This is a genomic window from Streptomyces sp. NPDC006463 (assembly GCF_042870715.1).
Classification (GTDB): Bacteria; Actinomycetota; Actinomycetes; order Streptomycetales; family Streptomycetaceae; genus Streptomyces.
Genome location: NZ_JBIAHP010000015.1, coordinates 57672 through 171230, shown reverse-complemented (window position 1 = coordinate 171230; position 113559 = coordinate 57672). Strand labels below are relative to the sequence as shown.

At 70.9% G+C, this 113559-nt stretch carries 106 protein-coding genes, 5 tRNA genes, 3 pseudogenes and 1 riboswitch (2 of these 115 running past the window's edge); of the genes and pseudogenes, 78 read left to right on the top strand and 36 right to left on the bottom strand.

Features of this window, described 5'->3' with window-relative positions; translation table 11 throughout:
• From ACFYOB_RS26625 to ACFYOB_RS26605, 5 genes are all read right to left on the bottom strand, one after another.
• On the bottom strand, positions 1 to 2669 hold the 5' portion of the coding sequence (locus ACFYOB_RS26625; RefSeq protein WP_388563500.1) for a nitrate- and nitrite sensing domain-containing protein. It extends 520 nt beyond the left edge of the window; only the first 2669 of its 3189 coding nucleotides appear in the window; its start codon is at positions 2667 to 2669; its stop codon lies off the left edge, out of view.
• Positions 2670 to 2962: 293 nt separating this feature from the next.
• The gene (locus ACFYOB_RS26620) at positions 2963 to 3547 is read right to left on the bottom strand and encodes an ATP/GTP-binding protein (protein ID WP_328927838.1); all 585 of its coding nucleotides are present in this window, start codon (positions 3545 to 3547) and stop codon (positions 2963 to 2965) included.
• Positions 3528 to 3920: a DUF742 domain-containing protein gene (locus ACFYOB_RS26615; protein ID WP_388563498.1), complete on the bottom strand. Its 393-nt coding sequence runs from the start codon at positions 3918 to 3920 to the stop codon at positions 3528 to 3530. Before ACFYOB_RS26615 ends, ACFYOB_RS26620 begins: the two co-directional genes overlap by 20 nt.
• A 151-nt stretch (positions 3921 to 4071) precedes the next feature.
• Positions 4072 to 4485, bottom strand: a complete 414-nt coding sequence (locus tag ACFYOB_RS26610) for a roadblock/LC7 domain-containing protein (protein ID WP_328927840.1) — start codon at positions 4483 to 4485, stop codon at positions 4072 to 4074.
• A gap of 9 nt (positions 4486 to 4494) precedes the next feature.
• Positions 4495 to 8103: a nitrate- and nitrite sensing domain-containing protein gene (locus ACFYOB_RS26605; protein WP_388563496.1), complete on the bottom strand. Its 3609-nt coding sequence runs from the start codon at positions 8101 to 8103 to the stop codon at positions 4495 to 4497.
• Between the two features lie 589 nt (positions 8104 to 8692).
• Here ACFYOB_RS26605 and ACFYOB_RS26600 point away from each other — a divergent pair.
• The 9 genes from ACFYOB_RS26600 to ACFYOB_RS26560 all read left to right on the top strand — a co-directional run bounded on the left by ACFYOB_RS26600 (position 8693) and on the right by ACFYOB_RS26560 (position 12697).
• Positions 8693 to 8863, top strand: a complete 171-nt coding sequence (locus tag ACFYOB_RS26600; protein ID WP_388563494.1) for a hypothetical protein — start codon at positions 8693 to 8695, stop codon at positions 8861 to 8863.
• Positions 8864 to 8960: 97 nt separating this feature from the next.
• On the top strand, positions 8961 to 9749 hold the full coding sequence (locus ACFYOB_RS26595; protein WP_388563492.1) for a fumarylacetoacetate hydrolase family protein: 789 nt from the start codon (positions 8961 to 8963) through the stop codon (positions 9747 to 9749).
• A complete protein-coding gene (gene gltX / locus ACFYOB_RS26590) occupies positions 9742 to 11217 on the top strand; it encodes a glutamate--tRNA ligase (protein ID WP_388563490.1) in 1476 nt (491 codons plus the stop codon). The genes ACFYOB_RS26595 and gltX overlap by 8 nt, the downstream gene beginning before the upstream one ends.
• Before the next feature lie 168 nt (positions 11218 to 11385).
• Positions 11386 to 12114 carry an HAD family hydrolase gene (locus ACFYOB_RS26585; protein ID WP_388563488.1) on the top strand — a complete coding sequence of 243 codons (729 nt, stop codon included), beginning with the start codon at positions 11386 to 11388 and terminating at the stop codon, positions 12112 to 12114.
• Between the two features lie 87 nt (positions 12115 to 12201).
• Positions 12202 to 12273: transfer RNA gene (locus tag ACFYOB_RS26580), tRNA-Gln, on the top strand.
• A 27-nt stretch (positions 12274 to 12300) separates the two neighbouring features.
• A tRNA-Glu gene (locus tag ACFYOB_RS26575) sits at positions 12301 to 12373 on the top strand.
• 61 nt (positions 12374 to 12434) lie between these two features.
• Positions 12435 to 12507: transfer RNA gene (locus ACFYOB_RS26570), tRNA-Glu, on the top strand.
• Positions 12508 to 12529: 22 nt separating this feature from the next.
• Positions 12530 to 12601, top strand: a tRNA-Gln gene (locus tag ACFYOB_RS26565).
• 23 nt (positions 12602 to 12624) lie between these two features.
• Positions 12625 to 12697, top strand: a tRNA-Glu gene (locus ACFYOB_RS26560).
• A 175-nt stretch (positions 12698 to 12872) separates the two neighbouring features.
• On the opposite strand, the gene ndgR is transcribed toward ACFYOB_RS26560, so the two are convergent.
• The gene (gene ndgR, locus ACFYOB_RS26555; protein ID WP_007266782.1) at positions 12873 to 13589 is read right to left on the bottom strand and encodes an IclR family transcriptional regulator NdgR; all 717 of its coding nucleotides are present in this window, start codon (positions 13587 to 13589) and stop codon (positions 12873 to 12875) included.
• A gap of 119 nt (positions 13590 to 13708) precedes the next feature.
• Here ndgR and leuC point away from each other — a divergent pair, with 119 nt between their 5' ends.
• The 4 genes from leuC to ACFYOB_RS26535 all read left to right on the top strand — a co-directional run bounded on the left by leuC (position 13709) and on the right by ACFYOB_RS26535 (position 16911).
• Complete coding sequence (gene leuC / locus ACFYOB_RS26550) at positions 13709 to 15133, top strand: 3-isopropylmalate dehydratase large subunit (protein ID WP_388563485.1); 1425 nt, start codon at positions 13709 to 13711, stop codon at positions 15131 to 15133.
• Positions 15134 to 15138: 5 nt separating this feature from the next.
• The gene (leuD, locus tag ACFYOB_RS26545) at positions 15139 to 15732 is read left to right on the top strand and encodes a 3-isopropylmalate dehydratase small subunit (protein WP_388563483.1); all 594 of its coding nucleotides are present in this window, start codon (positions 15139 to 15141) and stop codon (positions 15730 to 15732) included.
• Positions 15733 to 15869: 137 nt separating this feature from the next.
• Complete coding sequence (locus ACFYOB_RS26540) at positions 15870 to 16097, top strand: hypothetical protein (protein WP_030009267.1); 228 nt, start codon at positions 15870 to 15872, stop codon at positions 16095 to 16097.
• Positions 16098 to 16242: 145 nt separating this feature from the next.
• Complete coding sequence (locus tag ACFYOB_RS26535) at positions 16243 to 16911, top strand: HU family DNA-binding protein (protein WP_388563481.1); 669 nt, start codon at positions 16243 to 16245, stop codon at positions 16909 to 16911.
• 277 nt (positions 16912 to 17188) lie between these two features.
• On the opposite strand, the pseudogene cofC reads toward ACFYOB_RS26535, so the two are convergent.
• A pseudogene (gene cofC / locus ACFYOB_RS26530) lies at positions 17189 to 17839 on the bottom strand (2-phospho-L-lactate guanylyltransferase); the annotation flags it as partial.
• A gap of 217 nt (positions 17840 to 18056) precedes the next feature.
• On the opposite strand from cofC, the gene ACFYOB_RS26525 reads away from it, so the two are divergent.
• Genes ACFYOB_RS26525 through ACFYOB_RS26515 form a run of 3 tightly spaced genes read left to right on the top strand, consistent with a single transcriptional unit; the run spans position 18057 to position 21013 of the window.
• Entirely contained in the window at positions 18057 to 18809 is a 753-nt protein-coding gene (locus tag ACFYOB_RS26525; protein WP_388563479.1) for a lysophospholipid acyltransferase family protein, read from the top strand.
• Positions 18806 to 19816, top strand: a complete 1011-nt coding sequence (locus ACFYOB_RS26520) for an NAD(P)H-dependent glycerol-3-phosphate dehydrogenase (RefSeq protein ID WP_388563477.1) — start codon at positions 18806 to 18808, stop codon at positions 19814 to 19816. Before ACFYOB_RS26525 ends, ACFYOB_RS26520 begins: the two co-directional genes overlap by 4 nt.
• A 39-nt stretch (positions 19817 to 19855) precedes the next feature.
• Entirely contained in the window at positions 19856 to 21013 is a 1158-nt protein-coding gene (locus tag ACFYOB_RS26515) for a D-alanine--D-alanine ligase family protein (RefSeq protein ID WP_388563475.1), read from the top strand.
• 73 nt (positions 21014 to 21086) lie between these two features.
• On the opposite strand, the gene ACFYOB_RS26510 is transcribed toward ACFYOB_RS26515, so the two are convergent.
• Together ACFYOB_RS26510 and ACFYOB_RS26505 are read right to left on the bottom strand one after the other, a co-directional pair.
• Positions 21087 to 21533 (bottom strand): DUF3515 domain-containing protein, encoded by a 447-nt coding sequence (locus tag ACFYOB_RS26510; RefSeq protein ID WP_388563473.1) that lies wholly within the window; start codon positions 21531 to 21533, stop codon positions 21087 to 21089.
• Positions 21534 to 21619: 86 nt separating this feature from the next.
• Positions 21620 to 21853 (bottom strand): Lrp/AsnC ligand binding domain-containing protein, encoded by a 234-nt coding sequence (locus tag ACFYOB_RS26505; RefSeq protein WP_073911116.1) that lies wholly within the window; start codon positions 21851 to 21853, stop codon positions 21620 to 21622.
• 245 nt (positions 21854 to 22098) lie between these two features.
• On the opposite strand from ACFYOB_RS26505, the gene ACFYOB_RS26500 reads away from it, so the two are divergent.
• Positions 22099 to 23082 (top strand): thiamine-phosphate kinase, encoded by a 984-nt coding sequence (locus ACFYOB_RS26500; RefSeq protein WP_362394032.1) that lies wholly within the window; start codon positions 22099 to 22101, stop codon positions 23080 to 23082.
• The gene (gene thiD, locus ACFYOB_RS26495) at positions 23079 to 23879 is read left to right on the top strand and encodes a bifunctional hydroxymethylpyrimidine kinase/phosphomethylpyrimidine kinase (RefSeq protein WP_388563470.1); all 801 of its coding nucleotides are present in this window, start codon (positions 23079 to 23081) and stop codon (positions 23877 to 23879) included. Before ACFYOB_RS26500 ends, thiD begins: the two co-directional genes overlap by 4 nt.
• A gap of 97 nt (positions 23880 to 23976) precedes the next feature.
• Here the strand turns inward: thiD and rpmB are convergent, their stop codons facing one another.
• Positions 23977 to 24162 (bottom strand): 50S ribosomal protein L28, encoded by a 186-nt coding sequence (rpmB, locus tag ACFYOB_RS26490; protein WP_007266795.1) that lies wholly within the window; start codon positions 24160 to 24162, stop codon positions 23977 to 23979.
• Positions 24163 to 24404: 242 nt separating this feature from the next.
• Here rpmB and ACFYOB_RS26485 point away from each other — a divergent pair, with 242 nt between their 5' ends.
• The 9 genes from ACFYOB_RS26485 (at position 24405) to mutM (ending at position 33382) form a co-directional block, all read left to right on the top strand.
• The gene (locus tag ACFYOB_RS26485; protein WP_388563467.1) at positions 24405 to 26057 is read left to right on the top strand and encodes a DAK2 domain-containing protein; all 1653 of its coding nucleotides are present in this window, start codon (positions 24405 to 24407) and stop codon (positions 26055 to 26057) included.
• 37 nt (positions 26058 to 26094) lie between these two features.
• Positions 26095 to 28296 carry an ATP-dependent DNA helicase RecG gene (gene recG / locus ACFYOB_RS26480; protein ID WP_388563465.1) on the top strand — a complete coding sequence of 734 codons (2202 nt, stop codon included), beginning with the start codon at positions 26095 to 26097 and terminating at the stop codon, positions 28294 to 28296.
• Between the two features lie 44 nt (positions 28297 to 28340).
• Complete coding sequence (gene rsmD / locus ACFYOB_RS26475; RefSeq protein WP_388563463.1) at positions 28341 to 28919, top strand: 16S rRNA (guanine(966)-N(2))-methyltransferase RsmD; 579 nt, start codon at positions 28341 to 28343, stop codon at positions 28917 to 28919.
• A 14-nt stretch (positions 28920 to 28933) separates the two neighbouring features.
• A complete protein-coding gene (gene coaD / locus ACFYOB_RS26470) occupies positions 28934 to 29413 on the top strand; it encodes a pantetheine-phosphate adenylyltransferase (protein WP_388563535.1) in 480 nt (159 codons plus the stop codon).
• Between the two features lie 103 nt (positions 29414 to 29516).
• Complete coding sequence (locus ACFYOB_RS26465; protein WP_388563461.1) at positions 29517 to 30530, top strand: cell division initiation protein; 1014 nt, start codon at positions 29517 to 29519, stop codon at positions 30528 to 30530.
• A gap of 111 nt (positions 30531 to 30641) precedes the next feature.
• Positions 30642 to 31310, top strand: coding sequence for a YceD family protein (locus ACFYOB_RS26460; protein WP_388563459.1), 669 nt, complete (start codon positions 30642 to 30644; stop codon positions 31308 to 31310).
• Between the two features lie 2 nt (positions 31311 to 31312).
• Positions 31313 to 31486 (top strand): 50S ribosomal protein L32, encoded by a 174-nt coding sequence (gene rpmF, locus ACFYOB_RS26455; protein WP_003965982.1) that lies wholly within the window; start codon positions 31313 to 31315, stop codon positions 31484 to 31486.
• Between the two features lie 19 nt (positions 31487 to 31505).
• A complete protein-coding gene (gene rnc / locus ACFYOB_RS26450; RefSeq protein ID WP_388563457.1) occupies positions 31506 to 32366 on the top strand; it encodes a ribonuclease III in 861 nt (286 codons plus the stop codon).
• 131 nt (positions 32367 to 32497) lie between these two features.
• Positions 32498 to 33382 (top strand): bifunctional DNA-formamidopyrimidine glycosylase/DNA-(apurinic or apyrimidinic site) lyase, encoded by an 885-nt coding sequence (gene mutM, locus ACFYOB_RS26445; RefSeq protein ID WP_388563455.1) that lies wholly within the window; start codon positions 32498 to 32500, stop codon positions 33380 to 33382.
• On the opposite strand, the gene ACFYOB_RS26440 is transcribed toward mutM, so the two are convergent.
• Positions 33355 to 33762, bottom strand: coding sequence for a winged helix-turn-helix transcriptional regulator (locus tag ACFYOB_RS26440; RefSeq protein WP_388563453.1), 408 nt, complete (start codon positions 33760 to 33762; stop codon positions 33355 to 33357). The two genes, mutM and ACFYOB_RS26440, sit on opposite strands and share 28 nt — an antisense overlap.
• A 124-nt stretch (positions 33763 to 33886) precedes the next feature.
• Between ACFYOB_RS26440 and ACFYOB_RS26435 the strand changes: the two genes are divergently transcribed.
• Positions 33887 to 34492: a flavodoxin family protein gene (locus tag ACFYOB_RS26435; RefSeq protein ID WP_328927862.1), complete on the top strand. Its 606-nt coding sequence runs from the start codon at positions 33887 to 33889 to the stop codon at positions 34490 to 34492.
• A gap of 13 nt (positions 34493 to 34505) precedes the next feature.
• On the opposite strand, the gene ACFYOB_RS26430 is transcribed toward ACFYOB_RS26435, so the two are convergent.
• Positions 34506 to 35480 carry a CAP domain-containing protein gene (locus tag ACFYOB_RS26430; protein ID WP_388563451.1) on the bottom strand — a complete coding sequence of 325 codons (975 nt, stop codon included), beginning with the start codon at positions 35478 to 35480 and terminating at the stop codon, positions 34506 to 34508.
• 138 nt (positions 35481 to 35618) lie between these two features.
• Between ACFYOB_RS26430 and ACFYOB_RS26425 the strand changes: the two genes are divergently transcribed.
• From ACFYOB_RS26425 to ACFYOB_RS26410, 4 genes are all read left to right on the top strand, one after another.
• Positions 35619 to 35900, top strand: coding sequence for an acylphosphatase (locus ACFYOB_RS26425; RefSeq protein WP_388563449.1), 282 nt, complete (start codon positions 35619 to 35621; stop codon positions 35898 to 35900).
• Between the two features lie 349 nt (positions 35901 to 36249).
• Positions 36250 to 36468 (top strand): hypothetical protein, encoded by a 219-nt coding sequence (locus ACFYOB_RS26420; protein WP_069922122.1) that lies wholly within the window; start codon positions 36250 to 36252, stop codon positions 36466 to 36468.
• Between the two features lie 184 nt (positions 36469 to 36652).
• The gene (gene smc / locus ACFYOB_RS26415) at positions 36653 to 40273 is read left to right on the top strand and encodes a chromosome segregation protein SMC (protein WP_388563447.1); all 3621 of its coding nucleotides are present in this window, start codon (positions 36653 to 36655) and stop codon (positions 40271 to 40273) included.
• Between the two features lie 218 nt (positions 40274 to 40491).
• Positions 40492 to 41922: a sugar porter family MFS transporter gene (locus ACFYOB_RS26410; protein WP_388563445.1), complete on the top strand. Its 1431-nt coding sequence runs from the start codon at positions 40492 to 40494 to the stop codon at positions 41920 to 41922.
• Positions 41923 to 41962: 40 nt separating this feature from the next.
• On the opposite strand, the gene ACFYOB_RS26405 is transcribed toward ACFYOB_RS26410, so the two are convergent.
• Positions 41963 to 42949 carry an LLM class flavin-dependent oxidoreductase gene (locus ACFYOB_RS26405; RefSeq protein WP_388563443.1) on the bottom strand — a complete coding sequence of 329 codons (987 nt, stop codon included), beginning with the start codon at positions 42947 to 42949 and terminating at the stop codon, positions 41963 to 41965.
• A gap of 63 nt (positions 42950 to 43012) precedes the next feature.
• Positions 43013 to 44455, bottom strand: a complete 1443-nt coding sequence (locus tag ACFYOB_RS26400) for a cytosine permease (RefSeq protein WP_388563441.1) — start codon at positions 44453 to 44455, stop codon at positions 43013 to 43015.
• Positions 44456 to 44597: 142 nt separating this feature from the next.
• On the opposite strand from ACFYOB_RS26400, the gene ftsY reads away from it, so the two are divergent.
• A complete protein-coding gene (gene ftsY, locus ACFYOB_RS26395) occupies positions 44598 to 45821 on the top strand; it encodes a signal recognition particle-docking protein FtsY (protein WP_388563439.1) in 1224 nt (407 codons plus the stop codon).
• 82 nt (positions 45822 to 45903) lie between these two features.
• On the opposite strand, the gene ACFYOB_RS26390 is transcribed toward ftsY, so the two are convergent.
• A complete protein-coding gene (locus tag ACFYOB_RS26390; protein ID WP_388563437.1) occupies positions 45904 to 46572 on the bottom strand; it encodes a bifunctional DNA primase/polymerase in 669 nt (222 codons plus the stop codon).
• 406 nt (positions 46573 to 46978) lie between these two features.
• On the opposite strand from ACFYOB_RS26390, the gene ACFYOB_RS26385 reads away from it, so the two are divergent.
• The 6 genes from ACFYOB_RS26385 to ftsH all read left to right on the top strand — a co-directional run bounded on the left by ACFYOB_RS26385 (position 46979) and on the right by ftsH (position 56809).
• Positions 46979 to 48496 carry a hypothetical protein gene (locus ACFYOB_RS26385; RefSeq protein WP_388563435.1) on the top strand — a complete coding sequence of 506 codons (1518 nt, stop codon included), beginning with the start codon at positions 46979 to 46981 and terminating at the stop codon, positions 48494 to 48496.
• A 383-nt stretch (positions 48497 to 48879) separates the two neighbouring features.
• On the top strand, positions 48880 to 50223 hold the full coding sequence (locus ACFYOB_RS26380; RefSeq protein ID WP_388563433.1) for an ammonium transporter: 1344 nt from the start codon (positions 48880 to 48882) through the stop codon (positions 50221 to 50223).
• Complete coding sequence (locus ACFYOB_RS26375; RefSeq protein ID WP_388563431.1) at positions 50220 to 50558, top strand: P-II family nitrogen regulator; 339 nt, start codon at positions 50220 to 50222, stop codon at positions 50556 to 50558. The genes ACFYOB_RS26380 and ACFYOB_RS26375 overlap by 4 nt, the downstream gene beginning before the upstream one ends.
• A 17-nt stretch (positions 50559 to 50575) precedes the next feature.
• Positions 50576 to 53002: a [protein-PII] uridylyltransferase gene (locus ACFYOB_RS26370; protein ID WP_388563429.1), complete on the top strand. Its 2427-nt coding sequence runs from the start codon at positions 50576 to 50578 to the stop codon at positions 53000 to 53002.
• A 167-nt stretch (positions 53003 to 53169) separates the two neighbouring features.
• Entirely contained in the window at positions 53170 to 54744 is a 1575-nt protein-coding gene (gene ffh / locus ACFYOB_RS26365) for a signal recognition particle protein (RefSeq protein WP_388563427.1), read from the top strand.
• Positions 54745 to 54871: 127 nt separating this feature from the next.
• A complete protein-coding gene (gene ftsH, locus ACFYOB_RS26360) occupies positions 54872 to 56809 on the top strand; it encodes an ATP-dependent zinc metalloprotease FtsH (RefSeq protein WP_388563425.1) in 1938 nt (645 codons plus the stop codon).
• Positions 56810 to 56821: 12 nt separating this feature from the next.
• Here the strand turns inward: ftsH and ACFYOB_RS26355 are convergent, their stop codons facing one another.
• Positions 56822 to 57499, bottom strand: a complete 678-nt coding sequence (locus tag ACFYOB_RS26355; protein ID WP_388563423.1) for an SAM-dependent methyltransferase — start codon at positions 57497 to 57499, stop codon at positions 56822 to 56824.
• A 140-nt stretch (positions 57500 to 57639) separates the two neighbouring features.
• On the opposite strand from ACFYOB_RS26355, the gene proS reads away from it, so the two are divergent.
• From proS to ACFYOB_RS26265, 18 genes are all read left to right on the top strand, one after another.
• Complete coding sequence (proS, locus tag ACFYOB_RS26350) at positions 57640 to 59052, top strand: proline--tRNA ligase (RefSeq protein WP_388563421.1); 1413 nt, start codon at positions 57640 to 57642, stop codon at positions 59050 to 59052.
• A 199-nt stretch (positions 59053 to 59251) separates the two neighbouring features.
• Entirely contained in the window at positions 59252 to 59848 is a 597-nt protein-coding gene (locus ACFYOB_RS26345) for a hypothetical protein (protein ID WP_328927878.1), read from the top strand.
• 271 nt (positions 59849 to 60119) lie between these two features.
• Positions 60120 to 60560 carry a 30S ribosomal protein S16 gene (gene rpsP / locus ACFYOB_RS26340; protein WP_030386406.1) on the top strand — a complete coding sequence of 147 codons (441 nt, stop codon included), beginning with the start codon at positions 60120 to 60122 and terminating at the stop codon, positions 60558 to 60560.
• 2 nt (positions 60561 to 60562) lie between these two features.
• A complete protein-coding gene (locus tag ACFYOB_RS26335; protein ID WP_030011889.1) occupies positions 60563 to 60802 on the top strand; it encodes an RNA-binding protein in 240 nt (79 codons plus the stop codon).
• Between the two features lie 95 nt (positions 60803 to 60897).
• The gene (gene rimM / locus ACFYOB_RS26330; protein ID WP_388563418.1) at positions 60898 to 61458 is read left to right on the top strand and encodes a ribosome maturation factor RimM; all 561 of its coding nucleotides are present in this window, start codon (positions 60898 to 60900) and stop codon (positions 61456 to 61458) included.
• The gene (gene trmD / locus ACFYOB_RS26325; RefSeq protein ID WP_388563416.1) at positions 61458 to 62279 is read left to right on the top strand and encodes a tRNA (guanosine(37)-N1)-methyltransferase TrmD; all 822 of its coding nucleotides are present in this window, start codon (positions 61458 to 61460) and stop codon (positions 62277 to 62279) included. Before rimM ends, trmD begins: the two co-directional genes overlap by 1 nt.
• A 133-nt stretch (positions 62280 to 62412) precedes the next feature.
• Entirely contained in the window at positions 62413 to 62763 is a 351-nt protein-coding gene (gene rplS, locus ACFYOB_RS26320) for a 50S ribosomal protein L19 (RefSeq protein ID WP_073911044.1), read from the top strand.
• A gap of 44 nt (positions 62764 to 62807) precedes the next feature.
• On the top strand, positions 62808 to 63551 hold the full coding sequence (gene lepB / locus ACFYOB_RS26315; protein WP_388563414.1) for a signal peptidase I: 744 nt from the start codon (positions 62808 to 62810) through the stop codon (positions 63549 to 63551).
• Positions 63544 to 64431 carry a signal peptidase I gene (lepB, locus tag ACFYOB_RS26310; protein WP_388563412.1) on the top strand — a complete coding sequence of 296 codons (888 nt, stop codon included), beginning with the start codon at positions 63544 to 63546 and terminating at the stop codon, positions 64429 to 64431. The genes lepB (ACFYOB_RS26315) and lepB (ACFYOB_RS26310) overlap by 8 nt, the downstream gene beginning before the upstream one ends.
• A 113-nt stretch (positions 64432 to 64544) precedes the next feature.
• Positions 64545 to 65447 carry a signal peptidase I gene (gene lepB / locus ACFYOB_RS26305; RefSeq protein WP_328927882.1) on the top strand — a complete coding sequence of 301 codons (903 nt, stop codon included), beginning with the start codon at positions 64545 to 64547 and terminating at the stop codon, positions 65445 to 65447.
• Between the two features lie 42 nt (positions 65448 to 65489).
• On the top strand, positions 65490 to 66272 hold the full coding sequence (lepB, locus tag ACFYOB_RS26300; protein WP_388563410.1) for a signal peptidase I: 783 nt from the start codon (positions 65490 to 65492) through the stop codon (positions 66270 to 66272).
• Positions 66262 to 66768 carry an NUDIX hydrolase gene (locus ACFYOB_RS26295; RefSeq protein WP_388563408.1) on the top strand — a complete coding sequence of 169 codons (507 nt, stop codon included), beginning with the start codon at positions 66262 to 66264 and terminating at the stop codon, positions 66766 to 66768. Before lepB (ACFYOB_RS26300) ends, ACFYOB_RS26295 begins: the two co-directional genes overlap by 11 nt.
• 55 nt (positions 66769 to 66823) lie before the next feature.
• Positions 66824 to 67132 (top strand): DUF2469 domain-containing protein, encoded by a 309-nt coding sequence (locus ACFYOB_RS26290; RefSeq protein ID WP_005311352.1) that lies wholly within the window; start codon positions 66824 to 66826, stop codon positions 67130 to 67132.
• Between the two features lie 109 nt (positions 67133 to 67241).
• The gene (locus tag ACFYOB_RS26285) at positions 67242 to 67613 is read left to right on the top strand and encodes a YraN family protein (protein ID WP_388563406.1); all 372 of its coding nucleotides are present in this window, start codon (positions 67242 to 67244) and stop codon (positions 67611 to 67613) included.
• A complete protein-coding gene (locus ACFYOB_RS26280) occupies positions 67613 to 69235 on the top strand; it encodes a YifB family Mg chelatase-like AAA ATPase (RefSeq protein WP_388563405.1) in 1623 nt (540 codons plus the stop codon). Before ACFYOB_RS26285 ends, ACFYOB_RS26280 begins: the two co-directional genes overlap by 1 nt.
• Complete coding sequence (gene dprA / locus ACFYOB_RS26275; protein WP_388563404.1) at positions 69232 to 70425, top strand: DNA-processing protein DprA; 1194 nt, start codon at positions 69232 to 69234, stop codon at positions 70423 to 70425. Before ACFYOB_RS26280 ends, dprA begins: the two co-directional genes overlap by 4 nt.
• 209 nt (positions 70426 to 70634) lie before the next feature.
• Positions 70635 to 71471 carry an RNA polymerase sigma factor WhiG gene (gene whiG, locus ACFYOB_RS26270; protein WP_388563403.1) on the top strand — a complete coding sequence of 279 codons (837 nt, stop codon included), beginning with the start codon at positions 70635 to 70637 and terminating at the stop codon, positions 71469 to 71471.
• Between the two features lie 52 nt (positions 71472 to 71523).
• Positions 71524 to 72081, top strand: a complete 558-nt coding sequence (locus tag ACFYOB_RS26265) for a TetR/AcrR family transcriptional regulator (protein WP_388563533.1) — start codon at positions 71524 to 71526, stop codon at positions 72079 to 72081.
• A gap of 47 nt (positions 72082 to 72128) precedes the next feature.
• On the opposite strand, the gene ACFYOB_RS26260 is transcribed toward ACFYOB_RS26265, so the two are convergent.
• Positions 72129 to 72599 (bottom strand): M23 family metallopeptidase, encoded by a 471-nt coding sequence (locus tag ACFYOB_RS26260; RefSeq protein ID WP_388563402.1) that lies wholly within the window; start codon positions 72597 to 72599, stop codon positions 72129 to 72131.
• A gap of 249 nt (positions 72600 to 72848) precedes the next feature.
• Here ACFYOB_RS26260 and rpsB point away from each other — a divergent pair, with 249 nt between their 5' ends.
• From rpsB to ACFYOB_RS26215, 9 genes are all read left to right on the top strand, one after another.
• On the top strand, positions 72849 to 73736 hold the full coding sequence (gene rpsB, locus ACFYOB_RS26255) for a 30S ribosomal protein S2 (RefSeq protein ID WP_388563400.1): 888 nt from the start codon (positions 72849 to 72851) through the stop codon (positions 73734 to 73736).
• Between the two features lie 135 nt (positions 73737 to 73871).
• Complete coding sequence (gene tsf, locus ACFYOB_RS26250; RefSeq protein WP_362394135.1) at positions 73872 to 74708, top strand: translation elongation factor Ts; 837 nt, start codon at positions 73872 to 73874, stop codon at positions 74706 to 74708.
• A 163-nt stretch (positions 74709 to 74871) separates the two neighbouring features.
• Positions 74872 to 75651 carry a UMP kinase gene (gene pyrH, locus ACFYOB_RS26245; protein WP_073913371.1) on the top strand — a complete coding sequence of 260 codons (780 nt, stop codon included), beginning with the start codon at positions 74872 to 74874 and terminating at the stop codon, positions 75649 to 75651.
• 85 nt (positions 75652 to 75736) lie between these two features.
• Positions 75737 to 76294, top strand: coding sequence for a ribosome recycling factor (frr, locus tag ACFYOB_RS26240; RefSeq protein WP_030016386.1), 558 nt, complete (start codon positions 75737 to 75739; stop codon positions 76292 to 76294).
• Positions 76294 to 77370: a phosphatidate cytidylyltransferase gene (locus ACFYOB_RS26235; RefSeq protein ID WP_388563397.1), complete on the top strand. Its 1077-nt coding sequence runs from the start codon at positions 76294 to 76296 to the stop codon at positions 77368 to 77370. The genes frr and ACFYOB_RS26235 overlap by 1 nt, the downstream gene beginning before the upstream one ends.
• Positions 77371 to 77463: 93 nt before the next feature.
• Positions 77464 to 78576, top strand: a complete 1113-nt coding sequence (gene rlmN / locus ACFYOB_RS26230; RefSeq protein ID WP_388563395.1) for a 23S rRNA (adenine(2503)-C(2))-methyltransferase RlmN — start codon at positions 77464 to 77466, stop codon at positions 78574 to 78576.
• Positions 78577 to 78634: 58 nt separating this feature from the next.
• A riboswitch (TPP riboswitch) is annotated at positions 78635 to 78744 on the top strand.
• 85 nt (positions 78745 to 78829) lie between these two features.
• Entirely contained in the window at positions 78830 to 79927 is a 1098-nt protein-coding gene (locus ACFYOB_RS26225; protein WP_388563393.1) for a thiamine ABC transporter substrate binding subunit, read from the top strand.
• Positions 79928 to 80022: 95 nt separating this feature from the next.
• A complete protein-coding gene (locus ACFYOB_RS26220; protein ID WP_388563391.1) occupies positions 80023 to 81639 on the top strand; it encodes an ABC transporter permease in 1617 nt (538 codons plus the stop codon).
• Positions 81639 to 82703, top strand: a complete 1065-nt coding sequence (locus ACFYOB_RS26215) for an ABC transporter ATP-binding protein (RefSeq protein WP_388563389.1) — start codon at positions 81639 to 81641, stop codon at positions 82701 to 82703. The genes ACFYOB_RS26220 and ACFYOB_RS26215 overlap by 1 nt, the downstream gene beginning before the upstream one ends.
• A gap of 10 nt (positions 82704 to 82713) precedes the next feature.
• Here the strand turns inward: ACFYOB_RS26215 and ACFYOB_RS26210 are convergent, their stop codons facing one another.
• From ACFYOB_RS26210 to ACFYOB_RS26165, 10 genes and pseudogenes are all read right to left on the bottom strand, one after another.
• The gene (locus tag ACFYOB_RS26210; RefSeq protein ID WP_388563387.1) at positions 82714 to 83964 is read right to left on the bottom strand and encodes a cytochrome P450; all 1251 of its coding nucleotides are present in this window, start codon (positions 83962 to 83964) and stop codon (positions 82714 to 82716) included.
• Positions 83965 to 84003: 39 nt separating this feature from the next.
• Positions 84004 to 85398 carry an NAD(P)/FAD-dependent oxidoreductase gene (locus tag ACFYOB_RS26205; protein ID WP_388563385.1) on the bottom strand — a complete coding sequence of 465 codons (1395 nt, stop codon included), beginning with the start codon at positions 85396 to 85398 and terminating at the stop codon, positions 84004 to 84006.
• Positions 85388 to 85624, bottom strand: coding sequence for a ferredoxin (locus ACFYOB_RS26200; protein WP_388563383.1), 237 nt, complete (start codon positions 85622 to 85624; stop codon positions 85388 to 85390). Before ACFYOB_RS26200 ends, ACFYOB_RS26205 begins: the two co-directional genes overlap by 11 nt.
• Positions 85625 to 85757: 133 nt before the next feature.
• On the bottom strand, positions 85758 to 86357 hold the full coding sequence (locus ACFYOB_RS26195) for a hypothetical protein (protein ID WP_388563381.1): 600 nt from the start codon (positions 86355 to 86357) through the stop codon (positions 85758 to 85760).
• A 103-nt stretch (positions 86358 to 86460) separates the two neighbouring features.
• Complete coding sequence (locus ACFYOB_RS26190; RefSeq protein ID WP_388563379.1) at positions 86461 to 87366, bottom strand: hypothetical protein; 906 nt, start codon at positions 87364 to 87366, stop codon at positions 86461 to 86463.
• An 80-nt stretch (positions 87367 to 87446) separates the two neighbouring features.
• Positions 87447 to 88538 carry an LOG family protein gene (locus tag ACFYOB_RS26185; protein WP_388563377.1) on the bottom strand — a complete coding sequence of 364 codons (1092 nt, stop codon included), beginning with the start codon at positions 88536 to 88538 and terminating at the stop codon, positions 87447 to 87449.
• A 26-nt stretch (positions 88539 to 88564) separates the two neighbouring features.
• Complete coding sequence (locus tag ACFYOB_RS26180) at positions 88565 to 89641, bottom strand: hypothetical protein (protein WP_388563375.1); 1077 nt, start codon at positions 89639 to 89641, stop codon at positions 88565 to 88567.
• A pseudogene (locus tag ACFYOB_RS26175) lies at positions 89623 to 90267 on the bottom strand (ABC transporter ATP-binding protein); the annotation flags it as partial. The gene ACFYOB_RS26180 and the pseudogene ACFYOB_RS26175, both read right to left, overlap by 19 nt.
• A gap of 321 nt (positions 90268 to 90588) precedes the next feature.
• Complete coding sequence (locus tag ACFYOB_RS26170; RefSeq protein WP_388563373.1) at positions 90589 to 91950, bottom strand: aspartate aminotransferase family protein; 1362 nt, start codon at positions 91948 to 91950, stop codon at positions 90589 to 90591.
• A 3-nt stretch (positions 91951 to 91953) separates the two neighbouring features.
• On the bottom strand, positions 91954 to 92457 hold the full coding sequence (locus ACFYOB_RS26165; protein ID WP_007266859.1) for an Lrp/AsnC family transcriptional regulator: 504 nt from the start codon (positions 92455 to 92457) through the stop codon (positions 91954 to 91956).
• A gap of 169 nt (positions 92458 to 92626) precedes the next feature.
• Between ACFYOB_RS26165 and ACFYOB_RS26160 the strand changes: the two genes are divergently transcribed.
• The 3 genes from ACFYOB_RS26160 (at position 92627) to ACFYOB_RS26150 (ending at position 95880) form a co-directional block, all read left to right on the top strand.
• The gene (locus ACFYOB_RS26160) at positions 92627 to 94066 is read left to right on the top strand and encodes a gamma-aminobutyraldehyde dehydrogenase (protein WP_388563370.1); all 1440 of its coding nucleotides are present in this window, start codon (positions 92627 to 92629) and stop codon (positions 94064 to 94066) included.
• A gap of 92 nt (positions 94067 to 94158) precedes the next feature.
• A complete protein-coding gene (locus ACFYOB_RS26155) occupies positions 94159 to 95337 on the top strand; it encodes a PotD/PotF family extracellular solute-binding protein (RefSeq protein ID WP_388563368.1) in 1179 nt (392 codons plus the stop codon).
• A 78-nt stretch (positions 95338 to 95415) separates the two neighbouring features.
• Entirely contained in the window at positions 95416 to 95880 is a 465-nt protein-coding gene (locus tag ACFYOB_RS26150; RefSeq protein ID WP_388563366.1) for a hypothetical protein, read from the top strand.
• Positions 95881 to 95903: 23 nt separating this feature from the next.
• Here ACFYOB_RS26150 and ACFYOB_RS26145 read toward each other — a convergent pair whose 3' ends face one another.
• The 5 genes from ACFYOB_RS26145 to ACFYOB_RS26125 form a co-directional block, all read right to left on the bottom strand.
• Positions 95904 to 97091 (bottom strand): serine hydrolase domain-containing protein, encoded by a 1188-nt coding sequence (locus ACFYOB_RS26145; RefSeq protein WP_388563364.1) that lies wholly within the window; start codon positions 97089 to 97091, stop codon positions 95904 to 95906.
• Between the two features lie 147 nt (positions 97092 to 97238).
• Positions 97239 to 97916: a response regulator gene (locus ACFYOB_RS26140; RefSeq protein WP_388563362.1), complete on the bottom strand. Its 678-nt coding sequence runs from the start codon at positions 97914 to 97916 to the stop codon at positions 97239 to 97241.
• A complete protein-coding gene (locus ACFYOB_RS26135; protein WP_388563531.1) occupies positions 97913 to 99016 on the bottom strand; it encodes a sensor histidine kinase in 1104 nt (367 codons plus the stop codon). Before ACFYOB_RS26135 ends, ACFYOB_RS26140 begins: the two co-directional genes overlap by 4 nt.
• Before the next feature lie 59 nt (positions 99017 to 99075).
• Complete coding sequence (locus ACFYOB_RS26130; RefSeq protein WP_388563360.1) at positions 99076 to 99765, bottom strand: glycerophosphodiester phosphodiesterase; 690 nt, start codon at positions 99763 to 99765, stop codon at positions 99076 to 99078.
• Between the two features lie 36 nt (positions 99766 to 99801).
• On the bottom strand, positions 99802 to 100827 hold the full coding sequence (locus ACFYOB_RS26125) for an adenosine deaminase (protein WP_388563358.1): 1026 nt from the start codon (positions 100825 to 100827) through the stop codon (positions 99802 to 99804).
• A 111-nt stretch (positions 100828 to 100938) separates the two neighbouring features.
• Here ACFYOB_RS26125 and ACFYOB_RS26120 point away from each other — a divergent pair, with 111 nt between their 5' ends.
• A complete protein-coding gene (locus ACFYOB_RS26120) occupies positions 100939 to 101625 on the top strand; it encodes a DUF4190 domain-containing protein (protein WP_388563356.1) in 687 nt (228 codons plus the stop codon).
• Between the two features lie 14 nt (positions 101626 to 101639).
• Here ACFYOB_RS26120 and ACFYOB_RS26115 read toward each other — a convergent pair whose 3' ends face one another.
• From ACFYOB_RS26115 to ACFYOB_RS26105, 3 genes are all read right to left on the bottom strand, one after another.
• Entirely contained in the window at positions 101640 to 103256 is a 1617-nt protein-coding gene (locus tag ACFYOB_RS26115) for a TROVE domain-containing protein (RefSeq protein WP_388563354.1), read from the bottom strand.
• A gap of 423 nt (positions 103257 to 103679) precedes the next feature.
• Positions 103680 to 104117 (bottom strand): NUDIX hydrolase, encoded by a 438-nt coding sequence (locus ACFYOB_RS26110; RefSeq protein WP_388563352.1) that lies wholly within the window; start codon positions 104115 to 104117, stop codon positions 103680 to 103682.
• Between the two features lie 14 nt (positions 104118 to 104131).
• Positions 104132 to 104686, bottom strand: coding sequence for an NADAR family protein (locus ACFYOB_RS26105; RefSeq protein ID WP_388563350.1), 555 nt, complete (start codon positions 104684 to 104686; stop codon positions 104132 to 104134).
• A gap of 194 nt (positions 104687 to 104880) precedes the next feature.
• On the opposite strand from ACFYOB_RS26105, the gene ACFYOB_RS26100 reads away from it, so the two are divergent.
• From ACFYOB_RS26100 to ACFYOB_RS26065, 8 genes and pseudogenes are all read left to right on the top strand, one after another.
• Positions 104881 to 106395 (top strand): gamma-aminobutyraldehyde dehydrogenase, encoded by a 1515-nt coding sequence (locus ACFYOB_RS26100; RefSeq protein WP_388563529.1) that lies wholly within the window; start codon positions 104881 to 104883, stop codon positions 106393 to 106395.
• Between the two features lie 48 nt (positions 106396 to 106443).
• Entirely contained in the window at positions 106444 to 107694 is a 1251-nt protein-coding gene (locus ACFYOB_RS26095) for a spermidine/putrescine ABC transporter substrate-binding protein (protein ID WP_388563348.1), read from the top strand.
• Positions 107695 to 107760: 66 nt separating this feature from the next.
• Positions 107761 to 108912, top strand: coding sequence for an ABC transporter ATP-binding protein (locus ACFYOB_RS26090; protein WP_388563346.1), 1152 nt, complete (start codon positions 107761 to 107763; stop codon positions 108910 to 108912).
• Positions 108909 to 109838, top strand: a complete 930-nt coding sequence (locus ACFYOB_RS26085) for an ABC transporter permease (protein WP_388563344.1) — start codon at positions 108909 to 108911, stop codon at positions 109836 to 109838. The genes ACFYOB_RS26090 and ACFYOB_RS26085 overlap by 4 nt, the downstream gene beginning before the upstream one ends.
• Positions 109838 to 110644: an ABC transporter permease gene (locus ACFYOB_RS26080; protein WP_388563342.1), complete on the top strand. Its 807-nt coding sequence runs from the start codon at positions 109838 to 109840 to the stop codon at positions 110642 to 110644. The genes ACFYOB_RS26085 and ACFYOB_RS26080 overlap by 1 nt, the downstream gene beginning before the upstream one ends.
• Before the next feature lie 40 nt (positions 110645 to 110684).
• Positions 110685 to 112103 (top strand): NAD(P)/FAD-dependent oxidoreductase, encoded by a 1419-nt coding sequence (locus ACFYOB_RS26075; RefSeq protein ID WP_388563340.1) that lies wholly within the window; start codon positions 110685 to 110687, stop codon positions 112101 to 112103.
• A gap of 152 nt (positions 112104 to 112255) precedes the next feature.
• Complete coding sequence (locus ACFYOB_RS26070; RefSeq protein WP_388563338.1) at positions 112256 to 112720, top strand: hypothetical protein; 465 nt, start codon at positions 112256 to 112258, stop codon at positions 112718 to 112720.
• A pseudogene (locus ACFYOB_RS26065) lies at positions 112621 to 113478 on the top strand (chitinase); the annotation flags it as partial. The gene ACFYOB_RS26070 and the pseudogene ACFYOB_RS26065, both read left to right, overlap by 100 nt.
• Here the strand turns inward: ACFYOB_RS26065 and ACFYOB_RS26060 are convergent.
• Positions 113435 to 113559, bottom strand: partial view of a phosphatase PAP2 family protein gene (locus ACFYOB_RS26060; RefSeq protein WP_388563335.1) — the 3' portion only. The gene runs 673 nt beyond the window's last position; 125 of the gene's 798 nt are visible here — the last part of the coding sequence; the start codon falls outside the window, past its right edge; its stop codon occupies positions 113435 to 113437. The pseudogene ACFYOB_RS26065 and the gene ACFYOB_RS26060 sit on opposite strands and share 44 nt — an antisense overlap.

Sequence of the window (113559 nt, the reverse complement as noted above, 5' to 3'; positions counted from 1 at the left end):
GTCCCGTAATCCTGCTGGTAGCCAGCCGAATACGTGTTCTGCTCGGGCCACTCCGCCTGCGCCGACTGGGATTCGTAGCCGTTGTCGTAGCCCTGGCCGGTCTGCGAGCCGTCCTCGTAGCCCGCTTCCGGATAGGCGTAGCCCTGCTGCGGGTAGGCCTCGTAGCCCTGCTGGGGCTGCTGGGCCTCGTACGAGGCGTCGTAGCCCTGCTCGGACTGCTGCTCGTAGCCCTGGTACGGCTGGTACCCGTGCTCAGGCTGAGGTTCCGCATACTCCTGCCCGGCCTGCTCGGCGTACTCCTGCTCGTCCTGCGGGTAGGAGACCTGGGCCTTCAGCGCGGCCCGCCGCTCCTCGGCGAGGAGCGAACGTCCGACCGGGTCGAGCTGGCCGTCGCCGCCCTGCTGGTCGTAGCGGGAGTCGTCGAAACCGAGCTCGGCGGCCGTGCGCAGCGGAGCCTGCAGCTGGGCCTTCTGCTCAGGGATGATCGAGGAGACCGTGAAGTCGTCGTCCGGGATGCCCTCGCCACCGCCACCGTGGGTGATGGCGTCGGGGAGCATGACCAGCGAGGTGGTGCCCGCCGCCTCGCCCGAGGGACGCAGCTGCACGCGGATGCTGTGGCGGTCCGCCAGCCGGCCGACCACGAACAGACCCATGCGCTGCGAGATCGCGGCGTCCACGGTCGGCGGGTTGGCGAGCTTGTGGTTGATGTCCGCGAAGTCCTCGGCGGTCAGGCCGATGCCCTTGTCGTGGATCTCGACCATCACGCGGCCGTCCGGCAGACGGGTCGCGTTGACACGGACCTTGGTCTGGGGGGAGGAGAACGTGGTGGCGTTCTCCAGGAGCTCGGCGAGCAGGTGCACGAGGTCGGTCACGGCCTGGCCGTGGATCTCGGCTTCGGAGACACCGGAGAGCTCGATGCGCTCGTACTGCTCCACCTCGGAGGAGGCGGCGCGCAGGACGTCGACGAGGGGCACCGGCTGGTCCCAGCGGCGGCCCGGCTCCTCACCCGCGAGGATGAGGAGGTTCTCGCCGTTACGGCGCATGCGGGTGGCCAGGTGGTCCAGGCGGAAGAGGTTCTCCAGCTGGTCCGGGTCCGCCTCGTTGTTCTCCAGGTCCGTGATGAGGGTCAGCTGGCCCTCGATCAGGGACTGGTTGCGCATCGAGAGGTTGGTGAAGATCGCGTTGACGTTCCCTCGCAGGAGCGCCTGCTCGGCGGCGAGCCGGACCGCTTCCCGGTGGACCTGGTCGAAGGCGCGGGCGACCTCGCCGATCTCGTCCTGGGAGTCGATCGGGATCGGGTGGACGCGGGTGTCCACCTTGCCCGGGTCGGTGCGCGAGAGCTGGTCGACGAGCATCGGCAGGCGCTGCTCGGCGATGTCGAAGGCGGCGGAGCGCAGACGGCGCATCGCGCGGCCCATCTGGCGGGCCATGAGACCGGCCAGGATGAAGGCGGCGAGCAGGGACACGACCACGATGGCGCCGTTGGTGATGGCGTCCGTGCGGGCCTCGTCGGAGACCGCGACGGCGTCCTTGACGGCCTTGTCGAGGAGTTCCTTCTCGATCTCGTCGTAGCCGTCGAACTTCGCGGTGGCGGCGGCCTGCCAGAACTGGGGGTTGGTGCCGTTCTCCGCGAGCTTCTTCTTGTTCTCGCCGCTGGCTATCGCCTCGGTCATGCCGGTCAGTGCCGACTTGTTGACCACGGGCGGGGGCACGAAGCGGACACCGGCCTGTTCGGCCTGGCGCTTGGCCTCGGCGATCTTGGCGGCACCCTCGTCGGACTTCTTGCCCATGACCTCGCGGAGGCGGTTCACGTCCTCCTCGGTGCCCGCGGCGACGTACTCGCCCTGGGCGATCTCTTCGAGGTAGGCGTACGAGGAGAAGGCGACGAGCTGGGCTTTGCGGACGTCCTCGTTGGTGCTCGGGCGGACCAGCAGGTGGGTACCGACGGAGCGCTGCAGCGAGTTGGCCGCCTTGGCCAGCTGGATCGCGTAGACCATGCGGCCGTACGAGGTCACGTTGCCAGTGCCGAGGCCGAGCTCGTTGGCGAACTGCATCAGGTAGTGCTGGACCGCCACGTAGCCCTCTTCGGTCGGGATGGGCCCGAACGAGGAGGGGGGGTTCTTCTTGGGGCTCTCGGCCGCGGCCAGGTAGGCCTTCTCGCGTACTTCCTTCAGCCTGGGTTCTTCCGCGCGGAAGAGGTCCAGACGCCGTTCCATGCCCTGGTTCTTCGGCATGTCCTGGACGACCTGGTCGAACTTCACCTTGGCCGCGTCGGTCGCGCCGCGGGCCTTGGTGACGATCTCGCTGTTGGCGTTGCCGCTCAGCAGCGGCTCGGCCGTGAGGTCACGCTCGTTGAGCAGTGCCTGGCTGTATTCCGAGGCCGCCTGGACGACCCTGGCTATCTGCTCGGCGTCCTGGGCCTCGTTCCAGGTGTCGACGGAGCCCTTCACCTGGAAACCGCCCATGACCAGCCCGACGAGGGCGGGCACGAGCAGGATGGCGTTCAGACGGGTCGGCACACGCCAGTTGCGGGGCGAGAACCTGCTGGTGCTCCCGCTGCTCGGGGGCGGCTCCACGGGCACGTCGACGGACGACGCGGCCGCTCGCGGCGGCGGGGTGAAGTTGCCGCGCGCGGGTTCATCCGCGGGGCTTGCGATGCTTCGCCTCACTCGACCAACAACCTCTCGGCGGTGCTACTAGCTAGTTCGTTGAATTCCAGCACGGTTAACGGCCGTGTTCCAAACAGTTGAATTCGGCCACTGCTAGAACCTTATGCCCCGCATAAATCGGACATAAAGAGCTTCCTGCGGCAAAAATGGGGGGAGTTGTACGCGTAGCGGTACCAACTGAACGCGGCCTGTGGCCAACCTGCCCGAATTCACTGTCGAAACGTTATGAACGAGAGAGGCGGGCCGTGTCCCATGACACAGCCCGCCCCTCACACGCGGCAGTTGGAAGCGTGCTACTTGAGCCGCGCCATGAGCGCGTGCTCGACGAGCGTGATGAGCGCGCTCTTGGCGTCCGCGCGGTGGCGGGCGTCGGTGGTGATGATGGGGGCGCCGGGGCCGATCTGCAGGGCCTCGCGGACTTCCTCAGGGGTGTACGGCTGGTGTCCCTCGAAGCCGTTGAGCGCCACGACGAACGGCAGGCCGCTGTTCTCGAAGTAGTCGACGGCGGGGAAGCAGTCGGCGAGCCGGCGGGTGTCCACGAGCACGATCGCCCCGATGGCACCACGGACCAGGTCGTCCCACATGAACCAGAAGCGGTCCTGGCCCGGCGTACCGAAGAGGTACAGGATCAGGTCCTGGTCCAGCGTGATGCGGCCGAAGTCCATCGCGACGGTCGTGGTCGTCTTGTCACCGGTGTGCGTGAGGTCGTCGATCCCCGCGCTCGCGGAGGTCATGACCGCTTCGGTACGCAGCGGGTTGATCTCGGACACGGCTCCGACGAACGTGGTCTTGCCCACGCCGAAGCCGCCCGCCACCACGATCTTGGCGGAGGTGGTGGAGCGGGGAGCCGCTCCACCGCTAGATGTTCCGAAGGCCACTGAGCACCCTTTCGAGCAGCGTTACATCGGGCGTGCCGCCGGCCTCTCCATTGCCCGGCTGGTGGATGGCCACCATTCCGGCCTCCGCCAGGTCGGCCACGAGGATCCGGGCGACACCGAGCGGCATCGACAGCAGCGCGGAGACCTCCGCGACCGACTTGACCTCGCGGCACAGGGTGCAGATGCGCTGGTGCTCCGGAAGCAGGCCGGACATGTGCATCGGATCGGCCGTGGTGCTGACCAGGGCTTCTATGGCGAGCTGGTAGCGGGGCCGGGTCCGGCCACCGGTCATCGCGTAGGGACGCACCAGCGGCTGATCGCCTTCCGAGTACGAATCTCCGTACGAATCGGGGTAGGCGGGGGGCGGGGTCATTGATCCTCCGGGCTGGACAGCAGTGGTCAGCGTGCCGTCTGACGGGGCGGCCGGTGGGGGGACGGTATGACGGCCTGTCGGTGGTACTGGGTTCCGGGGCCTCGGCCCCGGTCCCCCGGCCGGCAGTACCGTCCGGCCGGGAGTGGGTAGGTCAGCTGAGCAGGCTGCCCTGCAGTTCCGCGCGCAGGTCCGGAGTGAGGACGCTGCCAGCACGGTCCACAAGGAGGGCCATCTCGTAGCCGACGAGGCCGATGTCGCACTCGGGGTGCGCCAGTACGGCCAGGGACGACCCGTCGGAGACCGACATGAGGAAGAGGAATCCCCGGTCCATCTCGACCACGGTCTGGTTGACGGCGCCGCCCTCGAAGATGCGGGAGGCACCGGCGGTCAGCGAGGTCAGACCGGAGGCCACGGCCGCCAGCTGATCGGCGCGGTCGCGGGGGAATCCGTCGGACATCGCCAGAAGGAGTCCGTCGGCGGAGACCACCACGGTGTGGGACACCCCAGGGGTGTTGTCCACGAAGTTGGTGATCAACCAGTTCAGGTTCTGTGCCGCCTGGCTCATCGAACTCAACTATCGCTCCTGCTGGTAAGTGGGGTCGATGTGGTAACTGCCGGTCGCCGGACCACTGTTGCCGGCCTGACGGCCCTGCTGGATACCGCGTCGGAGGTTGGTCAGACGGCCGCGGACGTCGTCCGGCGCCCGCGAGACCTGCGGACCGGCCTGCGCCTCGGCCTGCTGCTGCGCCGTGCCGGCCACGAGGTTCGCCCGCGGGACCCGGCGGGGCAGCCCCGACGTCGTGATGCCGCCGGCGGCGGGCTGGCGCACGCGCTCGGCCTGCCGCATCAGCTCGTCGTTCGGAGACGACTTCCAGCTGACGGTCGGCATGGCGCCGGTCGCCGCGGCGGCGGGGTCGGGAGCCGAGTGCTCCTGGCCGCGCTGCGGCAGCTGGGCCTGCGGAGCCGGGGCCGCCGGAGCGGACTGCTGCGGCTGCTGAGGTACGGCCGGTGCCTGCGCCGGGGGCTGCTGCCCCTCCTCGCGGAACCAGTTCGACTCCAGCGTGTCGAAGATCGGGCTGCGGGCGTCGCCGGAGCTCTGCGCCGGCGGCAGCGCCTCGGGCCGGGGGGCCTGCGGCAGGCCGGGAGCCTCCTGGCGCCGGGGCGGTACGGGTGCGTACTCGCCGCCCTGCTGCGGAGCCTGCGGCTGCTGGTACTGCGCCTGCGGCTGCTGCGGAGCCTGGGGCTGACGGGCGAAGCCGCCGACACCGGGGCCGCCGGGCCGCTGGGGCTGGTAGCCGGCCGGGCGCTCGAACTGCCCGGTGGAGGACGGGTCCAGGGGGCCCCGTACGTCCGGACGCTCGAACTGCCCGGTGGTGCTGCCCAGGCCGTCGGCCTGGGGCATCGGGGCGTTGAAGTCCGGGCGGGCGAACTCGGCGGTCGAGCCGGGGCCCGAGAGCTCGTCGTGGCCGCGGGCCTGGTCGGCGCCCCAGCTGGTGGTCTGCGGACCGGGGAGCTCGGCGCGGGCGCCACCGCGCGGCGGCAGCTGCGGCCGCGCGCCGCGGGAAGCCGGAGCCGCGGGGGCGGCCGGCTGCTGCTGGGGCCGCTGCTGCGGAGCCTGCTGGGACTGCTGGGGCTGCTGGGGACGCTCGAAGCCGTTGCCCTGCGGGAAGCCGCCCTGTCCGGAAGCGGTCGGAGCGGACGCCGGACGGGCCTGCGGACCGCGGCCCGCCAGCGGAGCGCCGGAGCCGAAGCCGCCCTGGCCCGGACCCGAGGTCGTCGGACCCGTCTGCGGCCGGGCACCGGGAGCACCCGGGCCGCCCTGCTGGCGCTGCTGGCCGAGGCCGCCGTCGCGGCCCGGCAGGGCGGCACGCTGGCCGCCACCGGAGACCTGCCCGCGCTGCGGAGCCGCGCCCACGGGCGGACGTGCGCCCGCACCGGGACCGGAAGCCTGCCCGCCGGGGCCGCCCTGAGCACCGCCCTGACCGCCCTGGCCCGCCATCGGAGCCGGCTTCTTGCCGCCCTGGGCGACATCGACCGGCAGCATGACGAGGGCCGTGGTGCCGCCCGAGTCGGAGGGACGCAGCTGGATGCGGATGCCGTGTCGCAGGGACAGACGGCCGACCACGAACAGGCCCATGCGGCGGGAGACGGAGACGTCCACGGTCGGCGGCGACGCGAGCCGCTCGTTGATCGCGGCGAGGTCCTCGGGGGAGAGGCCGATACCGGTGTCGTGGATCTCGACGAGCACACGGCCGTCGGGCAGCGCGTGACCGGTGACCTTGACCTTGGTCTGCGGAGAGGAGAACGAGGTGGCGTTCTCCAGCAGCTCGGCGAGGAGGTGCACGAGGTCGTTGACGACGCGGCCGGCGACATCGGTGCCGGGCACCGACGCCAGCTCGATGCGCTCGTACTGCTCCACCTCGGACGCGGCGGCACGGAGCACGTCGACGAGCGGGACGGGGCGGGTCCACCGGCGGCCCGGCTCCTCGCCCGCGAGGACGAGGAGGTTTTCGCCGTTACGGCGCATGCGGGTCGCGAGGTGGTCGAGACGGAAGAGGGAGGACAGCTGGTCCGGGTCGGCCTCGCGCGACTCCAGCTCGGAGATGAGCGAGAGCTGACGCTGGATGAGGCCCTGCGAGCGGCGCGAGAGGTTGGTGAACATCGCGTTGACGTTGCCCCGGAGGAGGGCCTGCTCGGCGGCGAGGCGGACGGCCTCGCGGTGCACGTCGTCGAAGGCCGCGGCCACCTGGCCGATCTCGTCGCGGGTGTGCAGGCCGACGGACTCCACGGACGTGTCCACGTCCTGCGGGTCGGACTCGGACAGCTGCTTGACCAGCTCGGGGAGGCGGTCCTGGGCGACCCGCGTGGCGGTGTCCTGCAGGCGGCGCAGCGAGCGGATCATCGAGCGGGCCATGACGAAGGCGCCGACGAGGGAGACACCGAGGACGAGGAGGATCAGCGCACCGTTGATGATGGCGTCCTGCTGCGACTCGTTCTTGAGCTCGCGGGCCTTCTGCTCCATGTCCTCGAGCAGGGTCAGCTCGATGACCTTCATCGCCTGGAGCTTGGTGTCGTCGGCGTCGTACCAGTCCATCCAGGACCGGTTCTTCTCCTTGAGGAACTGGTCCTTGGTGCTCAGGACGCGGCGCGCGTAGTGGTCGGCGGTGCCGATCTCCGTGTTGCCGTCGCCGAGAGACGCGAGGAGCTCCTCGGACTTGCCCTGGTAGACGAGTTCGAAGGTCTTCTTCGACTGCTGCTCGCCCTTGAGCGCGGAGAGCGCGTAAAGGCGGTCGTTCTCCTTCAGCTCGCCCTGCTTCTCGGCGCTGTCGGGGAGCGAGGCGGCGATGATCGCGCGCTGGACGGAGGCGTACTCCTTGGCGGCGGAGAAGGCCGCCAGGGCGCGCGTGCGCTTGATCATCTCCGGGCTGGAGGTGGCCTGCGCCATGTCCTGGGAGAGCGACAGCAGCGAGACGATCAGGCTGTTGTACTCGGTGACCGTCTGCTGGGCGCCGTTCGCGTACGCCTTGCTGCGGATGTCCTCGATGAGGGTGAGCTGGCGGCCGATCTGCAGGATGTTGTTGCGGATCGACTTGAGCGTCTCGTCCTTGTCCTCCGTGCTGTCGACCTTGTCGGTCGCGGCGGTGAAGGCCTTGGCGGCGGCGTCGGTGGTGTCACGGACGTTCGTGACGGTGCTGTTGGTCTTGCCCGCACCCGGCACCGACAGAGGACCCGCGGACTTGTCGCGCTCCTCCTGGAGCGCGGCGGCGAGGTTGGTCGCCTGCCGGGTCATCGTCGTGAGCAGCTGCATGTGCTCCAGCTGCGCGATGTCGTTGAGCGAGTCGTTGATACGGACGCCACCCAGCGTGGTGGCGGCGACGACCGGCAGGGTCAGCAGCGACACCAGTCGCGTGCTGATGCGCCAGTTCTGCATGTGGAGGCGGGAACCGGGCCCACTGGGGGCCTTCGGTATCGCCACGTCCTGCTCGACCGACCCGGCCTTGGCCTTGGTCTTGGCGGACTTCCCTCGGCCCTTCGCCTTCACCGCGGCGGAGGAGTCGGGGCCTGCGCCTTCGACAGCCGGCCCGCGGTTCTGGGCGTGCTGGGGCGAGGAGCCACGGTCGGTCCCGCCGCGCGGCTCCTGCTCCGCCGCAGCGCTGCCATCCCTCTTGAATCGTCCCTGCACTAGCGTCGCAACCTCTGGACCAGGCGTCCCGCCGGGCGACCGGTGGGACGGTGTCGAGTCGTGGGGCACTAACGGCCCCATGGTGGTCGTCGGTGACCGGCGCGTTTCCCTCTCTTTGCCACCGCGCTCGGCGCTGTCTCGCGCCACCTGCGCGCCGGCTGATTCCCGCGGCGGTCCCGCGAATTCCAGCACAGTGGAGGATCTCCAACAAGGTGCGAGCATCGGCCCGGAGAGTCGGTGACGGCCAGTGATCGACGGGCTACACCATGTGGGGCTGCTTTCGGGGTAAACCGGACTTACACCATGCAAACACCGTGCCTGGCAAGGTGTCCCAGTCGAGATGATCAGCAGCGGAATGACGCATTCAGTGGTGCAATGTCCGTTTCGTGGGGTCCGGTTGACTGTCCATAATGCCGGTAATGTCAGGTCACAGGTGAGCAAACTCACATGGCCGTGGCCATTACTTCCCGGTTCGGCAGGGGATTCAGATGTTTAGCCTTGCCCCTTAAAGGGTTGGCGGATGCGCCGACCGACACACCGAGCGAGCCGAGGGCCCGAAACTCCGATGAATTCGACGACGACGCGGCCGATGTTCCGCATAGCCAACCCCCGCCGCACCACCCTCGCGCACCTCAAGGACGCCGAGGACCTGCAGGCGGCCCCGGCCACCCCGGAGCACGCAGTCGAGCTGCCGACGCAGACCGCCAACCCGCGGCGCACGATCCTGATGGACGCGCCCGTGGCGGCCGCCGCGCAGTAGCCACGGCCCCGAAGAGATCGAAGCGCCCCTGCCCGCCGCGTTAGCCTGGAGCCGCAGACTCCAGCCAGCGGAAATACAAGAGGGGCAGACGCAACACGTGCGCATCGCCAGGTTCTCGATCGACGGCAACGTCGCCTTCGGCGCGGTCGAGGGCAACGCCGCCCCCGGCGCCGAAGGGGAGCTCGTCCTCGACATCATCAAGGGCATCCCGTTCGCGGACTTCGAGCTCTCCGGTACGAAGATCCCGCTCAGCAAGGTGCGCCTGCTGCCGCCCGTGCTCCCGAACAAGGTCGTGGCCATCGGCCGCAACTACGCGGAGCACGCGGCGGAGCTGGGCAACGAGGTCCCGGACGCGCCGATCACCTTCTTCAAGCCCTCCACCTCCGTGGTCGGCCCGGGCGACCCGATCACGTACCCCTCCTTCTCCCAGGACCTCCACCACGAGGCGGAGCTCGCCGTGGTCATCGGCCGCATGTGCCGAGAGGTCCCGAAGGAGCGCGTCAAGGACGTGATCCTCGGCTACACCTGCGCCAACGACGTCACCGCGCGCGATGTCCAGCAGCGCGAGAAGCAGTGGGCCCGCGCCAAGGGCTTCGACAGCTCCTGCCCCCTCGGCCCCTGGATCGAGACCGACCTGGACCCGAGCGACCTGACCATCCAGTGCACCGTCAACGGCGAACAGCGCCAGCTCGGCCGCACCAGCGACATGGTCCGCTCCATCGAGGACCTGGTCGTGCACATCACCGAGGCCATGACGCTGCTCCCCGGCGACGTCATCCTCACGGGGACCCCGGCCGGAGTCGGCCCCCTCAACGTCGGCGACGAGGTCGCCGTCACCATCGAAGGCATCGGCACTCTCACCAACAAGGTGATCAAGCGTGGTTAACGGACCCGTCCGCGTACGTTTCTGTCCCTCCCCGACCGGCAACCCCCACGTGGGCCTGGTCCGCACCGCCCTCTTCAACTGGGCGTTCGCGCGCCACCACGGCGGTACGTTCGTCTTCCGCATCGAGGACACCGACGCGGCCCGCGACTCCGAGGAGTCGTACGAGCAGCTGCTCGACTCGATGCGCTGGCTCGGCTTCACCTGGGACGAGGGTCCCGAGGTGGGCGGCCCGCACGCCCCGTACCGCCAGTCCGAGCGCATGGACATCTACAAGGACGTCGCGCGGCGGCTGCTCGACGGCGGCTGGGCGTACCACTGCTACTGCACCACCGAGGAGCTCGACGCGCGCCGCGCCGCCGCCCGCGCCGCCGGCAAGCCCTCCGGCTACGACGGCCACTGCCGCGAGCTGACCACCGTGCAGCTGGAGGCGTACCAGGGCGAGCACCGCTCCTCGATCGTCCGCTTCCGGATGCCCGACGAGCCGATCACCTTCACCGACCTGGTCCGCGGCGAGCTGACCTTCACCCCGGAGAACGTGCCGGACTTCGGCATCCTGCGGGCCAACGGCGCCCCGCTGTACACGCTCGTCAACCCGGTCGACGACGCGCTGATGGAGATCACGCACGTGCTCCGCGGCGAGGACCTGCTGTCCTCCACCCCGCGCCAGATCGCGCTGTACAAGGCGCTGATCGAGCTGGGCGTCGCCAAGACCACCCCCGCCTTCGGCCACCTGCCGTACGTGATGGGGGAGGGCAACAAGAAGCTCTCCAAGCGCGACCCCGAGGCCTCCCTCAACCTGTACCGCGACCGCGGCTTCCTCCCCGAGGGCCTGCTGAACTACCTCTCGCTCCTCGGCTGGTCCTTCTCCAAGGACCAGGACGTCTTCTCGATCGAGGAGATGGTGGCGAAGTTCGACATCGACGGCGTCAACGCCAACCCGGCGCGCTTCGACCTCAAGAAGGCCGAGGCGATCAACGCGGACCACATCCGCCTGCTCGACCCGAAGGCCTTCGCGGACGCCTGCGCCCCGTGGCTGCGGGCCCCGCACGCCAACTGGGCGCCCGAGGACTTCGACGCCGCGGCCTGGGAGCGCATCGCCCCGTACGCCCAGACCCGTGTGACCGTCCTGTCGGACATCACGGCCAACGTCGACTTCCTGTTCCTGAAGGAGCCGGTCTTCGACCAGCCCTCGTGGGACAAGGCGATGAAGGGCGAGCCCGCGGCCCTGCTGACCACGGCGCGCGAGAACCTCCAGGCCGCCGACTGGTCGGACCCCGAGTCCCTCAAGCAGGCCGTCCTGACCGCCGGCGAGGCCCACGGCCTCAAGCTGGGCAAGGCCCAGGCCCCTGTCCGCGTGGCCGTCACCGGCCGCACGGTGGGCCTGCCGCTCTTCGAGTCCCTGGAGATCCTGGGCAAGGAGCGGTCCCTGGCCCGCATCGACGCGGCCCTGGCCAAGCTCGCCGCGTAGTTCTTCCCGTACGTCCCGCAGGGGGCGGCAGCCGGACCACCGGCCGCCGCCCCCTGCGGCGTTCTCCGTGCCGCTCTCCGTGCCGGTCCGGGACCTTCCGGGGGCCGGATCCGATCTTTCTTTCCCGTCCCGCCCACGGCGGACGGGCGTCCGGCGTAGGCTCGCCCCATGCCGATCCGCGCCGTGCTGTGGGACATCGACGACACCCTCTTCGACTACACGGGGGCCGACGCCGCCGGGCTCGCGCGGCAGCTGGAGACCGACGGGATCGCGGAGCGGTACGGGACCGCCGCGCAGGCGCTGGCGCTGTGGCGGCAGATCACCGACCGGCACTGGGCGCGCTTCGCGGCCGGCGAGGGCACCTTCCAGGGGCAGCGCCGGGAGCGGGTGCGGGAGTTCCTCGGGGAGCCCGGGATGACGGCCGACGAGGCGGACGCCTGGTTCGACCGGTACATCGAGCACTACAAGACCTACTGGACCGTCTTCCCCGACGTGGTGCCCGCGCTGGACGCCCTCGCCGCCGGCTACCGGCACGGGGTGCTCTCCAACTCCTCCGAGGCCAACCAGGACCCCAAGCTGCGTGACCTCGGCCTGCGCGACCGCTTCGAAGTGCTGGTCTGTGCCGTCGAGCTCGGCGTCAGCAAGCCCGACGCGGGGGCCTTCCTGGCCGCCTGCGAGGCGATGGCGCTGGCCCCGGACGAGGTCGCGTACGTGGGGGACCAGCCGGAGATCGATGCGCGCGGGGCGCGGGACGCCGGGCTGCTGGCGATCTGGCTCGACCGCGACGGCGACCGCGGGGACGGTCCCGACGGCGTACACCGCATCGCCGGTCTTGAGGGGCTACCGGAGCTGCTGGCAGGGGATACCCGTTTTGGAGCACGGTCAGGCATCCGGTAATGTTCTTTCTGCGCCGCCGGAGCGGGCCGAAAGGCCGGACGGAGGCGCCACCAAAGAAGGAAAACCCCGCAGGGGGTTGACTTTTGGTGGGGTATAGTGTAATTGGCAACACGAGGGTTTCTGGTTCCCTTATTCTAGGTTCGAGTCCTGGTACCCCAGCGCAGTGCAGCAGTAACGCAGTGCTTTGCCCCCGTTGTGTAGCGGCCTAGCACGCCGCCCTCTCAAGGCGGTAGCGCCGGTTCGAATCCGGTCGGGGGTACAGATCCTTCCCGCGAGATCTCCAGGGTCGCACCCGGACGTCTTGATGCAGGATCGCTAGGGCCCCCGTTGTGTAGCGGCCTAGCACGCCGCCCTCTCAAGGCGGTAGCGCCGGTTCGAATCCGGTCGGGGGTACTGGGTCTGGTCTAGACCACTTTGGGCTATAGTGTAATTGGCAACACGAGGGTTTCTGGTTCCCTTATTCTAGGTTCGAGTCCTGGTAGCCCAGCGCAGTAACAGCAGCACCAGCTAGCCCCCGTTGTGTAGCGGCCTAGCACGCCGCCCTCTCAAGGCGGTAGCGCCGGTTCGAATCCGGTCGGGGGTACGCATCGAAGAGGCCCTCCGCGTTCATCGCGGAGGGCCTCTTCGCCGTTCGCCGGCACCGTTCGCCGACGTGGGCCCCGAGGTGACGTAAGTACGGGCCCGGAGGCGCGTGTTCGGACGTGTGCGGCGTCGTACGCGCCCCCGGGCCCGGGGGTGAACAAGAAGGTCGGGTCAGGTCAGCCGGAGCGGCGCAGCGCCTCGGTGAGGCGGGCGGCCGCGTCGATGACGGCCTGGGCGTGCATCCGGCCGGGGTGGCGGGTCAGGCGCTCGATCGGCCCGGAGACCGACACCGAGGCCACCACACGGTTCGACGGCCCGCGCACCGGCGCCGAGACGGAGGCCACACCGGGCTCCCGCTCGCCGATCGACTGCGCCCAGCCGCGGCGCCGTACGCCCGAGAGCGCCGTCGCCGTGAAGCGCGCGCCCTGCAAGCCGCGGTGGAGCCGCTCGGGCTCCTCCCAGGCCATCAGGATCTGCGCGGCCGAGCCCGCCTTCATGGGCAGGGTCGAGCCCACCGGGACGGTGTCCCGCAGGCCTGAGAGCCGCTCCGCGGCCGCCACGCAGATGCGCATGTCTCCCTGACGGCGGTAGAGCTGCGCGCTCTCGCCCGTCACGTCGCGGAGGTGGGTGAGCACCGGTCCGGCCGTGGCCAGCAGGCGGTCCTCGCCGGCCGCGGCGGCGAGCTCCGCCAGCCGCGGACCGAGGATGAACCGGCCCTGCATGTCCCTCGCCACCATCCGGTGGTGTTCCAGTGCCACGGCAAGGCGATGTGCCGTGGGTCGTGCGAGCCCTGTCGCCGCGACCAGCCCGGCGAGGGTGGCCGGACCGGACTCCAGTGCGCTCAGTACCAGAGCTGCCTTGTCGAGAACGCCGACGCCGCTAGAGTTGTCCATGAAACGATATTCACGTCTCACACTGTGAAACGCAAGTTCAATTTTTCCAAGAACCAGCGAGTCTGTATGTACGGGTCCACGAACCACTGGGTCCGAGACGGTGAGCCGGAGGGAAAGCGATGGGTAGGACACTCGCGGAGAAGGTCTGGGACGACCATGTCGTCCGGCGCGCCGAGGGCGAGCCCGACCTCCTCTTCATCGATCTGCACCTGCTGCACGAGGTGACCAGCCCCCAGGCCTTCGAAGGCCTGCGCCAGGCCGGCCGCAAGGTCCGACGCCTCGACCTCACCATCGCGACCGAGGACCACAACACCCCCACCCTGGACATCGACAAGCCGATCGCGGACCCGGTCTCCCGGGCCCAGCTGGAGACGCTGCGCAAGAACTGCTCCGAGTTCGGCGTCCGTCTGCACTCGCTCGGTGACGTAGAGCAGGGCGTCGTCCACGTCGTGGGACCGCAGCTGGGTCTGACCCAGCCCGGCACCACCGTGGTCTGCGGTGACTCCCACACGTCCACGCACGGCGCCTTCGGCGCGCTGGCCTTCGGAATCGGCACCAGCCAGGTCGAGCACGTGCTGGCCACCCAGACGCTGCCGCTGGCCCGCCCGAAGACGATGGCGATCACCGTCACCGGCGCGCTGGCCGAGGGCGTCACCGCGAAGGACCTGATCCTGGCGATCATCGCCAAGATCGGTACCGGCGGCGGTCAGGGCTACGTCCTGGAATACCGCGGCGAGGCCATCGAGCAGTTGTCGATGGAAGCCCGCATGACCATCTGCAACATGTCGATCGAGGCCGGCGCCCGCGCGGGCATGATCGCCCCCGACCAGACCACCTTCGACTACCTGGAGGGCCGCGACCACGCCCCGAAGGACAAGGAGTGGGACGCGGCGGTCGAGTACTGGAAGACGCTGCACACCGACGACGACGCGGTCTTCGACGCCGAGGTCGTCATCGACGGCACGACGCTGGCCCCGTTCGTCACCTGGGGCACCAACCCGGGCCAGGGCGCGCCGCTGTCGGCCAACGTCCCCGACCCCGCTTCGTACGAGGACGCTTCGGAGCGCCACGCCGCCGAAAAGGCCCTGGAGTACATGGGGTTGACCGCCGGGCAGCCGCTGCGCGACATCAAGGTCGACACCGTCTTCGTAGGTTCCTGCACCAACGGCCGCATCGAGGACCTGCGCGCCGTCGCCGGGATCGTCGAGGGCCGCAAAGTCGCCGACGGCGTACGGATGCTGGTCGTCCCCGGCTCGGTCCGGGTCGCCCTGCAGGCCGTGGAAGAGGGCCTGGACAAGGTCTTCAAGGAGGCCGGCGCCGAATGGCGGCACGCGGGCTGCTCGATGTGTCTGGGCATGAACCCCGACCAACTGGCCCCTGGTGAGCGCTCCGCGTCCACCTCCAACCGCAACTTCGAGGGCCGCCAGGGCAAGGGCGGGCGCACGCACCTGGTATCCCCGCAGGTGGCCGCCGCCACCGCGGTACTGGGCCATCTGGCCTCGCCCGCCGACCTGTCCGACGCCAACGAGACCGCCGGAGTCTGAGAACCATGGAAGCCTTCACCACCCACACCGGCCGGGCCGTTCCGCTGCGCCGCAGCAACGTCGACACCGACCAGATCATCCCGGCCCACTGGCTGAAGAAGATCACCCGCGACGGGTTCGAGGACGGGCTCTTCGAGGCCTGGCGCAAGGACCCGGAGTTCATCACCAACCGCCCGGAGCGCGCCGGCGCGACCGTGCTGGTCGCCGGACCCGACTTCGGTACCGGCTCCTCGCGCGAGCACGCCGTCTGGGCCCTGCAGAACTTCGGCTTCAAGACGGTCATCTCCTCCCGCTTCGCCGACATCTTCCGCGGGAACTCGCTGAAGAACGGCCTGCTGACCGTCGTCCTGCCCCAGGAGACGGTCGACCGGCTGTGGGAGCTGACCGAGGCCGACCCCACCGCCGAGATCACCGTCGACCTGGTCGACCGACAGGTGCGGGCCGAAGGCATCGAGGCGGAGTTCGAACTCGACGACAACGCCCGGTGGAGGCTGCTGGAGGGGCTGGACGACATCTCGCTCACCCTTCAGAACGAAGCGGACATCGCCACGTACGAAAGCGCCCGGCCGTCCTTCAAGCCGCGCACGATTCAGGCCTGATTCCTGCCTGATCAGCGCTTATTCACCTTTGGGTGATCACATCGACAACACTGTGCCCCCCACCGGATGGTGGGGGGCACAGCTGTGTGTTGAGGCCCCGTGAGGCGACAACTCGCCCCAGATGGCACAATCTGTGCATGGAACGCGACAGTCAACTTGAGCTCTACGAGCTCGTCGCGGACCGGCTGAAAGAAGCACACACAAGGGTTCGCTCACTGCAAGTCCCGGAGGGCGTAAGGATGGCGCTGTCCCGGAAGCTGTTGGTCGTCACGGCCGCGGCGAAGCACGATCTCGCCGATGCGGCAAGGCGCCTGGACAGGTTGATGAAGGACCTCGACGAGGGTCGATTCCCTGAAGGCGACTGATGCGAAGGAACTCCGTAACGGCCTCCAGCGTTGCGGCACTAGGGTGATTAGCCCGTTTCGTGTTTGATTTGCGGTATATATCCGCCTAACGTGCGAAATAAGCTTGAACACATTCGTTCTGGCGAAGTCTCCGAAGGGGAAGACGTTGAACAAGGCGCAGCTCGTAGAAGCGATTGCCGACAAGCTGGGCGGCCGTCAGCAGGCCGCGGACGCTGTCGACGCGGTACTGGACGCCATCGTCCGCGCTACCGTCGCGGGCGACCGGGTCTCGGTCACGGGCTTCGGCTCGTTCGAGAAGGTCGACCGCCCGGCCCGTTACGCCCGCAACCCGCAGACCGGAGAGCGCGTCCGGGTCAAGAAGACCTCGGTGCCCCGCTTCCGTGCGGGCCAGGGGTTCAAGGACCTGGTCAGCGGCACGAAGAAGCTGCCCAAGGGCGGCGAGGTGTCGGTGAAGAAGGCGCCCAAGGGAAGCCTCACCGGTGGTGCTTCCGCGACGGTCAAGAAGGCCGCCGCGAAGAAGGCCACCACCGCGAAGAAGGCAGCGGCGAAGACCACGGTCGCGAAGAAGACCACGGCCAAGACCACCGCGACCGCCAAGAAGGCGGCGGTGAAGAGCACGGCCACCGCGAAGAAGGCGACGGCCACGGCGAAGAAGGCATCGGCCGCCAAGAAGGCCGCCCCGGCGAAGACCACCGCCGCCGCGAAGAAGACCGCTCCGGCCGCCAAGAAGGCCACCGCAGCGACGAAGGCGCCCGCCAAGAAGACGGCGACGCGCAAGGCCACCGCGAAGAAGACCACCGCCCGCAAGAAGTAAGGGCACGAGTCACACACGCCGGGCCGGTTTCCCCACCGGGGGAAGCCGGCCCGCGGTGCGTCTTGGCAGGTCAGAAGGTCTGCAACGTGACCAGGGTGATCCGCAGGTCCGCGCCCTCGCCGTCCGTCTCGATACGCACCCGCTGCCCGGGCCGCAGCAGCCGCAGGCCGCCCGCGTCGAAGGCCGGGGCCTCGAAGGGCACCGGGGTGCCGTCGTCCAGCAGCACACTGCCGCTGCGGGTCTGGGAGTCGTACGTGTACGCGGTCGCCTGCATACCGGCACTGTATCGGGCCGTGTGAGGCCCCACGCCGAGGGTGAACGCCGCTCGCAGATCCCGCGCCGTGTCCACGTCCCGGCGCACGCTGTCCACTCCCGACAGGGCGATTTCCACCGCTCCCGAAGCCGAATGCCTGGCCCGCGAGGGGCCGCCGAACGAGGGTGTCAATTCCACGTCCGGAGCAGCGGAAAGCAACGTGGTACCGATTCCGGCCGCATCCGCCAGAAATGCCCGGGGAAATGCCGAGGCGGTTTCGAGCACGCGTAGCAATTCGGGCGGCCGCAGCGCCGGCAGATCTGCGTTCATCGCGGCCACCGCCGCCCCGGGCCGGTCCGCCCGTACCGCCCGCGCCCCATGGGCCAGCGCCGCGTTGAGCCCGGCCCCCGGGGTGTCCGCGACGATCCGCGCGCCGAGGCGGGCCAGTTCCCTGCCGGCCTCGGCATCGTCCGTGACGACCACCACATCCGCGACCGCGGCGCAGGCCAGCGCCCCCGCCACGGTGTCCTGGGCGAAAGCGAGCGCGAGCCCCGGGCGGGACCCGCCGACGTCCGCCGCGAGACGGCTCTTGGCCACCGCCAGGGGCTTCAGCGGGACCACCAGGCTCCAGACGGCGTTCGTGACCGACCCCTTCCCTCCGGTGAGCTCCGGCACAACCACAGCCCATGGTCAGGTCATGGCCGGGTCATGTGTCGGCCCATTGTCCCCTCCGCCCCGGCGGCCCGGGGGTCCGGCGGGGTGAGCGGGGCGTACGGTGTTCTCGACAGAGACCGGGCCTGGGGCGACACTTGTCCGGCCGACGAGGTGCCCAAGCTCCCCCAGTCACCGCTGGGAGGTATCCCGCCCACCGGTCATGAGGAAAGGTGTCCGAGTGTCCCGCCGCAGAATCGGCTTCTGGTACCGCCTGGCGGCGGTCATCGCAAAACCGCCGCTGGTAGTGCTCTTCAAGCGGGACTGGCGGGGAATGGAACACATTCCGGCCGAAGGCGGATTTATCACCGCCGTCAATCACAACTCGTATCTGGACCCGCTCTCCTACGCGCACTTCCAGTACAACACCGGCCGGGTGCCCCGATTGCTCGCCAAGGCGGCCCTCTTCAAGGTCCCCGTTGTCGGCGCGATCCTGCGCGGCAGCGGGCAGATCCCCGTCTACCGGGAGAGCACCAACGCCCTGGACGCATTCCGGGCCGCGGTGGACGCCATCGAGCGCGGCGAATGCGTGGCCTTTTACCCGGAGGGCACTCTCACCCGCGACCCCGACATGTGGCCGATGGCCGGCAAGACCGGCGCCGCCCGCGTCGCCCTGATCACCAGGGCTCCCGTCATTCCGGTGGCCCAGTGGGGCGCGAATCTCGCGATGCCGCCCTACGCGCAGGAGAACAAGGTCCAGTTCTTCCCGCGCAAGACCCTCCAGGTGCTGGCCGGACCGCCCGTCGACCTCTCCGCCTTCTACGACCGGGAACCCACCCCGGAAGTACTCAAGGAGGTCACCGAGGTCATCATGGCGGCCATCACCGCGCTGCTGGAGGAGGTGCGGGGAGAGACCGCGCCCGAGCAGCCGTACGACCATCGCAAGGCCAGGGCGGAACAGCGGCGCAAGGCCGCGGGGGAGGGCAAGAAGTGACACGTCCCGTGAAGGCAGCCGTATTCGGAACCGGCTCCTGGGGCACGGCCTTCGGCATGGTGCTCGCCGACGCCGGCTGCGAGGTGACCCTGTGGGGCCGCCGCCGGGAGCTGGCCGACGCCGTCAACACCGGCCGGACCAACCCCGACTACCTCCCGGGGATCGAACTCCCCGAGAACCTCCGCGCCACCACCGACCCGGCCGAGGCCGCGCGCGGCGCCGACTTCACCGTCCTCGCCGTCCCCTCCCAGACCCTGCGCGGCAACCTCGCCGAATGGGCGCCGCTGCTGGCCCCCGACACCGTGCTCGTCTCCCTGATGAAGGGCATCGAACTCGGCACCGCCAAGCGGATGAGCGAGGTCATCGAAGAGGTGGCCAAGGTTCCCCCGGCGCGCGTCGCCGTCGTCACCGGCCCCAACCTGGCCCGTGAGATCGCCGCCCGGCAGCCCGCCGCCTCGGTCGTCGCCTGCGTGGACGAGGCCGTGGCCCAGCGCCTCCAGGCCGCCTGCCACACCCCGTACTTCCGCCCGTACACCAACACCGACGTCGTCGGCTGCGAGCTCGGCGGCGCCGTCAAGAACGTCATCGGCCTCGCCGTCGGCATCGCGGACGGCATGGGCCTGGGCGACAACACCAAGGGCTCTCTCATCACCCGCGGCCTCGCCGAAACGACCCGGCTGGGCCTGGCGATGGGCGCCGACCCGCTCACCTTCTCCGGCCTCGCGGGCCTGGGCGACCTGGTCGCCACCTGCTCCTCGCCGCTCTCCCGGAACCACACCTTCGGCACCAACCTCGGCCGCGGGATGACCCTGGAGGAGACCATCGCGGTCACCAAGCAGACCGCCGAAGGAGTCAAGTCCTGCCAGTCCGTGGCCGATCTCGCCCACCGGTACGGAGTGGACATGCCGATCACCGAGACGGTCGTGGACATCGTCCACCACGGCAAGCCGACCCTGGTCGCGCTGAAGGAACTGATGGGGCGCAGCGCCAAACCGGAACGCCGCTGACTCCATTCCGGACGTCTGAGCGGGTACCCTCGTGGCGATATGAGCAGCGAGAACCTCCCCCAGACCCCTGAGCAGCAGGGCCGCAAGCCCCGCGTGGCCGTCGTGTTCGGCGGCCGCAGCTCGGAACACGCCATCTCGGTCGTCACGGCGGGCGCGGTGCTGCGCTCCATCGACCGCTCCAAGTACGAGGTGCTGCCCATCGGCATCACCACGGACGGCCGGTGGGCACTGACCGCCGACGAGCCCGCGCGGATGGCCATCGCCGACCGCAAGCTCCCGAGTGTCGAGGAGCTGGCCGACTCCGACGACGGCGCCGTCGTGCTCTCGGTCGACCCCGCCAGCCGCGAGGTCGTCTACACCGAACCGGGCGCCGTCCCCAAGGCCCTGGGCGAGGTCGACGTCGTCTTCCCCGTACTGCACGGCCCGTACGGCGAGGACGGCACCCTGCAGGGCCTCCTGGAGCTCTCCGGCGTCCCGTACGTCGGCTCCGGCGTCCTCGCCTCGGCCGTCGGCCAGGACAAGGACTACATGAAGCGGGTGTTCACGTCCTTCGGGCTGCGCGTCGGCCCGTACGTGACCATCCGCCCCCGTGAGTGGGAAGCCGACCGGGACGCCGCCGAGGCGAAGATCATGGACTTCGCCGCCGAGCACGGCTGGCCCCTGTTCATCAAGCCCGCCCGGGCCGGATCCTCCATCGGCATCACCAAGGTCGACGACGCCTCCGGGCTGGACGAGGCGATCCGCGAGGCCCGCCGCCACGACCCGAAGATCATCGTGGAGGCGCTGCTGCGCGGCCGCGAGATCGAGTGCGGCGTCCTGGAGTTCGAGGACGGTCCGCGCGCGAGCGCGCCCGCCGAGATCCCGCCGGTCTCCAGCCACGACTTCTACGACTTCGAGGCGAAGTACATCGACTCCGCCTCCGGGATCGTGCCCGCCCCGCTCACCCCGGAGCAGACCGCCGAGGTGCAGCGGCTCGCGATCGAGGCCTTCGAGGCCGCGTCCTGCGAGGGTCTGGTACGCGCCGACTTCTTCCTCACCGAGGACGGCGAGTTCGTCATCAACGAGATCAACACGATGCCGGGCTTCACCCCGATCTCCATGTACCCGCGGATGTGGCAGGAGTCGGGCATCGAGTACCGGGAGCTCGTGGACCTCCTGATCCAGGCCGCCCTGCGCCGCTCGACCGGGCTGCGCTAGCCGCCCGGACCCGAACAGCCGACCGCCCGCCGAGCCCGCCCTCAAAAGCACGGTTCGGCGGGCGGCGGTGTGCTCAGTAGGACGAGATGCCCTCGGGCACGGTCTTGGCGATGACGTCGGACAGCCCGACCAGCATCCCCGCGTCCGTGGCATGTTCCCTGTCGACCCGGACCTCCGTGTACGCCTTCCGCAGCCCGGTGGTGAACCGGAATTCGCCTTCCGGGAGCTTCTCCAGCAGCCAGGCCACCTTGTTCACGTGGACTCCCTCCTGCTTCGGATCAGCCATCTTGGGGGGCTTGGGGATACCGCACCGCAGTACGATCGCCGAGCCGCCCCACGCGGCGGTCAGACCGGACTCCGGCTCGGTCGGGGTCCGCGCCAGGCCGGCCACCGTCTCCGGGAGCTCCTTGTGCAGCGCTGCACAGAACCCCGCGATGTCGGCGGGCGGCGTGGGCGGCGGATCGACCCGGGCCTGCGAATCGCCCGGGGAACACGCCGCGAGGGCCAGCAAGGCCGACACGGCGGGCACGGCAGACAAGGCCGACGAAACACGGACACGGCGGGGCCGGCGGTGGAGGGACATCACCGGCCAAGAGTAGACGGGGGCTACAGATGGACCACCGGGCAGGTCAAGGTGCGGGTGATCCCCTCCACCTGCTGGACCTTGGCCACGACCATGCGGCCGAGTTCGTCCACGGTGTCGGCCTGGGCACGCACGATCACGTCGTACGGGCCCGTCACGTCCTCGGCCTGGATCACCCCCGCGATCTGGCCGATGGACTCGGCGACGAACGACGCCTTGCCCACTTCGGTCTGGATAAGGATGTACGCCTGTACCACGGAACCTCCAGGGCGGCCACGAGGATCATTTCCCCTAACCTTCGGATGGGCCCCACACGATCGCAAGGGCCGGGGGAAGAAGGGACGCCACGGTACCGCGTCGCCGTGCGCCGCGGGGAGACCTGCGGGCCCGGCGCCACGCACAGCGGGGCGTACGGAGAGCAGAAGTTGACGTATCTGTTGACGGTACCCAGAGCTGTGACGGCTCGCGACCGCAAGCGGACTGGGCAAGAAGGGGCACAGCGATGAAGGGCACTGTGGGCGAGCTGGGGGAGTTCGGGCTCATTCGGGAGCTCACCTCACGGCTCACCACCACCCCGGCGGTCCGGCTCGGTCCGGGCGACGACGCCGCGGTGGTGTCGGCCCCCGACCGGCGGGTCGTGGCGAGCACCGACATCCTGCTGGAGGGCAGGCACTTCCGGCGCGACTGGTCCACGGCCTACGACGTCGGCCGCAAGGCCGCCGCCCAGAACCTCGCCGACATCGCGGCCATGGGCGCGGTGCCGACGGCGCTGCTGCTCGGCCTCGTCGTCCCGGCCGAACTCCCGGTCACGTGGCCCACCGAGCTGATGGACGGCATCCGCGACGAGTGCCAGGTGGCCGGCGCGGCCGTGGTCGGCGGCGACGTCGTTCGCGGCGACACCATCACCGTCGCCATCACCGCCCTCGGTGACCTGCGCAACCACGAGCCCGTCCTGCGCTCCGGCGCCCAGCCCGGCGACGTCGTCGCCGTCACCGGCTGGCTGGGCTGGTCCGCGGCGGGCTTCGCCGTGCTCTCGCGCGGCTTCCGCTCCCCGCGGGCCTTCGTGGAGGCCCACCGGCGGCCCGAGCCGCCGTACCACGCGGGCCCCGCGGCCGCCGGGCTCGGCGCCACCGCCATGACCGACGTCAGCGACGGCCTCATCGCCGACCTCGGGCACATCGCCGAGGCCAGCAAGGTACGGATCGACCTGCGCTCGGCGGCCGTCGACATCCCGACCCAGATGCACGACATCGGGCAGGCCGTCGGCGTGGACCCGCTGCAGTGGGTGCTCACCGGGGGCGAGGACCACGCGATCGTGGCGACCTTCCCGCCGGACGTGAAGCTCCCCGCCCGCTGGAAGGTCATCGGGGAGGTGCTGAACCGCTCCGCGCTGCCCCAGGTGACCGTGGACGGCGCCCCGTGGACCAGCACCGGCGGCTGGGACCACTTCGGGGCCGACCCGGCCGCCGAGGACGGCGCGCCGTGACCAGCGCCCCGCCGCGGTGCCTGACCGTCGCCGGATCCGACTCCGGCGGCGGCGCGGGCATCCAGGCCGACCTCAAGACCATGCTGGCGCTCGGCGTGCACGGGATGAGCGTGGTGACCGCTGTGACCGCTCAGAACTCCCTCGGGGTACGAGGAGCCTGGGAGCTCCCCGCCGAGGCCGTGACGGCCCAGTACCGGGCCGTGGTGGACGACATCGGCGTACAGGCCGTGAAGACCGGGATGCTCTCCTCGGCCGTGCTGGTGGAGACGGTGGCCGCGCTGCTGGCCGCAACCCCCGCCCCGGTCGTGGTCGACCCCGTGGGCGTCTCCAAGCACGGGGACGCGCTGCTGGCCGCCTCGGCGCTGGACGCCGTGCGCAACGAGCTGCTCAGGGCGGCCACGGTGGCAACGCCCAACCTGGACGAGGTGGCGCAACTCACGGGTGTGGTCGTGGAGACCGAGGACGACATGCGGCGGGCCGCCGACGCGATCCTCGGCCACGGACCCCGCTGGGCGCTGATCAAGGGCGGACACCTCGCGGCGCACGGGGGCGAGGCCGTGGACCTGCTGACCGACGGCACCGACGAACGGTGGCTGCGGGCCCCCCGGCACGCCAACCCGCACACCCACGGCACGGGCTGCACCCTGGCGAGCGCCATCGCGGCGGGCCTGGCGAAGGGACTGTCGGTCCCGGAGGCGGTCACGGCCGCCAAGGAGTACGTCACGGGCGCCATCGCCGCCGGGTTCCCGCTCGGCCGGGGCATCGGCCCGGTGGATCACGCCTGGCGGTGGCGCTGAGCCCCGGCCGGTCCGGGAAAGGCAAAAGGCCGGTTCACCAGAGGTGAACCGGCCTTCCTTTTGGCAACCGAAAAGGGCTGCGCTACGACGTGAGGCGTCAGCGCGAGACCTTGCCGGCCTTGATGCACGAGGTGCAGGCGTTGAGGCGCTTCGGCGTCCCATTGACCACGGCACGGACGCGCTGGATGTTCGGGTTCCAGCGACGCGAGGTGCGGCGGTGCGAGTGGGAGATGTTGTTGCCGAAGCTCGGCCCCTTGGCGCAAACGTCGCAGTTGGCAGCCACAGGTCACTCCAAAGACTTCAGATGCAATTACAGTGAATCCGGCGCACCGGAATCAGAGAGTCTGAAGTGGTTTGCCGGGGGAATGGCCCGACTCTCGTCGGGCAACCGGAGCAGCATACAACGACTGCGTCCGTCCAAGAAAACTACCATGACCGCCGCTGCCCCCGCCCCGTGGTCCGGACGTACGGGCAGTCCTTGGTTACCCTGCGGTGAACCCCGGCCCGCACAAGGAGGAACGCCCGGTGCCGCACGAGCCGCAGCTGCAGCCCACCGACGAGCTCGACGCCGAAGCGGTGCGCACCTGGAGCTCGCTGGCCCTGGCCGCACTGGGCCGGGCCCGCGAGGACATCGACGCGATCAACGTCTACCCCGTGGCCGACGCGGACACCGGCACCAACCTCTACCTCACCGCCGAATCGGCCGACCGCGCCCTGACGGCGGCCTTCGAGGACGAGACCCACGCCACGGCCGGGACCTCCCTCGCCCGGGCCGTACGGGCCTTCGCGCACGGCGCGCTCATCGGGGCCCGGGGGAACTCCGGGACGATCCTGGCGCAGCTCCTGCGCGGAGTGGCCGACGTACTCGGCGACGAGCCCGCCGGACGGGAGCCCGGCAGGCTGCTGGCCGAGGCGCTGACCCGGGCCGCGCAGGAGGCGTACGCGGCCGTCGCGCACCCGGTGGAGGGGACCATGCTCACCGTCGCCGCCGCGGCGGCGCGGGCCGGTGAGACCGCCGAGCACGCCGCCGGGACCGCCGCCGACGTGGCGCGGGCCGCCTACGACGCGGCCCGCGGCGCCCTGGCCGAGACCCCGGGGCAGCTGGCCGCGCTGGGCCGGGCCGGGGTGGTCGACGCCGGGGGCTGCGGCCTGGTCGCCGTACTCGGGGCCCTGTGGCAGGCGCTCTCCGGCCGGGAGCCGGCCGCCGAGCCGGTGCGCGGCCGGGCCGTACCCGTACCGCAGCCGGCGGACCCCTGCGAGCAGGAGGAGGACGGGCCGGCGTACGAGGTGATCTACCTGCTGGAGGCCTCCGAAGCGGCCGTGGGGGAGCTGCGCGCACGGCTCGACGGGCTCGGCGACTCCCTGGTCGTGGTCGGCGGCGACGGGCTGTGGAACGTCCACGTCCACGTCGACGACCCGGGCGCGGCCGTGGAGGCCGGGGTCGACGCCGGCCGGCCGTACCGGATACGCATCACGCACTTCGGCGACGAGCGGCGCCGGGGCCGGGGCGAACGCGCCCAGCGGGCCGTGGTCGCCGTCGTCCCCGGCGAGGGGCTGGCCGTGCTCTGCGGGGAGGCGGGCGCGACCACCGTGCTCGCGCTGCCCGGGGAGGTCCCGGCCGTCGCGGAGCTGGTCGACGCCATCCGGCGCGCGCACGCCCGCGAGGTGGTCCTCCTGCCCGGCGGCGCCGAACTGCGGGCCGCCGCGGCCGCGGCGGCGGAAGAGGCCCGCGCCGACGGGGTACGGGTGGCCGTGATCCCCACCCGGTCCGCGGTACAGGGCCTGGCGGCCCTCGCCGTGCACGACCCGGACGGGAGCTTCGACGAGGACGTCGTCGCCATGACCGCGGCGGCCGGCGCCACCCGCTACGCGGAACTGGCCGTCGCCGAACGGCAGTCCTTCACCTCGGCCGGCATCTGCCAGGCCGGCGACGTGCTCGGCCTCATCGACGGCGACGTCGCCGTGATCGGCGCGGGCCTCACCGAGACCGCCGAGGCCGTCCTGGAGCGGATGCTGGGCTCCGGCGGCGAACTCGTCACCCTGGTGCTGGGGCCCGAGGTGCCGGACGCCCTCGCCGAGCGCCTGGAGGCGTACGTACAGCACGGGCACCTGGCCGTGGACACCGTCACCTACCGCGGCGGGCGCTACTCGGCGCCGCTCCTCATCGGCGTGGAGTAAGGGCCGAACAGCGGTCTTGTCAGCACCATGGTGTGCAATGGAAGACGTGCCCGCGCTCGACGAAGACCTCAAGAAGACGCTCGGCCCCGCCACCGCCAAGGTGCTGGCCGAGCAGCTCGGCCTGCACACGGCCCTTGACCTGCTCCACCACTACCCCCGGCGGTACGCCGAGCGCGGTGAGCTGACCTCGCTGGCCGAGCTCGCCGACCAGATCGACGAGCACGTGACCGTCGTCGCCCAGGTCGCCGACGCCCGGATCCTGACCTACCAGGGCGGCCGCGGCGGCGGAAAGCGCCTCGAAGTCACCATCACCGACGGCAGCGGGCGCCTTCAGCTGGTCTTCTTCGGCGCCGGCGTCCACAAGCCGCACAAGGAACTGCTGCCCGGCAGCCGCGCGATGTTCGCGGGCAAGGTCTCGATGTTCAACCGCAAGCTCCAGCTGGCCCATCCCGCGTACGAGCCGCTCGGCAAGGAGGCCGGCGAGTCCGACGCGGCCGCCGCCTTCGCGGGGCAGCTCATTCCGATCTACCCGGCCTGCGCGAAGCTGGAGTCCTGGAAGATCGCCAAGTGCGTGGACGCGGTGCTGCCCAGCGCGCAGGAGGTGCTCGACCCGCTCCCCGCAGCCCTGCGCGAGGGCCGCGGGCTGGTCCCGCTCACCGAAGCCCTGCTGAAGATCCACCGGCCGGCCACCAAGGCCGACATCGACGACGCACGCCAGCGCCTGAAGTGGGACGAGGCCTTCGTCCTGCAAGTGGCCCTCGCCCGCCGCCGGCACGCCGACTCCCAGCTCCCGGCCGTCCCCCGCCGCCCCACCCCGGGCGGCCTGCTCGACTCCTTCGACGCCAAGCTCCCCTTCACGCTCACCGAGGGCCAGCAGAGCGTCTCGAAGGAGATCTTCGACGACCTCTCCACCGAACACCCCATGCACCGCCTCCTCCAGGGAGAGGTCGGCAGCGGGAAGACGATGGTCGCGCTGCGGGCCATGCTCGCCGTCGTGGACTCCGGCGGGCAGGCCGCGATGCTCGCGCCCACCGAGGTGCTCGCCCAGCAACACCACCGCTCCATCACCGAGATGATGGGCGAGCTCGCCGAGGGCGGCATGCTCGGCGGCTCCGACCAGGGCACCAAGGTCGTGCTGCTCACCGGGTCCATGGGGATGCCCGCGCGGCGCCAGGCCCTGCTGGACCTCGTCACCGGCGAGGCCGGGATCGTGATCGGCACGCACGCGCTGATCGAGGACAAGGTGCAGTTCCACGACCTCGGCCTGGTCGTCGTCGACGAACAGCACCGCTTCGGCGTGGAGCAGCGCGACGCGCTGCGGTCCAAGGGGAAGCAGCCCCCGCACCTGCTGGTGATGACCGCGACCCCGATCCCGCGCACCGTCGCCATGACCGTCTTCGGCGACCTGGAGACCTCCGTCCTCGACCAGCTGCCCGCCGGCCGCTCGCCGATCGCCACCCACGTGGTGCCCGCCAAGGACAAGCCGCACTTCCTCGCCCGCGCCTGGGAGCGGGTCCGCGAGGAAGTCGGGAACGGTCACCAGGCGTATGTGGTCTGCCCGCGGATCGGCGACGGCGAGGACGACCCGAAGAAGAAGGCCTCCGCGCAGGACGACGCCGAGAAGCGGCCCCCGCTCGCCGTCCTGGACATCGCCGAGCAGCTCACTCGCGGTCCGCTCGCCGGGCTGTCGGTGGAGGTGCTGCACGGCCGGATGGACCCGGCCGACAAGGACGACGTGATGCGCCGGTTCGCCGCCGGCGAGGTCAAGGTGCTGGTCGCCACGACCGTCATCGAGGTCGGGGTGAACGTGCCGAATTCCACCGTCATGGTGATCATGGATGCGGACCGGTTCGGCGTCTCCCAGCTCCACCAGCTGCGCGGCCGCGTCGGCCGCGGCTCCGCGCCCGGCCTGTGCCTGCTGGTCAGCGAGATGCACGAGGCGAGCCCCGCCCGGGCCCGGCTGGCCGCCGTCGCCGCCACCCTGGACGGCTTCGAGCTCTCCCGGATCGACCTGGAGCAGCGCCGTGAGGGCGATGTGCTCGGCCAGGCCCAGTCGGGGGTGCGCTCCAGCTTGCGGATGCTCGCCGTCATCGAGGACGAGGAGGTCATCGCCCAGGCCCGGGAGGAGGCAACCCGCGTCGTCGCCGACGATCCCGAGCTGGAGCGGCTGCCGGGCCTGCGGACCGCTCTGGACGCCCTGCTGGACACCGAGCGGGAGCAGTACCTGGAGAAGGGCTGACAATGGGGGTGCCCGATCCCTCCGACGATTGAAGGACCCCCCAGATGACCCGCGTGATCGCCGGCAGCGCCGGCGGGCGACGGCTGACGGTGCCCCCGGGCACCGGGACCCGGCCGACCTCGGACCGGATGCGCGAAGGGCTCTTCTCCACCTGGGAGTCGCTGCACGGCGTCGAAGGGGCCCGGGTGCTCGACCTGTACGGCGGCTCCGGGGCCGTCGGCCTGGAGGCCCTCTCGCGCGGCGCGGCCCACGCCCTGCTGGTCGAGGCCGACGCCAAGGCCGCCAAGGCGATCCGCGACAACATCAGGACGCTGGGCCTGCCCGGCGCCGAGTTCCGGTCGGGGAAGGCCGAGCAGATCGTGGCGGCCACCGCGGCCGGGGACCCGTACGACATCGTCTTCCTGGACCCGCCGTACGCCGTGGACCACGGGGATCTCCGCGAGATCCTCCTCACACTCCGGTCCAATGGCTGGCTCACCGGCGATGCGCTCGTCACCGTGGAGCGCAGCACCAGGAGCGGCGTCTTCCCGTGGCCCGAGGGCTTCGAGCCGCTCCGGTCGCGGAAGTACGGCGAGGGCACCCTTTGGTACGGTCGCGCCGCCTTCACCAGCGAAGACTCATGAACGAGGGAGTTCAGTTGCGCCGCGCCGTCTGTCCGGGGTCCTTCGACCCCATCACCAACGGACACCTCGACATCATCGGACGCGCCTCCCGGCTCTACGACGTGGTCCACGTCGCCGTGATGATCAACCAGTCCAAGCAGGGGCTGTTCACCGTCGAGGAGCGGATCGAGCTGATCCGCGAGGCGACGGCCGACTACGGGAACGTCCAGGTCGAGTCCTTCCACGGCCTGCTCGTCGACTTCTGCAAGCAGCGGGACATCCCGGCCATCGTCAAGGGCCTGCGCGCCGTCAGCGACTTCGACTACGAGCTCCAGATGGCCCAGATGAACATGGGGCTGTCGGGCGTCGAGACGCTGTTCGTGCCGACGAACCCCACCTACAGCTTCCTGTCGTCCTCGCTGGTCAAGGAGGTCGCCGCCTGGGGCGGCGATGTGGCCCACCTGCTGCCAGCGCACGTGCACACGGCGCTGATGGAGCGGCTGCGCGCCCGCTGAGCGACTGACGGTCCGTCAGTCGGTGTCGGGGGCCCGCCCGCCGGCCTTAAAGTCGACCCGTCCGTCTCAGGAACCGCCTGAGGCCGAGAGAGTGCGAGCCCCCATGGACGTGCAGAAGAAGCTCGACGAGATCGTCGCGGCCGTCGGCGGGGCCCGGTCCATGCCCATGTCGGCCTCCTGCGTCATCAACCGCGCCGAGCTGCTCGCCCAGCTCGAAGAGGTCCGCCAGGCGCTCCCCGGCTCGCTCGCGCAGGCGCAGGAGCTCATCGGCGGCCGGGAGCAGATGGTCGAGGAGGCCCGCCGGGAGGCGGAGCGGATCATCGAGTCGGCCCACAGCCAGCGCGGTTCGCTGATCTCCGACACCGAGATCGCGCGGCGCTCCCAGGCCGAGGCGGACCGGATCCTGGACGAGGCCCGCCGGGAGGCGGAGGAGATCCGGGCCGAGGCCGACGACTACGTCGACAGCAAGCTCGCCAACTTCGAGGTCGTGCTGACCAAGACCATCGGTTCGGTGGACCGGGGCCGCGAGAAGCTGCTGGGCCGCGGTCCGGGGCTGGACGAGCAGGGCTACCCCGACGCGGACGCGCCCGAGCGCAGCCACGACCCCGAGACGCAGCGGCAGCAGGCGGACGCGTACGTGGACACCAAGCTGGCGACCTTCGAGGCGGTGCTCTCCAAGACCCTGGAGGCCGTCGGGCGCGGCCGTCAGAAGCTGCTGGGCCGGGTGCCCACGGACGACCTCGGCGCGCACATGGCCGCCCAGGACGCGGCGGGCGGGCAGCAGACCCGCTCGTCGAGCGACGCGGACTTCCTGGCCGGCCTGGCCGAGCCCCAGCAGCTCCAGGCGCCGATCCCGGCCCAGCCGGAGCCGACGTACGACACGTACGCCTACCAGCAGCCGCAGCAGCAGGACGGCTACGCCTACCAGGACCACCAGGACCCCTACGCGGGCTACCAGCAGCAGCCCGACCCCTACGCGGGCTACCAGCAGCAGCCGGACCCGTACTCCGCGTACCAGGAGCCGCAGGCTCAGCAGCCCTCGCTCGACGAGACCAGCTTCTTCGACACGAGCATGATCAACCTGGACCAGCTGCGCCAGTACGAACAGGGGCGCTAGGCCCGGATTGGGCGCAGAGCGCGGCTCCGGGTATCCTGGCTGTTCGGTCGCGCGTATGCACCGCGGTCCATGCTGCCCTCAAGCGGCGGAATTTTTGATCTTTAGCGATCCGTGAAAGCAGGAACGGCCCTGAATACCCGCCTCGACCACCGCAACCCCCTCGTGTTCGACACGCACGAGCTGGGCCGGCGTCCTGGTGCCATGCAGCGGCTGTCCCGTGAGATCGCGGCACCGGCGGACTTCGGTCTCGCCGGGGTCATCGGGGTGCCGGAAGGCAGCCCGGTGAAGCTCAAGCTCCGCTTGGAGTCGGTCATGGAAGGGGTGCTTGTCACAGGCACCGCCCGTGCATCGGCCGTAGGGGAGTGCGTAAGGTGTCTGGAGTCCGTCGAGCGCGAGCTCAAGGCGGACTTCCAGGAGATGTTCTCGTACCCTGACGCCGACGACCGGAGCCGCTCCAAGGCGGAACCGGCCGACGACGCCGAGGACGACGAGGACACGCTCTTCCTCGAGGACGGTTTGTTCGACCTCGAACCCGTGCTGCGCGACGTGGTGGTGCTCGCACTGCCGCTGCAGCCGGTGTGCCGGGAGGACTGTCTCGGACTGTGCCCCGATTGCGGGCTCAGCCTGAACGACGACCCGGACCACCACCATGACGCCGTCGACATCCGTTGGGCGGCATTGCAAGGACTCGTCGTGACCGATCAGGACGGCGAGAAGGACAACATGAGCGGCACTGCCTCTGACGGAGTTCAGGGCGCCGCCGAGAAGCAGGAGAAGTAGCCGTGGCTGTTCCGAAGCGGAAGATGTCGCGCAGCAACACGCGCCACCGCCGGTCGCAGTGGAAGGCTGCGGTCCCCACCCTGGTTTCGTGTGAGCGTTGCCAGGAGCCGAAGCTCCAGCACATTGCGTGCCCGAGCTGCGGCACCTACAACAAGCGCCAGGTCCTCGAGGTCTGAGCGGCTGGTGAGAGGCGCAATGTCTGAGCTGTCCAACGCTGAGAAGCAGGCAGACAGTAACAACGCGGCCTCGTCCCACACGCTTCTGGAAGGGCGGCTCGGGTATCAACTCGAGTCCGCCCTTCTGGTGCGTGCACTGACCCACCGCTCGTACGCGTACGAGAACGGCGGTCTGCCCACCAACGAGCGCCTCGAGTTCCTTGGGGACTCCGTGCTCGGCCTGGTGGTCACGGACACGCTGTACACGACCCACCCGGATCTCCCCGAAGGCCAGCTGGCCAAGCTTCGGGCCGCGGTGGTCAACTCGCGCGCGCTGGCGGAGGTCGGGCGCGGCCTCGAACTCGGCTCCTTCATCCGGCTCGGCCGGGGCGAAGAGGGTACGGGCGGCCGGGACAAGGCCTCCATCCTCGCCGACACCCTTGAAGCGGTGATCGGCGCGGTCTACCTCGACCAGGGCCTCGACGCGGCCTCGGAGCTGGTTCACCGGCTCTTCGACCCGCTCATCGAGAAGTCCTCGAACCTCGGGGCCGGCCTGGACTGGAAGACCAGTCTCCAGGAGCTCACGGCGGCCGAAGGTCTTGGCGTACCGGAATACCTGGTCACCGAGACCGGTCCGGACCACGAGAAGACCTTCACTGCTGCCGCCCGCGTCGGTGGTGTCTCGTACGGCACCGGCACCGGCCGCAGCAAGAAGGAAGCGGAACAGCAGGCGGCGGAATCCGCCTGGCGCGGTATCCGTACCGCGGCGGACGAGCGGATCGCGGCGGAAGCCGCTGCCGCCGCCGCTCCTGCGGTCGAGGTCCCGGCTTCGGCCGAGACCGAGGCCGATGCCGAGGACGGCGGGGCGCCGAAGCCCGCCGACGCGGCGCAGGACGCCTGACCCTTCCTTCGGGATTTCCCCGCCCCGCCCTTGCCTCGCAAGGGCGGGGCGGTCCCGTTTCCCGGGCGCCGAGGCGTGGCCGGTAGGCTCGGCGGCAGCGCCCCGAACCGCATCGCCACCGGAGGAACACCGTGCCCGAGCTGCCCGAGGTCGAAGTCGTGCGGCGGGGGCTGGAGCGCTGGGTGGCCGGGCGGACCGTCGAGGCCGTCGAGGTCCTGCACCCGAGGGCCGTACGGCGCCATCCGGGCGGCGGGGCCGACTTCGCGGCCCGCCTCGCGGGACAGACCATCGGGGTGCCGCAGCGGCGCGGGAAGTACCTGTGGCTGCCCCTGCTGGAGCGGGACCTGTCCGTCCTTGGGCATCTGGGGATGAGCGGGCAGCTGCTCGTGCAGCGGGCGGACGCCCCGGACGAGAAGCACCTGCGGATCAGGGTGCGGTTCACTGATTCCGACAGCGGCTCCGCCGCGGGCGCCGCCGGGACCGAGCTGCGCTTCGTGGACCAGCGGACCTTCGGCGGGCTCTCGTTGCACGAGAACACGCCCGACGGGCTGCCCGACGTCATCGCGCACATCGCGCGCGACCCCCTGGACCCGCTCTTCGACGAGGGGGCCTACCACCTGGCGCTGCGCGCCAAGCGGACCACGGTCAAGCGGGCGCTGCTCGACCAGTCCCTGATCAGCGGCGTCGGCAACATCTACGCGGACGAGGCGCTGTGGCGCGCCAAGCTGCACTACGAGCGCCCGACCGCCACCCTCACGCGCCCCCGGAGCGCGGAACTCCTCGGCCATGTCCGGGACGTCATGAACGCCGCCCTCGACGTGGGCGGCACCAGCTTCGACAGCCTCTACGTCAACGTGAACGGCGAGTCCGGCTACTTCGACCGCTCGCTCGACGCCTACGGGCGCGAGGACGAGCCCTGCCGGCGCTGCGGCACACCGATGCGCCGCCGCCCCTGGATGAACAGGTCCAGCTACTTCTGCCCGCGCTGTCAGCGGGCTCCGCGCGTGTCGTCGTAGGTCTGCCGGGCGGTCAGCACCTGCGGCATGCTCCCCTCCAGGAAGTGGATGAGGGAGAGCAGACGGTCCGCCACCTCGGCGCCGAGCGGGGTCAGTTCGTAGTCCACGCGGGGCGGGTTCGTCGGCTGCGCCTCGCGGTTGACGATGCCGTCGCGCTCCAGCGCGTGCAGGGTCTGGGAGAGCATCTTCTCGCTCACGCCCTCCACCCGGCGGCGCAGCTCGTTGAAGCGGCACGGGCCCTCGCGCAGAGCGCCCACGGTGAGACTGCCCCAGCGACCGGTGACGTGCTCAAGGGTCTCGCGGGACGGGCAGGCGCGCGCGAATGCATCGAACGGCAGTTCGGATCCGTCGGCTTCGGTGCAGAACGCTGGTGTGTCCATGAGAAGAGCGTACCCTCGTGCAGCGCTATCCAATGGGTTGCGCTTTCGAAAAGTTAGTGGTTGTCTTTCTTCCGTCGCACCACGCCCCGTGTGCGGCGAGCACTTTCCGAGGGAGAGAACCGCCTTGTCCGGAACCACGCACACCCCCGTCGTCTCGATCGCCTACCACTCCGGCTACGGCCACACCGCCGTCGTCGCCGAAGCGGTCCGCAACGGCGCCGCCGAGGCCGGCGCGACGGTCCACCTGATCAAGGTCGACGAGATCGACGACGCGCAGTGGGCGCTGCTCGACGCGTCCGACGCGATCGTCTTCGGCTCCCCGACCTACATGGGCACGGCCTCCGGCGCCTTCCACGTCTTCGCCGAGGCCACCTCGAAGCGCTGGTTCGGCGACGCCTGGCAGGACAAGGTGGCGGCCGGGTTCACCAACTCCGCCTCCAAGAGCGGCGACAAGCTGCACACCCTGCAGTTCTTCCAGATCCTGGCCGCGCAGCACGGCATGAGCTGGGTCAACCTGGGCCTGAAGCCGGGCTGGAACTCCAGCACCGCTTCGGAGAACGACCTCAACCGCCTCGGCGTCTTCGCCGGCGCCGCCGCGCAGTCCAACTCGGACGAGGGCGCGGACGCGGTCCACAAGGCCGACATCGCGACTGCCGAGCACCTGGGCCGGCGCGTCGCGGAGCACACCCGTGTCGTCGTCGCGGGCCGCGCGGCGCTGGCCGCGCTCTGATCCCTCTTCGGCTCTAGAAGCCGAAGTCCTGCGTCCACCAGGGGCCGCCGGCGGCGATGTGGACGCCGACGCCCAGGGTGCGGAACTCGCAGTTGAGGATGTTCGCCTTGTGGCCCGGGCTGTTCATCCAGGCCTTCATCACGGCCTCGGCGTCTCCTTGGCCACGGGCTATGTTCTCGCCGCCGAGGCCCGAGATCCCGGCCTTGGTCGCGCGGTCCCAGGGCGTGTTGCCGTCCGGGTCGGTGTGGTCGAAGAAGCCGCGGACGGCCATGTCCTTGCTGAAGGCTTCGGCCAGCGCCGCGAGCGGCGGGTTCGCCCGGACCGGACCGCACCCGGCCATCGCGCGCTCCTGGTTCACCAGGGTCACCACCGCGGCCTCCTCCGCGGAGTGGCCGTCACTGGGCACCGGCGCGGCGGCCGACACCTGGACGGGCGGCTTCGACGGTGCAGCAGGAGCGGGCTTCGCCGGAGCCTTGGCGGCAGGCTTCGCGGCGGGCTTCGCCGGGGCCTTGGCGACGGGCTTCGCGGCGGGCTTGGCGGCGGGCTTCGCGCTGGGCTTCGCCGAGACCGAGGCCGAGGCGCTCGGCGAGGGCGCGGCGGAAACCGGCGCGGCAGCCGACGCGGACGGGCTCGGTGAGGCCGAGGCGCTCGGCGAGGGCGAGGCGGAAGGGGACGGGGAGGCCGACGGGCCGGCGGCGGTACCCGTGCCCGCGGAGGCGCGGCCGGACAGGTTGGCGAGGCCCCCCTGCTGCTCCGGCGTGCTGTGTGCGCGGCTCGGCGACGGCTTCGCCGCTGCCTCCGTCTTGTCGGCGGAACCCGAACCGGCGATTCCCACATAGGGGAAGGAACTGCCGACCGGCACCATGCCGGTGGTGACGGCCGCGGTCCCGAGGGCCACGGCCACCGAGACGCCCAGCAGGCCGGTGCGCAGGGCGGTGCCGCGCTTGCCGCCGCGGTTCGGTGCGGCGTGGAGTCGGTGGCGTCCCATCGGCGACGTGCCTTCCTTAACCAGGTCAAGATCGTCCTAACTCACCCAAACGGGTGAGTTCATTGGTGCGCGACTGTACGGCAGTGGGGCCAGGGGGGCGATGTGCCCCGAAAGTGTTTGCCCCGTTAGCGTTCACGCATGAATGAAGATGTCCGCCTGATCGCCTGGGTGCGCGGCCGTGTGCAGGGAGTGGGCTTCCGCTGGTTCACCAGGGAGAACGCTCTGGAGATCGGCGGGATCGTCGGCTTCGCGCTCAATCTCGACGACGGTCGAGTGCAGGTGGTGGCGGAAGGTCAACGTGAGAATTGCCACCGGCTGCTCGACTGGCTGCAGTCGTCCGACACGCCCGGCCAGGTGAACGGAGTGACAGAGATCTGGGGCACACCGCGCGGTGGCTACGACGGGTTCGCGATCAGATGACGGATCGCCTGATCATGTACTGATCACACCCTGAGATCGTCCGCACACGGTCGGATCTGCGCATTCTCCGTCGACGCGTTGCCGACGCGGACGATCCGTGGAAGGCTCGGAGACGAGGATGATCTCCACGCCCCTTGCGGGGCCCGGGCCGCCCGCCGATACGGGGCGTGATCGTGTTGACCGTCAAACTTTTTGGTGAGACGCTGGAAGCCCCGCGCACCTGAGCTGTTTGGCAGTGTTGGCAGTAGTAAGCGCAGTGACTGTCAGTCGCTGCCGGACATCCGCGGGTGCGATTCCCTCACGACCCACACCGCTTCGGTCGGTCACTCAGTGTGGAGGACCATCCATCATGGCAAAGGCGCTTCTCGGTTACGTCGGCGGTTCCGATCCGCGACTCCTCGCCGAGATGCGACGGCTTCAGCAGCGCGTCCAGGACCTTGAGTCCGAGCTCGTACGGATTCAGTCCGAAAATGACGCGCTGAACGCGGCCGCCGCTCAGCACGACGGAGACTCGCTGCTCGACAGCATCGAGATCGACGTACCCCAGGCGGAGCCTGCGCTCACCTGATCCGCTCAATTCGTCGCTCGACTCCAGCCCCGCATGATCTGCAAGGGACGCTCCGGCGTCCCTTCTTTCTTTCGGCGCCGCGCCCCACGGCATGAGGCCAGGTGGGCGGCTGATTCCTTTTGAGGTCAGTTGTGCCCTGCACCTTCATGGGTGAAACCGAACGCGAAAGGTAGAGTCCGGCGGCGTGCACCTCAAGTCCCTGACCCTGCGCGGCTTCAAATCCTTTGCATCCGCCACCACCCTGCGCTTCGAACCCGGCATCACCTGTGTCGTGGGCCCGAACGGCTCCGGCAAGTCCAATGTGGTGGACGCGCTGTCCTGGGTCATGGGCGAACAAGGGGCCAAGTCCCTGCGCGGTGGGAAGATGGAAGACGTCATCTTCGCCGGGACCACAGGACGTCCGCCGCTCGGACGGGCCGAGGTCTCCCTCACGATCGACAACTCCGACGGCGCGCTGCCCATCGAGTACGCCGAAGTCACCATCACCCGGATCATGTTCCGCGGCGGCAGCAGCGAGTACCAGATCAACGGCGACACCTGCCGCCTGCTCGACATCCAGGAGCTGCTCTCCGACTCCGGCATCGGCCGCGAGATGCACGTCATCGTCGGACAGGGCCAGCTGGACTCCGTCCTGCACGCGGATCCCATGGGGCGCCGCGCCTTCATCGAGGAAGCGGCCGGCGTACTCAAGCACCGCAAGCGCAAGGAGAAGGCGCTGCGGAAGCTGGACGCGATGCAGGCCAACCTCGCGCGCGTACAGGACCTCAACGAAGAGCTGCGGCGCCAGCTGAAGCCCTTGGGCCGACAGGCCGCGGTGGCCCGGCGGGCAGCCGTCATCCAGGCGGACCTGCGGGACGCGCGGCTCCGGCTGCTCGCCGACGACCTGGTCACGCTGCGCCGCGCGCTCGACGCGGAGATCGCGGACGAGGCGGCGCTGAAGGAGCGCAAGGAGGCCGCCGAGGCCCGGCTCGCCGAGGCGCTGCGGCGCGAGGCGCAACTGGAGGAGGCCGTACGGGAGCTCGCGCCGCGGCTCCAGCGGGCGCAGCAGACCTGGTACGAGCTCTCGCAGCTCGCCGAGCGGGTACGGGGGACCGCGTCCCTGGCCGACGCGCGGGTCAAGAGCGCGACCGCGCCCGGCGTGGAGGAGGAGCGGCGGGGGCGCGACCCGGAGGACATGGAGAGGGAGGCCGCCCGGATCCGCGAGCAGGAGGCGGAACTGGCGGCGGCACTGGAGGCGGCATCCCACGCGCTGGAGGACACGGCCGCGCACCGGGCGGAGCTGGAGCGGGCTCTGGCCGCGGAGGAGCGGCGGCTGCGTGACGCCGCTCGGGCCATCGCGGACCGGCGTGAGGCGCTGGCACGGCTGACGGGGCGGCTCGGCGCGGCCCGCTCCCGGGCGGGCGCCGCGCAGGCCGAGATCGACCGGCTCGTCGCGGCGCGGGACGAGGCCGAGGCCCGGGCGGTGGCCGCGCAGGAGGAGTACGAGGCCCTGGCGGAGGAGGTCGGCGGCTTCGACGACGCTTCGGTGGAGGGCGAGTACGAGGCCGCCCGGGCCGCACTCGCGGCGGCGGAGGCCGAACTGACGGCGGCGCGCGACGCCCTGACGGCGGCGGAGCGCTCGCGCGCGGCGGTGTCGGCACGGCGGGACGCGCTGGCGCTCGGCCTGCGCCGCAAGGACGGCACGGGCGCGCTGCTCGCGGCGCGGGAGCAGCTGGCAGGGCTGCTGGGACCGGCGGCGGAGCGCCTGTCGGTGGCCCCCGGGTACGAGGCCGCGGTGGCCGCCGCGCTGGGCTCGGCGGCGGATGCGCTGGCGGTGGCCTCGCCGGGGGCGGCGGCCGAGGCGATCCGTCACCTGCGCGGTGCGGACGCCGGCCGCGCCGCCCTCCTGATCACCCCGCCGCCCGCCCTTGGTGCCCGGAGCCAGGCTCCGGGCCACGTCCCGGCCGAGCCGTCCGCCCCGCCGCTGCCGGACCGGGCCTCGGACCCGGGCGCTGCCGTCCCCGCCGGTGTGCCCGCCGCCGGGCTGGTCGGGGGAGACGCGGAGGCGAGGCGGGCCGTGGGGTGGGTCCTGCGGGACCACTTCGTGGTCGGGACGCTCGACGAGGCCGAGGCCCTCGTCGCCGCGCGGCCCGACGCGGTGGCCGTGACCGTGGACGGGGACGTCCTCGGCGCGCACCTCGCGCACGGCGGCTCCGCCGGTGCGCCCAGCCTGATCGAGGTACAGGCGGCCGTCGACGAGGCGGCGGCGGAGCTGGCCCGGCTGGACGGGCGGTGCCTGGAGCTGGGCGAGGTTCAGACGGCCGCCCAGGCGCGACGGAAGGACGCGGCGGCCCTGGTCGAGGAGCTCGCCGAGCGCCGGCGGGCCGGGGAGCAGGCCCGCGCCGGGCACGCGCAGCAGCTCGGGCGGCTCGCCGGGCAGGCGAAGGGGGCCGCGGGCGAGGCCGAGCGCAGTACCGCAGCCGCGGCCAAGGCCCAGGACGCGCTGGAGCAGGCGCTGATGGACGTGGAGGAGTGCGCGGAGCAGCTGGCGACGGCCGAGGAGATGCCCGTCGAGGAGGAGCCCGACTCCGCGGTCAGGGACCGGCTCGCCGCCGACGGGGCCAACGCCCGCCAGACCGAGATGGAGGCCAGGCTGCAGCTCAGGACCCACGAGGAGCGGGTCAAGGGGCTGGCCGGAAGGGCCGACTCGCTCGACCGGGCGGCCCGCGCGGAACGCGAGGCCCGCATCCGCGCCGAGCGCCGCCGGGCCCGGCGGCGGCACGAGGCGGAAGTGGCCCGGGCGGTCGCCGACGGGGCCCGGCAGCTGCTCGCGCACGTGGAGGTGTCGCTGCGCAGGGCCGACGAGGAGCGCGCCGGGGCCGAGTACGCCAAGGGCCTGCGCGAGCAGGAGCTCGCCGCGGCCAGGAACAGCGGCCGGGACCTGAAGGGCGAGCTCGACAAGCTCACCGACTCCGTGCACCGCGGGGAGGTGCTGGGCGCCGAGAAGCGGCTGCGCATCGAGGCGGTGGAGGCCAAGGCGCTGGAGGAGTTCGGCATGGAGGCGGCCGGGCTCGTCGCCGAGTACGGGCCCGACCAGCCGGTGCCGCCCTCCCCGCCCGCCGAGGGCGAGACGCTGCCCGAGGACGCCGAGCACCCCCGGAACCTGCCCGGCCCCTTCGTCCGCGCCCAGCAGGAGAAGCGGCTCAAGGCGGCCGAGCGCGCATACCAGCAGCTCGGCAAGGTCAACCCGCTCGCACTGGAGGAGTTCGCGGCGCTGGAGGAGCGCCACCAGTTCCTCAGCGAGCAGTTGGAGGACCTCCGCAAGACGCGCGCCGACCTCCTTCAAGTGGTGAAGGAGGTCGACGAACGCGTCGAACAGGTCTTCACCGAGGCCTACCGTGACACGGCCCGGGAGTTCGAGGGGGTCTTCTCGCGGCTGTTCCCCGGCGGCGAGGGCCGACTGGTCCTCACCGACCCCGACAACATGCTGACCACCGGGGTCGACGTGGAAGCCCGCCCGCCGGGCAAGAAGGTCAAGCGGCTGTCACTGCTCTCGGGCGGCGAGCGCTCGCTGACGGCCGTGGCCCTGCTGGTGTCCATCTTCAAGGCGCGGCCCAGCCCGTTCTACGTGATGGACGAGGTCGAGGCCGCGCTCGACGACACCAACCTGCAGCGGCTGATCCGGATCATGGAGGAGCTCCAGGAGAGCTCCCAGCTGATCGTCATCACGCACCAGAAGCGGACGATGGAGGTCGCCGACGCGCTCTACGGCGTCTCGATGCAGGGCGACGGGGTCTCCAAGGTCATCAGCCAGCGGCTGCGCTGACCAGCTCGCTTCAGGAAGTGAACGCTGTGGCCCTCTTCACTCACATGCAGCCGCTTCCTCTTCGCTATTGACTTCAGAAAGTGAAGCCATAGGCTCTGCTGTGCCGTGTCCGACGTTCAGGTGGTGGTGAGCAGTTTGCTGTGCGCCACTGGAGGAACACGCGCACAGAAGCACACCCCCACACCGCCCGCCGTCGGCGCCGGGCCCAGGAGCGCATCTTGACCAGCACAGCGAACGCACCCGCGTCGGGCGGCGGCCGGGCGGCACGCCCCGACCATCTCGGGCACGTCATCTTCATCGCCGCGGCCGCGGCGATGGGCGGTTTCCTGTTCGGCTACGACAGCTCCGTCATCAACGGCGCGGTCGTCGCCATCCGTGAACGGTTCGACGTCGGGTCCGCGGCGCTCGCCCAGGTGATCGCCGCCGCGCTGATCGGCTGCGCCATCGGCGCCGCCACGGCCGGACGCATGGCCGACCGGATCGGCCGCATCCGCTGCATGCAGATCGCCGCCGTCCTGTTCACCGCGAGCGCCATCGGCTCGGCCCTTCCGTTCGCCCTTTGGGACCTGGCGATGTGGCGCGTCATCGGCGGCTTCGGCATCGGCATGGCCTCCGTCATCGGCCCCGCCTACATCGCCGAGGTGTCCCCGGCCGCCTACCGCGGCCGGCTCGCCTCCTTCCAGCAGGCCGCCATCGTCATCGGCATCGCCGTCTCCCAGCTCGTCAACTGGGGCCTGCTGAACCTCGCCGACGGCGACCAGCGCGGTGAGATCGCCGGCCTGGAGGCCTGGCAGTGGATGCTCGGCGTCATGGTCGTCCCGGCCGTGATCTACGGGCTGCTGTCCTTCGTCATCCCGGAGTCCCCCCGCTACCTGATCTCCGTCGGCCGCACCGAGCAGGCCAAGCAGGTGCTGCGCGAGGTCGAGGGCTCGAAGATCGACATCGACGCGCGTGCCACCGAGATCGAGCACGCGATGCGCTCGGAGCAGAAGTCCACCTTCAAGGACCTGCTGGGCGGCCGCTTCGGCTTCCTGCCCATCGTCTGGATCGGCATCGGCCTCTCCGTCTTCCAGCAGCTCGTCGGCATCAACGTGATCTTCTACTACAGCTCCTCGCTGTGGCAGTCCGTCGGCATCGACCCGACCAGCTCGTTCCTCTACTCCTTCACCACGTCGATCATCAACATCATCGGCACGGTGATCGCGATGGTCCTCGTCGACCGGATCGGCCGCAAGCCGCTCGCCCTCATCGGCTCGGCGGGCATGGCCGTCTCCCTGGGCCTGTGCGCGTGGGCGTTCTCCTTCAAGGAGGAGATCGGCGGCACCATCTCGATCCCCAGCACCCAGGGCACGGTCGCGCTGATCGCCGCCCACGCCTTCGTGCTCTTCTTCGCCCTGTCCTGGGGCGTGGTGGTCTGGGTGCTGCTCGGCGAGATGTTCCCGAACCGCATCCGGGCGGCGGCCCTCGGTGTCGCCGCCGCGGCCCAGTGGATCGCCAACTGGGTCATCACCGTGTCGTTCCCGTCCCTGTCGGACTGGAGCCTGTCCGGCGCGTACGTCATCTACACCGTCTTCGCCCTGCTCTCGATCCCCTTCATCCTCAAGTGGGTGCCGGAGACCAAGGGCAAGGCGCTGGAGGAGATGGGGTAACCACCCCCGCCAACACCCCTCTCCTCGATACTGCCCCGGCTCAGTCCTTGAGCCGGGGCAGTACCTGTTCGCACAGCAGGTGCAGACTGCGCCAGCCCTCGTCCAGCGGCATCCCGCCGCACAGCGGGTGCAGCACCAGGTTCCCCGTCTCGCCCGCGCCCCGGGCGTACGAGAGCGCCTGCTCCGGCGTGAGGATCCGGTACACGCCCTCCGCGCGCAGCTCCGCCACCGAGCGCGCCTTCGACCGTACGGCGCTGCGGATGTCCTTGGACTGCCAGGACGCGTACATGCCCGCCTCGTGCAGGAAACACTCGCCGTACTCGGCCCAGACCCGGTCGGGGTCCTCGGCGATGTGCAGCAGCGGGGTCTCGGCCGCCGGCATCATGCAGAAGCCCTCCGTGCCGTACTCCGTCAGCCGCGCGTTGTAGTACGCCTCCAGCTCCGGCAGGTGGGCGCTCGGGAAGAACGGCAGCCCGAGCCGGGCCGCGCGCCGCGCCGCCGCCTGTGAACTCCCGCCGACCAGGAGCATCGGGTGCGGCCGGGTGAAGGGCCGCGGGGTCACCCGTACGGTGCGGCCGCGGAACTCGAACGGCTCGCCCGTCCACGCCTTCAGCAGGGTCTCCAGCAGCTCGTCCTGGAGCCTGCCGCGCCGGCCCCACTCCACGCCGTGCTGCTCGTACTCCTCGGGCCGGTAGCCGATGCCGGCGACGGTGACCAGGCGCCCGCCGCTCAGCAGGTCCAGGACGGCGATGTCCTCGGCCACCTTCAGCGGGTCGTACAGCGGGCCGATGATCGCCGAGACGGTCACCGCGATCCGGCGGGTCGCACCGAAGACCGCGCCCGCGAAGGCGAACGGGGAGGGCAGCCAGTTGTTGCCGGCGCCGTGGTGCTCCTCGGTCTGGACGGTGTCGATCCCGCGGTCGTCCGCGTACCTCGCCATCTCCAGCGCCGCCTTGTACCGGGCGGAGAGGGACTCGGGGGTGCCGTTCGGGTCGACGAGATTGAACCGGGCCACGGTGATGGGCATGGAGAAGTCCCCCTTCGCCGGATGTGGGTGGGCGGGCGAAGGGGGACGTTAGCTGACGCAGCGTCAGTTGGACAGGGATCCGGCGGGCTCGCGATCCTCGGCCGCCTGCGCCGCGGGAGCCCCGGGGGCGGTGCGCGGCAGCACGGCGTACAGCACGCCGGAGGTGACGATGCCCGCCGCCCAGCCGAGGCCGTTGTGCCCGATCCAGGTGCCGGCGAGCGGCCCGGCGAACCAGTCCACCTTCGTGAACAGCAGGCCCACCAGCAGGGCGAGGGCCCACGCGGTCATCGCCTGCCAGGCGAAGCCGCCCTTGTACCAATAGGCGCTCGTCCGCGTGGTGTCCAGGAGCGCGGCGCCGTCGTACGTCCTGCGGCGCAGCATGTCCACGCCGAAGACGCCGATCCAGGCGGAGAAGGCCACGGCCAGCAGGGTCAGGAAGGAGATGAAGGAACCGAAGAAGCTGGTCGCGACCACCATCAGCAGGAAACCGAAGACCAGGCTGATGACGGCGTTGACGCTGACCGCCCAGGCGCGCGGCACCTTGATGCCGAGGGTCTGCGCGGTGAACCCGGCCGAGTACATCGACATCGAGTTGATCAGCAGCATGCCGACGAGCGCGATGAGCAGGTACGGGACCGCGATCCAGGTCGGCAGCAGCTCGCCGATGAAGGAGACCGGGTCCTGGGCGGTGGCCAGGTCCGGAGTGCCGACGGCCATGACCGCACCCATCAGGACCATCGGGAGCACGACCACGCCGGCGCCGCCGATCGTCGCGCCGACCATGGCCCCGGAGGAGGCGGTACGGGGCAGGTAGCGGGTGAAGTCGGGACCGGACGGGACCCAGCTGATGCCGCCGGCCGCGATCGTGCCGATGCCCGCGATCATCATCGCGGTGGAGCCGGCCGGCTTGCCGAAGACGGCGGACCAGTCGGTGGTGACGACCAGGTACCCGAGGACGAGCACGCTGAAGGCGCCGAACAGGTACGTCGACCACTTCGAGCAGACCCGCAGCGCGTTGATGCCGAGGCCCGAGACCACGAAGGTGCAGCCCACGAAGAACAGCAGCGTGACGACGATGAGGGCGGTGCTGCTCTCGACGCCGAAGAGCAGGTCGAGCACGGTCAGTACGGCGTAGGCGCCGCTGACCGCGTTGATCGTCTCCCAGCCCCACCGGGCCACCCAGATCAGCGCGCCCGGCAAGAGGTTGCCGCGCTGTCCGAACACGGCCCGCGAGAGGGCCATGCCCGGGGCGCCGCCCCGCTTGCCGGCGATCGAGATCAGACCGACGATCCCGTACGAGACGACCGGGGCCGCGACCGCGACGACCAGCACCTGCCAGATGTTGAGCTTGTTGAAGATCACCAGGCCCGCGCCCATGGTCAGCAGCAGCACGCTGATGTTGGCGGCGACCCAGGTGGGGACGAGCTCGCGGACCCGGCCGCCGCGCTCGCCGTCCGGGACGGGCTCCAGGCCGCGGGTCTCGATCGCGGTCTCTTCGGCAGGCATGCGGTACTCCGTGGAGAGGGCGTGGAGGGAAGTCGCCCATCATCATTGATTTACCGCTAAAACCACAAATTCCGGCTTACAGTCCGATGGCAACGTCCAAGGTCCGGGCTTCGGGGCGGCTGTGGCCGATACTGGGTGGGTTATGGACATCCTCATCCTTGCTGTAGTCATCGCCCTGGTCGCGGTCGGCGTGATCAGCGGGCTCGTGGTCAGCAGCCGCAAGAAGAAGCAGCTGCCGCCACCGGCACCGCCGAGCACGCCGACCATCACTGCTCCGCCTGCCGAACCGCAGGTGGGGGAGGACGCCGTAGAGACGGCGGAAGAGCCGCGCCGCACCATCGAGGAGGTCGGCCTTCCCGACGCGGAGACCGCCCTCGAATCGCCGGTCGCGGCCGAGGACCCGGTCATCGAGGCGCCGCCCGCGCCCCGGATCGAGATCCCCGAGCCCACCGCCGGCCGCCTCGTCCGGCTGCGCGCGCGCCTCGCCCGGTCGCAGAACACCCTCGGCAAGGGGCTGCTCACGCTGCTCTCCCGGGAGCACCTCGACGAGGAAACCTGGGAGGAGATCGAAGAGACCCTCCTCATCGCCGACGTCGGTGTCGCACCGACCCAGGAGCTGGTCGACCGGCTCCGTGAGCGGGTCAAGGTGCTCGGCACGCGCACCCCGGCGGAACTTCGCACGCTGCTGAAGGAGGAGCTGCTGACCCTGGTCGGCACCGACTTCGACCGCGCCGTGAAGACCGAGAGCGGCGCCGACACCCCGGCCGTCGTGATGGTCGTCGGTGTCAACGGCACCGGCAAGACCACCACCACCGGCAAGCTCGCCCGCGTCCTCGTCGCCGACGGCCGCAGCGTGGTGCTCGGCGCGGCCGACACCTTCCGCGCGGCGGCCGCCGACCAGCTCCAGACCTGGGGCGAGCGCGTGGGCGCCCGTACCGTACGCGGCCCCGAGGGCGGCGACCCCGCCTCGATCGCCTACGACGCGGTCAAGGAGGGCATCGCCGAGGGCGCCGACGTGGTGCTCATCGACACCGCGGGCCGCCTGCACACCAAGACCGGTCTCATGGACGAGCTCGGCAAGGTCAAGCGCGTCGTCGAGAAGCACGGCCCGCTGGACGAGGTCCTGCTCGTGCTGGACGCCACCACCGGGCAGAACGGCCTGACCCAGGCCCGCGTCTTCGCGGAGGTCGTGGACATCACCGGCATCGTGCTGACCAAGCTCGACGGAACCGCCAAGGGCGGCATCGTCGTCGCCGTCCAGCGCGCGCTCGGCGTCCCGGTCAAGCTCGTCGGCCTCGGCGAGGGCGCCGACGACCTGGCGCCCTTCGAGCCGGAGGCGTTCGTGGACGCCCTGATCGGCGACTGAGCGGTCCGTACGCACGCCCGTGCCCCTGTCCTCCGGCCGGAGGACAGGGGCACGGGCGTGTACGGGGGCTTCTTGGCGGGGCCTATCCGCGGAAGCGGTGGCAGATGTAGGCGAGGGTGCCCAGCAGCAGCCGGGCCTGCGGCGGGCTCGCGGCGGAATCGAGCGCGGGCGGGCGCAGCCAGCCGACCTGGCCCAGGCCGGCCCGGTCGGAGGGCGGCGCCGTGACGTACGCCCCCCGGCCCAGCGCCCGCAGGTCCAGGTCGGCGTCGTCCCAGCCCATCCGGTACAGCAGCTGCGGCAGCCCGGCCGCCGCGCCCGGCGCCACGAAGAACTGGGCCCTGCCGTCCGCGGTCACGACGACCGGCCCGAGCGGCAGGCCCATCCGCTCCAGCCGGACCAGCGCGCGCCGCCCGGCCTCCTCCGAGACCTCGATGACGTCGAAGGACCGGCCCACGGGCAGCAGTACCGCCGCGCCCGGGTACTCGCCCCAGGCCTCGGTGACCTCGTCCAGGGTGGCCCCCGCCTTGACGGTGGGGGCGAAGGGCAGCGGGTGCGCCCCGGGGGCGGCGCACCCGGTGTCCCCGCAGGAGCAGTCACCGGCGGGTGAGGCGGCGCGGGTGCCCGGTACCACGTCCCAGCCCCACAGCCCCGTGTACTCCGCCACGGCTGTGCATTCCGACGTCCGGCCCCGGCGCCGGGCGCCGGAACGGAACTCCTTGGTGCTGCGGCTGCCGCCGATCGTGAAGCCCATGCCCATGCCCCCTCCAACGGGTCGGACGCGCCGGTGGTTACGACATCGGCGGGACCGGCTGCCGGCGGTCCGCCGCGGGGTTCCTCTGCCGCGGCCCGGCGCACTCCTCGCCGCGCGCGCCCCTGGCGCACTCCAGTCCAACCGATCCGTTTTCGCCTTGTGTCAAGTGAATCGCGCCTGGCGGGTGACTAGTTCATTCGAAGGGGTGGCGAATGGTGGCGTTTCCGGGATCGACCTCGCGGGAGGGGTGATCGTAGGATTACTTTCGGTACACGAACCCCCAAGGCAGACCCGTCCGTGGGTATGCCGGAGGCAATGCGTGAAGGACTCGTGAAGGTCCGTGGCGGCGCTCGCCGCTCCCGCCAGGGTTTCGTGTGGAAGATGCGATGCGGATGGGGGCGTTCCAGTGAGCGGCAACGACGCAAGCGGAACGAGCGACGAGTGTGCTGACCGTAATGATCAGCTGACGTCATGGTTCGTCCGCAGCGGCTGGTCGAAGGGTGAGCTCGCCCGCCAGGTCAACCGTCGTGCCCGCCAGATGGGCGCCCACCACATCAGCACGGACACCTCCCGCGTGCGCCGCTGGCTCGACGGCGAACAGCCCCGCGAGCCCGTCCCCCGGATCCTCTCCGAGCTGTTCTCGGAGCGCTTCGGTTCCGTGGTCGCCATCGAGCAGCTCGGCCTGCGCACCGCCCACCAGACCCCGTCCGTCTCCGGCGTCGACCTGCCCTGGGCGGGCCCGCAGACCGTCGAACTGCTCGGTGAATTCTCCCGCAGCGACCTGATGCTGGCCCGCCGGGGCTTCCTCGGGACCTCGCTCGCCCTCTCCGCCGGACCCGCCCTGATCGAGCCCATGCAGCGCTGGCTCGTCCCTGCCCCGGCCGCCGACCCGGGACCGCGCGCGGTCGGGGTCCCCCCGGCGGAGCGAGGGGGAGGGCCGGCGGGCGCCCTCGGCGGCCACCGCCCGCCCCGGCTCTCCGAGCCCGAGCTCGGCCTCCTCGACGCCACCACCGTGATGTTCCGCCAGTGGGACGCCCAGTGCGGCGGCGGGCTGCGCCGCAAGGCCGTGGTGGGCCAGCTCCACGAGGTCACCGACCTGCTCCAGGAGAACCACCCGGCCCCCGTCATGAAGCGGCTCTTCAAGGTCGCCGCGGAGCTCGCCGAACTGGCCGGCTGGATGAGCTACGACATCGGCCTGCACCCCACCGCCCAGAAGTACTTCGTCCTCGCGCTGCACGCCGCGAAGGAGGCCGGGGACAAGCCGCTCGGCTCGTACATCCTCTCCGGCATGAGCCGCCAGATGATCCACCTCGGCCGCCCCGAGGACGCGCTGGAACTCGTACACCTCGCGCAGTACGGCAGCCGCGACTGCGCCGGCCCGCGCACCCAGGCCATGCTGTATGCGATGGAGGCCCGCGCCTACGCCAACATGGGGCAGCCCAGCCGTTGCAAGCGGGCCGTGCGGATGGCCGAGGACACCTTCGCCGACGTCGGCTTCGGGGGCGAACCCGAACCCGACTGGATCCGCTTCTTCTCCGAGGCCGAGCTGAACGGCGAGAACTCGCACTCGTACCGCGATCTGGCCTACGTCGCCGGGCGCAGCCCCACGTACGCCTCCCTCGCCGAACCCGTCATGGCGAAGGCCGTCGCACTGTTCGAGAAGGACGAGGAGCACCAGCGCTCCTACGCCCTCAACCTCATCGGCATGGCCACCGTGCACCTGCTCCAGCGCGAGCCCGAGCAGGCCACCGTCCTCGTCGGCCGGGCCCTCGACGTGGCGGGAAAGGTTCGCTCCGAACGGGTGAACACGCGACTGCGCAAGACCGTCGACACCGCCGCCCGTGAGTACGGTGACGTCTCCGACGTGCGCCGGCTCACCGACGTCCTCGCCGCCCGGCTCCCCGAAGCCGCGGAGGCCGTCTAGCGGCCCGGGCGGCCGCCCTCCCAGACCCCGGCCGCGGCAGTCACCCCGTGAAGCCCGATCAGGCTCCCCCAGCCAGGACATCCGGGTCACCGCCGCGGCCGGCCCCTCTTGGCCACTGAACCGCGGGCCGCTCCCGCGGGTGCGGCCGATCGCCGTCGTGGTTGCTCAATCGACGGTTGCCGTGTTCATCGGGCTGTAACAGCCCGGACGCCTTCGTCATCGGCGCGAAACACCGAGCGGCGCCGCCGGAAACCGGCCTGCGCGAATCTCAGGGTCATTAACCGGCCAGTCCCGGCCAGCCCCCCATCCGGCCGGACCCCTTAACGCCGCTCAGGTTTTCACGATCGCCCGCACGCGAACGTACCGACGACGAGGAGACGCCGATGGCATCAGCCATCACGACCCTCGCGGCAGACGCCCCGACGCTGTCTGCCGCGAACACCGGGTTCATGCTCATCTGCTCCGCCCTGGTCATGCTGATGACCCCGGGACTCGCCTTCTTCTACGGAGGCATGGTCCGCGTCAAGAGCAGCCTCAACATGCTGATGATGAGCTTCATCAGCCTCGGGATCGTCACGATCCTCTGGGTCCTCTACGGCTTCAGCCTCGCCTTCGGCACCGACTCCGGCTCCTTCATCGGCTGGAACTCCGACTACGTGGGCCTCAGCGGCATCGGCATCACCGAGCTGTGGGACGGCTACACCATCCCGGTCTACGTCTTCGCCGTCTTCCAGCTGATGTTCGCCGTCATCACCCCGGCCCTGATCAGCGGCGCCCTCGCCGACCGCGTGAAGTTCAGCGCCTGGGCCCTGTTCACCGTCCTGTGGGTCACCGTCGTCTACTTCCCCGTCGCCCACTGGGTGTGGGGCGCCGGCGGCTGGCTCTTCGAGCTCGGCGTCATCGACTTCGCGGGCGGCACCGCCGTCCACATCAACGCCGGCGCCGCCGCCCTCGGCGTGATCCTGGTCATCGGCAAGCGCGTCGGCTTCAAGAAGGACCCGATGCGCCCGCACAGCCTCCCCCTCGTGATGCTCGGCGCCGGTCTGCTCTGGTTCGGCTGGTTCGGCTTCAACGCGGGCTCCTGGCTCGGCAACGACGACGGCGTCGGCGCGGTCATGTTCGTCAACACCCAGGTCGCCACCGCCGCCGCCATGCTCGCCTGGCTCGGCTACGAGAAGCTGCGCCACGGCTCCTTCACCACCCTCGGCGCCGCCTCCGGCGCGGTCGCCGGCCTCGTCGCCATCACCCCCTCCGGCGGCTCCTGCTCCCCGCTCGGGGCGATCGCCATCGGCGCGATCGCCGGTGTCGTCTGCGCCATGGCCGTCGGCCTCAAGTACAAGTTCGGCTACGACGACTCCCTCGACGTGGTCGGCGTCCACCTCGTAGGCGGTGTCATCGGCTCGCTGCTGGTGGGCTTCTTCGCCACCGGCGGGGTCCAGTCCGACGCGGCCGGCCTCTTCTACGGCGGCGGCCTGGAGCAGCTCGGCAAGCAGGCCATCGGAGTCTTCGCGGTCCTGGCCTACTCTCTCGTGGCGTCCGCGCTGCTCGCCTTCCTCCTCGACAAGACGATCGGGATGCGGGTCACCGAGGACGACGAGGTCTCCGGCATCGACCAGGTCGAACACGCCGAGACCGCTTACGACTTCAGCGGAGCCGGCGGCGGATCCTCCGCACGGAGCACCGCCGCCCCCGCCCCCGCCGCCGCGAGCAAGAAGGTTGACGCATGAAGCTGATCACCGCGATCGTCAAGCCGCACAAGCTGGACGAGATCAAGGAAGCCCTCCAGACCTTCGGAGTCCAGGGGCTCACGGTCACCGAGGCCAGCGGCTACGGCCGTCAGCGCGGCCACACCGAGGTCTACCGGGGCGCCGAATACACCGTGGACCTCGTACCCAAGATCCGCATCGAGGTGCTCGTAGAGGACGCCGACGCCGAAGAGGTGATCCGGGTCATCGTGAGCGCCGCCGCCACCGGCAAGATCGGCGACGGCAAGGTGTGGAGCGTCCCCGTGGACTCGGTCGTCCGGGTCCGCACCGGCGAGCGCGGCGCTGACGCGCTCTAGGTGACGGGAGCTCCTGGGTGACGAGCGTCGAGAAGACCACGGACCACACGGCCGACTCGGGACCCAGCGGATACGCCGCGGCCCGGCTGCGACTCCTCCAGGAGGAGTCGCGGTCCGGGCCTTCGCGGCGTTCCGCCCTGGCCGGGCTGACCGACGAATGGCTGAACGCCCTGTTCACCGCCGCTGTACGGGAGACCGGCGTACGCGGCGCCGCCCTGGTGGCCGTCGGCGGTTACGGGCGCGGCGAACTCTCCCCGCGCAGCGACCTCGACCTGGTGCTGCTGCACGACGGCAAGGCCGAGCCGCGGGCCCTGAGCGCGCTGGCCGACCGCCTCTGGTACCCGGTGTGGGACCTGGGCGTGGCCCTCGACCACTCGGTACGGACCCCCGGCGAGGCCCGCAAGACCGCCGCCGAGGACCTCAAGGTGCACCTCGGACTGCTGGACGCCCGGCCGGTCGCGGGCGACGCCGGCCTCCTGGCCGGCCTGCGGACCTCCGTGCTGGCCGACTGGCGCAACCAGGCGGCCAAACGGCTCCCGCAGCTGCACGCCCTGTGCCGGGAACGGGCCGAGCGGGCCGGTGAGCTGCGCTTCCTGCTCGAACCCGACCTCAAGGAGGCCCGCGGCGGGCTCCGGGACGTCACCGCGCTGCGGGCGGTGGCGGCGTCCTGGCTGGCCGACGCCCCGCGCGAGGGCCTCGCCGACGCCCGGCGCCGGCTCCTGGACGCCCGGGACGCCCTGCACCTGGTGACGGGCCGCTCCACCGACCGGCTCTCGCTCCAGGAACAGGACCAGGTCGCGGCCCAGCTCGGGCTGCTCGACGCGGACGCGCTGCTGCGCGAGGTGTACGAGGCCGCGCGGGTCGTCGCGTACGCCGGTGACGTGACCTGGCGGGAAGTCGGCCGGGTCCTGCGGGCCCGCGCGGCCAAGCCGAGGCTGCGGGGGCTCCTCGGCACCCGCGGAGCGCAGGCCGTCGAGCGGGCACCCCTGGCCGAGGGGGTCGTGGAGTCCGACGGCGAAGCCGTGCTGGCCCTGGCCGCGCGCCCCGACCGGGATCCCGTACTGCCGCTGCGCTTCGGCGCGGCCGCCGCACAGGCCGGACTCCCCGTGTCCCTGCACGCCCTGCGCAGGCTCGCGGCCCAGGCGAAGCCGCTCCCGGTGCCCTGGCCGGCCGAGGCCCGCGAGCAGCTCCTCACCCTGCTCGGTGCCGGCGAGCCGACCATCGCCGTCTGGGAGGCCATGGAGGCGGAAGGCCTGATCACACGACTGCTGCCCGACTGGGAACGGGTACGGTGCCGCCCGCAGCGCAACCCCGTCCACACCTGGACGGTGGACCGCCACCTCATCGAGACGGCCGTGCGGGCCTCGGCCCTCACCCGCCGGGTCGGCCGCCCCGACCTGCTCCTGATGGCCGCCCTCCTGCACGACATCGGCAAGGGCTGGCCGGGGGACCACTCAGTGGCGGGGGAGACGATCGCGCGTGACGTCGCCGTGCGGGTCGGCTTCGGCGCGCGGGACATCGACGTACTGGGCACACTCGTACGGCACCACCTGCTGCTGATCGACACCGCGACCCGGCGCGACCTGGACGACCCGGCGACCGTCCGCGCGGTGGCCGAGGCCGTGGGGTCGGTGGGCACGCTGGAGATACTGCACGCCCTGACGGAGGCGGACGCCCTGGCCACCGGGCCGGCGGCGTGGAGCGCCTGGCGGGGATCGCTGGTCGCGGACCTCGTCGCACGGGTCGCCGCCGTGCTGCGCGGCACGGCCCCGGCCGCGCGTGAACCGGAGATCCCCTCGACCGAACAGGAACGCCTGGCGGTGGAGGCGCTGCGCACCGGGGAGCCGGTGCTCGCGCTCCAGGCCCGGCACGAGGAGGACGCCGTCGGCGTGGAACTCGTCGTGGCCGTCCCCGACCAGCCGGGGGTCCTCCCGGCCGCGGCGGGCGTGCTGGCCCTGCACCGGCTCACCGTCCGGGCGGCCGACCTGCGCTCCGTGGAGCTCCCGGACCGGCTGGGGGAGGTCCTGGTGCTGCGCTGGCGGGTGGCGGCCGAGTACGGCTCGCTGCCAGAGGCCGCGCGGCTGCGCACCGACCTGGTCCGCGCCCTGGACGGCTCGCTCGACGTTCCGGCCAGGCTGGCGGACCGCGAGGCGGCGTACCCGCGCCGCCGCGGGGTGGTCCCGCCGCCGCCCCGGGTCGAGGTGGTCCCGGACGTCTCCGCCCTGGCCACGGTCCTGGAGGTGCGCGCCCCCGACGCGGTGGGTCTGCTGCACCGGATCGGGCGGGCGCTGGAGTCCGGCGGGGTCCGGGTCCGCAGCGCGCACGTCTCGACGCTCGGCGCCAATGCCGTGGACACGCTGTACGTGACCACCCCCGAGGGCAAGCCGCTGGAACCCGTGCAGGGGGCGGCCCTGGCCGCATCCGTGCAGGCGGCGCTGGCGTAGCGGCGGGGCCGGATCGCCCTGTGGCGATTCCGGCCCCTCCGACGCTGCGGGGCCCGTTTCCCGGGTCGGAGCTCCGGGAAAAGACGCCCGCAGGGCCGGGCCGGTGGCGCGGCCCGATACCCTGGGGGACGACCACAACGCCCCCGACCCGAGGAATCGCGACCACCGTGTTCGATACGCTCTCCGACCGCTTGGCGAATACCTTCAAGGGCCTGCGCGGCAAAGGCCGGCTGTCCGAGGCTGACATCGACGCAGCGGCCCGGGAAATCCGTATCGCCCTCCTCGAGGCCGACGTCGCCCTCCCGGTCGTCCGCTCCTTCATCGCGAACGTCAAGGAGAGGGCACGCGGCGAGGAGGTCAGCAAGGCGCTGAACCCCGGCCAGCAGGTCCTCAAGATCGTCAACGACGAGCTGGTGACGATCCTCGGCGGCGAGACCCGGCGACTGCGCTTCGCCAAGACCGCCCCCACCGTGATCATGCTGGCCGGTCTCCAGGGTGCCGGTAAGACCACCCTCGCCGGAAAGCTCGGCCTCTGGCTCAAGGGGCAGGGCCACACCCCGCTCCTCGTCGCGTGCGACCTCCAGCGCCCCAACGCCGTCAACCAGCTCTCCGTCGTCGCCGACCGCGCGGGCGTCGCCTTCTACGGGCCCCAGCCCGGCAACGGCGTCGGTGACCCGGTCCAGGTCGCGAAGGACTCCGTCGAGTACGCGCGGACCAAGCAGCACGACATCGTCATCGTCGACACCGCCGGCCGCCTCGGCATCGACGCCGAGCTGATGCAGCAGGCCGCGGACATCCGCGACGCCGTCAGCCCCGACGAGATCCTTTTCGTCGTCGACGCCATGATCGGCCAGGACGCGGTCAACACCGCCGAAGCCTTCCGCGACGGCGTCGGCTTCGACGGCGTCGTGCTCTCGAAGCTCGACGGCGACGCCCGGGGTGGTGCCGCGCTCTCCATCGCGCACGTCACCGGCAAGCAGATCATGTTCGCCTCGAACGGCGAGAAGCTCGACGAGTTCGACGCGTTCCACCCCGACCGCATGGCGGGCCGGATCCTCGACATGGGTGACATGCTCACCCTCATCGAGCAGGCCGAGAAGACCTTCTCGCAGGCCGAGGCCGAGAAGATGGCGGCCAAGCTCGCCAAGGGCCCCAAGGAGTTCACGCTCGACGACTTCCTGGCCCAGATGGAGCAGGTCCGCAAGATGGGCTCCATCTCCAAGCTGCTCGGCATGCTGCCCGGCATGGGGCAGATCAAGGACCAGATCAACAACATCGACGAGCGTGACGTCGACCGCATGGCCGCGATCATCAAGTCGATGACCCCGGCCGAGCGCCAGGACCCGACGATCATCAACGGCTCGCGCCGTGCCCGTATCGCCAAGGGTTCGGGTGCCGAGGTCAGCGCCGTCAAGTCGCTGGTGGAGCGGTTCTTCGACGCCCGCAAGATGATGTCCCGCATGGCTCAGGGCGGCGGCATGCCCGGGATGCCCGGCATCCCCGGGATGGGCGGCGGCCCCGGCCGGCAGAAGAAGCAGGTCAAGCAGGCCAAGGGCAAGCGCAAGAGCGGCAACCCGATGAAGCGCAAGGAAGAGGAGGCCGCAGCCGCGGCCCGCCGTGAGCACGGCCCGCAGGCGATCGAGCCCGCGGCCGGCGGCAGCCCCTTCGGCCTTCCTGCGGGCGGCGGCCAGCCGGGTCAGGACTTCGACCTGCCGGACGAGTTCAAGAAGTTCATGAAGTAGTACGCACGCGGGTACGCGAGCGTGGGCCCCGGCTGTGTTCACACGGTCGGGGCCTTCTGCTTCTGCGGGGGCAATGGTCGGGTTTGTCGCTTATGGTCGGCCGGGAGGACGGCAGAAGGAGACGCCCGTGCCCAGCCCCAGCCCCGTACCGCCGCGCGACCGGGCCGACACGCCCTGGCGCTCGGAGGGCGCACCGCCCGCCCCCGCGCCGAAGAAGAGGATGCCGGGCGGCTGGCGGGGGCTGATCCTCGCCGCTCTGATCGTCTACCTGATCACCAACCTGGTGCTGTCCTTCTTCAACGAGGGCGACGAGCCGACGATCTCGTACACCGAATTCAGCAAGCAGGTCGCGAACGGCAACGTCTCGAAGATCTACTCCAAGGGCGACGCCATCCAGGGCGAGCTGAAGACCAAGCAGCCGCTGCCCGACGGGGACAAGGGCGACTACACCAAGTTCGTCAGCCAGCGGCCGGCCTTCGCCGACGACGACCTGTGGGCCGAGCTCACCAAGCAGAACGTGACCGTCACGGCCTCTCCGGTCGTCCTGCAGCGCAGTTTCCTGGCCAACCTGCTGCTCTCCCTCGCCCCCATGCTGCTGCTGGTCGCGCTGTGGATCTTCTTCTCCCGCCGGATGAGCGCCGGCATGGGCGGCATGGGCGCGCTGGGTCGCAAGGCCCCGCCCAAGCCGGTGGAGCTGGTGGAGGGCGCCCCGCGCACCACCTTCGAGGACGTGGCCGGCATCGACGAGGTCGCGGGGGAGCTGAACGACGTCGTCGACTTCCTCAAGAACCCGCAGAACTACCGGAGGATGGGCGCCAGGATGCCGGGCGGGGTCCTGCTGTCCGGACCGCCCGGCACCGGCAAGACCTTGCTGGCACGGGCGGTCGCGGGCGAGGCCGGGGTCCCGTTCTTCTCCGCCTCCGCCTCCGAGTTCATCGAGATGATCGTCGGCGTGGGAGCCTCCCGGGTCCGCGAACTGTTCACGGAGGCGCGCAAAGTCGCCCCCGCGATCATCTTCATCGACGAGATCGACACCATCGGCCGCGTGCGGGGCGGCGGCGCGACGATGGGCGGCCACGACGAGCGCGAGCAGACCCTGAACCAGATCCTCACCGAGATGGACGGCTTCTCGGGTTCGGAGGGCGTGGTCGTCCTGGCCGCCACCAACCGGGCGGACGTCCTGGACCCCGCCCTGACCCGCCCGGGCCGCTTCGACCGCACCGTGGTCGTCTCACCGCCCGACCGGGGCGGCCGCGAGGCCATCCTGCGCATCCACACGCGGGACATCCCGCTAGCCGAGAGCGTCGACCTGGCCCAGGTGGCCCGTACCACCCCCGGGATGACCGGCGCCGAACTGGCCAACCTGGCCAACGAGGCCGCGCTGCTGGCCGTCAAACGCCGGCAGGACCAGGTGACCCAGTCCGATCTCTCCGACGCCCTGGAGAAGGTCCAGCTCGGCGCGGAGCGGTCCTTGGTCATGCCTCTGGAGGAGCGCCGCCGTACGGCCTACCACGAGAGCGGCCACGCCCTGCTGGGCATGCTCCAGCCCGGCGCCGACCCGGTGCGCAAGATCACCATCGTCCCCCGGGGCCGCGCGCTGGGCGTCACCCTCTCGACCCCGGACGCGGACCGGTACGCGTACACCGAGGAGTACCTCCGCGGCCGCATCATCGGCGCGCTGGGCGGCATGGCCGCCGAGCACACCGTCTACGACGTGATCACCACGGGCGCGGAGAACGACCTCGAACAGGTCACCAACATCGTCCGCGGCATGGTCGGCCGCTGGGGCATGAGCGAGCGCGTCGGCAAGCTCACCGCCATCCCCTCCGACGGCCAGGGCCCGTACGGCCTGTCCGCGGCCCCCGCCACCCTCGACGCGGTCGACCACGAGATGCGGCGGATCGTGGACGAGTGCTACGACGAGGCCTGCCGGCTGCTGCGCGAGCACCGGCCGAAGCTCGACGCCCTGGCCGAGGCCCTGCTCGCCGCCGAGACCCTGGACGAAGCGGCCGCCTACGCCGCCGCCGGGATCCCGCGCCTGACGAAGAGCCACGGCGCGGACTGAGGGGGCCGCCGGTCACACCACCCGGGCGATCACGTACCGGAAGATGTTCGGCAGCCACACCGCTCCGTCGGATCGCTCGAAGGGGTGAAGGGCCTCGGCGAGTTCCTTCTCCGCGAGCGCGGGATCGGCCGCGCCGTCGAAGAGCCCCGTCGACAGCAGCCCGCGCACGGCGCTGTCCACATCCGCGTACCCGAAGGGGCAGAACACCCGCCCCGACCCGTCCGGTCGCAGCCCGGCCCGCTCCACGAGCGCGTCAAGGTCCCGGGGCGCGGGTCCGCCGCCCAGGACCGCGGGCACCGTGCACCGTTCCGCCGGACCCCAGTCGGCCAGCACCACCGCCCCGCCGCGCCGGACCGTGGGCAGCGCCCGGGCCAGCGCCGCCGGGGCCGGCGAGAAGGCCAGCAGGGCGTCGTACGGCCGGGACGCCGCCGAGGGCGCCGGGGGAGCCGCGAGCACCTCCAGCAGCCGCTCACGGGCCAGCGCCCGCCGGGCCGGATCCGCCTCCACCCCCGTGGCCACGGCTCCCCGCCCGGCCGCGAGCAGCAGGGGCAGCCCGGCCCCGCAGCCGAGGTCCAGCAGCCGGTCCCCCGGCCCGATCTCCAGCCGGTCGTAGACCGCCTCGTACAGCGGTACCAGCATCCGTTCCTGGATCTCCGCCCAGTCCCGGGCGACGAGTGTCGCCGTCGGCATCGGTGTCATCGAAAGAGCGCTCCTGATTCCGTGTCGCCCCCTTGCCCCCGTTGACAGGGAACTCCCCATCGGCCCCCGCGTCCAGAGGAGCGTGCCACCCGATTCACGCATCGAGCGCCGGGCGCCGTACCATTCGCGCCATGGCAAAGGCACCCGTTCTCACCCCGCAGGCGGAGGATTTCCCCCGCTGGTACCAGGATCTGATCAACAAGGCCGAGCTGGCCGACAACGGTCCGGTCCGCGGCACCATGGTCATCCGACCGTACGGCTACGGCCTGTGGGAGCGGATGCAGCAGGAGATGGACGCGCGCATCAAGGACGCGGGCGCCCAGAACGCGTACTTCCCGCTGTTCATCCCGCAGTCGTACCTGACGAAGGAAGCCGAGCACGTCGAGGGCTTCGCCCCCGAGCTCGCGGTCGTCACGCACGGCGGCGGCAAGGAGCTGGAAGAGCCGGTCGTCGTCCGGCCCACCTCCGAGACGATCATCAACGACTACTTCTCCAAGTGGGTCCAGAGCTACCGCGACCTGCCCCTGCTGATCAACCAGTGGGCCAACGTGGTCCGCTGGGAGATGCGCCCGCGCGTCTTCCTGCGCACGAGCGAGTTCCTGTGGCAGGAGGGCCACACGGCCCACGCCACCTATGAGGACGCCCGTGACTACGCCGCCCGCATCCACACGGACGTGTACGGCGACTTCATGACGAACGTGCTCGGCATCGACGTCGTGCTCGGCCGCAAGACCGCCAAGGAGCGCTTCGCCGGCGCCATCAACACCCTCACCCTCGAGGGCATGATGGGCGACGGCAAGGCCCTGCAGCTGGGCACGAGCCACGAGCTCGGCACCAACTTCGCCAAGGCCTTCAACACGCAGTACCTGTCGAAGGAAGGCAAGCAGGAGCTCGTCTGGCAGACCTCGTGGGGCGTCTCGACCCGCATGGTCGGCGGCCTGATCATGTCCCACGGCGACGACAACGGCCTGCGGGTCCCGCCGCGCCTGGCCCACGTCCAGGTCGTCGTCATGGCGATCAAGGGCGACGAGGCCGTGGCCAAGGTCCGCGAGCTGGGTGCCCAGCTGAAGGCCGCCGGCATCCGGGTGCAGGTCGACGACCGTGTCGACACCCCCTTCGGCCGCCGCGCCGTGGACTGGGAGCTCAAGGGCGTACCGGTCCGCATCGAGATCGGCCCCCGTGACCTGGAGGCCGGCACCGCGATGCTCGCCCGCCGGATCCCGGGCGGGAAGACCCCCGTGCAGATCGACGCGCTCGCCGACCTGCTGCCCAAGGTGCTCGACGAGGACCAGGCGCAGCTGCTGCGCGAGTCCCGCGAGCGCCGTGAGGCCCGTACCTCGGACGTCTCGACCATCGAGGAGGCCGCCGAGGCCGCCGTCGCCGGCGGCTGGGCGCGGATCCCGTGGGCGGACCTCGGTCCGGAGGGCGAGGCCAAGCTGGCCGAGCAGGCCGTCTCCGTGCGCTGCCTGATCGCGGCCGACGGGTCGGTTCCGGAGGCGGACGACGCCCCCGGTACCCTCGCGATCGTCGCGCGCTCCTACTGAGTCACTCCTCCGCCCCGGCGCACGGCCTGTTCCGTGCGCCGGGGTTGATGCTTTCCCGTCGACGTTACGTACCGACTCATCCTGAGATCGGCGCACCCGTCCTCGTCAGGACGCATGAGTGTGAACTGACTGGTACGTGCAAAAAATTTGGAATGGCCCGGAATCGGAACACCAGGGCACCTCGGCTCGTTGTCACGACGTGAGCACGACACCCCCTGTTCTCGCCGCAGAGCTGGCGCAGGCGTGGGCCGATATTCAGCGGTACCACCCCGAGCTGCCTGACCTTGCCGCGCCCGAGTCCCTGATCGGAGAGTCCTCGTCCGCCTGCGGCGCCGAGCTCTCCTTCGAGCGACTGCTGCACGAGGCAGTCCACGGCATCGCCGCCGCTCGCGGAGTCCGCGACACCTCGCGCGCCGGCCGCTACCACAACCGCAGATTCCTCGCGATCGCCGAGGAGATGGGGCTGGACCACTCCGAAGAGCCGCACGCGAGCAGCGGCTTCTCGCTGGTCACGCTCAACCCCGAGGCGAAGCGGCGCTACCGCCCCACGATGGAGCGGCTGCAGCGCGCGCTGAAGGCCCACACGGCTGCCACGGCCGCGGACACCAAGCGCAGCTTCCGGGGGCCGGCCGCCCGGCACGGCTCCTCCGGCGGCGGCGTGCGGGTCAAGGCGGTCTGCGACTGCGGGCGCAACGTGCGGGTGGTCCCTTCCGTGCTCGCCCAGGCGCCGATCGTGTGCGGCGGCTGCATGAAGCCCTTCCGTATCCCCGAGGTGGCCATCGCGGCGGCCTCCTGACCGTCGGGGTCGGCACCCCGGCGGGCCGCGCCGCGCCACTGCGGCGGCGCCCGGAGCCGGGGCCGCGCTCAGCCGCGCCCGCAGGGCGGGGCGGATCCACCCCGCCCGGCTGAGCGCGCCGCGGGCGTATGGCACAATGGCTAGCTGTACTCGACAGTCGCATAGGACCCCTCTCTCCTCCGGCTGACGCGTCCATCGGGCACCCGAGTACCGCAACCCCACGTGGCATCTCATGTGCCCAACCACGTCAAGTTCAGGAGACACCACTCCAGTGGCAGTCAAGATCAAGCTCAAGCGCCTCGGCAAGATTCGCCAGCCGCACTACCGCATCGTCGTCGCCGACGCCCGCACCCGCCGGGATGGTCGCGCGATCGAGGAGATCGGTATCTACCACCCGACCTACAACCCGTCGCGCATCGAGGTCAACGCCGAGCGTGCGCAGTACTGGCTGTCCGTCGGCGCCCAGCCCACCGAGGCTGTGCTCGCCATCCTGAAGCTGACCGGTGACTGGCAGGCCCACAAGGGTCTCCCCGCCCCCGCGCCGCTCCTGCAGCCGGAGACGAAGGAGAGCAAGCGTCGCTCCTTCGACGAGTTCGCCAAGGCCCTCGAGGGCATCGGCGAGGGCAAGGGCGAGGCCATCACGCAGAAGGCCAAGAAGGCCGACAAGAAGGCGGACGAGGCTGAGGCCGCCGCCGAGTCGACCGAGGCCTGATCATGCTCGAGGAGGCTCTTGAGCACCTCGTGAAGGGCATTGTGGACAACCCCGACGAAGTGCAGGTCGCCTCGCGCAACCTGCGCCGCGGGCAGGTGCTCGAGGTCCGGGTCCACCCCGACGACCTCGGCAAGGTGATCGGCCGCAACGGCCGCACCGCGCGTGCTCTGCGTACCGTCGTGGGCGCCATCGGCGGCCGGGGGATCCGCGTCGACCTCGTCGACGTGGACCAGGTCCGCTGAGACCGGGTCCATTGCAAGAGTGATCACCGGCACGGGCCGGGGAGGGCATACGTGCCCGCCCCGGCCCGTCGTCGTCTGAACAGGAGAGACACACAGTGGAGCTGGTAGTCGCGCGGATCGGCCGCGCCCACGGCATCAAGGGTGAGGTCACCGTCGAGGTGCGCACCGACGAGCCGGAACTGCGGCTCAGTCCCGGCGCCGTGCTCAAGACGGAACCCGCGTCGGCGGGACCGCTGACCGTCGAGACCGGCCGGGTGCACAGCGGCAGGCTGCTGCTCCGCTTCGCGGGCGTCAAGGACCGCACCGGCGCCGAGGCGCTGCGCAACATCCTGCTGATCGCGGAAGTGGACCCGGCGGAGCTCCCGGAGGAGGACGACGAGTACTACGACCACCAGCTGATGGACCTGGACGTGGTGCTGGAGGACGGTACCGAGATCGGCCGGATCACCGAGATCTCCCACCTGCCCTCGCAGGACCTCTTCATCGTCGAGCGGCCGGACGGCTCCGAGGTGATGATCCCCTTCGTGGAGGAGATCGTCGCCGAGATCGACCTGGAGGAGCAGCGCTGCGTCATCACCCCGCCGCCCGGGCTGATCGACGAGCGCGAAGCGATCATCGACTCGACCCGTGACGAGGACTCCGGGGAAGAAGCCTGATGCGTCTCGACGTCGTCACGATCTTCCCCGAGTACCTGGAGCCGCTGAACGTCTCCCTCGTCGGCAAGGCCCGCGCCCGCGGCCAGCTCGACGTACACGTCCACGACCTGCGGGACTGGACGTACGACCGGCACAACACCGTCGACGACACCCCGTACGGCGGCGGCCCCGGCATGGTCATGAAGACCGAGCCGTGGGGCGAGGCCCTGGACGCGGCGCTGGCCGACGGCTACGAGGCGGGCGCGCACGGGCCCGTCATGGTCGTCCCCACCCCCAGCGGCCGGCCCTTCACCCAGGAACTGGCCGTCGAGCTCTCCGAGCGGCCCTGGCTGATCTTCACGCCGGCCCGGTACGAGGGCATCGACCGCCGTGTCATGGACGAGTACGCCACGCGCATGCCGGTGTACGAGGTCTCCATCGGCGACTACGTCCTGGCGGGCGGCGAGGCCGCCGTACTCGTCGTCACCGAGGCCGTGGCCCGGCTGCTCCCCGGGGTGCTCGGCAACGCCGAATCGCACCGCGACGACTCCTTCGCCCCGGGTGAGATGGCGAACCTGCTGGAGGGGCCCGTCTACACCAAGCCCCCGGTGTGGCGCGGACGGGACATCCCAGAGGTGCTGCTCAGCGGCCACCACGGGAAGATCGCCCGCTGGCGCCGGGACGAGGCCTTCCGCCGGACCGCGGCCAACCGTCCCGATCTGATCGAGCGCTGTGAGGCTGAAGCCTTCGACAAGAAGGACCGGGAGATCCTCTCCATCCTGGGCTGGAAGCCGTCGGCCGACGGCCGGTTTTGGCGCAGGCCCGCAGCCGTGGAAGAATAGGCGGCTGCTGTGTGCTCGCGGACGCCCCTGCCACAGGGGGACCGTCGTCCGCCGGGTTCCACGGCTCCCGAATTCTCTACGGAAACCCGCACTGGCGACCTGTGGCGTCATGCGAAGAAAGCAGACGAAGAACATGTCTCACCTGCTCGATGGCGTCAACGCCGCCGCGCTCCGCTCGGACGTCCCGGCCTTCCGCCCGGGTGACACGATCAACGTGCACGTCCGCGTGATCGAGGGCAACCGCTCCCGTATCCAGCAGTTCAAGGGTGTCGTCATCCGCCGCCAGGGCGCCGGTGTCTCCGAGACCTTCACCGTTCGCAAGGTCTCCTTCAGCGTCGGCGTGGAGCGTACCTTCCCGGTCCACTCCCCGATCTTCGAGAAGATCGAGCTCGTCACCCGCGGTGACGTGCGCCGCGCCAAGCTGTACTACCTCCGTGAGCTCCGCGGCAAGGCCGCGAAGATCAAGGAGAAGCGCGACAACTGAGGTCCCCTACGGGGTCCCGGGGTGGCCGGATAGGCTCGCCCCCGATGGACACCGAAGCACCTCACACGCAGCGCGGCCACTCTTCCCCCGGCGAGGGGGAGGGGCGGCCGCGTTTTGCGTTCTCGCCGTCGCGGACGCGGCGGCAGCGGTCGGCCTGGCGGCTGACGTGGCGGCGGGCCGGAGTGCTCGGCGTGGTCTGCACCGTCTTCCTGCTGCTGTTCAGCAATTTCGTGGTTCAGCCCTTCCTGATCCCGAGCCGCTCGATGGAACCGACGCTCGAGGTCGGGGACCGGGTGTTGGTCGACAAGCTGGCGTACCGTTTCGGCGATCAGCCGCGCCGCGGGGACATGGTGGTCTTCGACGGCACCGGGTCGTTCGTACGGGAACGCCCCGCGGGCCATCCGGTCGGGGAGGCCCTGCACGGCGTGGCCTCGGCGCTCGGGCTCGCGCAGCCGTCCGACACCGACTTCGTCAAGCGGGTCGTGGGCGTCGGCGGGGACGACGTGGTGTGCTGCGACGCGGGCGGGCGGATCAAGGTCAACGGCGTTCCGCTGGAGGAGCCGTACGTGTACCCGGGCGACGCGCCTTCGAAGGTGCCCTTCCGGATCGTCGTACCGGTTGGGACCCTGTGGGTGATGGGTGATCATCGGTCCCAGTCCCGGGACTCGCGAGACCACCTGGGAGAACCGGGCGGGGGGATGGTGCCGGTGGAGAAGGTGATCGGGCGGGCCGCGTGGATAGGCTGGCCCGTCTCGCGCTGGGGCACGGCCGGGGGCGGGCATGGGTAGCCGCGGTCGGCCGCGCGGCCGTCGGAGGCGCGAAACCGGCTGGGAATCCGAGTTCGAACCCGAGCCGGAGCCGCAGCCGGAGCCGGAGCCCGTCCCGGTGGTGGAGGGCGGCCGGGCCGAGCGGCGCAGGCTGGCCCGCCGGGTGAGGCGGCGCCGCCGTACGCGCCGGGCCGGTGAACTGCCCCTGCTGGTGGCCGTGGCGCTGTGCATCGCCCTGGTCCTCAAGACCTTCCTGGTGCAGGCCTTCTTCATCCCGTCGGGCTCGATGGAGCAGACCATCCGGATCGGCGACCGGGTGCTGGTGGACAAGCTGACCCCGTGGTTCGGCTCCGAGGTCGAGCGCGGCGACGTCGTCGTGTTCAAGGACCCCGGCGGCTGGCTCAAGGGCGAGGCCGCCCGGCCCGCCCCCGACCCGGTCGGCGTCAAGCAGATCAAACAGGCACTCACCTTCATCGGACTTCTGCCCTCGGCCGACGAGCAGGACCTGATCAAGCGCGTCATCGGAGTCGGCGGGGACACCGTCATGTGCTGTGACGCCAGGGGCCGGGTCACCGTCAACGGCTCGCCGCTCGATGAGCCGTACGTGAACGAGGGCAACACGCCCTCGGACATCCGCTTCGAGGTGCACGTGCCGGCGGGCCGGCTCTTCGTGATGGGCGACCACCGGGCGAATTCGGCGGACTCCCGCTTCCACCTCGACGAGGCCTTCGACGGGACCATCGACGAGAACGGGGTCGTGGGGGAGGCCGTGGTCATCGCCTGGCCCTTCGGGCACTGGCGCCGGTTGGAGACGCCCGCCACGTTCCGGATGGTGCCCGATCAGGCCCGCCGCGAGGCACGCGGGCGTCGTCGACGCCGTCGGGGCCCGCCGTTCGCATAGTGTGTCCTGGGTCTCCCGCGCCTTAGGGAACTCCCGCTCGTTAAGGGAGGGGAGAGCCCGTTTCCGATCCGGAGCGGGCGGCTGATCCGAGTGAGGGAGTGGATGTGGGGGATGTGGCGGTAGGCGCACGTTCCGGACGCGACGAGGGCGAGGAGCGGCCGGACGACGACGCTGCCATGAGCGAGGCCGAGGAGGACGGCGGTACCGCGGCGCGCCCGCACCGCTCGTTCTGGAAGGAGCTTCCGCTCCTGATCGGTATCGCCCTGCTGCTGGCCCTGCTGATCAAGACCTTCCTGGTCCAGGCGTTCTCGATCCCGTCCGACTCGATGCAGGACACCCTGCAGCGCGGAGACCGGGTGCTGGTGGACAAGCTGACCCCGTGGTTCGGCTCCGAGCCCGAGCGCGGCGAGGTCGTCGTCTTCCACGACCCGGCGGACTGGCTGTCCGGAGAGCCCACCCCGGAGCCGAACCTCGCCCAGCAGATCCTCAGCAAGATCGGCCTGATGCCGGACGCCGCCGAGAAGGACCTGATCAAGCGGACCATCGCCATCGGCGGGGACACGGTCGAGTGCAAGAAGGGGGGACCGGTCGTCGTCAACGGCAAGGCGCTCGACGAGCCGTACATCTACCCCGGCAACACCCCGTGCGACGACGCCCCGTTCGGCCCGATCACCGTGCCCAAGGGCAAGATCTGGGTGATGGGCGACCACCGGCAGAACTCCCAGGACTCCCGCTACCACATGCAGGACTCCACCCAGGGCTTCGTGCCGGTCGACAAGGTCGTCGGGCGGGCCGTGGTGGTCGCGTGGCCGATCACCCGCTGGTCCACCCTGCCGATCCCGGACACCTTCGACCAGCCGGGCATCGGCAACCAGACCAAGGCCGCCGCGCTCGGCCTCGGCGCCTCCGGGCTCGCGCCGGTGGGGCTCGGCCCGGCCGCGCTGGGGCTCACCGGCGCTGTGCCGCTCGTCATGTGGCGCCGGCGGAGGCTGACTGGCGGGCGTACCGCCGGGTAGGGTGCCGCCCAGGTCGACGATCTCCGACGTGGGGGCGCTGCAATGGGCGGAACACAGGCAATACGCAGTGGCAAGGACGGCCACGGTGGTCTCGGCAACGTGTTGTCGGGCATCGCCGTGGCCGTCGGCTTTGCGCTCTTCCTCGGCGGTTTCGTGTGGGGGGCGCTCGTCTACCAGCCCTACACCGTGCCCACCGACTCGATGACGCCCACCGTCGTGCCCGGGGACCGGGTGCTGGCGCAGCGCATCGACGGCGATGAGGTGCGCCGCGGGGACGTGGTCATCTTTACTGATTCCATGTGGAGCGATTCGCCCATGGTCAAGCGGGTCGTCGGCATCGGCGGCGACACCGTGAAGTGCTGCGGCGCCGCCGGCGAGCTCACCGTGAACGGCACGCCCCTGGACGAGCCCTACATCGACGCCACCAAGCCCGACTCGGGGCTTCCCATGCCGCCCGGGCAGCCCCCCGCCACCGGCACCCCCTTCGAGGTGACGGTGCCGGAGGGCAACCTCTTCCTGCTGGGCGACCACCGGAGCGGCTCCCTGGACTCCCGGGCGCACCTGCAAGAGGCCGGACAGGGCACCGTGGCCCGGTCGGCCGTCAGTGCGCGCGTCGACGCCCTCGCCTGGCCCTCCATGAAGACGCTGGAGCGGCCGCCGACGTATGCCGCGCTGCCGGGCGGGGTCTCCCGGCCCGGGCCGCTGCGACTCCAGCTGGCGGCCGTGGTCGTGGGCGCCGCCCTGGTGGTGCTGGGGGCCGCGTACGGGCCGCTCGCACGGGTTCTGGGGCGCGGCCGGCGGCGGGAGCGGGCCGGTGCCCGCTGAAGCGGCATCGGCGCCGGGCTCCCGGAAGGTGTCGCGGGTGATCCTGCTGGACCCGGCGGACCGGATCCTGCTGCTGCACGGCTTCGAACCGGCGGATCCCGCGGACGACTGGTGGTTCACCCCCGGCGGCGGGCTGGAGGGCGACGAGAGCCGGGAGGAGGCCGCGCTGCGGGAGCTGGCGGAGGAGACGGGGATCACACAGGTCGAATTGGGGCCCGTGCTGTGGCACCGGTACTGCTCGTTCCCCTTCGACGGGCGCCGCTGGGAGCAGGACGAGTGGTACTTCCTGGCCCGTACCGCCCAGACGGTGACCGAGATGGGCGGCCTCACCGAGCTGGAGCGGCGCAGCGTCGCCGGAGCCAGGTGGTGGACCTCCGAGGAACTTCTCGCGGCCCATGAGACGGTGTACCCGACCAGACTCGCCGAGCTGCTCCGGACGCTGCTCGACGACGGTCCTCCGGGTGCGCCGGTGGTCCTGGCCCCGGAAATCGTTTAGGGGCGCACGGGCCTGGCGCACAATAGGGGGACGCACGGCTGAAGGGGAACATGCCATGAGTGCCGAGGACCTCGAAAAGTACGAGACCGAGATGGAGCTGAAGCTCTATCGGGAGTACCGCGACGTCGTCGGGCTGTTCAAGTATGTGATCGAGACCGAACGTCGTTTCTACCTCACCAACGACTACGAGATGCAGGTGCACTCGGTCCAGGGGGAGGTCTTCTTCGAGGTCTCCATGGCCGACGCGTGGGTCTGGGACATGTACCGGCCGGCCCGGTTCGTCAAGCAGGTGCGGGTGCTGACCTTCAAGGACGTGAACATCGAGGAACTCAACAAGAGCGACCTCGAACTGCCGGGCAGCTGAGTTTCCTCCGCCGTACGGGTGACCGGGTCATCCACAACGGCGGAGTTGTCCACCAAGATCCACAAGGTGGGCGGGGGCGCGCGATCGTCGGTACCGGAGGTGGTGCCGGATGAACGCGAAGGGCGTGGCACAGCAGGCATTGGGGCGGTACGGCGAGGAACTCGCGGCGCGGCGGCTGACCGAGGCCGGGATGACCGTGATCGCGCGGAACTGGCGGTGCCGCCGCGGGGAGATCGACATCGTCGCCCGGGACGGTGACGCCCTCGTGGTGTGCGAGGTGAAGACCCGCCGGGCGGGGGACTTCGAACATCCCATGGCGGCCGTACGGGCGGGCAAAGCCGAGCGCTTACGGGCGCTCGCCGAGCGCTGGCTCGCCGACCACGGCGGACCACCTCCGGGCGGGGTGCGCATCGACCTCGTCGGAGTCCTGCTGCCGCGGCGCGGTGCGCCCGTGGTGGAGCACGTCAGGGGGGTGGCCTGATGGGGTTCGCCCGAGCCTGTTCGGTGGCCCTGGTGGGCGTCGACGGCGTGGTGGTCGAGGTCCAGGCGGACCTGGAGCCCGGGGTCGCGGCCTTCACCCTGGTGGGACTGCCCGACAAGACCCTGGTGGAGAGCCGGGACCGGGTGCGCGCCGCCGTGGTCAACTCGGGCGCGGCGTGGCCGCAGAAGAAGCTCACGGTCGGGCTCAGCCCGGCTTCCGTACCGAAGGGCGGATCGGGGTTCGACCTCGCTGTGGCCGCCGCCGTCCTGGGCGCCGCGGAGGTGGTGGACCCGGGTGCGATCACCGACCTCGTGCTCATCGGGGAGCTGGGCCTGGACGGCCGGGTGCGGCCGGTCCGGGGCATCCTGCCGGCGGTGCTCGCGGCGGCCGAGGCCGGCTACCGGCAGGTGGTGGTGCCGCAGCAGTGCGCCGCCGAGGCCACGCTCGTGCCGGACGTCTCGGTGCTCGGGGTGCGCAGCCTGCGTCAGCTCATCGCCGTACTGACCGACGGGGCGGTCCCCGAGGAGGAACCGCCGGACCCGCCGGGCCGCCCCGATCCGATGCTGGCCGGCCTGGTCCTCCCGGGCGCGGGCCTGGGGACGGGCCTGTCCAGTACGTCCGGCGGCTGGGAAGGACTGGATCTCGCCGACGTCGCGGGCCAGCGTCCCGCCCGGCGGGGGCTGGAGGTCGCCGCGGCCGGAGGCCATCACATCCTGCTGAGCGGTCCGCCCGGGGCGGGCAAGACGCTGCTGGCCGAGCGGCTGCCGGGCATCATGCCCCCGCTCACCCGACAGGAGTCCCTGGAGGTCACGGCCGTCCACTCGGTCGCCGGGATCCTCCCGCCGGGCGAGCCACTGGTGACCGTCCCGCCGTACTGCGCCCCGCACCACTCGGCGACGATGCAGGCCCTGGTCGGGGGCGGCAGCGGGCTGCCGAGACCCGGAGCGGTGTCACTGGCCCACAAAGGAGTGCTCTTCCTCGACGAGGCGCCCGAGTTCCGCCCCCAGGTGCTGGATGCGCTGAGACAGCCCCTCGAATCGGGGCACATCGTGGTGGCCCGGGCGGCCGGGGTGGTGCGCCTGCCCGCCCGGTTCCTGATGGTGCTCGCCGCCAATCCGTGCCCCTGCGGACGGCACACCCTGCTCGGGGCGGGATGCGACTGCGCCCCCTCGTCGATCAGGCGGTATCAGGCGCGGCTGTCCGGGCCCCTGCTGGACCGCGTCGACCTGCGCATCGAGGTCGAACCCGTCACCCGGTCCGACCTGCTGGGCCACGGTGGACGGGGCGAGACCAGCGCCACCGTGGCCGGGCGGGTCGTCGAGGCCCGGGCGCGGGCGGCCCGCCGTCTGGACGACACCCCCTGGCGGATCAACAGCGAGGTCCCGGGGCGGGAGCTGCGCACACGCTGGCAGCCCGCCCCCGGGGCGCTGGCCCAGGCCGAGCGGGATCTGGAGCGCGGGCTGCTCACCGCGCGGGGGCTGGACCGGGTCCTCAGGGTCGCCTGGACCGTTGCGGACCTTCGAGGGCGGGACCGGCCCGAGGCACTGGACGTGGCCGTAGCCCTGGAACTGCGGACGGGAATCGCCCGCGGGGCGGCCCTGGTGGCGGGGGCCGGGTCATGAGCGGCGACGGGACCGGGGCCGGGGGCGAGGAAGGGGAACGGTTGGCGAGGGCGGCACTGACGCGGGTGCTGGAGCCCGGGGAGGAGCGGGGCGGGAGGTGGCTGCGGGAGTACGGGGCGGTCGGGCTGATGCGGATGCTGACCGCGCCCGGGGCGGAGGCGGGCGATCCCGCCGGGGTGAGGGCCGAGCGGCTCGCCGGGTACCGCAGACGGGCGGCCCTGGCCGATCCCCGGCGGGACCTGGAGCTGGCCGCCGAGACGGGGGGCCGGTTCGTGTGTCCCGGCTCGGCGGAGTGGCCGACCCAGCTCGACGACCTCGGTGACGCCCGGCCCGTCGGGCTGTGGCTGCGGGGGCGGCCGAACCTGCGGACCTGGGCGCTGCGCTCGGTCGCCGTGGTCGGGGCCCGGGCCTGCACCCCGTACGGCGCGCACATGGCCCAGACCCTGGCCGCCGGACTCGCGGAGCGGGGCTGGGTCGTGGTCTCGGGGGCCGCGTACGGGATCGACGCCGCAGCCCACCGCGGTGCCCTCGCCTCGGGCGGCGCCACGGCGGCGGTGCTGGCCTGCGGGGTGGACGTCGCCTATCCCCGTGGACACGCCGGGCTCCTCGGCCGGATCGCCGGCCAGGGACTGGTCCTGGGGGAGCTGCCGCCAGGGAGCCATCCGACCCCCAGCCGGTTCGTCCTGCGCAACCGGGTCATCGCCGCCCTCACGCGGGGCACGGTGGTGGTGGAGGCCGCCCTCCGCAGCGGGTCCCTGGTCACCGCCCGGCGCGCCCAGCGGCTCGGCAGGTTCACGATGGGCGTCCCCGGGCCCGCCACCAGCGGCCTCTCGGCCGGGGTGCACGAACTGCTGCGGGGCGAGGCCGTGCTGGTCACCGACGCGGCGGAGGTGGCGGAACTGGTCGGCTCCATCGGGGAACTGGCCCCCGAGCGGCGCGGCCCCGTGCTCGCCAGGGATCTGCTGGAGCCGGACACGGCCCGCGTGCTCGAAGCGCTCCCGGCCGGCCGCCCGGTCCACGCGGAGGAGGTGGCCCTTGCCTCCGGCAACGGCGCAGATGAAGTCATCGGCAGACTGTACGAACTTCACTCTCTGGGGTTCGTCGAACGGCAGGGCGACGGCTGGCAGTTGAGCGGACGAACACCTGATGGAGGCACACAAACCGGAACCGTCCGGCGAGGCGGTCGTTGACCTGGAGCGTTCCGGTGAAAGAGTGAAACCGATGAGAGACGCGGTCTTCCCGGTGGCAGTCGCCGGGACCGTGCGCCAGGCGCCGGTCCCGGGTCGCCCGCGCGAGTCGGGTCGCCCCTGCGCCCCCGTCCGATCCCGTACTCTTCGCGCACCGCGACACTCCCGTCACGCTACGCTCCCAAGGAATCCCGCTCCGGCAAAGGCGAAGCATGCCCCAGCACACCTCAGGGTCCGACCGCGCTGCGGTGCCCCCCGCTGCCCGTGGCGGCGTGCGGTCCACCGCGCCCTCGTCCCTGGAGGCGCTCTGGCGCTCGTACAAGGAGTCCGGTGACGATCGGCTGCGGGAGCAGCTGATCCTGCACTACTCGCCGCTGGTCAAGTACGTCGCGGGCCGAGTCAGCGTGGGCCTGCCGCCCAATGTGGAACAGGCCGACTTCGTCTCCTCCGGGGTCTTCGGACTGATCGACGCCATCGAGAAGTTCGACATCGACCGGTCGATCAAGTTCGAGACGTACGCCATCACCCGGATCCGCGGCGCGATGATCGACGAACTGCGGGCGCTGGACTGGATCCCGCGCTCGGTCCGGCAGAAGGCCCGGGCCGTGGAGCGGGCCTACGCCACGCTGGAGGCCCAGCTGCGGCGCACCCCCACGGAGAGCGAGGTCGCCGCGGAGATGGGGATCGGGGTGGAGGATCTCCACACGGTCTTCAGTCAGTTGTCCCTGGCCAACGTCGTCGCCCTGGAGGAACTGCTGCACGTCGGCGGGGAGGGCGGCGACCGCCTCTCGCTGATGGACACCCTGGAGGACACCGCCGCCGACAACCCGGTGGCGGTGGCGGAGGACCGGGAGTTGCGTCGCCTGCTGGCGCGGGCCATCAACACCCTGCCCGAGCGGGAGAAGACGGTGGTCACCCTCTACTACTACGAGGGGCTCACGCTGGCCGAGATCGGCAACGTGCTGGGCGTCACCGAGAGCCGCGTCAGCCAGATCCACACCAAGTCGGTGCTGCAACTGCGGGCGAAGCTCGCGGATGTGGGGCGGTGAGCTTGCGGTACCTCCGTAGAGTGGAGGGGTGCCCAGGATTCGAGCGGCCTCCGTGGCCGAGCACCGGTCGATGCAGCGCGGCGCCCTCTTGGACGCCGCACGCTCCCTGTTGTCCGAAGGCGGGACGGAAGCGCTGACCTTCCCCGCCCTCGCGGAGCGGACCGGGCTCGCCCGGTCCTCCGTGTACGAGTACTTCCGCTCCCGCGCGGCCGTGGTCGAAGAGCTGTGCGCGGTGGACTTCCCCGTCTGGGCCGCCGAGATCGAGGCCGCGATGGAGCAGGCCGAGTCGCCCGAGGCCAAGATCGAGGCCTATGTGCGGAGCCAGCTGGGGCTGGTCGGCGACCGGCGGCACCGCGCGGTCGTGGCGATCTCCGCGAGCGAGCTGGACGCCGGGGCGCGGGAGAAGATCCGCGCGGCCCACGGGGGTCTGGTGGCGATGATCGTCGAGGCGCTGAGCTCTTCGGGGCAGGCGGAGCCGAGGCTGGCCGCGATACTGCTGCAAGGGGTCGTGGATGCCGCCGTCCGGCGGATCGAACTCGGAGCCGCCGAGGATCCGGACGTCGTGACGGAGACGGCCGTCGCCATGGCCCTGCGGGGCGTGCGGGGCTGAGGCCCCGCTTGTCTCCGCCCTTACCCCCTCACTCCCTCCCGCGTCTCTCACCCCCCGCCGGGGTCCGGCAGCAGGCGGGGCGTCGGGCGGGGGAGCAGGGTGAGCGGGTTCAGGTACGCCTCGCCCGCCAGCAGGCCCCAGTGCAGGCACGGGGCCGGACAGTGGGAGCCCTCCGTCAGGACCGCCACCACCTGGCCCGCCGTGACCTGCTCGCCCTCCGAGACCAGCGGGCGGACCGGCTCGTACGTCGTGCGCAGTCCGTTCGGCAGGGCGATCGAGAGGACCCCGCGGCCGGCGACCGGGCCCGCGTGGTGGACCCGGCCGGCGGCGACCGCGCGGACCTCGGCGCCCACCGGCGCGGCCAGGTCCACCCCACGGTGGCCGGCGGCGTACGGGGTCGGGGGCGGGTCCCACCAGCGGGCCACCGAGAGCGGCGCGGGCAGCGGCCGGACCCCGACAGCGGGGCCGACGGCCGCCTGGACCAGGGTCAACAGCAGGCTGAGCAGCAGTGTCGTCATGACCTGAAGGGTCCCGGGCCCGGCCGTCGCGCGCGCCGCCCTGTGGACGGACCGGCGGATGTGGACAACGGCGTCACCCGGCATACCGCCGGGTCCCGTACACTTCTTGTGGCGATCCGGGTCACCGGGTCGACTTCGCACGCCCCAGCACCGAGCCGAAACGGCCAGGTGACAGCGTCTCTCGGTCCCCGATGGGGGCAGGGCGCGGCGGGGCGTCAGGAACCAAACCGAGAAACCAAGGAGATGGCCATGGCCGTCGTCACGATGCGGGAGCTGCTGGAAAGCGGCGTCCACTTCGGTCACCAGACCCGCCGTTGGAACCCGAAGATGAAGCGCTTCATCTTCACGGAGCGCAACGGCATCTACATCATCGACCTGCTGCAGTCGCTGTCGTACATCGACCGCGCCTACGAGTTCGTGAAGGAGACCGTCGCGCACGGTGGCTCCATCATGTTCGTCGGTACCAAGAAGCAGGCCCAGGAGGCCATCGCCGAGCAGGCGACGCGCGTTGGTATGCCGTACGTCAACCAGCGGTGGCTGGGTGGCATGCTCACCAACTTCTCCACCGTCTACAAGCGCCTCCAGCGTCTGAAGGAGCTTGAGGCGATCGACTTCGAGGACGTCGCCGCCTCGGGTCTCACCAAGAAGGAGCTCCTGGTCCTCTCCCGCGAGAAGACCAAGCTGGAGAAGACCCTCGGTGGTATCCGCGAGATGTCGAAGGTCCCCAGCGCCGTCTGGATCGTCGACACCAAGAAGGAGCACATCGCCGTCGGTGAGGCGCGCAAGCTCCACATCCCGGTCGTCGCGATCCTCGACACCAACTGTGACCCCGACGAGGTCGACTACAAGATCCCGGGCAACGACGACGCGATCCGCTCCGTCACCCTGCTCACCCGCGTGATCGCCGACGCCGTCGCCGAGGGCCTCATCGCCCGCTCCGGCGCTGCGACCGGCGACTCGAAGCCGGGCGAGAAGGCCGCCGCCGAGCCGCTCGCCGAGTGGGAGCGCGACCTGCTCGAGGGCGACAAGAAGGCCGACGACGCCGAGGCCGCTCCGGCCGAGGCTGCCGCCGAGACCCCGGCCGCCGAGGCCCCCGCCGCCGAGGCTGCCCCGGCCGCCGACGCCGAGCAGGCCTGACCCACTGAGAGCGCCCGGCGTTCAGACGCCGGGCACTCACAGCACGGACGATGACGGCGGGGGAGCCGCGCGCACGGCGCGGCGCCTCCGCCGTTCACCCGTAGATCTACGACTTCGAGAGAGAATCACAGACTCATGGCGAACTACACCGCCGCTGACGTCAAGAAGCTCCGCGAGCTCACCGGCGCCGGCATGCTGGACTGCAAGAACGCGCTGGTCGAGGCTGACGGCGACGTCGAGAAGGCCCAGGAGGCCCTCCGCATCAAGGGTCAGAAGGGCGTCGCCAAGCGCGAGGGCCGTTCTGCCGAGAACGGTGCCGTCGTCTCCCTGATCGCCGACGACAACACCTCCGGTGTCCTCGTCGAGCTGAAGTGCGAGACGGACTTCGTCGCCAAGGGCGAGAAGTTCCTGGCCGTCGCCAACCAGCTGGCCGCGCACGTCGCCGCCACCTCCCCGGCCGACATCGAGGCGCTGCTCGCCTCCGAGATCGAGCCCGGCAAGACCGTCACGGCCTTCGTGGACGAGGCGAACGCCAACCTCGGCGAGAAGATCGTCCTGGACCGCTTCGCGCAGTTCTCCGGCGCCTACGTCGCGTCGTACATGCACCGCACGATGCCCGACCTGCCGTTCCAGATCGGTGTCCTTGTCGAGCTCGACAAGGAGAACGCCGAGGTCGCCCGCGGCATCGCGCAGCACATCGCGGCGTTCGCCCCGCAGTGGCTCTCCAAGGAAGACGTCCCGGCCGAGAAGGTCGAGTCCGAGCGTCGCATCGCCGAAGAGGTCACCCGCGCGGAGGGCAAGCCCGAGGCCGCCCTGCCGAAGATCGTCGAGGGTCGCATCAACGGCTTCTTCAAGGACGCCACCCTGCTGGGCCAGGCGTACGCGCTGGACAACAAGAAGTCCGTCCAGAAGGTCCTGGACGAGGCCGGTGTCACCCTGAAGCGCTTCAGCCGCATCAAGGTCGGCATCTGAGTCCGTCCGTACGCGAACGGACACCGGACCCCGGTAGGGTCTGAGGCAGTCGTCCGCGCTTGCGCGAGGCGACCGCAGATCTGACGAGGAGGCCATTGCCGCAGAGGGAACCGCGAGGACCCACCGGCAATGGCCTTCTTCGTATGTGCACGAGGAGATCTCCATGAATCAGGGCGTGGACCCCCACACCGCTTCCGACGACAAGAGCGACCAGGACAAGAAGGGCCGCCGCTTCATGCTGAAGCTGTCGGGCGAAGCCTTCTCGGGTGGCAGAGGACTGGGCGTCGACCCCGACGTCGTCCACGCCATCGCGCGCGAGATCGCCGCGGTGGTCCGTGACGGCGCGGAGATCGCCGTCGTGATCGGCGGCGGAAACTTCTTCCGCGGCGCCGAACTCCAGCAGCGCGGCATGGACCGGGCCCGGTCCGACTACATGGGCATGCTCGGCACGGTCATGAACTGCCTCGCCCTCCAGGACTTCCTGGAGAAGGAGGGCATCGACTCCCGCGTGCAGACCGCCATCACCATGGGCCAGGTCGCGGAGCCGTACATCCCGCTGCGCGCCGTGCGGCACCTGGAGAAGGGCCGCGTCGTCATCTTCGGCGCCGGCATGGGCATGCCGTACTTCTCCACCGACACCACGGCCGCCCAGCGCGCCCTGGAGATCGACGCCGAGGCCCTGCTCATGGGCAAGAACGGTGTCGACGGGGTCTACGACTCCGACCCGAAGAAGAACCCCGACGCGGTGAAGTTCGACGCGCTGGAGTACGGAGAGGTCCTCTCCCGCGACCTCAAGGTCGCGGACGCGACCGCCATCACGCTGTGCCGTGACAACAAGCTGCCGATCCTCGTCTTCGAGCTGCTCGCCGAGGGCAATATCGCGCGCGCCGTCAAGGGTGAGAAGATCGGCACGCTCGTCAGCGACCAGGGAACCCGGGCCTGAGCAGTCCGCTGCCGGACCGAGCCCGGACCGGACCCGCCCGCCCCGCCCGCCTGAACCATCCATTCAAGACATGCAGGAGCACGTGGTGACCGAAGAGATCCTCCTCGAGGCCGAGGAGAAGATGGAAAAGGCCGTCGTCGTCGCCAAGGAAGACTTCGCCGCGATTCGCACCGGTCGTGCGCACCCGGCGATGTTCAACAAGATCGTGGCGGAGTACTACGGCGCCATCACGCCCATCAACCAGCTCGCGTCCTTCTCGGTGCCCGAGCCGCGCATGGCGATCGTGACCCCGTTCGACAAGAGCGCCCTGCGCAACATCGAGCAGGCCATCCGCGACTCCGACCTCGGTGTCAACCCGAGCAACGACGGCAGCATCATCCGGGTGACCTTCCCCGAGCTGACGCAGGACCGCCGCAAGGAGTACATCAAGGTCGCGCGCACCAAGGCCGAGGACTCCAAGATCTCCCTGCGCGCCGTCCGCCGCAAGGCGAAGGACGCCCTTGACAAGCTCGTCAAGGACAAGGAGGCCGGCGAGGACGAGGTGCGCCGCGCCGAGAAGGAGCTCGACGACACCACCGCGAAGTACGTCGCGCAGGTGGACGAGCTGCTCAAGCACAAGGAAGCCGAGCTCCTCGAAGTCTGATGAACGACTCTTCCTGGCAGCCGGAGCCAGTTCCGGCGGGTCCCGCATACGATGCGCAAGTGGGCCCGCACACTCGGCCCATGCCCATCGTGCCCGATGCCGCCGGCCGTGACTTCGACGACCGGGAAGCACGCGATCGGGGGGCCGTCTTGGACGGCGGCCTCCTCTTCCGCGCCGAGACGCCGCCGCAGGAGCCCATGCCCAGCCCCCCGCCCCCGCATGCCCCGCAGCCGCAGGACGCCTCGCCACCGCCGCCGAAGAAGCGCGCGGGGCGGGACCTGCGTGCCGCCATAGGGGTCGGCGTCGGCCTCGGCGCGGTCATCTTCGCCTCGCTGCTGATCGTCAAGGCGGTCTTCGTCGGCGTCGTCGTCGTTGCCGTCGTCGTGGGCCTGTGGGAGCTCACCTCCCGGCTGCAGGAGAAGAAGGGCATCAAGGCCCCGCTCGTCCCGCTCGCCGTCGGCGGGGCGGCCATGGTCATCGCCGGATACGTCCGCGGCGCCGAGGGCGCCTGGGTGGCCATGGCCCTGACCGTGCTGGCGGTCCTGGTCTGGCGGATGACCGAGCCGCCCGAGGACTACCTCAAGGACGTCACGGCGGGTGCCTTCGCGGCGTTCTACGTGCCCTTCCTGGCCACCTTCGTCGCGATGCTGCTCACCGCCGACGACGGGCCGCAGCGGGTGATCACCTTCCTGCTCCTGACGGTGGTCAGCGACACCGGGGCCTACGCGGTCGGCTGGCGCTTCGGCAAGACCAAGCTCGCGCCGCGCATCAGCCCCGGAAAGACCCGCGAGGGCCTGTTCGGCGCGGTGGCCTTCGCGATGGCCGCCGGCGCGCTGTGCATGGAGTTCCTGATCGACGGCGGTTCTTGGTGGCAGGGCCTGCTGCTGGGCCTGGCGGTCGCCGTCAGCGCCACACTGGGCGACCTCGGCGAGTCGATGATCAAGCGGGACCTGGGCATCAAGGACATGGGCACCCTGCTGCCGGGACACGGCGGCATCATGGACCGGCTCGACTCGCTGCTGCCGACCGCTCCGGTGGTCTGGCTGCTGCTGGCCGCGTTCGTCGGTACGGGCTGACCTGCCCAAAGGCGTCGTAACACGCCGGGCGGTTACTCTTGGAAGGCGCGCTGCTTCTGCGGCGCGCCTTTCGTCTTACAAGGAGTACCTGCCATGGCCCGCCCTGTTCCGGGAGAGCTCACCTTCGTCGCCCCGCGCGGAGCCAAGAAGCCGCCCCGGCACCTCGCCGACCTCACTCCCGAGGAGCGCCGTGAGGCGGTGGCCGCGATCGGCGAGAAGCCGTTCCGGGCCAAGCAGCTCTCCCAGCACTACTTCGCGCGCTACGCGCACGACCCGGCCGAGTGGACCGACATCCCCGCGGGCTCCCGCGAGAAGCTGCAGCAGGAGCTCCTCCCGGACCTGATGAACGTCATCCGGCACATCAGCTGCGACAACGACACCACCCGCAAGACCCTGTGGAAGCTGCACGACGGCACGCTCGTCGAGTCCGTGCTCATGCGCTACCCCGACCGGGTCACGATGTGCATCTCCTCGCAGGCCGGATGCGGCATGAACTGCCCGTTCTGTGCCACCGGCCAGGCGGGTCTGGACCGCAACCTGTCCACCGCCGAGATCGTGCACCAGATCGTCGACGGCATGCGCGCGCTGCGCGACGGTGAGGTCCCCGGTGGCCCGGCGCGGCTGTCGAACATCGTCTTCATGGGCATGGGCGAGCCGCTGGCCAACTACAACCGCGTGGTCGGAGCCATCCGCCGCCTCACCGACCCGGAGCCCGACGGCCTGGGCCTCTCCCAGCGCGGCATCACCGTCTCCACCGTCGGCCTGGTCCCGGCCATGCTGCGCTTCGCCGACGAGGGCTTCAAGTGCCGCCTCGCCGTCTCGCTGCACGCGCCCGACGACGAGCTGCGCGACACCCTGGTCCCCGTGAACACCCGCTGGAACGTCCGCGAGGTCCTCGATGCGGCCTGGGAGTACGCGGAGAAGTCCGGCCGCCGGATCTCCATCGAGTACGCCCTGATCCGCGACATCAACGACCAGGCCTGGCGCGGTGACCTGCTGGGCAAGCTGCTCAAGGGCAAGCGTGTCCACGTCAATCTGATCCCGCTGAACCCGACGCCCGGCTCCAAGTGGACCGCCTCGCGGCCCGAGGACGAGAAGGCCTTCGTGGATGCCATCGCCCGGCACGGCGTCCCCGTGACCGTACGGGACACCCGCGGTCAGGAGATCGACGGCGCATGCGGTCAGCTGGCCGCTTCGGAGCGCTAGCTTCCGGTTCTGGCCGGTCACAATCGGCCACGGGGTACCCTGTGGCCGAACCAATTTCATATTCCGACAGGGGAGCGCCACAGCGCTGAGAGTGCGGTATCCGTCATCCGCAGACCCTCTGAACCTCGCCCCGGTCATTCGGGGTAGGAAGTTCGGTCACCACTCAAGCTGTTGCGCCCTGCCCGGCGTCCGCTCGCGAAGAGCGCCGGGCAGGGCCGCGTCTTCTCCTGGACATCCCAGGAGGAATTCACCAGTGAGCACCACCAAGAAGCTGGCGGGCGCAGCGCTCGCGGCCGCGCTGGGCGTCGCCACGCTCAGCGCCTGCGGCAGCGATGCCAAGGACAAGTCCGCGGGTTCGAGCGACGCCCCGAAGTCCAAGACCGTCACGCTCGTCTCCCACGACTCCTTCAACGTGACCGACACGGTCCTCAAGGAGTTCGAGCAGCAGAGCGGCTACACCGTCAAGGTGCTGAAGTCGGGGGACGCGGGCGCGGCGCTCAACCAGGAGATCCTCACCAAGGGCTCCCCGCGCGGCGACGTCTTCTTCGGCGTCGACAACACCCTGCTCTCGCGCGCCCTCGACAACGGGATCTTCACGCCGTACGAGGCCAAGGGCCTGGCCGGGGTGAAGTCCGAGTACGTGCTCGACAAGGAGCACCGGGTCACGCCGATCGACTCCGGCGACATCTGCGTCAACTACGACAGGGCTTACTTCGCGGACAAGAAGCTCGCCCCGCCGCAGACGCTGGACGACCTGGTCAAGCCGGAGTACAAGAACCTGCTGGTCACCGAGAACGCGGCGACCTCCTCACCCGGTCTCGGCTTCCTGCTCGCCTCCGTCGGCAAGTACGGCGAAGAGGGCTGGAAGGACTACTGGAGCAAGCTCAAGGCCAACGGCGTCGAGGTCGTCGACGGCTGGGAGCAGGCCTACAACGAGCGCTTCTCGGGCTCCGCGGGCGGCAAGAAGGCCAAGGGCGACCGTCCGCTGGTGGTCTCCTACGCCTCCAGCCCGCCGGTCGAGGTGCTGTACGGCGAGCCGCAGCCGGCCGAGGCCCCGACGGGCGTCTCCACCGGCACCTGCTTCCGCCAGATCGAGTTCGCGGGTCTGTTGAAGGGTGCGAAGAACGAGGAGGGCGGCAAGGCCCTCGTGGACTTCCTGATCAGCAAGAAGTTCCAGGAGGACATGCCCCTCCAGATGTTCGTGAACCCGGTGACGAAGGACGCTTCCCTGCCGGAGCTGTTCACGAAGCACGGTGTGGTGATCGAGAAGCCCGAGAGCGTCGCTCCCGAGACCATCGCCAAGAACCGTGATCAGTGGGTCAAGGCATGGACCTCGCTCGTCGTGAAGTAGGCGGTATCAAGGAGTCGGGTGCGGCGCCGGGGGGCGCCGCGCCGGGCCCCGGCCCTCGTGAAGGCCGGCGGGCGATCGCGGTGCGACTCGCCCTGATGGCCGTACCCCTGGTCTTCTTCGGGCTGTTCTTCGCCTATCCCGTCGCCGCGATCGTCGGGCGCGGGCTCAAGACCGACGACGGCTGGCAGTTCGGCCGGATCGGCGAGGTGCTCGCCCGGCCCGACATCGCCGACGTGCTGTGGTTCACCACCTGGCAGGCGCTCGCCTCCACCGTGCTCACGCTGGTGATCGCCCTCCCCGCGGCGTACGTCTTCGCGCGCCTCGACTTCCCCGGCAAGGAGCTGCTGCGGGCGGTGGTGACGGTCCCCTTCGTGCTGCCGACCGTGGTGGTCGGTACCGCCTTCCTCGCGCTGGTCGGCCGGGGCGGGCTGCTGGACGAGCTGTGGGGCGTCCGGCTGGACACCACCGTGTGGGCGATCCTGCTCGCGCACGTCTTCTTCAACTACGCCGTCGTCGTACGGACGGTCGGCGGGCTCTGGGCGCAGCTGGACCCGCGCCAGGAGGAGGCCGCCCGCGTGCTGGGCGCCGGACGGTTCGCCGCCTGGCGGCTGGTGACGCTGCCGGCGCTGGCCCCGGCGGTGGCGGCAGCCTCGCTGATGGTGTTCCTGTTCACCTTCAGCTCCTTCGGCGTCGTGCAGATCCTGGGCGGACCCTCGTACTCCACCCTGGAGGTGGAGGTCTACCGCCAGACCGCGCAGCTCCTGGACCTGTCCACGGCCGCCGTGCTGACGATGGTGCAGTTCGCGGCGATCGGCGGGGTCCTCGCCGTGCACGCCCGGACGGTGCGCCGGCGGGAGACCGCGCTGCGGCTCGTGGACCCGGCGCGTACGGCCCACCGGCCGCGCGGCTGGGCGCAGGGCGCCCTGCTGGGCGGCGTGCTGCTGACGGTCGCGCTGCTGATCGTGCTGCCGCTGGGCGTGCTGGTGGAACGGTCCTTCGACGTTCCCGGCGGATACGGGTTCGGCTTCTACCGGGCGCTGCAGGAGACGGGCGCCGGCGGCGGAACGTTCCTGGTGCCGCCGCTGGAGGCGATCTGGAACTCGCTCCAGTACGCGCTCGCCGCCACCGCCATCGCCCTGGTCGTCGGAGGCCTCGCGGCCGCCGCGCTGACCCGGCGCGCGGGCCGTTTCGTACGGGGCTTCGACGCGCTGCTGATGCTGCCGCTCGGGGTGTCCGCCGTGACGGTGGGCTTCGGCTTCCTGATCACCCTGGACGAGCCGCCGCTGGATCTGCGGACCTCGTGGATCCTGGTGCCGCTCGCGCAGGCGCTGGTGGGCGTGCCCTTCGTCGTACGGACCATGCTGCCGGTCCTGCGCGCCGTCGACGCGCGGTTGCGGGAGGCGGCCTCCGTCCTCGGCGCGTCCCCGCTGCGGGCGTGGCGGGAGGTGGACCTGCCACTGGTGCGGCGGGCCCTGCTGATCGCGGCCGGGTTCGCCTTCGCCGTCTCGCTGGGCGAGTTCGGCGCGACCGTCTTCATCGCCCGGCCCGACCGGCCGACGCTGCCGGTGGCCGTGGCGCGGCTGCTGGGACGGGCCGGTGAGCTGAACTACGGGCAGGCGATGGCCCTGAGCACGATTCTGATGCTGGTGTGCGCGGTGTCCCTGCTGGTGCTGGAGCGACTGCGACCCGACAAGACCTCCGGAGAATTCTGATGACACTGCTTCAGCTGGAAGGGGTGTCGGTCCGCTTCGGTGAGCGGGCGGGCGGGTACGCCCTGGACCGCGTGGACCTGCGGGTCGCCGAGCACGAGATCGTGTGCGTGCTGGGGCCGAGCGGGAGCGGCAAGTCCACCCTGCTCCGGGTCGTCGCCGGGCTCCAGCAGGTGTCCGCGGGGCGGGTGCTGCTGGGCGGCGCGGACCAGGCGGCCGTGCCCGTGCACCGCCGGGGCGTCGGCCTGATGTTCCAGGACCACCAGCTCTTCCCGCACCGGGACGTCGGCGGGAACGTCGCCTTCGGGCTGCGGATGCGGGGCTCCTCCAAGAGCGCCTGCGAGGGCCGGGTCGCGGAGCTGCTGGAGCTGGTCGGGCTCCCCGGAGCCGGGAAGCGGGCGGTGGCCTCCCTGTCGGGCGGCGAGCAGCAGCGGGTCGCGCTGGCCCGGGCACTGGCCCCGTCCCCGCGGCTGCTGATGCTGGACGAACCGCTGGGTCAGCTGGACCGCGGGCTGCGGGAGCGCCTCGTGGTGGAGCTGCAGGGCCTGTTCTCCCGGCTGGGCACGACCGTGCTGGCCGTCACGCACGACCAGGGGGAGGCCTTCGCGCTGGCCGACCGGGTGGTGGTGATGCGCGACGGGCGCATCGCGCAGGCCGGTACCCCGCTGGAGGTGTGGCGGCGGCCCGCGTCGGAGTTCGTGGCGCGGTTCCTGGGCTTCGAGAACGTGGTGCCGGCCGTGGTGTCGGGCGGCGTGGCGGGGACCCCGTGGGGGAAGGTGCCGGTCCCTGCGGAGGAGGCGGACGGGGAGCGGCGGCTGCTGATCCGCCCGGCGGGGGTCGTGCTGGGGCCGGACGGCCTGCGGTGCGAGGTGGTCTCCCGGACTTTCCGGGGAACACACGTCGCGCTGCTGCTGCGGCCGCAGACGGGTCCGGTGCTGGAGGCGGAGTGCGCACTGGCGGGGGCGCCCGCCGTGGGGGACCGGGTCGCGGTGACCTTCGCCCCCGCGGAGGTGGTCGTACTCCCGGCGGACGCCCCGGGTTCCGGTGACGTGGACGACGCGGCGTAGACGGCGTGGCCTAGGCGCGGATGCCGTCGCAGGAGATGGGCAGGTGACGCGGGCCGCGCAGGACCGCGTTCTGACGGTAGGGGGGCGGGTCCTCCAGCAGTTGCGGGTTCTCCAGCCTGCGGGCCAGCTCGCTCAGCGCCAGCTGGGCCTCCAGCCGGGCCAGCGGAGCCCCGAAGCAACTGTGGATCCCGCTGCCGAGGCCGAGGTGCTGGATGTCCCCGCGGTCCGGGTCGAAGCGGTCCGGGTGGTCGAACCGCTTGGGGTCGCGGTTCCCGGACGCCAGGATCAGCCAGAGCGACGCGCCCTTGGGGATGGTGACGCCGCCGATCTCGATCTCGGCGAGCGGGCTGCGCTGGGGCAGCAGCTGCACCGGCGGCTCGTAGCGGAGCAGTTCCTCGACGATGGGGACGGCCAGGCCCGGGTCCTCGCGCAGTCGCTGGAGGACCTCCGGGTGGCGCAGCAGGGTCAGCATCCCGTTGGTGATGAGGTTGACGGTGGTCTCGTGGCCCGCGATCAGCAGGAGGGCCGAGGTGCTGAGTATCTCCATCGTCGTCATCGTGCCGTCCGGCGTGTCCGCGGTCGCCAGATGGGACAGCATGTCGTCGCCGGGGTTCTTGCGGCGCTCCTCGATCAGCCCGGCCAGGTACATGCCGAGCTCCATCCTGGTGTCCTGCGAACCCTTGTGGCGCTGGGAGGGGTCTGCGTCCGGGTCGGGGTCCAGGCTGGCGGCGAGGGTGTCGGCCCAGACGTGGAACCGCGGTTCGTCCTCGGGCGGCACACCGAGCAGCCGGCAGATCACCGAGACCGGGAAGGGGTAGGAGAACTGGTCGACGAGGTCGATCCGGTCCAGCCCGTCGGCCGCGACGAGGCCGTCGACGAGCCCGGAGACGATGCCCTTGAGCTCGCCGCGCATGTCGTGGACCCGGTGCGGGGAGTGCGGCGGCCCGAACGGCCGGTTCGTCATCCGGCGCAGCCGGTCGTGCTCCGGCGGGTCGAGGCCCAGGAAGGACGGCGGCAGGGCCGTCTCCCCCTCCTCCTCGGCGGTCTGGGCCAGCGGATCACCCGTCGTCGGCGTGAGGTTGCGGCGGTCGGAGCTGATCCGGGGGTCGTGGAGGAGGCTCTGGATCTCGTAGTACGTGCTGATGACGTACGGCCCGTCGCCGTCCTGGCACACCGGCGTCTTGCGGAGCTCCTCGTACAGCGGATACGGATCGGCGCGATTCGCGTAGTCGATGATCTCCCGCAGGATGGCTTGTGTCATGACAGGTCCTCGTGGTCCTCGGGGGAGGGCGCGGTGGGGTCAGTGGCGCGCGGGGGTGAAGGTCATCTTCCGGTCGGCGGGCGAGTAGCCGCTGAGGGTGATGGTCGGGCCGTGCGTGGGCACCGACGGGTCCGGGAAGTCCGCGGGCAGCGGCTTGTGGCCCTCCGGCCTGCGGTCCACGGTGGTGAACGACGGCGGGAACGGCGCGGTCGTCTCGATCAGGTGCTGGTAGAACGGCAGCCAGCGGCACTGGTCGAAGGTGACGGCCGCGATGACGCGCCCCTGGTAGCCGTACACGGCCGCGAACCTGCGCTCGTCGCGCGAGCCCTGCGTGATGAGGATCTCCGTTCCCATCGGAGGGACGCCGACGGACTTGATGTTCACGCCGAACTGGGAGGACCAGAAGGCAGGGACCCACACGTGGGGGCGGCGGTCCATGCCCTCGCTCAGCATGTTGTGCGCCGCCGTCTCGGCCTGGGCGACGGCGTTGCCCCAGTGCTCCAGGGACAGGAACTGGTACCCGAACAGGGCGTGCGGGGAGCGTGCCACGTCACCTGCCACATAGATGTCGTCGGTGACGATGCCCCAGATGTTGAAGGCCCGGCAGCCCGCGTCACACGCGATGCCGCGGGGTCCCGCACCCAGTCCGGATCCGGCGAGCCATTCGGTGTTGCGCTGCGCGCCGAGCGAGACGACCACCACGTCGGCCTCGACGGTGGCGCCGTCGGAGAGGTGGGCGGCGCGGACCCGCCCGGAGGGGTCGCCCTCCAGCCCGGTCACCATCACACCGGTACGCAGGTCCACTTCGTGCGTGCGGTGCATCTCGGCCGCGACCTCGCCGATGACTCCGCCGAGCGCGCCGACCAGCGGGGCGTCGCCCCGCTCGGCGACGGTGACGGGCAGGCCGCGCTCGCGGCAGGCGGACGCGATCTCCGACCCGGTGAAGCCGGCTCCGATGACGAGCACCCGGCGGGGACCGGCCGCGAGGCTGCGTTCCAGTGCGGCGCCGTCGTCGCGGGTGCGCAGGACGAAGACGCCGTCCAGCGCACCCTCCTCCTCGTTCGGCCACGGCCGGGCCCGTACGCCGGTGGCGATGAGCAGGCGGTCGTACTCCACCTCGTCACCGTCGGCGAGCCGGACGCGTCGGCCCGCCATGTCCAGGCCGGTGGCGGGGACTCCGAGACGCCACTTCGCGTCGATGTCCCGGCGGCGGGGGAGCGCGGTGCGGTCCGCGGTCGCCTTGCCCAGCAGGACCTGCTTGGACAGCGGGGGCCGGTCGTACGGCTCGTACGGTTCGTCACCGATCATCGTGAGCGAGCCGGTGAAGCCCTTCTCGCGCATGGTCTCGGCCGCCCGCAAGCCGGCCAGGGAGGCGCCGACGACGACGATCCGGCCGTCGCGCTTGAAGCGCTCCAGACTTCCGTCACCGTTCACCGGGCACCTCCGCGGTGAGTGCGGGCTCGTCCGACGCGTCGTATTCGACGAGGATCGCCTGGACCGGACAGGCCGCGACGGCGCGCGCGACGTGCTCGCGCTGCTCCTCGTCCGCCTCCGGGTTGTACAGCAACGACTCGTCTCCGTGCATCGCGAACACGTCGGGGGCGAGGAACGCGCACTGCGCGTATCCCTGGCAGCGATTGAGGTCGACGACAAGCCTCATGAAAGACCCGTCCTTCCGTGGCCCGATCATCCGCGTGATCCCCGTCGTCCCCGAGCCCCCGTCCCCGATCCGTCCCCTCATCCAGCATGCACGCGGGAGTCAGGGACGGCCTGCCGGGCGGCAGATGTACAGGTCAGGACCGCGCTCGCAGGATGTGGACGCTGATGACGAGAGCCCAGGCCGGGAACACCAGCTCGGACCAGGGCACACCGGACCCGATGACGATCAGGACCAGCCCGACGACGGTGCCCAGGACGGCCAGCGGCCTGGGGAAGGCCCCGAGCCGCCACCCGATCGCCGTGGTCGAGAAGACGAAGACGGCCGCCATCCGCATGGAGTAGGTCGCGAGGATCGTGTAGGCGTAGTGGCGGCCGAAGTCGGACGGCGTGTTCTCCGCCAGCACGGTGCCCGCCGCCCCGGCGGCGACGAACAGGGTGGCGACGAAGACGAATCCGCTGCCGAGGAACACGGTGGCGATGAATCTGTCCTCGGCCTCGCCGGTGTGGGAGCGCAGGGCGCCCATGAACCACAGGAAGAAGATCCCGGCGAAGGGCACGACCTCCAGGGCCGCCCGTACCGCCCAGCGCCGGTCCGGATCGATGGCCGTGTCGGCGTTCCCCGACGGGACGGCGATCCGTATCAGCACGATCGCCGCCGCGAGCAGCAGCGCGAAGGCGACTCCGGCCATACCCGCGGCGTGCGGAGTCCGCAGCCGCCGACTCGTGGGTTCCATGAACCCTCGCTTTCTCCCCCGTCCAGCAAGCGGCAGGAGCGGCTCCGCCACCATCGGGGACCGGCCGGCCGGGTGAACCGGCCGGTCGGGTGACCGGGGTCGGCTACGCCACCGGCTCGGGGACCGGGGCGTCCGCCTCCGCGTCGGAGCCCTCGTGCTTGCCGTACCAGGCGACCGCCACCGCCCCGGCAACGGCGAGGACGAAGCCCAGGGCCGCCAGCCAGGCGAGACCCGGGCGCGAGGCGTCGCCGAGCCACAGGACGCCGATCGCGCCCGGGAGGACCGTCTCGCCGACGACCAGGGCCGCCGTCGCACCGTTGACCGAGCCGATCTGGAGGGCGACGGTGTGCAGGTACATGCCGCCGACACCCGCCACCACGATGGCGTAGAGCGCCGGGTCGAAGAGCAGCGTGCCCAGGTCGAAGGGGTCGATGCCGTCGAGGATCCGGACGCCGACGCCGAGCGCGCCGAAGCCCAGGCCGGACAGCAGGCCCGCCAGGATGGCGGCCCCGCCGCCCAGCAGCCGCACGGCCACCGTGCCGCCCGCCATCAGCAGCAGGGTGATCCCCAGCAGCCACCAGTGCGTGGACATCGGCGCGTGGTGGCCGCCCTCGTGGCCCGCCGCCGTCGCCAGCAGCACCAGCGCCGTGCAGACCACTCCGATGGAGGTCCACTCCTTGCGGCTCAGCCGGATGCCCAGCATCTTCACGCTCAGCACGGCCGTGATCACCAGATTGGCGCTGATCACGGTCTGGGAGAGGAAGAGCGGCAGCATCCGGGCCGCCAGCGCGCCGAGCCCGAAGCCCACGAAGTCCAGGATCGTGCCGACGATGAACTCCCAGGTCATCGCCGCTTTGGCGGTGGACGACAGGTTGGGGCCGCCGTGCGCCGTCACCCCGGCGGCGGACGGGGACATCCGGGCGGCGCGGCGCGATCCGACGGCTTGCAGGACGGATCCCGTCCCGTAGCAGATGGACGCCGCGACAGCGGTCAGCAGGCCTATGAGCACCAAGGGCTCCGTTCACGTCTGGCAGGTTTTGCGGTACCTCTGCCAGACGTCGGAACGGGCCGGGAAGTTGCTTCGAGGGCTCAGCTCATCGACGCGAGCGCGTCCGGAACCTCGTCCACCGAGTCCACGAGGGCGATCCGGGACTCCATCGCCCGGCCGCGGGCCAGCGCCCTGAGCAGGGGCCAGGCCGGGAGGTGCTCGGTCCAGTGGGCCCGGTCGACCAGGATCATCGGCGCCGGCTCGCCCCGCGACGCGTAGTAGTTCGGCGTGGCGCTGTCGAAGATCTCCTGGACCGTGCCCGCCGCACCGGGCAGGAACACCACGCCCGCCGTGGACCGCGCCAGCAGCCCGTCCTCGCGGGTGGCGTTCGCGAAGTACTTGCCTATGTGGCCCGCGAAGGCGTTCGGCGGCTCGTGACCGTAGAACCAGGTCGGAATGCCCACCGAATCACCGCCGTCGGGCCACCGGTCGCGTACGGCGAAGGCCGCCTGCGCCCAGTCGGACACCGACGGGGCGAAGGACGGGGCCTTGGCCAGTAGCTCCAGGGCTTCGGCGAGGGCCTCGTCGGGGGCCGGGGCCAGGTAGGCGCCGAGGTTGGCGGCCTCCATCGCGCCGGGCCCGCCGCCGGTGGCCACCGTGAACCCGGACCGGGCCAGCGCCCGGCCCAGCTCGGCCGCGCCCCGGTACTCAGCGCGGCCCCGGGACATGGCGTGGCCGCCCATCACGCCGACCACCCAGGCCCCGGCGAGGTGCTCGTCGAGCGCGTCGGAGACGGCGTCGTCATGGATGGAGCGCAGCATCGAGGAGAAGACGTCGCCGTCCGCCTTGGTCTCCTGGAACCAGGCGTAGGCCTGGGCGTCGGGAGTGGCCTCGTACCCGTCGAGCAGCCCGGCGAACAGTTCCTCGGGCGTGTAGAGGAGGCTCCGGTACGGGTTGAACGGCAGGTCCGGCACGGGCGGGAAGACCAGGGCGCCGTCGGCGCGGACCTTCACCGAGGCGTCGGGCTCCATCGCGCAGCCCAGGAACACGGCCGCCGAGGTGTCGGCGGACAGCAGGGCGAACGTCCGCTCCAGCAGGTTGACCGACTGGATCCGGTAACCGCTGAGCGAGCCGCGGGCCACGACCCGGTCGAATTCGGCGAGCGTCTCGATCTCGATGTCTGCGTTGACCATTCGGCCCACCCTAAGGGCTGCCCGGGTCAGCGGGTCAGTGCCAGGGACGTCAGCTGTGCCACACCCCAGCTGACCGGTACGCAGACGGCGATCAGGGCGGTTGCCCGCAAACCCGCTGCCGTACGCAGGGTCTTGGCGGGCGCGCCGAGGTCGCGCATGGCCTCGCGGGCGGCGGCGCGGCTCTGCCGGGCCTCGACCGCGGATGTGAGAAGGGTCGCGGCGGCGCACAGGGCCACCAGGGCCGCGGCCGGCGCGGTCAGCGGGCCCAGCGGGACGAGCAGCCCGCCCCGGTCGGGCAGGGCCAGAGCGGTGAGGGCGCCCGCCCCGACCGCGCACAGCACCCCCAGGGGCCGGCCGAGCCGGGGCGCTTCCTCCTGCAGGGCCCGCCCGGCCAGCAGCCGGAGCCCGCCCGGGCGCACGGCCTGGACGAGCGTGCCGCACACGTAGGCGAGGCCCGGTCCGGCGAGGGCGAGGCCGATGGCGGTGAGTGACCAGCCGGCCAGCATGCCGGGCCCGCCGCGCCCCGTGTACACCTCGACGGCGAGGCCGCAGGAGGTCAGCGCGATGCCCCAGGGCAGGCCGGTCTGCGGGGCCGACGGGGTGCGCCGTCGGCCCAGGACGCAGGCGGCGGAGGCCGATGCGGTCAGGGGGAGCAGGACCAGGAGGGTGAGGGCGGCCGCCACGGGCAGCGGCTGGCCGGCGTGCAGCAGCCCGGCCCCGGCTCCGTCGAACGGCAGCCCGGACAGGTCGCCGCGCAGGTGGAGGAAGGCGGCCAGTGCCAGTGCGCTGCCCAGGGCGCAGGCCACGGCGGTGGAGAAGGCCGCGACGAGACTGAGCCGTACGGGCCCCAGCCCGGCGGCGTCCAGTCCTTCCCGGGGCCGGGTCGCCGGGTCGGTCCGGGCGACGGCGACGGCGAAGTGGACGGTGGCGGCCAGCGGCACCAGGGCCCACAGCAGGCGCGGGAACGATCCGGCGGGCCGGGCCACCGCCTCGGTGAGCACGTACAGCAGCAGGAACCCGGTACCGGCCGAGGCGGCGGCGACGAGGAGCCGGCGCAGCTGGACGAGCGGGCGGGCGCCGCGGGCTAGGCGGAGAGCGAGCACGCGGCCTGGTCCTCCGTGGTCTCGGAGGCGGGGGGCCCGGCGGCTGCGGCGTCGCGGCCGTCGAGCAGGGCCAGGCTGCGGTCGGCGACGGCCGCCGCCTCCTCGTCGTTGGTGGCCAGCAGCACGGTGATTTCGTGGGAGCGGGCCGCGGTGGTCAGCGCACGGAGCAGCAGGGCGCGCTCGGCCCGGTGCAGCGGAGCCGTGGGGTCGTCGGCGAAGATCACCGCGGGCAGGTTGACCAGGGCCCGGGCCAGCGCCACCCGCTGGGATTCGGCCCGGGTGAGGGCACGGGGGCGCTTGCGGGCGAGGCCGCCGATGTCGAGGCGGTCCAGCCATTCGCAGGCGGCGTGCTTGGCACCGCGGTGGGAGGTGCCGGCGATCAGCAGCGGCAGGGCCGCGTTCTCCCACACCTTCAGCTCGGGCAGCAGCTGCGGCTCGGGGCCGATCCAGCCGAACCGGTCGCGGCGCAGCCGCTCGCGGGCCAGCGCGCCCATGGTGTGCACGGGGACGCTGTTGAACCAGACCTCGCCCTGCTCGGGCCGCAGCTGCCCGGACAGGCAGCGCAGCAGGGTGGTCTTCCCGCTGCCGCGCGGGCCGGTGAGGGCCAGGACCTCGCCCTGGCGGACTCCGACGCAGACCCCGGTGATGCCGGGGGAACCGCTGTGGGAGTAGTGAAGGGACCGCGCCCAGAGCAGATCATCTTGAGGCAGGGCATTGTCGGGTGGGGCAGTGTCCCGTGGAACCACCATGGCGTACACCTCCGTCCGGGGGAACGAAGCGGAGCCCGCTGAAGTCACTGACGCCGCACTGAGATGTAAAGAGATGAACGTCTTGGATGGTGACAGCACACGGCCCGGACCCCCGCGTTCTCACTCGAACGGGGGATCCGGGCCGTGTGGTTGGACCATCGCGGCGCCGGACGGTTCGACGTCCGGTCCGGTAGCTGTTTACAGCTTGGTCCACGCCTCGGTGAGCACCGAGCGCAGGATGCCTTCGATCTCGTCGAAGGTGCCCTGGTCGGCGATCAGCGGCGGGGCCAGCTGGATGACCGGGTCGCCGCGGTCGTCGGCCCGGCAGTACAGGCCGTTCTCGAAGAGGGCCTTGGAGAGGAAGCCGTAGAGCACGCGCTCCGTCTCCTCGTCCGTGAAGGACTCCTTGGTGACCTTGTCCTTGACGAGCTCGATGCCGTAGAAGAATCCGTTGCCGCGGACGTCGCCGACGATCGGCAGGTCGTGCAGCTTCTTCAGCGTCGAGAAGAAGGCGTCCTCGTTGTCCAGCACGTGCTGGTTGAGGCCTTCCTTGTCGAAGATGTCGAGGTTGGCCAGCGCGACCGCCGAGGAGACCGGGTGGCCGCCGAAGGTGTAGCCGTGCAGGAAGGTGTTGTCGCCCTTGTAGAACGGCTCCGCGAGGCGGTCCGAGACGATGCAGGCGCCGATCGGGGAGTAGCCCGAGGTCATGCCCTTGGCGCAGGTGATCATGTCCGGGACGTAGCCGAACTTGTCACAGGCGAACATCGTGCCGAGGCGGCCGAAGGCGCAGATCGTCTCGTCGGAGACGAGCAGCACGTCGTACTCGTCGCAGATCTCGCGGACCCGCTGGAAGTACCCGGGCGGCGGCGGGAAGCAGCCGCCGGCGTTCTGCACCGGCTCCAGGAAGACCGCGGCGACGGTGTCGGCGCCCTCGAAGAGGATCTCCTGCTCGATCTGGTCGGCGCACCAGCGGCCGAAGGCCTCGGGGTCGTCGCCGTAGATCGGGGCGCGGTAGATGTTGGTGTTCGGCACCTTGTGCGCGCCGGGGACCAGCGGCTCGAAGGGGGCCTTGAGGGCCGGCAGGCCCGTGATGGACAGGGCGCCCTGCGGGGTGCCGTGGTAGGCGACCGCACGGGAGATGACCTTGTACTTGGTGTGCTTGCCCTGCAGCTTGTAGTACTGCTTCGCGAGCTTCCAGGCGGTCTCGACGGCCTCGCCGCCGCCGGTGGTGAAGAAGACCTTGTTCAGGTCGCCCGGAGCGTAGTCGGCGAGGCGCTCGGCGAGCTCCACGGCCTTGGGGTGCGCGTACGACCAGATGGGGAAGAACGCGAGTTCCTGGGCCTGCTTGTAGGCGACCTCGGCCAGTTCCTTGCGGCCGTGACCGGCGTTGACCACGAACAGCCCGGCGAGACCGTCGAGGTAGCGCTTGCCCTTGTCGTCGAAGATGTAGGTGCCCTCACCACGCACGATGGTGGGGACGGGCGCGTTCTCGTAGGACGACATGCGGGTGAAGTGCATCCACAGGTGGTCGTACGCGGTTTTGGAGAGGTCCTGGCTCACGGGCTATCGAGTTCCCCACATGTAGGTCTGCTTCTTCAGCTTCAGGTAAACGAAGCTTTCGGTTGAGCGCACGCCGGGGAGCGTGCGGATCTTCTTGTTGATCGTTTCCAGCAGGTGGTCGTCGTCCTCGCAGACGATTTCCACCATCAGGTCGAACGAGCCCGCGGTCATCACCACGTACTCGCATTCGGCCATTGCGGTCAGGGCGTCGGCCACCGGGTCGAGGTCTCCCTCGACGTTGATGCCGACCATGGCCTGACGCCGCAGGCCCACGGTGAGCGGGTCGGTGACGGCGACGATCTGCATGACGCCCTGGTCGAGCAACTTCTGCACGCGCTGGCGCACAGCCGCCTCGGACAGGCCGACGGCCTTGCCGATGGACGCGTAGGGACGGCGACCGTCCTCCTGCAGTTGCTCGATGATCGCCAGCGACACAGCATCGACCGAAGGGGACGGTTGTCTGTTCCTGGAATCTGCGCTTCGACTGACCACGACCTCACTGTGCACGAGGAGTCGTCTGTTCCGCAAGACGGAATCGATGAAATCCGTTGTCTTGCGACTCCGATCTCACTGATTTCGTAGGTCGTGGCGTCTGGGTCTGTCGAAAGCGTCCGCCGAGAGGCTAGGCTTGGGATTCGTCTCAATCGTTGGACATGTGATCAGGAGTGTGGCTGTAGTGACCACCGAACTGCGTCGTCTGCGCAACTACATCGGCGGGGAGTTCAAGGACGCCGCTGACGGGCGGACCACCGAGGTGGTCAACCCGGCCACCGGCGAGGCGTACGCCACCGCCCCGCTCTCGGGCCAGGCCGATGTCGACGCCGCCATGGCCGCCGCCGCGGCGGCCTTCCCGGGCTGGCGTGACACCACGCCCTCGGAGCGCCAGAAGGCGCTGCTGAAGATCGCGGACGCCTTCGAGGCGCGCGCGGACGAGCTCGTCGCCGCCGAGTCGGAGAACACCGGCAAGCCGCTGGGCCTCACGGCCAGCGAGGAGCTGCCGCCGATGGTGGACCAGATCCGCTTCTTCGCGGGTGCCGCCCGGCTGCTGGAGGGCCGTTCGGCCGGCGAGTACATGGAGGGGATGACCTCGATCATCCGCCGTGAGCCGGTCGGCGTCTGTGCCCAGGTCGCGCCGTGGAACTACCCGATGATGATGGCCGTGTGGAAGTTCGCGCCGGCCATCGCCGCGGGCAACACCGTGGTGCTCAAGCCCTCGGACACCACCCCGGCCTCCACCGTCCTGATGGCGGAGATCATCGACTCGGTCCTGCCCAAGGGCGTCTTCAACGTCATCTGCGGTGACCGCGAGACCGGCAAGGCCATGGTCGAGCACTCCACCCCGGCGATGGCCTCCATCACCGGCTCGGTGCGCGCCGGCATGCAGGTCGCCGAGAGCGCCTCCAAGGACGTCAAGCGCGTTCACCTGGAGCTCGGCGGCAAGGCCCCGGTCGTGGTCTTCCCGGACGCCGACATCGCGAAGGCCGTCGAGGACATCGCGGTCGCCGGCTACTTCAACGCCGGCCAGGACTGCACCGCCGCCACCCGCGTGCTCGTGCACGAGTCGATCCACGACGAGTTCGTGTCCGCGCTCGCCAAGGCCGCCTCCGACACGAAGACCGGCCAGCCGGACGACGAGGACGTGCTGTACGGCCCGCTGAACAACCCGAACCAGCTCAAGCAGGTCGCGGGCTTCATCGAGCGCCTCCCCGCCCACGCCAAGGTCGAGGCGGGCGGCCACCAGGTCGGCGACAAGGGCTACTTCTACGCCCCGACCGTGGTCTCCGGCCTCAAGCAGGACGACGAGATCATCCAGCACGAGGTCTTCGGCCCCGTCATCACCGTCCAGTCCTTCGCCGACGAGGCCCAGGCCCTGGAGTACGCGAACGGCGTCGAGTTCGCTCTGGCCTCCTCGGTGTGGACCAAGGACCACGGCCGCGCGATGCGGATGTCCAAGAGCCTCGACTTCGGCTGCGTGTGGATCAACACCCACATCCCGCTCGTCGCCGAGATGCCGCACGGCGGCTTCAAGAAGTCCGGCTACGGCAAGGACCTCTCCGCCTACGGCTTCGAGGACTACACGCGCATCAAGCACGTCATGACCTCGCTCGACGGCTGATCGGCCGCATCGATCACAGCACAGCGTTGATGGGGCGGGCAGTAGACAACATGTCTATTGCCCGCCCCATCGCGTTCACCGAGGCTGAACCCATGCCTGAACTCGCCTTCTCCCGCCGCACCGTGCTGCGCGGCCTCGGTGCCACGGGCCTGCTGGCCGCCCTCACCGGCTGCGGAGTCCCCGCCGCCTACGTCCCCGAGGACCGGCGCGAAGGCCTCGACCGCTCCGGCAGCGACCGGAGCGTCGTCTTCTCCAACTGGCCGCTGTACATCGACACCGACGACGAGGACGAGGAGCGCCGTCCGACCCTGGAGGCCTTCTCGGAGCGGACGGGCATCGAGGTCCGGTACAGCGAGGAGATCAACGACAACGACGAGTTCTTCGGCAAGGTCAGCCCGGCCCTGATGAACCACCAGGAGACGGGCCACGACCTGATCGTGGTCAGTGACTGGATGGCCGCCCGCTTCGTCCACCTGGGCTGGGCACAGAAGATGGACCGCTCGGCGCAGTCCAACGTGGCCGAGCACCTGGACCCGCAGCTGCGGTCCCCCGCCTTCGACAACGGCCGGCTCCACACCGTCCCCTGGCAGTCGGGGATCACCGGCATCGCCTACAACCGCAAAGCCCTGGGCCGGGAGGTCAAGTCGGTCAAGGACCTCTGGCAGCCTGACCTCGCGGGCAAGGTCACCCTCTTCTCCGGCCTCGACGAGTCCTTCGCGCTGCTGATGCAGGGCGAAGGCGTGGACGTCACCCGCTGGACGGAGTCCGACTTCCACCGGATGTGCGACCAGGTCGAGAGCATGGTGCGCAAGAAGCACATCCGCCGCTTCACCGGCAACGACTACACCTCCGATCTGAGCAAGGGTGACGTCCTGGCCTGCCAGGCCTACTCCGGCGACGCCATCCAGCTGCAGGCCGACAACCCGGACATCGAGTTCGTGGTGCCGGAGGAGGGGGCCGAACTCTGGGCGGAGAGCCTCCTCGTGCCCAACCTGGCCCGGCACAAGGCCAATGCCGAGGCCCTGATCGACCACTACTACGTCCCGGAGGTGGCGGCCGAGCTCGCCGCCTCCGTCAACTACGTCTGCCCGGTTCCGGCCGCCCGTGAGGTGCTGGCCGGCTCCGGCGACAAGGAGACCGCCGAACTGGCCGAGAATCCGCTGGTCTTCCCCGACGGCGACATGCGCAAGCGGCTCGTCGTGGCCCGGGACATCTCCTCGGCCGAGCGCCGCTCCCTCGCCCAGCGGTGGAACGCGATCGTCGGGCTCTGATCACCGACTTGGCCGAAGAATTGAACACGTTCACCAATCTGCTGAACGTGTTCAGAAAGTTGGCGTAGGCTTCCTTCCATGAGCGAGAGAAGCGCCCTTCAGCGGCGGATCCGTGCCTGGTTGACCCTGTTCCTCGTCTGCCTCGTGCTCAGTGGACTCACAGCCTTCCCACTGGTCAGCGAGCTCCACTGGGCCAACGCCCTGCTGGACAACGAGTGGCTGCGACGGGTGGGCGACGGACTGGAGCGCGCCGATGCCGACTACCCCTTCCTCCTCTACGGCACCGACTGGCTCGCCTTCGCCCATCTCGTCATCGCCGTCTTCTTCTACGGCGTCCACCGGGACCCGGTCCGCAACATCTGGATCGTCGAAGCCGGCATGGTCGCCTGCGCCGGCGTCATCCCGCTGGCCCTGATCTGCGGCCCGATCCGGGGCATACCGATCTGGTGGAGCGTCATCGACATGTCGTTCGGCGTCTTCGGGGTGATCCCCCTGCTGATCCTGCGCCGCATGATCAAGCGCCTTGAGGCGATGCCCACGTAGTTGAGGGCTACCGCGTCGAGGGCTTACCGCGCGAAGGCCGCCATCACGATGTCGAAGGTCACCTTGTTCATGTCCTGGCCCTTGGCGTCGGTGGCGTTGACCGAGTACACCAGCGTGCGCGAGAGATCGCGCGTCCCCCCGATCACGGTGCTGTAGCCGTACCGGGAGCCCGTCTTGCCGTAGGTCACCGTGCCGTCCGGCAGCACCAGCCGCTTCAGCCCCGCCGTCTGCGCGGCGTCCTCGCCGCTCTCGAAGTCCTTCACCTCGGGCACCGTGAACATCTCCTCCAGCTGCGCCTTCGGCACCACCCGGCCGCCGAACAGTGCCACGGTGAACTTCTCCAGGTCCGCGGTGGTCGATATCAGGTCCCCCGCAGCCCAGTTGGAAGACGAGTTCCAGTCCGTCACGTCGACCAGCTCCCGCGTGCCGTCGGCGCGCGCCGCCGCCTGGTAGCCGTGGTGGTGCGGGCCGGGTATCCGGTTCTGCTCACGGGACGGCACCGATGTGTGGTGCAGGCCCAGGGGCTTGAGTATCCGGGTGGTCAGGGCCCGTTCGTACGTCGTGCCCGTCAGCTTCTCGATCAGCACGGCCAGGATCGTGTAGTCGATGTTGAGGTAGTGCTGCTTCTCGCCCGGCCGGAACTCCGGCCCCTTCGCCACGGCGTTCGCGATCAGGGCGCGCGGGTCGACCACGTCGAACCGGTGGGCGAACTGCGCCTCGAAGGAATCCCCCGGACCGTCGGCCGGCCGGATGCCGCTCGTGTAGTTCAGCAGCTGCCGCACGCTGACCGGCTCGAACTCCCCCGACAGCAGCCCCGGCAGGTACTCCTGCACCGGCCGGTCCAGATCCACCCTGCCCTCGGCGGCCAACTGCAGCACCACCGCCGCGGTGAAGGTCTTCGTCACCGACCCGGCCCGGAACCGGGCGCCCTCGATCGGTTCGTGCCCCGTCCGGATGTCGGCCACGCCGGAACTTCCCTTCCAGCTACCGCTCGTACCGCCCACGCGGACCAGCGCGGCCGTCGCGTACGGGTTCTGCGGGCCGAGCCCCGCGATCGCCCTCTCCAGCGCCGCCGCGTTCGGCGGGGTCGAGACGGCCGGCACCGCGGTGGCCGCCGGTACCGGAGCCGGAGCGGCGTGTGCGACCGCCGGGCCGGACGCGATGCCCAGGACCAGAGCGGCGGCGATCAGCGTGCGCGCGGATGCGTTCATGACGTCTTCCCCCTGCGAAACCGTGGGGCCCAGCTGCCCCGACGACCTCAATGTTGCTGGTCGCAGGGGTGGTTGAGGATCACCACTGAGAGGGGTCTTCTCCGGTACGACAACTCAACCGCGCGAGGGAGGCGACACGCCGTTCACTCACTCCCCGGAGGGAGTACCCGCCGCGATCAGACCCGTCTCGTAAGCGCAGATCACCGCCTGGATCCGGTCCCGCAGCCCCAGCTTCGCCAGCACGTTCCCCACATGCGACTTCACCGTGTGCTCACTCACCACCAGCGCCGCCGCGATCTCCGCGTTCGACAGCCCCCGCCCCAGGTGCAGCAGCGTCTCCCGCTCCCGCCCCGTCAGCACCTCCAGCCGGCCCGCCGCGAAAGCCGGCTGGGAAGGACGCGCCGTCGCCGCCGTGTACTCCTCGATCAGCCGCCGCGCCACCGAAGGCGCCAGCAGCGACTCGCCCGCCGCCACCACCCGTACCGCGTGCACCAGATCGTCCCGCCGCACGTCCTTCAGCAGGAACCCGCTCGCCCCAGCGTGCAGCGCCTCGTACACGTACTCGTCCGAGTCGAACGTCGTCAGCATCACCGTCCGGCACGCGCTCCGCGCCGTGATCGCCCGGCACGCCTCGATCCCGTCCAGCACCGGCATCCGGATGTCCAGCAGCGCCACGTCCGGCGAGAACCGGGCCACCGCCTCCACCGCCGCCTCGCCGTCCCCGGCCTCCGCCACGACCTCTATGTCCTCATGGACGTCGAGGATCATCGCGAACCCGCTGCGCACCAGCTCCTGGTCGTCCGCCACCACCACACGGATCGTCAATTCCCCACCTCCAGCTGCGAGGTTACAAGGACCACCCGCACCGAGAAGCCCTGCCCTTCCGGCCCCGGACCGGCCTCTGCCGTCCCGCCGTGTGCCGCCGCCCGCTCGCGGATCCCGATCAGGCCGTGCCCGCCCGAGGACGGGCCCGGCCCCCGGCCGTCGTCCGTGACCCTCACGGTCAGCGCCCGGGCCCCGTACTCCAGCGCGACCTCCACCGCCGAGGCCCCGGCGTGCTTCACCACGTTCGTCAGCGCCTCCTGCACCACGCGGTGCACCGTCGCCTCCAGCGCGGCCGGCAGCTCCCGCACCTCGCCCGTCCGCCCGTACGACACCCGCACCCCGCTGGCCCGCACCCGGTCCAGCAGCGCCGGCAGCGCCCCGATCCCGGGCTGCGGCGCACGCGGAGCCGCCTCCTGCGTACGCAGCACGCCCAGCATCGTGCGCAGCTGCGCCATCGCGTCCCGGCCCGTCTCGGCGATGGCTTCGAAGGCCGCCTCGGCCCGGGCCGGCGCCCGGCGGACCGCCACCGGACCGGCCTCGGCCTGCACGATCATGATGCTGACCGCGTGGGAGAGGATGTCGTGCATCTCCCGTGCGATCCGGGCCCGTTCCCGGGCCGCGGCCTGCTCAGCCTCGATCCGGTTCGCCCGCTCCAGCTGCGCCGCCCGGTCCTCGACGGCCGCCGTGTACGCCTGCCGGGTGGCCTGCAGCCGGCCCAGCGTGGCGGCCGCCCCGAACACGAACAGCGCGAACAGCAGTTCCTTGGCGGTCGTCGTGTTGAGCGCCACGGAGCCCACGATGGCCACCGTCACGACCACCCCCATCACGAGCCGCACCCGCGCCGGACTCAGCAGCGCGATCGTGTAGACGGCGATCAGCGCCGCGTACGGCAGCGGCTGCCCGGGACCGTCCAGCGACAGCCGGTACAGCGAGCCGGCCGCCATCATGCCGAACATCACCCACACCGGTGCCCGTCGGCGCCACACCAGCGGCACATTGACCAGCGTGGTCAGCAGGTACGCCGGCCAGTCGGCCGGCGACTCGTCCGGAGCCCGGGGAACGACGAACGGAATCGTCGTGGCCACCTGCACCAGCAGCATCAGGCCCAGGTCCTGCCAGCGCGGGTCCGCGTGCCGGATCCGCTCGCCGAGGGCCCGTATCACCGGCCGGACTCGGCCCGTACGGACTCCAGCGCGTCCACCCGGTTGGTGGTGATCGAGTCGACCCCGGACCTGACGAGCCGCCGCATCGTCCACTTGGTGTCCGCGGTCCAGGCCGACACCAGCAGGCCGTCCCGGTGGAGCGCGTCCGTCAGCTCCCGGCCGACCAGCCCGAAGCGGTAGTTGAGCCAGCGCGGGGCGACCGCATCGATCAGCACCCGTCGCGGCGGCGACAGCGTGGTCCAGGTCAGCGCGATCTCCGCGCCCGGATCGGCGGCGCGGACCGCCAGCATGGTGTCGGGCCCCGCGCAGTAGTAGGTGCGCTCGCGCGCCCCGCACTCGCGGACCTGGCCCACCACGGTCCGTACCGCCTCGTACGAGGCGCCCGGCAGGTCGATCATCAGCCGGCCCGCCCCGGCCGCCGTCAGCGCGTCGCGCAGCGTCGGGACCCCACCCTGCGTCAGCTCCCCCAGCTGGGGGAGCGTGACGGCGTCAAGGCGCACGTCATGGCCCCACAGCCGCTGGAGCGTCTCGTCGTGGAGCAGGACCGGCACCCCGTCGCGGGTCAGCCGTACGTCGATCTCGACCGCGTCCGCCCCGCGCGCGAAGGCGGAGCGGATCGAGGGCAGGGTGTTCTCACGGACACGGTAGGGATCGCCGCGGTGGCCGACGGCAGTCAGGGTGCGCATGGCCCCATTCTCGCGGGCCGGAGGATCAAGCGGCCGTCAGCGCGCGAGCCATTCGGCCGTGTACGCGTCGATCTCCGCGTTGAGCTTCGCCTTGCCGGCCGCGTCGAGGAAGGAGGCCTCGACGGCGTTCTTGGCGAGCTGGGCGAGACCGCGCTCGTCGAGGTCGAGGAGGCGCGCGGCCACCGCGTACTCGTTGTTCAGGTCGGAGCCGAACATCGGCGGGTCGTCGCTGTTGATGGTCACGAGCACGCCCGCGGCGACCATCTCCTTGACGGGGTGCCGGTCCAGGTCGGTGACGGCGCGGGTGGCGATGTTGGAGGTCGGGCAGACCTCCAGCGCGATGCGGTGCTCGGCGACGTAGGCGAGCAGTTCCGGGTCCTGGGTGGAGCTGGTGCCGTGTCCGATGCGCACGGCGCCCAGCTCGCGGATGGCGTCCCAGATCGTCTCGGGGCCGGTGGTCTCGCCGGCGTGCGGCACGCTGTGCAGGCCGGCGGCGCGGGCCCGGTCGAAGTACGGCTTGAACTGGGGCCGCGGGACGCCGATCTCGGGGCCGCCCAGGCCGAAGGAGACCAGGCCCTCGGGGTGCAGGTCCACGGCGAGGCGGGCGGTCTCGGCGGCGGCCTCCAGGCCGGCCTCGCCGGGGATGTCGAAGCACCAGCGCAGGACGACGCCGAGCTCGGCCTCGGCGGCCTTGCGGGCGTCCTCGATGGCCTCCATGAAGGCCTTCTCGTCGATGCCGCGGCGCGTGGAGGAGTAGGGGGTGATGGTCAGTTCGGCGTAACGGATGTTCTGCCGGGCCATGTCACGCGCGACCTCGAAGGTCAGCAGCCGGACGTCCTCGGGGGTGCGGACCAGGTCCACGACGGAGAGGTAGACCTCGATGAAGTGCGCGAAGTCGGTGAAGGTGAAGTACTCGGCGAGGGCCTCGGGGTCGGTCGGGACCTTCGAGTCGGGGTGGCGGGAGGCGAGCTCGGCCACGATGCGCGGTGACGCCGAGCCGACGTGGTGGACGTGGAGTTCCGCCTTGGGCAGTCCCGCGATGAAGGGATGCAGGTCGGTCATGAGGGTGCCTCCGGAAGGACGCGGGTGCGGGCAGGTCGGCCTTCATCGTAGGCAGGGACCGTGACTGTCGGTGGCAGCACTTAGCATGGCTGTACGAGAGGGGGGCGCCGCATGACCGACCAGAGCCCAGAGGCGAGGGACCCGTGGGCGCCGCCGGAGCGGCCGGTGGTGGACCTCGGCAAGCAGCAGGGCACGCCGCGACCGCCGTCCGTGCACGACCAGCAGACGGTCGCCGGGATGCCGGGGGCGCAGCCGCCGCAGCCCGCTCCGACGCCCACACCCATGCAGCCGCCCGCCTACGGCTATCCGGCCCAGCCGGACGCGAGCGGGTACGGGTATCCGATGCCCACGCCCACCCCCATGGCTACGCCGACCCCGCCCCTGGCGCCGACCGCCGTGCCGGGCTACGGGTACCCCGGCGACGCGGGATACCCCGGCTACCCCGGATACCCGGGCAATGCCGGATACCCGTTGTACGCGGCGCCGAAGAACAACGGTTTCGGCGTCACCGCGCTCGTCCTCGGCATCATCTCGGTCGTCGGCTGCATCACCAGCTTCCTCGCGATCGCGCTCGGGATCGGAGCCGTCGTCTTCGGCGCCCTGGGCAAGGGCAAGGCGACCCGCGGCGAGGCCGACAACGGCGGGATGGCGCTGGCCGGCATCATCCTCGGCGCGATAGGCATCGTGTTGGGCGCCCTGATGCTCCTCGCCATGTTCGCCCCGGTCTTGGGCGACTGGGACGGCGACTCCGACTACGACAGCCCGTACTCCAACTCGCGGGTCCGCGAGAAGATATGAGCCTGAGCCAGGCCTCAGGCTGAGGCCGCCGCCGCCCACGGCCAGTCGGCGTCCCGGCCGCCCTCGATCAGGGCCACCATGCGGAAGGCCGCGTCGGTGAGCCCGCCGAAGGTGTGCCGGTTCGCGGAGCCGGACGGCGCGTGCCCCACGCGGTAGCCCGCCAGGTTCCAGGTGTACACCGGCACCGTCGGCGGCACCTCTGCCGTCGGGTCACCGCCGTGGCGGTAGGCGGCGGCCTGCTCGTCGGTGACGATCAGCACCCGGTCGTGGCCGCGGTAGTGCTCCCGCACGGCCTGCGCCGTGTAGGTGCCGCCGAGGTTCCCGAACCGCTCCAGCACCTTCAGTACGGATTCGCCCCGGCTGTACGGGACCACCTGGCTGGTCGAGCCGAACTGCACCAGGTCCGCGTCCTCGGCCCGCAGCGCCAGCGCCGCCCCGAACACGGCCGCCGCGTCCGCCCGGTTGAGCTTGGAGCGGTCCGACAGCGGGGACCACATCGACCCGGACCGGTCGACGAGGACCAGGGTCCGCCCGGGCAGCGCCGGTACGTTGCCCAGCGAGTGGCCGAGCGCCTGCTCCAGCGGGTACGCCCAGCGCAGCGAGGGCGCGTGCTGGTAGGCCGCCAGGTAGCGGAAGGGGAACTGCCGCGCCCGGGCGACGGCCTGCGGGTCGCAGATCCTCGCCGCCACCCGCTCGGCCACCTCGTCCGAGACCCCGGCCTGGTCGAAGTTGCGCAGGTTGCGCAGCAGGGCCATCGCACCCATCGACGGGATGACCGCCTCCCAGGCGGCCGCGTCCATGGGTCCCTGCAGCCAGCCGGCCAGCGCCTCCCAGGTCATGCCCGCCTCCGCGAGCCGCTCGGCGCCGTCCGGGGCGAGCACCACGGCGCGCCGCTCGGAGACCGGCAGCGCCATCAGAGCCCGGTGGGCCGCCAGGGTGCGGTTGCCCGCCGGGACCTCCGCGCTCTCCGGGTTGTGCCTGCGGTCGAGGGCGTAGCGGAACAGCTCGCCCTGCCAGGCCTTGGCCGGGTCGGGGGAGGCGTGCACGAGGTTGAGGACGTCGCCGAAGCGGAAGCCCTTGGAGTCGGTGTCGTACTTCAGCAGCGAGGTGCCGGAGTAGAGCCTGCGTACGGCGTCGGCGATGCCGCGCTTGACGGGCTTGGGCACGTTGCGCCCGTACGTCGCCGTCCAGTAGGCCAGCAGCTCACCGGGCTCGTCCGCGCGCCGCAGCACGGAGTCCACGACCTGCCGGTTCGAAGGCCCCTCGGTGGCGCCCGCGTCGAGCCGGGCCCAGACGTACTCGGCAGCGCCGACGAGTGAGGCGGTCCGCATGTTCGCGTCCCCGCGGAGCCAGCCCAGCAGGCCGGCGGTCCACGCGGGGTCCTCGACCGCGAGCCGCCGCACGAGGGCGCCGAAGCGGTCGTCGCGGTCTTCGCCGCTCTCGTAGAAGGTCTGCTGCGTCACGAAGTTGGCGACGGCGAGCAGGAACAGCTCGGAGCGCGCATCGCGTTCGTGACCCGGTCCGCCCTCTCGGGTGCGAGCGCGGCGGGTCGAGCGCACGGGCGAAGCCGGCCGAGAGGCGGGCGCGGACGCGGACGTGGACGTGGACGAGCGCAGGTTGAAACGAGCCATGGTGAATCCCCCGAATTCAAAGGACGCGGGGGAGGCGTGACGTGAGGGATGCCCGAGATCGAAGTCGGCGACGGACTGTGTCGACTGCTCTGCCAAGCTGAGCTACCGGCCGTGGCCGGGCGGGATTCGAACCCGCGACCCGTTGATCCGGAAGTAACCGTTGCCTGCGCACCGGGCATCCCCCCACGTACGGCCTCCCGAGATCAAGGTGGCGGCGGCCTGGTGTCTTTGCAAAAGAAGGAGCCGCAGCCTGCGCACCGGGAGGTGCGTGACGTAGGTGTCCAGAGAACAAGGTCGGCGAAACCACGTGGTGCTCTGCCAACTGAGCTACACCGACTTGAAGCCGGTGACGGGACTTGAACCCGCGACCTCCCCATTAACAGTGGAAGTAGGTCTCCCCTGCGCACCTGGACGAGGATCACGTTAGGCGGCGGGTCCGGGCGCCGCCACGCAATTACCTCCTGGTCGGACCGTGGCCGCCATCAGCAGCGTCGGCACCATGACCTCGCCGTCGGCGCTCCCGCGCGACAGCGGGACCCAGATGAGCCCGACCATCCGCGGGCAGTCGCACACCAGGTCCGGGTCGACACCGAGGACCGGCTCGCCGGGCTCGACCTCCACGCGGAAGCAGGAGGTCCACCCCGACGGGTACGGCGAGTCGTACGCGTACCGCACGCCCAGGGCGCGCAGTCCCACCTCTTCGGCCACTTCCCGCCGGACCGCATCCTCGGGCTGCTCGCCGGCTTCGAGCCCGCCACCCGGCAGGGTCCAGTACTCGGGCCCGTCGTGCCGCCCCGTGGGCCCCCGCCCGCGCTCGCGCACCATGAGAACGCAGCCGTCCCGGATGATCACGGCTGCCACCCGGCGCCGCTCCGTCACGCGCCGCTCGTGCGCAGCCGGTCCCGGGCCTCCATCAGGGCGAAGCCCAGCAGGTTCAGGCCACGCCAGCGGGCCGGGTCCAGGGCGCGCTCGTCGTCGGCCGACAGCCCGATGCCCCAGATCCGGTCCATCGGGCTGGCCTCCACCAGCACCCGGTTACCGGTGGACAGCAGGTACGAGCGCAGCGCCGGATCGGAGGCGAACTTGTGCACGCTGCCCTCCACCACGAGCGCGAACCGCTCCCGCTCCCAGATCGCGTCGTCGAAGCCGCGCACGAGCCGCCCGGCCTTCTTCGCCTCCGCCGCAGTGGCCGCCGAGAGCGCGGCGCGCTCGGCCTCCGCGTCCTGGAACAAGCGGGCCTTCCCGGCCATCATCCAGTGCTCAGCCGTGGCATATCGGACATCACCCACAGTGAAGGCGGACGGCCACCACTGGCTGAGGCAGCTCGGTCCGAGCGTCCCGTCGGGCCTCGGGCGGTGCCCCCAGAACGGCAGGAACTTGACCCGTTCACCCTGGCTGACCTGCTTGATCAGTTCGTCGATCATCTCCATGCACGCGAGTCTGACAGTCGCCACTGACACTTCGTACGGGATTTCGGGTGTGCCTCGACACATGGTCGACCGATTCCGTCGCGTAATCAAAAGGCAACAACGGAATCACTTGGCCGAGGGGATGTCCTCTGTCAGGATCGGCACTCAATTCGAGCTGTAGCTCGAACTGTAGCTACGGAGAGCGTGAGAGCGTGATGGGCAACCGCTTCCAGGTCAAGGACCGCTTCGCGGACGGCGCGCAGTACATCGACGGGCGACTCAGGTCCGGCACCTCCGGTCAGTCACACACGGTGGTCGATCCCGCCACCGGCGACGAGGTCCTCACCTACGAACTCGCGAGCACCGCGGACGTCGACGAGGCCGTCGCCGCCGCCAAGAGGGCGTTCCCGGCATGGTCCGGCGCCACTCCCGGGGAGCGTTCGGACGCCCTGCACCGGCTGGCCGCCGTACTGGCCGAGCAGGCTGAGGACTTCGCGTACGCGGAGTCCCTCCAGTGCGGGAAGCCGATCAAGCTGTCCACGGAGTTCGACGTCCCGGGGACCATCGACAACACGGCCTTCTTCGCGGGCGCCGCCCGCCACCTCCAGGGGCAGGCGGCCGGCGAGTACTCCGGGGACCACACCTCGTACGTACGCCGCGAGGCCATCGGCGTCGTCGGCTCCATCGCGCCCTGGAACTATCCGCTCCAGATGGCCGCCTGGAAGATCCTCCCGGCGATCGCGGCGGGCAACACCATCGTCCTCAAGCCCGCCGAGCTCACCCCGCTTACCTCGCTGATGTTCGCGCAGGCGGCCAAGGACGCGGGTCTGCCGGACGGCGTGATCAACATCGTCACGGGCGCCGGCCGTGAGGCCGGGGAGCACCTGGTCGGCCACCCCGACGTGGGTCTTACCTCCTTCACCGGTTCGACGGCCGTCGGCAAGCGGGTCGCCGAGATCGCCACCGCCACCGTCAAGCGGCTCCACCTGGAGCTCGGCGGCAAGGCCCCCTTCCTCGTCTTCGACGACGCAGACCTGGAGGCCGCCGCGCACGGCGCCGTCGCCGCCTCCCTCATCAACACCGGCCAGGACTGCACCGCCGCCACCCGCGCGTACGTCCAGCGCCCCCTGCACGACGCCTTCGTCGCCCGCGTCGCGGAGCTGATGGAGACCGTCCGCCTCGGCGACCCCTTCGCGGCCACCACCGACCTCGGCCCGCTGGTCTCCCACGCCCAGCGCGACCGGGTCGCCGGCTTCGTCGAGCGCGCCCGCGCGTACGCCACCGTCGTCACCGGCGGCGAGACCCCGGGAGGTGAGCTCGCCGAAGGCGCGTACTACCGGCCCACCCTCATCACCGGCGCCGCCCAGGACAGCGAGGTCGTCCAGTCCGAGATCTTCGGCCCGGTCCTGGTCGTCCTGCCCTTCGACACCGACGACGAGGGCATCGCGCTGGCCAACGACACCCCGTACGGCCTCGCCGCCTCCGCCTGGAGCCGGGACCTCTACCGGGCCAACCGGGCCACCCGCGAGATCAAGGCGGGCTGCGTCTGGGTCAACGACCACATTCCGATCATCAGCGAGATGCCCCACGGCGGCTACAAGGCGAGTGGCTTCGGAAAGGACATGAGTGCCTACTCCTTCGAGGAGTACACGCAGGTCAAGCACGTGATGTACGACAACACCGCGGTTGCCGCGAAGGACTGGCACCGCACGATCTTCGGGGACCGATAGGAAACCACCGCCTGACCAGCGGCCCAACATCCCGAAAGGGCAACGCGCATGGAGCAGTTCGAGCCCGACCGCCTCTCGGCGGCGCAACTCGCCGCGATGCGGCGCAGCCTCACCAGCGGGCGCGGCGCCCTCACCCGCCGCTCGCTGCTGCGCGCCTCCGGAGTCGGAGCGCTCACCCTCGCAGGCCTGTCCACCCTCGCCGCGTGCGGCATCCCGCCCGCCAAGCGCGCGGGTGACGCGGCGGTGGCCTCCGACGACCACTCGGCCCAGGAGAAGGAGATCAACTTCTCCAACTGGACCGAGTACATGGACACCAGCGAGGACGAGAAGAGCCGTCCCACCCTGGAGGAGTTCACCAAGCGGACCGGGATCAAGGTCAAGTACACCGAGGACATCAACGACAACGTCGAGTTCTTCGGAAAGATCCGCCCGCAGCTCGCCGCAGGCCAGGACACCGGCCGCGACCTGATCGTCGTCACCGACTGGCTCGCCGCCCGCATCATCCGCCTCGGCTGGGCGCAGAAGCTGGACCCCTCACACCTCCCGCACGCCTACGCGAACCTGATCCCGCAGTTCCGCACCCCCGACTGGGACCCGGGCCGTTCGTACAGCTACCCGTGGACCGGCATCGACACCGTCATCGCCTACAACACCAAGGCCACCGGCGGGAAGAAGGTCGACTCCGTCACCCAGCTGCTCGACGACCCCACCCTCAAGGGCCGGGTCGGCTTCCTCACCGAGATGCGCGACAGCGTCGGGATGACCCTGCTCGACCAGGGCAAGGACCCGGCGAACTTCACCACCGCGGACTTCGACGGGGCGATCGGCCGGCTCCAGAAGGGCGTGGACACCAAGCAGATACGCCGCTTCACCGGCAACGACTACACGGCCGACCTCGACAAGGGTGACCTGGCCGCCTGCCTCGCCTGGGCGGGCGACGTCATCCAGCTCCAGGCCGGCAACCCGGACATCCAGTACGCGATCCCGGCACCCGGCTACATCACCTCCAGCGACAACCTGCTGGTCCCCGCCCACGCCCGGCACAAGGTCAACGCCGAGAAGCTCATCGACTTCTACTACGAACCTGCGATCGCCGCCCAGCTGGCCGCCTTCATCAGCTACGTCTGCCCGGTCGAGGGCGTCAAGGACGAGCTGGCCAAGATCGATCCCGCTCTCGCGGACAACCCGCTGATCGTGCCGGACAAGGCGATGGCCGCAAAGGCGCACTCCTTCCGCTCGCTCAGCAGCGAGGAAGAGACGGCGTACGAAGAGAAGTTCGCCAAGCTGATCGGCGCGTAGCCGTACCCGCCTCGCCGCGAACACCTCCCTTGACCTCTTCGCCCCACCCAACCCCGGGACCCATCCATGACTGACAAGACCGCGGGCGGCGACGTCCGCCTCGCCGGGATCAGCAAGCACTACGGCACCTTCACCGCCGTGCACCCGCTGGATCTCACCATCCCCCAGGGCTCCTTCTTCGCCCTGCTCGGCGCGTCCGGCTGCGGGAAGACCACCACCCTGCGCATGATCGCCGGCCTGGAGGAGCCCTCCACCGGCACGGTCCACCTCGGCGACCGGGCGGTCACCCACCTGCCGCCGTACAAGCGGCCGGTCAACACGGTCTTCCAGAGCTACGCCCTCTTCCCGCACCTGAACATCTACGAGAACGTCGCCTTCGGCCTGCGTCGCCGCGGCATAAAGTCGGTCAAGAAGCAGGTCGACGACATGCTGGAGCTGGTCCAGCTCGGCCAGTTCGCCCAGCGCAAGCCGCACCAGCTCTCCGGCGGGCAGCAGCAGCGGGTCGCGGTCGCCCGCGCCCTGATCAACCACCCCCAGGTGCTCCTCCTCGACGAGCCGCTCGGCGCCCTCGACCTCAAGCTGCGCCGCCAGATGCAGCTGGAGCTCAAGCGCATCCAGACCGAGGTGGGCATCACCTTCGTGCACGTCACGCACGACCAGGAAGAGGCCATGACCATGGCCGACACGGTCGCCGTGATGAACGGCGGCCGCGTCGAGCAGCTGGGCGCGCCCGCCGAGCTGTACGAGAACCCGGCCACCACCTTCGTCGCCAACTTCCTCGGCACCTCGAACCTCATCGAGGCCGAGGTCCTGGAGGCAGGCGGCGCCGATGTCGTGGTCAGCTCGGCCGGGACGAAGCTGCGGCTGCCCGGGGCCCGGTGCTCGACCACCCCGAAGGCGGGCGGAAAGCTGCTGGTCGGTGTGCGCCCGGAGAAGATATCGCTGGTCCACGCCGACGAGGAGCACACCGTCGCGGCGGGCCGCAACAAGGTGCCCGGCCGGATCGCCGCCTCCTCCTTCATCGGCGTATCCACCCAGTTCGTCATCGACAGCCCCGTTTGTTCCGAGCTGGAGGTGTACGTCCAGAACATCGAGCGGGACGCCCGCCTGGTGCCGGGCGCCGAGGTGATCCTGCACTGGAACCCGGAGCACACCTTCGGCCTGGATGCCGCTCAGGACATCGACGCGGGCATCGAGACGGTCGAGGAGAGCGCGTGACCGCCACAGCCGCGCCGCCCCAGGCGCCCGCCCCCGCCGGACCCCCGGTCCACAAGCCGTCCGTGCGCAAGCGGCTGGTCCCGTACTGGCTGCTGCTCCCCGGCATCCTGTGGCTGCTGGTCTTCTTCGTGCTGCCGATGGTCTACCAGGCCTCCACCTCGGTGCAGACCGGCTCCCTCGAAGAGGGCTTCGAGGTCACCTGGCACTTCCAGACCTACTGGGACGCCTTCACCGAGTACCTGCCGCAGTTCCTGCGCTCCCTGCTGTACGCCGGCACCGCCACCGTGCTGTGCCTGCTGCTCGGGTACCCGCTGGCCTACCTGATCGCCTTCAGGGCGGGCCGCTGGCGCAACCTGCTGCTCGTGCTCGTCATCGCGCCGTTCTTCACCAGCTTCCTGATCCGCACGCTCGCCTGGAAGACGATCCTGGCCGACAGCGGCCCGGTCGTCGCCGTCCTCAACAAGATCGGCTTCCTGGACGTCACGAGCTGGCTCGGCATCACCCAGGGGGACCGGGTGCTGGCCACGCCGCTCGCGGTCGTCTGCGGTCTCACGTACAACTTCCTCCCCTTCATGATCCTGCCGCTGTACTCCTCGCTGGAGCGCATCGACACCCGCCTCCACGAGGCGGCCGGGGACCTGTACGCCCGCCCCGCCACGGTCTTCCGCAAGGTGACCTTCCCGCTGTCCATGCCGGGCGTGGTCTCCGGGACCCTGCTCACCTTCATCCCGGCGAGCGGCGACTACGTGAACGCCGAGCTGCTCGGCTCCACGGACACCCGGATGATCGGCAACGTCATCCAGTCGCAGTACCTGCGGATCCTCGACTACCCGACGGCCGCCGCGCTGTCGTTCATCCTCATGGCCATCGTGCTGATCGTGGTCACCATCTACATCCGCCGAGCGGGGACGGAGGACCTGGTCTGATGCGCACCCCCATCGCCTGGCTCCGGCGCAATCTGGTCGTCATCGCGGGCCTCGTCACGCTCGCGTACATGATCCTGCCGAACGTGGTCGTGACCGTCTTCTCCTTCAACAACCCCACCGGGCGGTTCAACTACGCCTGGCAGGAGTTCTCGCTCGACGCGTGGAAGGACCCCTGCGGGGTCGCCGACCTGTGCGGCTCCCTCTCGCTCTCCCTCCAGATCGCCCTGTGGGCCACCGTCGCCGCGACCGCGCTGGGCACCGCCATCGCCTTCGCGATGGTGCGCTACCGCTTCAGGGCGCGGGGCGCGGTCAACTCGCTGATCTTCCTGCCCATGGCCATGCCCGAGATCGTGATGGCGGCCTCACTGCTCGCCCTCTTCCTCAACATGGGCATCCAGCTGGGCTTCTGGACGATCCTGATCGCCCACATCATGTTCTGCCTCAGCTTCGTCGTCGCCGCCGTCAAGGCGCGTGTCCTGTCCATGGACCCGCGGCTGGAGGAGGCCGCCCGCGACCTCTACGCGGGCCCGGTGCAGACCTTCGTACGGGTCACCCTGCCGATCGCGGCACCCGGTATCGCGGCGGGCGCGCTGCTCTCCTTCGCGCTCTCGTTCGACGACTTCATCATCACCAACTTCAACTCGGGCAACACCGTCACCTTCCCCATGTTCGTGTGGGGATCGGCCCAGCGCGGTACGCCTGTGCAGATCAACGTCATCGGCACGGCGATGTTCGTCGTAGCGGTGCTGGTGGTGCTCGCCGGCCAGATGGTCGGCAACCGCCGCAAGAAGGCACAACCGAAGTAGTTCGAAAGCACGTCATCAGTTCCGTAGGGAGTTGGAAGCCATGGCCCCAGTCGCCATGCGTAGTGTTGCGAAATCCCTTTCCGAAGCGAAGCCGGTCTCGTACTGGCTGGACGACCCCGGCAAGCCCGCCGCGCAGCCGGCGCTGACCAGCGACGAGCGGTGCGACCTGCTGGTCATCGGCGGCGGTTACAGCGGTCTGTGGACCGCGCTGATCGCCAAGGAGCGCGACCCCGGACGGGACGTCGTCCTGATCGAGAGCAAGGAGGCGGGCTGGGCCGCCTCCGGCCGCAACGGCGGCTTCTGCGCCGCCTCCCTCACCCACGGCCTCGGCAACGGAATGGCCCGCTGGCCGGGGGAGCTCGCCAAGCTGGAGGAGCTGGGCGCCCGCAACCTCGACGCCATCGAGGAGGCGGTCGCCCGCTACGGCATCGACTGCGACTTCGAGCGCACCGGCGAGATCGACGTGGCCACCGAGCCCCACCAGGTCGAAGAGCTGCGGGAACTTCACGAGGAGGCCCGCCGCCTCGGCCTCGCGGGCGGCTCCGAGTGGCTGGAGTCGGACGCGCTGCGCGCCGAGGTCGACTCCCCGACCTTCCTCGCGGGCCTCTGGGACCGTGACGGCGTCGCCATGCTCAACCCGGCGAAGCTGGCCTGGGGCCTCAAGCAGGCCTGCCTCGACCTCGGGGTGCGGATCTACGAGAACACCCGCGGCCTCAAGATGGCCTCGGCCGGCCCCGGGATGACCGTGCAGACCCCGTACGGGACGATCCTCGCGCGCCGGGTCGCCCTGGGCACCAACATCTTCCCCTCGCTCGTCCGCCGCATCCGCCCGTTCACCGTGCCGGTCTACGACTACGCGCTGATGACCGAGCCGCTGGACGAGGCGCAGCTCGCCTCCATCGGCTGGAAGAACCGGCAGGGTCTGGGCGACAGCGCGAACCAGTTCCACTACTTCCGGATCACCAAGGACCACCGGATCCTGTGGGGCGGCTACGACGCGATCTACCCGTACCGGGGGAAGCTCGACTCCGAGTACGACCACCGCCCCGAGACCTACCTCAAACTCGCGGAGCACTTCTTCACCTGCTTCCCGCAGCTGGAGGGGATCCGCTTCAGCCACGCGTGGGGCGGGGCGATCGACACCTGCTCGCGCTTCTCGGCCTTCTTCGGCACCGCGCACTCCGGGAAGGTGGCCTACGCGGCCGGCTACACCGGGCTCGGGGTGGGCGCCACCCGCTTCGGCGCGGACGTGATGCTGGACCTGCTCGACGGCGTCTCCAGTGAGCGCACCCGGCTGGAGATGGTGAAGTCCAAGCCGATGCCCTTCCCGCCCGAGCCCTTCGCGTGGACCGGGATCACCCTCACCAAGTGGTCGCTCGCCCGCGCCGACAGCCGGGGCGGGCACCGCAACCTGTGGCTCAGGACGCTGGACCGCTTCGGCCTCGGCTTCGACAGCTGATCCGCCGAGGCGCACGCCTGCGCCGCACGCCCGTCGGCGTGTGACCCGCTTCACCACGCCGGAGTAACGGAACCCGCGTCATGGACCCGCCCGGCCCCGCTCTCTCCCGGTGAGAACCCTTCACCGAGCACGAGACGAACGGAGGCCGGGCGATGGCGATTCCGGAGACCAGGACGGCAGTGGAATGGCTGGTATCGGCGGCGCCGGATCCCGAAGCCTGCCGGTCGCAGTGGGAGCGCAACCCCCTCGGGGTCGCCCTGCTGCCCGCCGGCCGGCGCTGGGACGTGCTGATCCTGCCCGGGGAGCTGGGGCAGACCACCCTCGACGTGCTGAACCCGCTCCTCGACCGGCCCGGCCCGGTGCTCGCCGATTTCGGCGACTCGCGGCTGGGCTTTTTCGTGCCTCCGGGCACGGCGTCCCGCTGGGTCGGTACGGGCGTACGCGGCGCCGGGCGCGGGACCTGGATCGTGGTGCCGTATCCCGGCCGGGCCACGGGCGGCGTGCGCTGGCTGGTGCTCCCGGACGGGCAGGGGACGCTCACCGACCCGGTGGTGCTGGAGCTCGCGATGCACGAGGCGGCCGCGCGCGTGGTGGCGGAGGAGGACCGGAAGCCCTGACAAGGGCCTCAGCTGGCGACCACGGCCGCCCGCGAACCTTCGTCTCCTCCGTCAGCGCGATCATCGACGAGTACGGCCTGGACGGCCTCGACATCGACTTCGAGGACCACTCCCTCCCCCTCGCCACCCGGGCCACCGACTTCCGGGCCCCCACCACCCCGGGAATCGTCAACCTGATCTCGGCCGTGAAGACCCTGAAGTCCAGGTACGGCCCCGGCTTCGTACTGACGATGGCCCCGGAGACCTTCTTCGTCCAGCTGGGCTACCAGTACTACGGCTCGGGCCCCTGGGGCGGCCAGGACCCGCGGGCGGGCGCGTACCTCCCGGTCATCCACGCCCTGCGCGACGACCTCACCCTGCTCCACGTCCAGGACTACAACTCGGGCTCGATCATGGGCCTCGACAACCGGTACCACTCCATGGGCGGCGCGGACTTCCACATCGCCATGACCGACATGCTGCTCACCGGCTTCCCGGTCGCCGGCGACGCCGCCCGCGTCTTCCCGCCGCTGCGCCCGGAGCAGGTCGCCATCGGCCTGCCGGCCACGACGAACGCGGGCAACGGCCACACTCCGCCGGCCGAGGTGAACAAGGCCCTGGACTGCCTGACGAAGAAGGCCGACTGCGGCGCGTACCGGACCGACGGCACCTGGCCGGGCCTGCGCGGCCTGATGACCTGGTCGGTGAACTGGGACCGCTTCGGAGGCCGGGAGTTCAGCCGGAACTTCGACGGGTACTTCGCGGGTGCGGCCGGCTGACCCACCGCACCGCCAGCAGCAGCGGGGCGCACACGAGGAGGCTGGCCAGCACGTCCAGCGGCCAGTGCCAGCCCCGCAGCA

Bases quoted from the DNA above. Each gene is read 5' to 3' on its own strand.
- ACFYOB_RS26615 (WP_388563498.1), bottom strand. From the start codon at position 3,920: ATGACCCCGCCCCCCGCCTACCCCGATTCGTACGGAGATTCGTACTCG.
- ACFYOB_RS26610 (WP_328927840.1), bottom strand. From the start codon at position 4,485: ATGAGCCAGGCGGCACAGAACCTGAACTGGTTGATCACCAACTTCGTG.
- ACFYOB_RS26600 (WP_388563494.1), top strand. From the start codon at position 8,693: ATGTTCCGCATAGCCAACCCCCGCCGCACCACCCTCGCGCACCTCAAG.
- ACFYOB_RS26585 (WP_388563488.1), top strand. From the start codon at position 11,386: ATGCCGATCCGCGCCGTGCTGTGGGACATCGACGACACCCTCTTCGAC.
- ndgR (WP_007266782.1), bottom strand. From the start codon at position 13,589: ATGGACAACTCTAGCGGCGTCGGCGTTCTCGACAAGGCAGCTCTGGTA.
- leuC (WP_388563485.1), top strand. From the start codon at position 13,709: ATGGGTAGGACACTCGCGGAGAAGGTCTGGGACGACCATGTCGTCCGG.
- leuD (WP_388563483.1), top strand. From the start codon at position 15,139: ATGGAAGCCTTCACCACCCACACCGGCCGGGCCGTTCCGCTGCGCCGC.
- ACFYOB_RS26540 (WP_030009267.1), top strand. From the start codon at position 15,870: ATGGAACGCGACAGTCAACTTGAGCTCTACGAGCTCGTCGCGGACCGG.
- ACFYOB_RS26515 (WP_388563475.1), top strand. From the start codon at position 19,856: ATGAGCAGCGAGAACCTCCCCCAGACCCCTGAGCAGCAGGGCCGCAAG.
- ACFYOB_RS26500 (WP_362394032.1), top strand. From the start codon at position 22,099: ATGAAGGGCACTGTGGGCGAGCTGGGGGAGTTCGGGCTCATTCGGGAG.
- recG (WP_388563465.1), top strand. From the start codon at position 26,095: ATGGAAGACGTGCCCGCGCTCGACGAAGACCTCAAGAAGACGCTCGGC.
- rsmD (WP_388563463.1), top strand. From the start codon at position 28,341: ATGACCCGCGTGATCGCCGGCAGCGCCGGCGGGCGACGGCTGACGGTG.
- ACFYOB_RS26465 (WP_388563461.1), top strand. From the start codon at position 29,517: ATGGACGTGCAGAAGAAGCTCGACGAGATCGTCGCGGCCGTCGGCGGG.
- rnc (WP_388563457.1), top strand. From the start codon at position 31,506: ATGTCTGAGCTGTCCAACGCTGAGAAGCAGGCAGACAGTAACAACGCG.
- ACFYOB_RS26440 (WP_388563453.1), bottom strand. From the start codon at position 33,762: ATGGACACACCAGCGTTCTGCACCGAAGCCGACGGATCCGAACTGCCG.
- ACFYOB_RS26430 (WP_388563451.1), bottom strand. From the start codon at position 35,480: ATGGGACGCCACCGACTCCACGCCGCACCGAACCGCGGCGGCAAGCGC.
- ACFYOB_RS26425 (WP_388563449.1), top strand. From the start codon at position 35,619: ATGAATGAAGATGTCCGCCTGATCGCCTGGGTGCGCGGCCGTGTGCAG.
- ACFYOB_RS26420 (WP_069922122.1), top strand. From the start codon at position 36,250: ATGGCAAAGGCGCTTCTCGGTTACGTCGGCGGTTCCGATCCGCGACTC.
- ACFYOB_RS26405 (WP_388563443.1), bottom strand. From the start codon at position 42,949: ATGCCCATCACCGTGGCCCGGTTCAATCTCGTCGACCCGAACGGCACC.
- ACFYOB_RS26400 (WP_388563441.1), bottom strand. From the start codon at position 44,455: ATGCCTGCCGAAGAGACCGCGATCGAGACCCGCGGCCTGGAGCCCGTC.
- ftsY (WP_388563439.1), top strand. From the start codon at position 44,598: ATGGACATCCTCATCCTTGCTGTAGTCATCGCCCTGGTCGCGGTCGGC.
- ACFYOB_RS26390 (WP_388563437.1), bottom strand. From the start codon at position 46,572: ATGGGCTTCACGATCGGCGGCAGCCGCAGCACCAAGGAGTTCCGTTCC.
- ACFYOB_RS26380 (WP_388563433.1), top strand. From the start codon at position 48,880: ATGGCATCAGCCATCACGACCCTCGCGGCAGACGCCCCGACGCTGTCT.
- ACFYOB_RS26375 (WP_388563431.1), top strand. From the start codon at position 50,220: ATGAAGCTGATCACCGCGATCGTCAAGCCGCACAAGCTGGACGAGATC.
- ACFYOB_RS26355 (WP_388563423.1), bottom strand. From the start codon at position 57,499: ATGCCGACGGCGACACTCGTCGCCCGGGACTGGGCGGAGATCCAGGAA.
- proS (WP_388563421.1), top strand. From the start codon at position 57,640: ATGGCAAAGGCACCCGTTCTCACCCCGCAGGCGGAGGATTTCCCCCGC.
- ACFYOB_RS26335 (WP_030011889.1), top strand. From the start codon at position 60,563: ATGCTCGAGGAGGCTCTTGAGCACCTCGTGAAGGGCATTGTGGACAAC.
- trmD (WP_388563416.1), top strand. From the start codon at position 61,458: ATGCGTCTCGACGTCGTCACGATCTTCCCCGAGTACCTGGAGCCGCTG.
- rplS (WP_073911044.1), top strand. From the start codon at position 62,413: ATGTCTCACCTGCTCGATGGCGTCAACGCCGCCGCGCTCCGCTCGGAC.
- lepB (WP_388563414.1), top strand. From the start codon at position 62,808: ATGGACACCGAAGCACCTCACACGCAGCGCGGCCACTCTTCCCCCGGC.
- lepB (WP_388563412.1), top strand. From the start codon at position 63,544: ATGGGTAGCCGCGGTCGGCCGCGCGGCCGTCGGAGGCGCGAAACCGGC.
- lepB (WP_388563410.1), top strand. From the start codon at position 65,490: ATGGGCGGAACACAGGCAATACGCAGTGGCAAGGACGGCCACGGTGGT.
- ACFYOB_RS26290 (WP_005311352.1), top strand. From the start codon at position 66,824: ATGAGTGCCGAGGACCTCGAAAAGTACGAGACCGAGATGGAGCTGAAG.
- ACFYOB_RS26285 (WP_388563406.1), top strand. From the start codon at position 67,242: ATGAACGCGAAGGGCGTGGCACAGCAGGCATTGGGGCGGTACGGCGAG.
- ACFYOB_RS26280 (WP_388563405.1), top strand. From the start codon at position 67,613: ATGGGGTTCGCCCGAGCCTGTTCGGTGGCCCTGGTGGGCGTCGACGGC.
- dprA (WP_388563404.1), top strand. From the start codon at position 69,232: ATGAGCGGCGACGGGACCGGGGCCGGGGGCGAGGAAGGGGAACGGTTG.
- whiG (WP_388563403.1), top strand. From the start codon at position 70,635: ATGCCCCAGCACACCTCAGGGTCCGACCGCGCTGCGGTGCCCCCCGCT.
- ACFYOB_RS26260 (WP_388563402.1), bottom strand. From the start codon at position 72,599: ATGACGACACTGCTGCTCAGCCTGCTGTTGACCCTGGTCCAGGCGGCC.
- rpsB (WP_388563400.1), top strand. From the start codon at position 72,849: ATGGCCGTCGTCACGATGCGGGAGCTGCTGGAAAGCGGCGTCCACTTC.
- tsf (WP_362394135.1), top strand. From the start codon at position 73,872: ATGGCGAACTACACCGCCGCTGACGTCAAGAAGCTCCGCGAGCTCACC.
- pyrH (WP_073913371.1), top strand. From the start codon at position 74,872: ATGAATCAGGGCGTGGACCCCCACACCGCTTCCGACGACAAGAGCGAC.
- ACFYOB_RS26235 (WP_388563397.1), top strand. From the start codon at position 76,294: ATGAACGACTCTTCCTGGCAGCCGGAGCCAGTTCCGGCGGGTCCCGCA.
- rlmN (WP_388563395.1), top strand. From the start codon at position 77,464: ATGGCCCGCCCTGTTCCGGGAGAGCTCACCTTCGTCGCCCCGCGCGGA.
- ACFYOB_RS26220 (WP_388563391.1), top strand. From the start codon at position 80,023: ATGGCCGTACCCCTGGTCTTCTTCGGGCTGTTCTTCGCCTATCCCGTC.
- ACFYOB_RS26215 (WP_388563389.1), top strand. From the start codon at position 81,639: ATGACACTGCTTCAGCTGGAAGGGGTGTCGGTCCGCTTCGGTGAGCGG.
- ACFYOB_RS26210 (WP_388563387.1), bottom strand. From the start codon at position 83,964: ATGACACAAGCCATCCTGCGGGAGATCATCGACTACGCGAATCGCGCC.
- ACFYOB_RS26200 (WP_388563383.1), bottom strand. From the start codon at position 85,624: ATGAGGCTTGTCGTCGACCTCAATCGCTGCCAGGGATACGCGCAGTGC.
- ACFYOB_RS26195 (WP_388563381.1), bottom strand. From the start codon at position 86,357: ATGGAACCCACGAGTCGGCGGCTGCGGACTCCGCACGCCGCGGGTATG.
- ACFYOB_RS26185 (WP_388563377.1), bottom strand. From the start codon at position 88,538: ATGGTCAACGCAGACATCGAGATCGAGACGCTCGCCGAATTCGACCGG.
- ACFYOB_RS26155 (WP_388563368.1), top strand. From the start codon at position 94,159: ATGCCTGAACTCGCCTTCTCCCGCCGCACCGTGCTGCGCGGCCTCGGT.
- ACFYOB_RS26150 (WP_388563366.1), top strand. From the start codon at position 95,416: ATGAGCGAGAGAAGCGCCCTTCAGCGGCGGATCCGTGCCTGGTTGACC.
- ACFYOB_RS26145 (WP_388563364.1), bottom strand. From the start codon at position 97,091: ATGAACGCATCCGCGCGCACGCTGATCGCCGCCGCTCTGGTCCTGGGC.
- ACFYOB_RS26135 (WP_388563531.1), bottom strand. From the start codon at position 99,016: ATGCTGCTGGTGCAGGTGGCCACGACGATTCCGTTCGTCGTTCCCCGG.
- ACFYOB_RS26130 (WP_388563360.1), bottom strand. From the start codon at position 99,765: ATGCGCACCCTGACTGCCGTCGGCCACCGCGGCGATCCCTACCGTGTC.
- ACFYOB_RS26125 (WP_388563358.1), bottom strand. From the start codon at position 100,827: ATGACCGACCTGCATCCCTTCATCGCGGGACTGCCCAAGGCGGAACTC.
- ACFYOB_RS26120 (WP_388563356.1), top strand. From the start codon at position 100,939: ATGACCGACCAGAGCCCAGAGGCGAGGGACCCGTGGGCGCCGCCGGAG.
- ACFYOB_RS26115 (WP_388563354.1), bottom strand. From the start codon at position 103,256: ATGGCTCGTTTCAACCTGCGCTCGTCCACGTCCACGTCCGCGTCCGCG.
- ACFYOB_RS26105 (WP_388563350.1), bottom strand. From the start codon at position 104,686: ATGGAGATGATCGACGAACTGATCAAGCAGGTCAGCCAGGGTGAACGG.
- ACFYOB_RS26100 (WP_388563529.1), top strand. From the start codon at position 104,881: ATGGGCAACCGCTTCCAGGTCAAGGACCGCTTCGCGGACGGCGCGCAG.
- ACFYOB_RS26095 (WP_388563348.1), top strand. From the start codon at position 106,444: ATGGAGCAGTTCGAGCCCGACCGCCTCTCGGCGGCGCAACTCGCCGCG.
- ACFYOB_RS26090 (WP_388563346.1), top strand. From the start codon at position 107,761: ATGACTGACAAGACCGCGGGCGGCGACGTCCGCCTCGCCGGGATCAGC.
- ACFYOB_RS26080 (WP_388563342.1), top strand. From the start codon at position 109,838: ATGCGCACCCCCATCGCCTGGCTCCGGCGCAATCTGGTCGTCATCGCG.
- ACFYOB_RS26075 (WP_388563340.1), top strand. From the start codon at position 110,685: ATGGCCCCAGTCGCCATGCGTAGTGTTGCGAAATCCCTTTCCGAAGCG.
- ACFYOB_RS26070 (WP_388563338.1), top strand. From the start codon at position 112,256: ATGGCGATTCCGGAGACCAGGACGGCAGTGGAATGGCTGGTATCGGCG.